Source organism: Streptomyces spongiicola (assembly GCF_003122365.1).
GTDB lineage: Bacteria > Actinomycetota > Actinomycetes > Streptomycetales > Streptomycetaceae > Streptomyces > Streptomyces spongiicola.
Window position 1 is genome coordinate 3,010,631 of record NZ_CP029254.1, and the last position, 113,740, is coordinate 3,124,370.

Below are 113,740 nucleotides of genomic sequence, written 5' to 3' on the forward strand. Positions count from 1 at the left end.
CGCCACCGGCGACAACCCCCGGTGACCCCCTGCGGCGCCCGTGACCGTCGGCAACACCCGTGACCGTCGGCAACACCCGTTGACCCTCGACGGCACCCGACGGCACCCGATGACCCTGGACGGCACCCGATACACTTTCGATACTTGCGCAATAATGCATACATGGAGCGCCGGCCCGAGGTGCCGGCGTCGAGGGCTCCGGCGGAGCAGGCCGGACGTGAGGGGTGACGGGTGCTCGCCGATCTGAGTCCGCTGAAGCTGGCCGTTCTGGCCACCCTCGCCTTCCTCCTGTTGGGCCCGGAGAAGCTCCCGGGAGCGGTCCGGGACGGAATGGCGCTCCTCCGCGCGGTACGGGAGTTCTCCGGCCGCACTCAGGAGCAGATCCGGTCCGAGTGGGGTCCGGAGTTCGCGGACTTCGAGTTCGGGGACATGCACCCGAGGACGCTGCTGCACCGGCACATGCAGGCCGGCGACCCCGACCCCCTGGGGCTCGGCGAGATCCGTACCGCCCTCGACCCGAGGCCGGATGCGGCCCGGGCCGCGGCCGCCGCACGCGAGGCGGTGGGCGGCGCCGCGGCGGCCCGGCCTCCGGCACACGACAACCTCCCGGCGAGGGGCCGCCCCGCAGAAGCGCCGAATGCGCCGCCGTTCGACCCGGACGCCACCTGATCTGACGCCACCCGCCACCCGGCACCCGGCCTCGGAAGTGCCCGAATCGCCACCACCCGGCCAGGCGCGCCACCCGTGCGCCTCGCGGGGCGCGGCGCACGCACCGGGCGCGGCTCAGCGGGCGCCCTCCCGGAACCCCCTCCCCCCGACACCCTTCCCCCCGACGCCCTTCTCCCCGGCGTTTTGCCCCACCGGGGCCGGACCGCCAGGCGCGGCGGCGACGTCGTCGCCGCCGCCGTCCGGAGCGGAGAGCCGGGGTACCGTGCCCGGCTCCGGCGACCGGGGCGGCCCGGCGCCGTCGTCCTTCATCGCCCGGGCCTCGCTCTTGAGGATCCGCAGGGACTTGCCCAGGGCGCGTGCGGTGTCCGGCAGCCGCTTGGCGCCGAACAGCGCGAAGGCGACGGCCACCAGGATCACCAGATGCCAGGGCTCCAGCGCGTTGCGGAACATGCGCCCACTTCCTCTCCATGCGGGACGGCGGGGGACTGGGGATCACACCCGCCATGATTATTGCCATATTGCGCAACCGTACAACCAATCGAGGCGATCGGTCGTCCTCTCAGACATGAGTCGCAGCCAGACGCGCACGCGCCCGACGACGAGCGGCCGGACGACCGGCCGGACGACCGGCCGCCGGAAGAACCCGCGCCACCGGAAGGCAGGGCCGAGGAGGCACGGCCGCACCCGAGGGCACGACCGCCGGCGCGCCAGGGCGCTGCTGGCCGTCCCGGCCGCCGTGCTCGCCCTGGTCCTCGCCGCCGCCGGCTGGGTGTACCTCAGGCTGGACGGCGACATCGACACCTTCGGCGCGGACGGCATCGCCCACCACCGCCCCGAGCAGGGCCCATCCGAGGCGATGAACGTCCTGGTCATCGGCTCCGACGCACGCGTCTCGGGCAATGCGGCGCTCGGCGGGGGCGCCAAGGACGACGCGGGCCGCTCCGACACCGCGATCCTGCTCCACGTCTACGCCGACCACCGGCACGCCGTGGCCGTGTCGATCCCCCGCGATACTCTGGTCGACATCCCGCCCTGCCGGCTCCCGGACGGCACGTGGACCGGCACCCGCAGAAACGTCATGTTCAACGAGGCCTACTCGGTGGGTCAGACGTCCGAGGGCAACCCCGCCTGCACACAGAACACGGTGGAGAAGCTGACCGGGCTGCGCGTCGACCACACCATCGTCGTCGACTTCAAGGGCTTCGCGACGCTCACCGACGTCGTGGGAGGGGTGCCGGTGTGCCTGCCCCGCGACGTCTACGAGAAGGACCTCGACCCCACCCGCGCCACCCGCGGCGAGATGCTGCTGCACAAGGGGGAGCAGACCGTCTCCGGCCGCAGGGCACTGGACTACGTGCGCGTCCGGCACGGCATGGGCGACGGCTCGGACATCGGCCGCATCAGGCGGCAGCAGGCGTTCGCGGCAAGCCTGGTCCGGCGGGTGAAGAGCGAGGGGCTGACCCCGTCCAGGCTCCTGCCGCTCGCGGAGGCGGCGACGAAGTCGATGACCGTCGACCCGGGGCTCGGATCCCCGGACAAGCTGGTCGCGTTCGCGATGTCGCTGAAGGACGTCGGCCTGTCCGACATCCGCTTCGTGACCGTCCCCTGGCGGTACGAGGGGGAGCGCGTCGCCCTCGTCCAGCCGGACGCCGACGCCCTGTGGCGCGCCATCGGGGACGACCGGGCCATAGACGGCGGTGACGTCCGCAGCGGCAGCCCCTCCCCCTCCGCCGGGAAGGCCCGGCCGGACACGGGCGCCTCGCGGTCCCCGCTCCCGAAGGATGTGGTGGACGGCTCCCGCTCAGCCGACGACGACCTGTGCTCGGGGCTCTCCTACGGGTGAGCCGTGCCGGTCGGGCCGGCACCGCACACGGAGCACCTCACACGGATTCCCCCGCCGGCGTCTCCTGCGCTTCCCCCGCCCGGGCCCTCACGCGGCTCCCCCCGCCCGCGCGGTCGTGCGGCGGCCCCGCCGTGCCGCGGCCCCGCAGGACACTCAGCACGGCCGCGTACCCGGCGAGAACCGCGCCGAGCAGCAGGTAGCAGTGGACCGGCAGCGCCGTCAGGCCGAGCGGCGGCCCGAGCGGGGAGAGCGGCAGCACCACCCCGGTCGCGGCCAGGGCGGCCGCCGCCCAGCCGACCGGGCCGGGCAGACCGACCGGGGCGAGCAGGCGGGCGCGAGCGGGCAGGGGGGCGCGAGCGGGCATACGGGCGCGGGCGGCGCGGTGGCCCGTGCGCAGGAGCACCATCACCAGTGCCTGCGTCAGCAGGTTCTCGGTGAACCAGCCGGAGTGGAGGGCGGCGGTGCCGCCCGGGCCGTGCGGCGCGAGCGCGAGAACGGCGAGGGTGGCGAGGTCGGCCGCCGCGTTGAGGGCGCCGAAGCCCGTGACGAACCGCAGCAGTGCGCGTGTGTCCAGTGCGGCGGGGCGGCGCAGTACCGCAGGGTGCGGACGGTCGCCCGCGAAGGAGATCTGGGCCGCGTCGAAGCAGAGGTTCTGCACCAGCACCAGGGCCGGGAGCATGGGCGGGAAGGAGGTGAGCAGGCCCACCACGAGCACCGCGACCGCGTTGCCGAGGTTCGCGGAGAGGCTGACGCGCAGATACGTGGTGACGTTGCCGCTGGAGCGCCGCCCCGCGTCCACGGCGTGGCCGAGGAGACCCAGGTCCCGGTCGGCGAGCACCACGTCCGCCGTCTCCCGGACGACGGGGACGGCGTCGCGCGGGGAGATCCCGACATCGGCCGCGCGCAGCGCCGGCAGGTCGTTGACGCCGTCGCCGAGGAAGCCGACGGTGTGCCCGCCGTCCCGCAGGGCGGCGGCGATCCGCGCCTTGTGCTCGGGGGCGCATCTGGCGAAGACGGTGGTGCGCGCGGCCGTCTCGGCGAGTTCGCGGTCGCCGAGCCCGTCCACCTGACCGGCGGTGAGCACTCCGTCCGCGTCCACCTGGATTCCCAGCTCCCGGCAGGCGCGCACCGCCGTGCCCGGGTGGTCGCCGGTGAGGACCTTGACGGCGACGCCCCGGTCGGCGAGTGCCGCCAGGGCACCGGCGGCGGTGGGGGCCACGGCGTCCCGCAGGGTGACGAAACCGCGGAAGGTCAGGCCGCGCGCGTCGCGGGAAGCGGACGCCCCGGGCAGGCGGGCGGGTCGCTGCGCGGTAGCCACCGCGAGCACGCGCAGGCCCCGCTCCGCCTGGCGTGCGCCGAGCGCGAGCAGCCGTTCGCGCTCCTGCTCGCTGGTCGCGCAGCGTTCCAGCACCGTCTCCGCGGCGCCCTTGACGACCACCGTGTGCGTGCCGATCCGGCCCGGGGTGCGGACGACGGCGACGGCCAGACGCCGTACCGGGTCGAACGGCTGCGCCGCGACTCCTTCGTACGCCGCGGGGTCGCGGTCGAACACCGCCGGGACGGGGTCGAACACCGTCCCGTCCGCGTACACCGCCGGATCGCGGTCGAACACCGTCCCGTCCGCGTACACCGCCGGATCGCGGTCGAACACCGCCCCGCCCTCGTACACCGCCGGATCGCGGTCGAACACCGCCCCGCCCTCGTACACCGCCGGATCGCGGTCGAACACCGCCCCGCCCGCGTACACCCCCGGATCGCGGTCGAACACCGCCCCGCCCTCGTACACCGCCGGATCGCGGTCGAACACCGCCCCGCCCTCGTACACCGCCGGATCGCGGTCGAACACCGCCCCGCCCTCGTACACCCCACCCGGGCCCGCCGCGTCCAGGACCGCCTCGTCGAGGGCGTCAGGTGCGGGCAGGTCGGCGAGTTGGAGGGTCCACCAGGCGTTCACCGCGGCCCAGTGCAGCACCTCCGGGTCGGGGCGGCCCTCCGCGTCCAGGGCGCGGTCGACGATGGGCCGGTCCTGGGTGAGGGTGCCGGTCTTGTCCATGCACAGCACGTCCACGGCGCCGAGGTCGTGCAGTGCCGGCAGCCGCCGTACGAGCACCCCCCGGGTACGCGCCAGCACCGAGGCACCCCGCGCCAGACAGGTGGTGACGACGACCGGGAGCATCTCCGGGACCACTGCCACGGCCACCGCGACCGCGAACGGCAGTGTCGCCGGACCTCCGGGCCCGCGCAGTGCCGCGTCGGCGAGCAGCACCAGCAGCGGCACGAGCAGCAGGGAGCGGACCAGGGCCCAGGAGACGCCGTTCACACAGGTGTCGAAGGCGCTCGGCCGGCGCCGGGCGGCGGCCAGGGCGCGCGCGGCGGCGAACCGGGTGCGCTCCCCGGTCTCGACGACGACGGCGGTGCCGCTGCCCGACGCGACACCGCTGCCCTTGAAGCACAGCTGCGGCCGGCCGAAGGGGCCGGCGCCCCGGGGGTGCGGCTGCGGCCGGCCGGACGCGCCGCCGCCCCGCGGGCGCGTGAGATCGGCGGCGTCCTTCGGGACCGGGGCGGATTCACCGGTGAGTTCCGCCTGGTGCACATGCAGGCCGTGCGACCTCAGCAGGCGCACATCGGCCGGCACCGGGTCGCCGGGGCCCAGGCGGATCACATCGCCGGGCACCAGTTCGTCCACCGGGACCTCGCGCTCCACCGGCGCGGACTCCTCGTCGGCGCGGCGCAGCACCGTGGCCGTGCTGACGACGAGGGCGCGCAGCGTCGCCAGGGACCGGTCGGTCCGGCACTCCCCGTGCGCGCGCAGCGCACCGCTGACGCCGACCAGGACGAGCACCACGCAGGCGGTCCCCCAGGAGGCGACGACCGCCGAGACCAGGCCCACGCACAGCAGGACGGTGGTGAAGGGGTCGCGCAGGCCGCGGGCGAAGAGCCGCGGCCAGGACGGTCCCCGGTGGGCCGGCACCGTGTTCGGCCCGTAGCGGTTCAGGCGCTCCTCGGCCTCCGCCTCGGTCAGGCCGCGCGTACCGCAGTCGAGCCGCCGCAGCACCTGGAGGACGGTCGGCGTACCCGACTCCCCGCCCCCGCCCCCGGCGCCGGAGGGCGGGGCGTGCGGAGAGGATGCCGGGGCCTTCTCGGGCATGGGCCGCACGCCGCTCAGGCGCCGGTCCGGTGCAGCCGGGCCACCGGTGCGGAAGCCTCTCCGGCGCGTGCGGGAGCCTCTCCGGCGCGTGCGGGAGCCTCTCCGGCGCGTGCGGCGAGTTGCCCCACCATCAGCCGGACGACGGTGACGATGTCGGGGTCGTCGACGACGTACACCTGGCGACGGCCCTCGCGGCGGGCGCGCACCAGTCCGGCCAGCTTGAGCTTGGTGAGGTGCTGGCTGACGGCCGGCAGCGCCCCGCCGACGCGTTCCGCGAGACCGGTCACGTCGCTCTCGCCCTGGGACAGGGCCCACATGATGTGCAGCCGGGCCGACGACGCGAGCAGCCCGAAGGCGGCGGCAGCCTCTGCCAGCACCTCGGCGGACGGGTCGTCGAAGCCCTCGCGGTCTGCTGCCACAGCCATCTCCCGTTCCGCCCGATCGTCACCACCGCGCTCGCGCCAGTCTAGGCGCCTCACCGGGAAGGCCCCGGCGTTCACGGGACGAGCGACTGACGGCCTCCCCCGCGACCTCCGGGCAGGGGGCGACACGGGTCCATGCCCACCCGGGCGCCAGCCCACCCGTGCGCCTGAGCATCGGTGCGCCAGCCCACCCGTGCGCCTGAGCATCGGTGCGCCAGCCCACCCGTGCGCCTGTGCGCCTGTGCGCCCGTGCGCCTGTGCGCCTGTGCGCCCGTGCGCCTGTGCGCCTGTGCGTCGGTGCGCCTGAGCGCCGGGCCCACGGCCATCCGGGCAAGGGCCGGTCCCTGGCCCTGGCCCTGACCCTGACCCTGCCCCTGCCCCTGCTCCTGACCGCAGGACCGGGGGGCCTGCCCGCGCCACCGCCCGCCCGGGGACCCGCACCGGGACCCGCGCCGGGGCACGCGCACCCTCCCGCCCGGGGACCGCCCGCAGGACCGCGCCCCCCGCCCCCAGGACCGCACCGGCCCCGCCGAGGGCCCCGCCGGGGGGCCCGCCACCGTCGGTGTTCCGGCCGACCACTCCCCCGCTTCCGGCCATCCTGCGCCAGGTCCTCCCCGGAGCCGGTTCCACCCCGGGCGCTCCGGGCAGGCATCCCCGCGCATCCGATCCGGCCGCGCGTCATCGCCTTTTCCCACGTCCGGACAGTTCCTGACATGCCGTCAGTTCTGTAATCTGATTATGCGTCAGTAACTTCGCCGACGAGCAGGGAGCGGGCGGAACGATGCTTGGATCAACCCACGGCACCTTGACCACCGACCTCCGCGCCCGGGTGGTGGCCTGCGGGCAGCAGACCGGCGCGGCCGTCCACGGCTCCACCGCCGCCGAGGGCGACCTCGACGTCAGCGGCCGCCCGCTGTACGCGCCCGTACCCGATCTCGACCGCTTCTTCCGCCCCGAGGCGGTCGCCGTCGTGGGCGCATCCGACAGCGACGGCCGGCCCGGTACCGGGATCACCCGGCAGCTGATCGCCTGGGCCGAGCGGGTCGGGGCGAGACTGCACCCGGTCCATCCGACGCGTACCGCCGTCTTCGGACTGCCCTGTGTGCCGTCCGTCACGGCACTGCCCGAGCCCGTGGATCTCGCCGTGCTGCTCGTCGGCGATCCGCTGCCCGTGATCGGGGAACTCGGCCAGGCGAAGGCGAAGTTCGCCGTGGCCTTCGCGTCCGGCTTCGCCGAGACCGGTCCGGCCGGAGCCGACGCCCAGCGGCGGCTCGCCACGGCCGTGGAGCGGTCCGGGCTGCGGCTGCTCGGCCCGAACACCAACCTCAACGCCTTCGAGCGGTTCCGCGACGACCTCGACGGCCCCGCCATCGCGCTGATCACCCAGTCCGGCCACCAGGGACGCCCGGTGTTCGCCATGCAGGAACTCGGTGTACGCCTCTCCCACTGGGCGCCCACGGGCAACGAGGCCGACCTGGAGACCGCGGACTTCATCGCGTACTTCGCGGGACGGCCCGAGGTCGGCGCCATCGCCTGCTACATCGAGGGCATCAAGGACGGCCGCTCGTTCCTGCTCGCCGCGGACCGGGCCGCCCGCAACCGCGTCCCCGTCGTCGCGGTCAAGGTCGGCCGCACCGAGGCCGGAGCCCGGACCGCCGCCTCGCACACTGGCAGGCTCACCGGCGCCGACGAGGTCGTGGACGCGGCGATGCGCCAGTACGGCGTCATCCGCGTCGACGCACTCGACGAACTCCAGGACACCGCCGCCCTGCTGGCCCGGGCACGCAGGCCGACGGCCGACGGGGTCGCCGTCTACTCGATCTCCGGCGGCACGGGCGCGCACTTCGCGGACCTCGCCAGCGCGGCGGGGCTGCGGCTGCCCGAGCTGTCCGCCGCCCGCCGGACCGAACTGCACCAGTGGATACCGGAGTACCTGAACGTGGCCAACCCCGTCGACAGCGGCGGGCACCCCGTCGGCGACTGGCGAGGCAGGAAGATCATCGACGCGATCCTCGCCGACCCCGCGATCGGCGTGCTGGTCTGCCCGATCACCGGTCCCTTCCCGCCCATGAGCGACCGGCTCGCCCAGGACCTGGTCGACGCCGCCGAGACGACCGACAAGCCGGTGTGCGTGGTGTGGGGTTCGCCCGCCGGGACGGAGGAGGCGTACCGGACGACCCTCCTCGGCTCGTCCCGGGTGGCCACCTTCCGCACCTTCGGCAACTGCGTCACGGCGGTCCGGGCGTATCTCGACCACCACCGCTTCACCACCGGCTACCGCTCCCCGTTCGACGAGGCACCCCGCACCCTCTCCCCCTCCTTCCGCAAGGCGCAGACGCTGCTCCGCCCCGGCCACCGCCTCAGCGAGCACGCGGCGAAGCAGCTGCTGCGCGCGTACGGCATCCGGGTGCCGCGCGAGCAGCTGGTGACCAGCGCGGCCGCCGCGGTGCGGGCCGCGGGGCTGGTCGGCTACCCGGTGGTGATGAAGGCGTCCGCGCCGCGGCTCGCGCACAAGACGGAGCTGGGCCTCGTGCGGATCGGACTGACCTCGGCCAGCCAGGTCCGCGACACCTACCGCGAACTGACCGACATCGCCCGGTACGAGGGCGTGGACCTCGACGGCGTCCTCGTCTGCCAGATGGTGGAGCGCGGGGTGGAGATGGTCGTCGGCGTCGCGCAGGACGAGCTGTTCGGGCCGACGGTGACGGTCGGGCTCGGCGGAGTGCTCGTGGAGGTGCTGCGCGACGTGGCGGTGCGGGTACCGCCCTTCGGAGAGGAGGAGGCCCGCTCCATGCTCGCCGAGCTGCGCGGCCGGGCCCTGCTGGACGGTGTCAGGGGCGGGCCGCCGGTGGACGTGGACGCGCTCGTCGAGGTCGTCCTGCGGGTCCAGCGGATGGCGCTCGAACTCGGCGGGGAGCTGGCCGAGTTGGACATCAACCCCCTGATGGTCCTGCCGCGCGGGCAGGGCGCGGTGGCGCTGGACGCGCTGGCGGTGTGCCGGTGAGCGAGGGGCGGCGGGCGGTCGCCGACCCCGGGCCGGACCACCGTCCCGCGCCGGACCATCGTCCCGCGCCGGACGAGGAGCGGCGGGCGGCGCGGGGCGTACTGCACCGCACGGAGAACGGGGTCTCGTGGATCACGCTCGACCGGCCCGAGGTGATGAACGCCGTCAGCCGGGAACAGCGCGAGCGGATCATCGCCCTCCTCACGGACGCCTCGGCGGATCCGGCCGTCAGGGCCGTCGTGATCACCGCGACGGGCGAGGGCTTCTGCGCCGGTGCGGATCTGCGCGGCGGGCGTCCCGAAGCATCCGCGTCCGCGGACCACACCTCCGGGGGCCACACGTCCGCGGACCACACCTCCGCGAGCCACACGTCCGCGGACCACACCTCCGCGAGCCACACCTCCGCGAGCCACACGTCCGCGGACCACACCTCCGCGGACCACACCTCCGCGGACCACACCTCCGCAAGCCACACGTCCGCGGACCACACCTCCGCAAGCCACACGTCCGATGCGTCCGCGGCCGGTGGGCGGGAGCGCGTCCCCGGTGACGTGGCCCGGATGATCCGGCTCGGGGCCCAGCCGTTCATCGCCGCCGTCCTGGACTGCGAGAAGCCGGTGATCGCCGCGGTGAACGGCACGGCGGCGGGCATCGGAGCGCATCTGGCCTTCGCCTGCGACCTGGTCCTGGCCTCCGAATCCGCGCGCTTCATCGAGGTGTTCGTACGGCGCGGGCTCGTCCCCGACGGGGGTGGGGCGTATCTGCTGCCGCGGCTGGTCGGGCCGCAGCGCGCGAAGGAGCTGATGTTCTTCGGGGACGCACTGTCCGCGGCCGACGCCGAGCGGATGGGGCTCGTCAACCGAGTCGTGGCGGCGGACGATCTGGAGAAGACGGCCCGCGCGTGGGCCGAGCGCCTGGCCCAGGGCCCGACCAGGGCCCTCGCACTCACCAAGCACCTGGTGAACGCGTCCCTCGACACCGACCGGGCCTCCGCGTTCGCGGCCGAGGCCTCGGCGGTGGAGATCGCCATGACGACACGCGACGCGAACGAGGGAGTGGCGAGCTTCGTGGAGCGCCGGACGCCGGAGTACCGGGGGCGGTAGATGATGCCGCCACTCGGGGCGGCTCCCGAACGACACGGGCACGCTCCGAACGACACGGTCGTTTCCGGGCGGTACGAGCACGCCCCGGGCGGTGCGAGCATGTTCCTGGCAGTACGAGCATGTTCCTGGCAGTACGGGCACGCTCCGAACGAAACAGTCACCTCCGGGTAGTACGGGCACGCTCCCGGCGCCGCGCCCCGTTCAGTCCTTGCGGCCGGTCGCCGCGACGGCGACTCCGAGACCGATCATCGCCAGCCCGCCGACGCCCCCGACCGCGCCGAGCCGCCGCGGTGACCGGGCGAACCAGCCGCGAGCGGTCGCCGCGGCCAGACCCCATACGCTGTCGCAGACCAGCGCGATGACGTTGAAGACCAGTCCCAGCAGCAGCATCTGCAGCACGACGTGCCCGGCCCCGCGGTCCACGAACTGCGGGAGTACGGCGGCGAAGAACACGATCGTCTTCGGGTTCGCCACCCCGACCGCGAAGCCCTCCCACAACGTACGCGCGCTCCCCTGCCCGCCGGGGCCGCCGTCCGCGACCGCCGACAGCAGGGACTTCCGCTGCCGTACCGCCTTGACGCCGAGGTACACGAGGTAACCGGCACCCGCGAGCTTCAGCACCGTGAACACGAGAACGGACCGCTCCACGACGGTCCCGACCCCGAGGGCGACACCCGCGACGAGCACATAGGCCCCGAGCGTGTTCCCGACGACCGTGGTCAGCGCCGCACGGCGTCCCTGCGCCAGCGCACGCCCGACCACGAACAGCACGCTGGGGCCGGGAATCACTATCAGCAGGAACGACACGGCCGCGAAGGCCGACAGACGGTCGGTGAAACCCATCAGGCCATGGAACCCGGGGGACGGCCTCCCCCGCGACCCGTTTTCCCAGCCGCGGCACGCCCGCGGCACGCCCGCCGCACGCCCGCTGCGCCCCGCCGGCCCCTCCGGCCCCGCCGGCCAAACGGCTACGGCTACCCGGACTCCGTGCGTGCGCCGCGCGCGGCCGCGACGAACGCCGTGATCAGTTCGGGGCCCTTCACCCCGCGGCTGGTCTCGATGCCGCTGGAGACGTCCACGCCCCAGGGGCGGGCCGTACGCACCGCCGCCGCGACGTTGTGCGGGGCGAGTCCGCCGGCGAGCAGCCAGCGCCGCCCGGGGCCCGGGAGTCGCTTGCCGGTGCGGTCCCAGGCCTCGCCCGCGCCGGGCACGGGCGCGTCGAGCAGGAGGATGTCCTCGCCGCGCTCGCCGTACCGCGGTACCTCGCCCTTGACGGCTGCCCCCCGGATCAGGGTGCGGCCGTCCGTACGCAGGGAGTCGTAGTACGCGAGGTCCTCCCCGCCGTGCAGCTGGACGGCGCGCATGCCGGTCTCGTCCAGCAGGGCGCGGACTTCTGATAGCGGCTGGTCGCGGAAGACGCCGACCGTCAGGACACCGTCGGGCACCCGGGCGGCGAGCCGGCGCGCGGTACCGGCGCCGACGCGGCGCGGGCTCTCGGCGAAGACGAAGCCGATGGCGTCGGCACCGGCCTCGGCGGCGGTGTCGACGTCCCGCTCCGTGCGCAGACCGCAGACCTTGACGAACAGGGGTGTGCCCATGACGGTTGCTTCTCCGTAAACCGCGGCGTCGGCTGGTCGGTCGCCACGCTACCGGGTGCGGAGTGCGCCCCGGCCGGTCCACCGGTCGTGACCGCGCCCCGCACCGGTGCTCGGGCGGATTCCCGCGGGCCGAGGGCCGCGGGCCGCAGGTGGCGGACCGCAGGTGGCGGGCCGAGGGCTGCGGGCCGCAGGTGGCGGGCCGAGGGCCGCGGGCCGCAGATGGCGGGCCGAGGGCCGCGGGCCGCAGGCGGCGGGCGGCGCGCAGGCCTCGGAGGGTGGGGCGAGGAGGCTTCTCATCTGACGCATCGTCAGTTTCAATGGGTGCTGTGATGGGACACGCAGGGATGGCCGCGACCGCCGTCCGCTACCTCCGCTCCACCGGTACCGGCGGTACCGCCGCGGCGGCCGGACCGCCGTACGATGCACCGCCTCGTCCCGCGCTGCGGGCCGTCGGGGAGGGCGAGAGACCACCGGTCGCCCCCGCCGAGTTCCGCCGGGTGCTGGGGCACTTCGCGAGCGGGGTCACCGTCGTCACGGCCCAGGACCAGGCGGGCGGTGGACCGGCGGGCTTCGCCTGCCAGTCCTTCGCATCGCTGTCGCTCGATCCGCCCATGGTGGTGTTCACGGTCGCCCGTACATCGGCGACCTGGCCGCGCATCGCCCGCGCCGGGGCGTTCTGCGTCAACGTCCTCGGAACGCATCAGGACGCACTGTGCCGTGCGTTCGCGGTGAGCGGCGCCGACAAGTTCGCGGGCGTCGCCCACACTCCCGCCCCGGTGACCGGCTCCCCCCGGCTCGCCTCCGTCCCCGCCTGGATCGACTGCACGATCAGCGCGGTCCACACCGGCGGCGACCATCTGATCGTGGTGGGGCGGGTGGAGGCGCTGGACGCCGCGGAGGACTGCGACCCGCTGCTGTTCCACCGGGGACGGTTCGGCCGCTTCGAGTGCTTCGAGCGCTTCGAGGCGTAGGCGCGGCGCGGCGCGGCGCGAGCAGCCGAGCACCACCGCACCGGATCGGGAGCGGCCTGCGCGCCGTCCTGCCGACGGCGTTACGCGAGCAGCGTGTGCGGGAGCCGGTGGAGATCCGGCGGACGCTGCGGGCGCTGCGCACATGCATCGCCGCCCTGCGCCGAGGTAAGGAGTGCGGCGTGCGGCGTGCGGAGAGCGGAGAGCGGAGAGCGGAGAGCGGAGGCGACCGCAGGCGGCGGCTCGCACGCACCGCGCCCGGGTCCCGGCCGGCACCAGGCACTCACCGGCCCCAGAGCAGCCGCACCTCGACAGCCAGGGCCGGCAGCCCGCCGCCCGACCGTCTCGCGGCGGCTTCGACCGACGCCCGCTTCAAACCCTCCGCAGGCATCCCTTGGAATTGATCATCCAGAAGCCGGGGCTTCGTCATGCCGGATCAGAAAGGGGGCGGCTCTTGCCCCGCTTCCTGGAGCCGGTCGGTCAAGCCGTCGTAGTCGAAGTCCACCGGCAGGGGAGCCACGTACGCGTCTCCGAACCAGCGTCGACGCTGGTCCTCTTGCTTGGCCTTGCCAAGATCCACGAAGGACAAGGTGGGGGCCGGAGGCCCCCAAGGGAGTCAGTCCCTTCGTGTTCCTGCTGGGGGCCGCTCACGCGGCCCACCTTCGCCGGCCGCTTGTGCTCTTCGTCTTCGCCCTGTCGGCCCCCTACAGGGGGCCGCTCTTCGCCAACCTGCTTGCCCTTCGCCGTCGGCTCCTCACTCCTACCGCCGTCGCTCTTGCAAGGCGTACGCCTACGGCTTCCACGGGGACGGAGAGGGGCGAGAGCGCGACGCTGCACCCAACCCCACGGAGCAGGCGGCACAGGCCCGCACACTCGAACTGAGAGCGGAGGGGATGAGCTACCGGGCCATCGGCACGCAGCTCGGCACAGAGGGCCTGCCCCCGCGCAGAGCCGCGAAGTGGAGCGCCATGACGGTTCGCTCCGTCTGCCAGAAGGCCGGGGTGTCCTGAGACAGGCGCACAGCCGCGCGGTCAGGTCGCCAAGGCACGGACAAGCATCGTGCCCACAGCCTTGCCCTCCGGCGGTTCGATCAGAGACACGCGCACGTCAGAGAAGCCGTGCCCCGTCAGGATGCGCTTCCACTCATCCGGGGTGCGGTCGTGCCGCAGTCCGGCTTCGGCGGCCTTGGGCCCCTGGCTTCCTGGGGGCAAATGCGAGAAGGCCAGGATGCCGCCCGGCGCCATGCGCGAGCGGATCAGCGAGAGCAGGGTGTCCGGACCGACGAACCACACGGCACCGAAGATCGAGAGCACGACATCGAACGTCTCGTCTGTCTCGCTCAGGAATGTCGTCGCCTCCGCCGTCCGGAACTCAAGGCCCGGCAAGTGGCCCCAGCACTCCCGCGCGACCGTCTCGCGGGCGGGGGCGATGTCCACACCTCGACCCGTCGCGCCAAGCGTCACGAGGTGCGCGAGGTTGCTACCGCTCCCCGAGCCGAGTTCCAGCACCCGGCGACCGGCCACGGGACCCAGAACGCTCTCGTTCGGCCCATGATCGGCGTACTGAGTCCAGTTCAGCCAGGTCGTCTCACCGTTGGCGTTCACGGCCCTGCGCGGCTTGCTCCCGACCGCGTACCTGTCCCAGGACTCAGCCAATGACATGCGGTGATCCTTTCCAGCATGAGGGGCCCACCCCCAACGTACGGGGACAGGCCCCAACTCACATGCTGCTTACCACTACCTGGGCGAGTCGTGGCACCCGGCGTGGCACTGGTTGCAGTCGGCCGCGTTCCCCATGCCCCACAGGTCGGGGTCGATCTCGAACCCGGCCGCCTTGATGGCCCTGATCGTCTGCTCCAGGACGAGCGGGCCACCGTTCCTGGGATCATGCCCGTCCCGCGTCACCTCGTCGTCGGTCACGCACAGAACCCCGACCGCCGTCCCCGGAAGCTCCGGTACGTGGTGGATGTACCGGCCGAAGTGCCGGCTGGTGAAGTGGTGGTACGGGATCGAGTCGAGCATGAACGAGTGCCACGCCTCGTCCACCTGCTCGGACGGGCCCATGAGAAGGTCCGGGTTCTCGCCGCACGTGACCAGGTAGGCGATGGCCTGTCCGAACTTGGCCTCGGCCAGTTCGCGCGTGTTCTCCGGGTTGCGGAGCAGGAGGGCCACCTCCCGCTCCCACACGTCCGGGGTGACGTACGCCTTCGGGTCGCGGATCACTACTGCCGTGCTCATGCTGGCTTGCCTCCGGGCAATCGGGGGTCCGTGGTGCTCCGGTCATGTCGCCCACCACTGCACCTGGGGCACAGGCACGGCGGCATCAGGCCGGTAGCGAGGGGTTCCCCGCCCTCACCCTCATACAGGGTTCGCGGCCTGGTCTGAGTGCCGTCGGCTCTCACCGTATAAGCGCTGATGCGGATGGACATGACGTCCATGTTCCGGACAGGCCATGACCATTGCGGCGACGTTCAAGGCGTCCCTCGGGCGTCATGTCGGCGTCACCCCGAAGGCGTCAAACCGGTGTCATTGAAGGCGTGGCGTGACTACTCTCGGATCATGACCACTACGGCAGAGCGTGGGCGAATCCCCAACGACGTGCTGACCTCCGTACGCAAGTCGATGAACCTCAGCCAAGACGAGTTCGCCCGGGGCTTACGTGACGCAGGCGAGGAGTTGGGGGAGCCGAACGACGCCTCCAAGCGACTCGTGCAACGCTGGGAGTCCGGGGAGACCAGGACATGCCGCCCGCTGTACGCGCGGGCACTGAAGCAGCTCACCGGCCGCACCCCCGAGTCACTGGGGTTCGCGATCCCGATGACACGCGTCCACTCGGACGGGGCAGGAGGCCACGACATGGAGGCTGGGGAAGTCGGCACGACCGACGCTGCCACAAGCCCGGAGCCGGAGCCGCAGAGCGAGTACGCGGGCATCTGGCTGTCCCGGTACGAGTTCTACTCGTCCAGCCGTGACGAGACATTCGACTGTAAGCACCACGTCGTGATCGTCCAGCACGGCAACCGGCTGACAGCTCAGAGCCTGCTCGGAGCATCGACCAACCCGGACAGCCCATTGTCTCTGGATCTCACCGTTGAACGGAACGTCGTCACCGGTACGTGGACCGAGCAGACGGCGGCTGACGGCTACTACCAGGGCGCCCGGTACCACGGTGCGATTCAGCTGTTGATCGAGCCGACGGGCCGACGTATGGCGGGCAAATGGGTCGGGTTCGGCAAGGACTTCGACGTGAACACGGGCCCGTGGGAGCTGCGCCTACTCGACCGATCGACAGGCCGTGCGAGCATCGAGCGGTACTCGACCACACCGGAGTGATGGATCGGGGCACCCCCACCTGCGGGGCCGCCCCGTACGGGCGCCTTGCCGCCGAATGACCCCGACCGGTTGGAAACCGGCAGAGAGCGCAAGACCCGCCTTCACGTTCCCTGAAGCATCACCACGCGAACTCCTCGTGCAACGGGTCGATCAGCATTCCCGGCAGGGACCGGAAGGCGGCGGCGCCGGTGATCGTGACGAAGGCGACGGCCACGACGAACCAGGCGCGATGGACGCGACGGCGACGGCGGGCCGCCTCCCCGGCGGGGGAGACGTACGTCCGCCGCCCCGTGCCCGAGCCGCACACCTCGACCACGTCGGCGGCCAGGGCCTGGGCGCTGGCACACCTCCACGAACCGATCCGGCTGCGTGACCTGGCCGACCGGGAGTCCATGTCGGTACGGACCTTCACGCGCCGCTTCCGGGAGGAGACGGGGGTGAGCCCCGGCCGGTGGCTGGCCCGGCAGCGCGTGGAGCGGGCGCGGCAGCTGCTGGAGTCCACCGGGCTGCCCATGGACCGGGTGGCCCGCGACTCGGGGTTCGGCACGGCGCAGTCGATGCGCCAGCACCTGACAGCGGCACTGGGCGTGGCGCCGACGGTCTACCGGCGGACGTTCCGGGCGACGACCGCGCGCTGACCGCGCCCCGGACCTCCTCCCCCGGCGCGCCGACGCGCCGGACGGGCACCGGCACCGGCAGCGGCACCGGCCTCTGTTCAGGACGGTGCGGCGGACGCTCCCGACGACGCGCATTCGGACCGCGTGCACCCGGACCGCGCCGGCCCGGACCGCGCTCGACGCCCCGGGCACCGGCCCGTTCACGCCGAACCGCTCGCGCCGCGCACGGGCCACACCGGACCGTTCACGCCGAACCGCTCGCGCCGCGCATACGGCACCGTCCGTACCCGGCACCGCCCGTACTGGCCCCGCCCGTACCCGGCACCCCGCCTCGTCGCGTCAGAACGTCAGCACCGCCCGCGCCACCCGGCCGTGCTCCGCGTCATCGGCCGCCTTGGCGAAGTCCTCGACCGGGTACGTCCTGGTGACCAGTTCGTCCAGCAGCAGCCGCCCCTCCTCGTACAGCCGGGCGTACAGCGCGATGTCGTGCTGCGGACGGGAGGAGCCGTAACGGCAGCCCAGTACGGCCTTGTCCAGGAACATCGACGCGGGCAGGAAGGTGGCCTCCGCGGCCGGGGCCGGCACGCCGAGCAGGACCGCCTGGCCGTGGCGGTCCAGCAGGTCGATCGCGCGGCGCACCAGTCCCGGGCGCCCCACGCACTCGAAGACGTGCTGCGCCCCCTGCGGCAGCACCTCCCGTACCGCGTCCGCGGAGGTGAGGAAGTGCGTCGCGCCGAAGAGCCGGGCCGTCGTCTCCTTGGCCGGGTTGGTGTCGACGGCGACGATCGCCGAAGCGCCCGCGAGACGGGCTCCCTGGAGCACGTTCAGCCCGACGCCGCCGGCACCGATGACCACGACGGTGTCCCCGAGGGCCACCCGGGCGCGGTTGAGCACGGCCCCGACCCCGGTCAGCACCCCGCAGCCGATCAGCGCCGCGGAGGGGAACGGGACGCGGTCGGGGATGCGTACCGCCTGGACGGCCCGGACCAGAGTGCGCTGCGCGAACGCCGAGGTGGCGGCGAACTGGTGCACCGGCTTCCCGGCGCGGGTGAAGGGCCGCCCCGGCCTGCCGATCGACGCCGGGCACATCGTCGGGCGCCCGCGGCCGCACTCCGCGCAGGCCCCGCAGCCGGCGAGCGTGGACAGCGACACACGGTCGCCCGGCCCGACATGGGCGACACCCGCGCCGACGGCCTCGACGACGCCCGCGCCCTCGTGCCCCAGCACCACGGGCACGGGGAACGGGATGGTGCCGTCGAGCACCGACAGATCGCTGTGGCACAGTCCGGCGGCCATGACGCGGACCAGCACCTCGCCCGGGCCCGGCCCGCGTATCCCGAGGTCGTCGGCGACCTCGGCCCGTTCACCGTCGAAGACGACACCTCTCACCGCGGCTCCCTGGGTAGGCCGAGCACCCGCTCGGCGATGATGGTGCGCTGGATCTCGTCCGAGCCGCCGTAGATCGTGTCGGCGCGGGTGAACAGGAACAGCCTTTGCAGCGCGTCCAGTTCGTACGACGGCGTCCAGGGGCCCGGGCCGGCCGCGGCGGCCGCGCCCCGCACCTGCACGGCCAGCTCGCCGAGCCGCCGGTGCCAGCCGCCCCACAGCAGTTTCGCGACACTCGGCGCGCCCGGGTCGCCGGTGGCTCCGAGGGTGCGCAGCGCGTTCCAGCGCATGATGCGAAGTTCGGCCCACTGCCGGACCAGCCGGTCCCGGAGCACGGGGTCGTGGCCGAGTGCGCCGCCGGCGGCCGCGGCGCGGACGACCCGTCCCAGCTCCTCCTCGAAGCCGATCTGCTGGGCGAGCGTGGACACCCCGCGCTCCAGGGCGAGCAGGCCCATCGCGACCCGCCAGCCGTTCCCCTCGCCGCCGACCGTCCCGACGGCCTCGGCGCCGTCCAGGAAGACCTCGTTGAAGTCACTGGTACCGGACATCTGGCGGATGGGCCGCACATCGATCCGGCCCGGCTGGTCCATCGGCACGAGCAGGAACGACAGTCCCCGGTGGCGGGTGGAGCCGGGTTCGGTACGGGCCAGCACGAAGCACCAGTGGGCCTCCCGGGCCAGCGACGTCCAGATCTTCTGGCCGGTGACCCGGTAGCGGTGGCCGTCCGCGACGGCCGTGGTGCGGATGGACGCCAGGTCGGAGCCGGCGCCGGGTTCGCTGTAGCCCTGGCACCAGAACTCCTCGCCGCGGGCGATGCCCGGCAGATGGCGGGCCTGCTGCTCCTTGTCGCCGTGGGCGATCAGGGTCGGGGCGAGCAGGTTCTCGCCGATGTGGCCGAGCCGTGCGGGGGCGCGGGCGCGGGCGTACTCCTCGGCCCAGACGACCTGCTGGGTGAGGGTGGCGCGGCGGTTGCCGTGGTCCGCGTCCCAGCCGAGACCGATCCAGCCGGCGGAACCGAGTTCCCGCTCCCAGGCGAGCCGATCGGGGGCGGCCGTAAGCCCGTCCCCGGTCGGCTCGCCCTGCTCCTGCCGGTCCTGCCGGTCCTGCCAGCTCTGCCGGTCCTGCCCGCCCCTGTTCTCCCAGCCCTGTCCGCCCTGTCCGCCCTGCCGGCTCTGCCGGCTCTGCCGGCTCTGCCGGTCCTGTCCGCCCTGCCGGCTCTGCCGGCCCTGCTCCTGCGGGTCCTGCTCCTGCGAGTCCTGCTCCTGCGGGTCCTGCCCGGCGGTTCCGGCGAACGCGCCGGTGAGACGGTCCTCCAGCCAGCTGCGGGCCTCGTGCCGGAATGCGGTGTCGTCGGGTCCGAAGGCGAAGTCCACGGCCTGCCCCCCGGTCAGCGGTTGGGGCGGTCGCCCGAGGCGGCCGCCCTCGCCATGGCGTCGAGGCGGGCGAGCATCGGCATCGGGTCGGTGCCGACCGTCCCCGGCAGGAAGTCCGCGATCCGCTCCGGCGTCCAGCTCCCGTCGGCGTAGGCGGCCCGCAGTTCACGGGGCTGGGCCCAGACCGCGATCTTGGGGCCGGCGATCGTGTAGACCTGCCCGGTGATGCCCTCCGCGCGGGCCCGCTCGGACAGCAGGTAGACGACGAGCGCCGCCACGTCCTCCGGCTCCCCGATCTCCTTCAGCTCCATGGGGACGTTGGCCGACATGCGGGTCCTGGCGACGGGTGCGACCGCGTTGGCGGTCACCCCGTACCTGTGCAGTCCGAGCGCCGCGCTGCGCACCAGCGAGATGACGCCGCCCTTGGCCGCCGCGTAGTTGGCCTGCGCGACCGAGCCCTGGTGGTTGCCGCTGGTGAAGCCGATGAGGGTGCCGCTCCGCTGTCCGCGCATGACCGCGGAGGCCGCGCGGAAGACGGTGAACGTGCCCTTGAGATGGGTGGCGACGACGGGGTCCCACTCGTCCTCGGTCATGTTGAAGAGCATGCGCTCGCGCAGGATGCCGGCGACGCAGACGGCTCCGTCGAGGCGCCCGAACCGGGCGAGCGCGGTGTCGACGACCCGCTGTCCGCCCGCCATCGTGGAGATGTCGTCGGCGACGGCGACCGCCTCCCCGCCCGCGGCCTCGATCTCCCCGGCCACCGCCCGGGCGACGTCCGAGGCCGGTTCCGCGCCGTCGACCGAGACACCGTGGTCGTTGACGACGACCCCGGCCCCCTCGGCGGCGCACGCGAGGGCCACGGCGCGGCCGATACCGCGTCCGGCGCCGGTCACGGCGACGGCTTTGCCTGCCAGGAAGTTCCCCACGTCCGACCCCTTCCAGTTTTCTGACGGGTCGTTAGATTCTATGGTCCGTCCGACGCATGAGCACAAGCCCCGGGGAGGCACCGATGCCGCTGCCCGAGCAGTTCCACGAGATGGCCGAACGGGTGAACAACTGGGGCCGCTGGGGCGCCGACGACGAGATCGGGACGCTGAACCTGATCACGCGCGAGGTGGTGCGGGCGGCGGCCGCGACGGTGCGCGCGGGCCGGCGCGTACCGCTCGCCCTGCCGCTGCGGCAGGACGGCGTGCAGACCGGCATGATCCCGGGGAGGGTGAACCCGCTGCACACCATGGTGCAGATCAACCAGGAGCTGTTCGGGCCGGGTACGGTCGCGACCAGCGACGACGCCGTGACGATGGGGTTGCAGGCGGCCACCCACTGGGACGCGCTCACCCATGTCTCCCACTCCGGCAGGATCTGGAACGGCCGCCCCGCCGACGGGATCACCGCCCACGAGGGGGCCCGATTCAGCGGCATCGGGACCGTTCGCTCCCTCGTCTCGCGAGGGGTGCTGCTCGACGTGGCACGCGCCAGGGGCGTGGACCGCCTGCCCGGCGGCCACGCCGTCACCCCGGAAGACCTGGAGGAGGCCGAGGAGTTCGGCCGGGTCCGGGTGCGGCCGGGCGACGTCGTGCTCGTCAGGACCGGTCAGATCCGGACGTACCTCGGCGGCGACCGGCACACCTACGCCCACCCCTCACCCGGGCTCTCCGTCCGCGCCCCCGAGTGGTTCCACGCCCGCGACACCGCCGCGGTCGCGAACGACACCCTCACCTTCGAGGTCTTCCCGCCCGAGATCGAGGACCTCTGGCTGCCGGTGCACGCGCTGGACCTGGTGGAGATGGGCATGTTGCAGGGCCAGAACTGGGACCTGGAGGAACTCTCCGCGGTCTGCGCCGAGGAGCGGCGGTACGCCTTCCTGCTGTCGGCCACCCCCGAGCCGTTCACCGGCGGCACGGGGGCGCCCGTCGCACCGGTGGCGGTGCTCTGAGCCGGCACCGCACCGGAAGGTCGGCACCGTCAGACGGTGTACGCGCCTCCGCCCTCAGGCGGTACAGGCCCCGGCGTCAGACGGTGTACGCCCCCGGCGTCAGCCCGGAGGCGTGGCGGTGCTCTGAGCCGGCACCGCACCGGAAGGTCGCCACCGTCAGACGGTGTACGCGCCTCCGCCCTCAGGCGGTACAGGCCCCGGCGTCAGACGGTGTACGCCCCCGGCGTCAGCCCGGAGGGCGAGGGGATGACCGGGGCGGTGGGGGCCGCCGGGGACGGCAGCGGCGGATGGGGCTCCGCACAGCGGTCCACCTCACACCAGATGCTCTTGCCCGCGCCCTCGTGCTTCCAGCCCCAGCGGTCGGCCAGCCCGTCGACGAGCTCCAGACCGCGGCCGCCGGTGTCGTCACCGGCCGCCAGGCGCGGCCGCGGTGGTCTCGCGCAGTTGTCGGCCACCTCGACCCGCACCGTGCCCGCCTGCGCCGCGCCGGGACCGAACAGCATCCGCAGTACGGCCGGACAGCCGGTGTGGACCACCGCGTTGGTGACCAGTTCGGAGATGAGCAGCACCAGCGTCTCGGCCAGCGGCTCGTCGTCCCCTATGCCCGACCCGGCGAGCCGGGAACGGGCCCATCTCCTGGCCCGCCCCACCTCCGCGGGATCCGGCCCGACCTCCAACTGAACCTGAAGCACCTGCACCGCTCACACCATCCGAACCGGCGGACACATCGCCTCGCGCCTCACAGTCATCACGGAACGTGATTTCCTTGCGACACAGCATGGTTGACGTACAGTCACCGCAACAAGCGCTTCGGGCATATTCCAGCGCGAAGGAGTACCCGTGGTGCATACTGTGCGGCGCACCTTGCGAACAGTCGAACACCCTGTGCGAGCGGCGCGTTCCTCCCGGCCGGACCTGTCCGATTCCGGTCGGAGCGTCGGGGTCACTGCCCCCGGGCAGTACGCGTCTCGCACCCCACGGAGGGTACCCGAGGGCAAGCCCGACTCCGGGCCGTCACGGCCCGCACGAAGGACACAACCCGATATCGACGCAGGGTGACGACCGCTCCCACGCCGCCCGGTTCTCCGCCGGACCACCCCGGTGCCCTCCCCGCCGACTTCCGGCCAACGCCCCGCGGACGCAGCGCCCTCCCGCCGCCCCGCCATCCCGCCGCCATGTCGCCCTGCCGGCACTCCGCCGTACCGCGAGCGCGCCACCGCCGGACCGACGGCATCCCGCCGCCATGCCGAGACTCCGCCGACACTCCACCGCCGGACCACCGTCGGACCACAGCCGGACCGCCGCCGGACCACAGCCGGACGCCGCCGGACCGCCGCCCCCGCCGGCTTCCCCGACTTCCCCGGCATCCCCCCGCCCCCGGCCGCTCAGAGGGCGGCCGCCAGCGCCTCCTCCGCCCGCGCGGCCGGCTGCCCCAGTTCGGCGCGGACCCAGGCCCGTTTCAGGTGCAGATGCACCTCCGCCTCCCAGGTGAAGCCCATGCCTCCGTGCACCTGGAGGCAGTCCCGGGCGCCCTGGACGGCGGCCTCGTCGGCGAGGAGCTTGGCCCCCGCGATCTCCACGGGGTCGGCGGTCACGGCGGCCGCGTACACGGCCGCGCGGGCCAGCTCGGTGCGTACCAGCATCCCCGCGCAGAGGTGCTTGACCGCCTGGAAGGCGCCGATGGGCCGGCCGAACTGCTCGCGCTCCTTCGCGTACCGGACGGCGGTGGCGAGGGTGCGCCCGGCCGAGCCCAGCTGCTCGGCGGCCGTCAGCAGCACCGCCGCCGGCTCGGGCTCGCCCGGGGGCCCGGGCGGCAACCGGTGCAGGGGCGTGAGCGGGTCGACGGACCGTACGGGCACGGCGCCCGAGGCGTCCCCGAGCACCACGTCGGCCTCCTCCAGCCAGGGCACCAGCCCCCCGTCGGCCCGGGTGACGACCGCGGACCCGTCCGCGGCGCCCGGGACGGCCCCCGCGGCGAGGTGCGTGGCCACGAGCGGACCGGGCAGCAGCACCCGCCCGGCCTCCTCGAAGACCAGCGCGGCCTCGGGCAGTCCGAGCCCCGCGCCGCCCTGCGCCTCCGGCAGTCGCAGCGAGAAGAACCCGGCCCGGCCCAGCTCCCGCCACAGCGCCCGGTCGAGCCCCGCCCCCCGTGCTCGGGGCTCGTCCCGCCCGCAGCGGGCCTCCAGCAGTTCCCGGACCCCCCTGCGCAAGGCCCGCTGGTCCTCGGTCGGTTGGAAGCCCACGGCCCTCACCGCTCCTTGGGGAGGCCGAGGATCCGCTCGGCGACGATGTTGCGCTGGATCTGCGAGGTGCCGGCGGCGATGGTGTACGACAGCGACGACAGCCGGTCGCGCGTCCACTCGCGGGACAGGTCCAGCGCGTCCGGGCCGAGCACCGCGGCGGCCGTGTCGTACAGCTCCTGGCGGGCCTCGGAGTAGCGGAGCTTGAAGACCGAGCCGCCGGTGCCGGGGACGCCACCGGTCGCCTCGGCCTCGGCGACGTTCCACTGGGTGAGCCGCCACAGGGCGCGGAACTCCGCGTTCAGCCTGCCCAGCCGGCGTCGCAGGACGGTGTCGTCCCAGCGGCCGTTCTCCCGCGCGGTGCGGGCCAGCTCGGCGAGGGCGCGGCGGCAGGCGACGACCTCGCCGGCGAAGGCGGTGCCGCGCTCGAAGGACAGGGTCACCATGGTGACCCGCCAGCCGTCGTTCTCCTCCCCGACCCGGTTCGCCACCGGCACCCGCACCTCGTCGAGGAACACCTCGGCGAACTCCGCGGAGCCCGCGAGGGTGCGCAGCGGCCGGACGGTGACGCCGGGCGCGTCCATCGGCATCGCCAGCCAGCTGATGCCGCGGTGGCGGGGTGCCTGCGGGTCGGTGCGCACCAGCAGTTCGCACCAGTCGGCGACCTCGGCGTGCGACGTCCATACCTTGGCTCCGGTCACCACATAGGCGTCTCCGTCCCGTACGGCCCTGGTCCGCAGGGAGGCGAGGTCGGAGCCGGCGTCCGGCTCGCTGAAGCCCTGGCACCAGATCTCGTCGCCGCGCAGGATCGGCGGCAGCCAGCGGGCGCGCTGCTCGGGAGTGCCCTCGGCGGCGATGGTGGGGCCGGCGTGGAGCAGCCCCACGAAGTTGGCGCCCACGTAGGGGGCGCCGGCCTTCTCGGTCTCCTCCAGGAAGATCAGCCGCCGGGTCGGGGAGGCGTCCCAGTGGACGTCGGCGTATCCGGCGTCGTACAGCGCCCGCTGCCAGGCGCTGTCGTGGGCGCGGCGCGCAGGCCAGTCCCCGGGCGGGGGCCGGGGCGGGAGTTCGGGCAGGGCGGCCTTCAGCCAGTGGCGCAGCCCGGCCCTGAAGGCCTCCTCCTCCTCGGTGTGGGCGAGGTCCACTACGCGTCCAGGTCCAGGCCGAGCATGCGGATGGCGTTGCCGCGCATCAGCTTGCGAACGGTCTCGTCGTCGAGGTCCCTCACATGGTCGAGGGCGACCTCCCGGGTGTGCGGGAAGGTCGAGTCGACGTGCGGGTAGTCCGTCTCGAAGGTGGCGTTGTCGCGTCCGACCACGTCCAGCGAGGCGACGCCGTGCTTGTCGCGGAAGAAGCAGCAGTAGATCTGCCGGTAGTAGTACGTGGACGGCGGCTCCGGGACCAGGTCGCGCACCCCGCCCCAGGCCCGGTGCTCCCGCCACACGTCGTCGGCGCGCTCCAGCGCGTAGGGGATCCAGCCCATCTGGCCCTCGCTGTAGGCCAGCCTGAGCGCGGGGAACCTCACCAGCACGCCGCTGAAGAGGAAGTCCGTCATCGAGGCCATCGCGTTGTTGAAGGACAGCGACGCCTGGACGGCGGGGGGCGCGTCGGGCGAGGCCGCGGGCATCTGGGAGGACGAGCCTATGTGCATGTTGACGACCGTGCCGGTCTCCTGGCAGACGGCGAAGAACGGGTCCCAGTAGCCGGAGTGGATCGACGGCAGCCCCAGGTGGGTGGGGATCTCCGAGAAGGTCACGGCCCGCACGCCGCGCGCCGCGTTGCGCCGCACCTCGGCGACCGCGAGTCCGATGTCCCACAGGGGGATGAGGCACAGGGGGATGAGCCGGCCGCCGCTGTCCCCGCACCACTCCTCCACCATCCAGTCGTTGTAGGCGCGGACGCAGGCGAGCGCGACCTCCTTGTCGTGGGCCTCGGCGAAGGTCTGGCCGCAGAAGCGGGGGAAGGTGGGGAAGCACAGGGACGCCTCGACGTGGTTGAGGTCCATGTCCGCCAGCCGGGCCCTGGGGTCCCAGCAGCCGTGGCGCATCTCGGCGCGGGTGATCCCCTCCAGGGTCATGTCGTCGCGGTCGAAGCCGGCGGCGGCGATGTTGCGCTTGTACGGGAACCGCAGGTCCTCGTAGATCCACCAGTCCGCGGGCGGCCCGTCGGGGTCCATCGTGATCCGGTACTTCCCACCGACGTACGCCAGCTCGCCGATGCCGGTGGTGAGCGGCCGGGGTCCGCGGTCCCGGTACTTCGCCGGCAGCCAGGTCTCGAAGAGGTGCGCGGGCTCGATCACATGGTCGTCGACGCTGATGATCCGAGGCAGTTCCCGTTCCATCGGGCCCCTCCGTTCCCCACTACCGCTAATCTGACGGTCCGTCAGTTAACAGGCTAGCCATGCCCCACTGGACCGGCAAGGCGGCGGGCCCTACGCTCTTCCGACACAATCTGACGCTCCGTCAGCCACAGGGGCGGGGCCCGCGAGAAGGGAACGGCCGTGACCGGCACCGCACACTCCCTGGCCGGCTCCCGCACGCTCTGGGAGCTCGTCGACCGCCGCGCCCGGCTCACCCCCGGCCGCACCGCCCTGATCCAGGACGAACGCGCCCTCACCTTCGGTGAACTGCGCGAAACCTGCGAACGGGTCGCCGCCGGGCTGTACGCGCGCGGCGTGCGGCCCGGCACGGTCGTCGCCTGGCAGCTCCCCACCAGGATCGAGACGGTCCTGCTGACCGGGGCACTGGCCAGGCTCGGCGCCGTGCAGTCCCCGGTCATCCCCTTCTACCGGGACCGGGAGGTCGGCTTCGCCGTCGGCGCCTGCGCGGCCGAGTTCTTCGCGGTGCCGGGCGTCTGGCGCGGCTTCGACCACACGGCGATGGCCGGACGGATCGGTGCCCGCGGGGTCTTCGGAGCGTACCGGGACCTCCCCGACGGCGACCCCGCCGCGCTGCCCCCGCCACCCGCCGACGGCACCGCGGTGCGCTGGATCTACTGGACCTCCGGTACCACCTCCGACCCCAAGGGCGTTCTGCACACCGACCGATCCCTGATCGCGGGCGGCTCCTGCCTCGCCCACGCGCTGAAGCCGACACCGGACGACGTCGGCTCCATCGCCTTCCCCTTCGCCCACATCGGCGGCGCGGACTATCTGGTCATGCTGCTGCTCTACGGCTTCCCGGCCGTGCTCTTCGAGACGTTCGCCCTCCCGGAGGCGCTCGGCACCTACCGCAGGCACGGGGTCACCACCGCCGGCGGGTCCACGGCCTTCTACTCGATGCTGCTCGCCGAGCAGCGCCGGCGGCCCGGCAGACCGGTCGTCCCCACCCTCCGGCTGCTCGCCGGAGGAGGCGCCCCCAAACCCCCCGAGCTGTACCACGCCGTCGTCCGCGAGATGGGTGTGCAGCTCACCCACGGCTACGGCATGACCGAGGCCCCCATGATCACCATGGGTTCGCCGGACGACCGCCCGGAGGACCTGGCGACGACCGAGGGACGGCCGCCCGCCGGCATGGAGATACGGATCGTCGACGGCGAGGTGCGACTGCGCGGCGAGGCCGTCTGCCGGGGCTATCTGGACCCCGGGCAGACCGCCGACGCCTTCGACGCCGACGGCTTCCTGCGCACCGGGGACCTGGGGCACCTCACCGGCTCCGGCCATCTCGTGCTGACCGGGCGCCGCAAGGACGTCATCATCCGCAAGGGCGAGAACATCTCCGCCAGGGAGATCGAGGACCTGCTGCACGAGCATCCCCGTGTCGGCGAGGCGGCGGTGATCGGACTGCCCGACGCGGAACGCGGCGAACGGGTCTGCGCCGTGGTCGAACAGCCCGGGGGCGCCCGGCCCCTGACCCTGGGCGAGATAGCGGAGCACCTGCGCAGCGCGGGCCTCGCCGTACACAAGATCCCCGAGCAACTGGAACTCGTCGACGCGCTGCCCCGCAACGACACACTGCGCAAGGTGCTCAAGTACAGGCTGCGCGAGCGGTTCACTGGGGCGGACACGGCATGAGGGGCGTGCACGACATCCCCGGGACGTGCACCACATCCCCGGGACGTGGACGACATCCCAGAGACGTGCACCACATCCCCGAGACGTGGACGACATCCCCGAGACGAACGGCGCGACATGAGCCTGAGCATCCGCAACCAGCTGCCCGGCACCGTGATGGCGGTCTCCGCCGGTCCCGCCATGGCGGCGGTGAAGATCCGCCTCGACAGCGGAGAGGAGATCACCTCGGCCGTGACCGCCGACGCCGTCACGGAACTCGGCATCTTCCCCGGTGGGGCGGTCAGCGCCCTGGTGAAGGCGAGCGAAGTGGCGCTGGCGACGGCGCACATGGAGGGGCTGAGCATCCGCAACCAGCTGCCCGGCACGGTCACATCGGTGACCTCGGGCGAGGCGATGGCCACCGTCCGGCTGAGGCTGGCCGGCGGCCAGCACCTGACCGCGGCGATCACCAGGGAGGCGCTGGAGGAACTCGGGCTCGCGGCGGGCAGCTCAGCGGTCGCTCTGGTCAAGGCGACGGAGATCTCACTCTCCACCGGCTGACTCCCCGGGCAGCTCCCCCGGCCGGCTCCCCCGGGCCGACTTCACCGGCCGGCTCCGCACGCCGACTCCACGGGCCGGCCCCAGAGAGAGACCCCGCCGGCCGGCCCCACCCGAGGGGCCCCGCCGAATGAACGGCAACGCGGCCGCCGGGGCCGGGTGAACGGCGACGCGGCCGCCGGGGCCGCCGCCGCACCACCGGCATCGGCATCGGACTGGCCGACAGGCCCCGGGCCGCCCCCGGACGTCACCCGGCCGCCGGACCCGGGTGAACGGCGACGCGGCCGCCGGAACCGGGTCGCCGGAGCCGCCGCTCCCGAGGGCCGTTCGCAACCGGACCGCCGCCGGAACCGGGTCGCCGCTTCGGGACCGCCGGCACCGGCCGCCGCCGGAACCGAACCGTCAGAACCGAACCGTCAGAGCCGGCCCCTCAGAGCCGGCCCACCGGAACCGCACCCTCAGAATCGCACCGTCAGGACCGAACCGTCAGAGCCGACCCCCCAGAGCCGGCCCACCGGAACCGCACCCTCAGAATCGCACCGTCAGAGCCGAACCGTCAGAGCCGCGACAGCGAAGCCGCCGCGAACAGGACGTCCCGGACGGCCTCACGGTCCCCCTCCTGACCGGCCGCGGCGTCCGCCGGTGGCACATGGCCCGCGACCAGCCGGCAGAACTCCACGGCGTCGAGGGCGATCTGGGCGACCGCGTGGTCCGGGTCGCCCACCGCGGCGGGCGAGTCCAGCGAGATGTACCAGTGGCCGCCGCCCGCACCCTCCACCTCCAGATGCAGCGAGCGGCCGGGTGAGCCCGCCGTCACCAGGCCGCGGGCCGGAGACGCGAGCCCGGCCCGGCGCCGGGAGGCGAGCGCCGCGGGCAGCAGCCGGGCCGCCAGGTCGATCATGCGGTGCAGATGCGCGCCGGCCGGGGGCTCGTACGGGTAGTCCACCGCGGCGGCGATGTCGTCCGCGTGCACCCAGCACTCGAAGGCCCGGTCCAGCATCGCGTCATGCAACGGCAGCGCGAAGTCCCCGTACGGTACGGACAGCCGCTCCACCCCGTGCCCGGCGAAGGACACCGTACGCACCAGCGCATGGCTCTGCTCCCGCCACGGCACCCGCACCGACCGTGTCGCCGGGCGCTCGCCCGATGCCCAGAGCGACTCGGTGCGCTCGGCCGGCGAGGCGGGCGCGTCGGGACCGGCCGGGTCGCCCAGCCCCAGGGCCGAGGCGACCAGTCCGTCCGTGGACATCAGATGGCCGATCACCCCGGCGACCGTGGTCCTGCGGCTCACCTTCTCCTCGCCGTCGAACCACCTGAGCCGCACCGGCGCGTGCCACTCCGCGTCGCCGATGTCCCGCAGCAGTGCGTCGAGACGGGCGGTCTCCGCGTCGTAGGCACCGGCCCAGGCCGGTACCGGGATCCGGGCGGGCCGCCGGCCCAGGCAGTTCTCCAGGACGCGGGATCGCAGCAGCGGATCGAGGTCGAGATCGCGGTCGGTGTGCAGCAGCCCGACGGCGTCCCGCAGCCGGAGCGCCTCGTCGGCGCAGGGCGCGCAGCCGGTGAGGTGCTCCTCCACGGCCGCGGTCTCCTCGGCCGAGCAGGCCGCCAGCGCCCACGCGCCGAGGAGCGACTTGAGCACGCGGTGGGGTGGCGGCTCCGGCGGCGGGGAGGGCAGTACGTCCGGTGGCGAGAGGTCGTCCCCCGCCGCACGCGGCCCGGGTATGCGCGGCACCGCTCCCGGCAGGTCCTCGGGGCCGCCGTGGTCGCGACCGCCGTCGAGTGGCCCGCTCACGAGCGGTGTTCCGGTTCAGGAGGCGGAGCACCGTCCAGGCCGGGTGCGCCGGCCGTCGCCAGCAGTTGCAGGCCGAGCCGCAGTCTGCGACGGGCCTCGTCCTCGGTCACCCCGAGGTCGGCGGCGGTCTGCCGGTAGTCCCTGCGCTGGTGGTACGCCAGTTCCAGGGCGGCCCGCAGCGGCGCGGGCATCGACGTCACGATGTAGTCCGCGCGGGCGGCCACCGTGGCACGGCGCACCTTCTGCTCCAGGTCCTCCGCGCAGCCGCCGGTCTCCGCGGCGGCCGCGCGCTCCTGCTCCCGCAGCCGGTGGATGGCCTGACTGTGTGTGAGACGCGCCACCCATGAGCGCATGGAGCCTTGTCTCGGGTCGTACGCGTCCGGGTTCTCCCACACGTAGCCGAACACCTCTCGAGTCACCTGGTCGGCGGCGGTTTCGTCGTCGAGCACCCGGTGGGCCTGGCTGTGGACGAGCGAGGCGAACCGGTCGTACAGCTCGCCCAGAGCGGCTGCCTCGCCCCGCGCCAGCCGCTGCTGCATCCTGCGGTCCCAGCGGGGTGGTACGTCCTTGCCCATCAGGCGGCCCCCAAGCCTCTGTTCGGTCCCCGTCGCCTTCTGCTCGTCCTGTCGTCCACTCGAATGTAATGCGACGCGGCTGAAACCCACGTCCCTTTGCGGCAAGTGCGCCCCCGCGAAGACCATGCGTGGTAGAGAGTTTCGCCGCGGTGGGACAGGGCAGCAGCGCCTGAAGGGAACGACGACTTCCGGATGGGGACCGGTGTGACGAAAGAGACGCGCCTGACACTCGAGGTGGAACGGACCGAGCAGACCCCATGGACCATACTGCACATTCAGGGCGAACTGGACCTCGTCAGCTCCCCCGAGATCCGGCGGCAGGTGCACGACGCCGTGGCCGTCGGACGCCGTGATCTCGTACTCGACCTCTCCGGCGTGGTCTTCTGCGACTCCAGCGGGGTGGGCGTGCTGATCGCCGCACGCCGCCTGCTGCACTCCTGCCGCGGGCGGCTGAGGCTGATCCTGCCCGCCCGCGGAGCGGCCGAGGGCTCGCATGTGAACCGGGTGCTCGCCGCCCTGGGAGTGCGCCGGCTGTTCGAGGTGTACGAGGACGTGACAACCGCCACCGACGGCGAGACGCGGCCGCTGTCCGCGTAACAGGACGCACGGACCGCTCCGACGCCGTACGCTCCCCGCATGGACAGCGCAGAATACGAGCGCAAGATCGCCCACCGCTTCGCCGAGTTCGACCAGGACGGCAACGGCTACATCGATCGCGCGGACTTCAGCAAGGCGGCCGCGGCGCTCCTCGCCGAGTTCGGCACGACCGCACGCTCCGACAAGGGGCAGGCCCTGTACTCGGGCGCGGAGGCGTTCTGGCAGGGCATGGCGGGCATCGCCGACGTCGACGGCGACCAGCGGGTCTCGCGCCAGGAATTCGTCACGGGCGCGGTGAAGCGCCTGCGTGACAACCCCCGCCGCTTCGCCGAGATCGCCCGGCCCTTCCTGCACGCGGTCGTCGCCATCGCGGACGAGGACGGCACCGGGTCCGGAGTCACCCGGGCCGGTGCCGAGCGGGTGCTCCGAGTCCTCGGCGTCGAACCCGACAACTGCACCGCGGTGGCCGCCGCGCTGGACTCGGACGGGGACGACCGGATCGGCGAGGACCGGATCCTCGAGGCGTTCGCCGCCTACTACGTGACCTCGGAGCCGGACGGCCCCTGATCCCCGGCCGCCGGCCAGCAGGCCACTCGGCCACTCGGCCGACCGGCCGTCGGACGCCAAGCCCTCGGGCGACCGGACGGACAGCCAGGCGCCGGGCGCCGGAGGGGCGGCGAGGCCGAGCGCCCGAGGCACCGAGGCACCGAGGCACCGAGGCACCGAGGCACCGAGGCACCGAGGCACCGAGGCACCGAGGCACCGAACGAGCGGTAGCCGGGCCCTTCGCCGAGCCGGCCACGCCGGCCCCGGAGAGCGCGGAAGGCGCCCCCTTCCGCGCCCCGCGGCTCCAGGGGCCCGCCACGCGCCGCGCCCTCGCCGCCCCTCCGGCGCCTGAGCGGTCCGACGGGGGCGGCCGGCCGGCCGCCCCCGGTCAGACCCGTCAGACCCGTCAGACCCGTCAGGCCATGGGCGCCTCCGCCATCATCCGGGCCACATCGACGAACCCGGGCCGCGCGGCGACCAGACGGCCGTCCCGGACGACCTGGAAGGTCACATGCGGGTTCACGATCCGGGGAAAGCCGGGGACACCGAGCATGTCCTCGAAGCGCCAGCGCAGCTCGGGCGTCAGCCCGCCGGTGTCCACGCTGACCCCGCTGTCGAGGGCGTGGGCGACCGCTCCCGGGGTGATGGTGCCGCGGTCGAGCACCTCGATCACCCTCTCCAGCACCGTGTACGCGATCCAGGTCGTCTGAACCCCCGCGTCCGCCGGGTCGATCCGGTCGTCGCCGAACGCATGGTTCTTGATCACCTGCCGCATCACGCCCCAGCGCGCGTCCCCCGCGTCCGGGTACCAGCCGGTCATGTACGCGCCCTCGAAGGGCCCGCCCGCGCCGCCCGTGCGGTCGATCAGCGGCTGACCGACGGAACTGAGGACGGAGGAGATGCGCACGCCCTCGCCGTCCTCCCCGGGAAGCCGGCGGAAGGAGTCGAAGAAGTTCGCGGTGCGCTCGCCCAGCACGGCCGTGACGCAGCCCTTCTCGTCACCGGCCTCCTCCCGGGCCCGCGCGGCCTCCTCGAGGTACTCGGTGGCGTCCTCCGCGGCCTTCACATCGGTGGAGGGCTGCCCGTCCCCCTCGGACAGCCCGGTGTTCAGCAGCACCGGCAGGTTGTCGCCGGCGATCGTGTCGGGCCGCACCAGTGACACCCTCCGGCAGCTGTCCGCCAGCTGCCGGCCGTTGCCGGCCAGGAGCGCCGCCTGACCTCCGTTGACGGGATAGGAGAGGTAGCTGGTGAACTCCTCCTCGGACACCCCGTAGCCGCCGATGTACGGAATGCCCGCGGCCTCGAGCGGCGCCATGAAGGCCCTGCCGTTCTGGCTGTAGGAGCCGACGACCGCGACCGCGCCCTCGGCGACCGCGCGCCGGGCGCACGCCGCCGCACCCGACGTCGTGTTCTGCTCGTTGCACGTCAGCACGCGCAGCTCGTGGCCGTCGACACCGCCCTTCGCGTTGACGTGCTTCGCGTACGCCTGGGCCATGGCGGGCATCCCGGGCATGTTCGTGGCCCGGGTCCCCTCGGGCGCGAAGGTCATCACGGTCATCGGCTCCCGGATGCCCGTCGAGCCGCCGGGCAGCACCCCGCACCCGGCGAGGGACGCGCCGACGGCCCCGGTGCACAGGGCGAGGGCGGTCGCGGTCCTGAAGGGGCGGGGGAGGGAGAAGCGTCGCCTACCGGTCATGTCCCTGCACAATTCCGCCCCATGGGTAACGCCGGAGTGGTGGGGGTTCAACACAGGGTGACGTCAAGGTGAATTGCGGGGGGCCGGGACCGCCGGACTGCGGAGAACGTACGATCGGGACCGCGCGGGCTTCGATGCCGACCGTGTCACGGAACTCGCCGGAACCCAGCTCAGGAGGTGAACCGTCGATGGACTCTTCCCGCCGCGGCCGTCGCTCCACCACCATGGGTGACATGCCGCTCAACGACCTGCCCTGGTGGCGCTGGCGTGCCAATGTGCGCTCGGCGCTGCACATGTTCTCCGACCCCGTCTTCCACCAGGAGGCCTGGCTGGCCGGCCGCGAGGGGTACGGCGACGTCACCGACGCCGTCTACCGGCTCGTCGAGGACACCTGGCTGGACAACTGGTCCGCCGAGAAGTACGTGGGGACGATCTTCCGGGACTCCGGAGAGGCCGCGCTGGTCGACGTGGCCGTGCTGCGGGTGCTGCGGATCATGCACCAGGTCGGCGCGGACGCTCCGGTCTCGGCGTACATGGAGCACCACGGCTGGACCGAGGCGGTACGGGCCGCCCGGGACGCCCACGTACGGCTCGCGACGAACGACGGGGAGGACCCCGACGCCCCGCCGCGCACCCTGGAAGTGCTGCGGATCCTGACCCGTAGCGCCTGACGGACGCGGATCACCGCGGTCCCTCCGGCGGTCCCTCCCGCGGTCCCTCCCGCGGTCCCTCCCGCCGTCCACGGCGCCCCGTCCACCGGGCGGCACCGGGCACGCCGGTCCGCCCCGGGCGGCGCGGGCGGCGCGGGCGGGCGGCGCTGGCGGGCGCAGGCCACGGCGGTCCCCGGCGGACGCGGATCACCGGCCCCCGGGCTGAAGCGCGGCGGTCCGCCTGACGGACGCGTCTCCGCCGCCCGCCCCGGGGTGTGGCACCCTACGGGGATGACCGCCCAGTACGTCCTCACGCTCTCCTGCCCGGACAGGCAGGGCATCGTGCACGCCGTGTCCAGCTACCTCTTCATCACCGGCTGCAACATCGAGGACAGCCAGCAGTTCGGAGACCGGGACACCGGCCTTTTCTTCATGCGGGTGCACTTCTCGGCCGAGGAGCCGGTGACCGTGGACAAGCTGCGGGCCAGCTTCACCGCGGTGGGCGACTCGTTCTGCATGGACTGGCAGATCCACCGCGCCGACGAGCGCATGCGCATCGTGCTGATGGTCAGCAAGTTCGGCCACTGCCTGAACGACCTGCTGTTCCGGTCGCGGATCGGGGCACTGCCGGTCGACATCGCGGCCGTGGTCTCCAACCACACCGACTTCGCGGAACTCGCCGCCTCCTACGACATCCCGTTCCGGCACATCCCCGTCACCAAGGACAGCAGACCGCAGGCAGAGGCGGAACTGCTGGAGCTGGTGCACGAGGAGAACGTCGAACTCGTCGTGCTCGCACGCTATATGCAGGTCCTCTCCGACGACCTCTGCAAGCGGCTGAGCGGCCGGATCATCAACATCCACCACTCCTTCCTGCCGAGCTTCAAGGGCGCGAAGCCGTACCACCAGGCGCACGCGCGCGGTGTGAAGCTCATCGGTGCCACGGCCCACTACGTGACGGCGGAACTGGACGAGGGCCCGATCATCGAACAGGAAGTGGAGCGGGTCGGCCATGAGGTGACGCCGGAGCAACTGGTCGCCGTCGGACGCGACGTGGAGTGCCAGGCGCTGGCCCGCGCCGTGAAGTGGCACGCGGAGCACCGGATCCTCCTCAACGGCCACCGCACCGTCGTGTTCGGGTAGGCCCCCTCCTGCCACCGCGGACTCCGCACCGTACGTGCGCCCTCGTGGTGGGCGAGGCGGTTGGTCGGCCCGGCGGTCCAGGTACGCCCCGCGCCGCACGCGCCCCGCGCCGCACACACCGCGCCCGCACACCCCTTGAACCCCAGCCCGCGCCCCGAAGACGGGGGGCCGCCCGCGTGCCCGGAGCGCCGTGGGCACGCGCAACCGGAACATCGCGGGCCGGACGCGGCACGGGGGTCGCGGCACCGGATGCGGGCGGCACCAGCGTCAAAGCCCAGGCGCCACGGCACCGGCATCACAGCCCAGGCGTCACGGCACCGGCTCACAGCAGCGGCATCACATCACCGGCGTGGCGCGCCCCGGGAGAGCGTCTGCCCCCGGTAGCGGCGGCACGGCTCAGAGCTGCTCCGCGCTGCGCTCCGTCAGGTCGTGCTTCGCCGCGATCCGGTTCCACAGCGCCGCCGCCTCGCGCTTCGCCTTCGTCGCCAAGCCGCTCTGGGCGTTGCCCTGGGCCGTCTGGCCCGTGCTGCGCGCCTTGCCGTCCTTGCAGCCCTTCTTCTCCTTGGCCTGGCCCGCCCAGGCCGCGTAGTGGTCGTCCGCCGAGGCGGACGCCTCCCACGCCTTCGTCAGGGACGCGGTGAGGGCCTGGTTGTCCGGGAGTTCGTCGACGGAGAGGCCCTGGAGACGCGTCACGAGCCCGCGGCGCTGCTCCGCCGCGCCCCGGAGGTCGGCCGCCGCCTGGTCCAGGTTCTCGCAGGTCTTGATCGACTCAACGGATCGGATCACCGCGGCACGGCTGTCGTTGCTGTCCGCGAGCAGCTTGTCGAGTTCCACGGCCTGCGTCCGCACCGGGTCCTCCGCGACCTCCCCGGCGGCCCCGGTCGCGGGCGAAGTCGCGGCGGCGACGGTGGTGTTGGTGCCCTGGCCGGCGTCGCTGTCACCGCCGCCGAACATCAGCGCGCCGGCACCGAGCCCGAGCACGGCGCAGCCCACCACGACCGCGGCGATCAGCGGCAGCCGTGAGGAGTTCCGCGAGAACTTCTGCGAGAGGTTCCGAGAGGAGGTGCGCGAACCGGGGCGTGGCTCGGCGGAGCGGCGGGCCGCGCGGCGGCCATGGGAGGGGTGGGGGGCATGGGAGGGGTGGGGCGGCTGGGCCCCGGCCCCGTACGCCGGCTCCCGCACGGGCGGCAGGTGCTGCGTCGCCTCCACCCCGCCGACCGTGCCCGCGTCGCTGCGGAAGAGGTTGTCGAACTCCGCGGGAGGCTGCCGGTCTCCCGGTGCTCCCGGCCGGATCCCGTACGGTGCGCCGGGTGGCGGCGCCGGAATCCGCTGCCGCGAGGCGTTCGGGTCCGCCACGGGAGGCAGGTACTGCGTCGCTTCCCCGTCCGCCGCCGGGGCACCCGGCGCAGCACCCGCCCGCCCCGCCCCGGGGAACGGCACCGCCCCTGCCGGATTCTCCGGCGGGAGCGCCCCGGGTCCGGGGCCGGCGGGTGGGCCGTACCGCGTCGCGGCGGTCGCGTCACCGGATACGGGCGGCACCGGCGCGATGAACTGCGTCGCGTCACCGGCGCCCGGGGGCACCGGCGCGATGAACTGGGTGGCCTCGGCGTCGGACCCCGGCAGCGCAACCGGCGCGATGAACTGCGTCGCGTCACCGGCGCCCGGGGGCACCGGCGCGATGAACTGGGTGGCCTCGGCGTCGGGCCCCGCGGTGGCCTGCCCGCCCGTCTGGCCGTAGCCGTAGCCGTAAGGAGTCCGGGGCTGTCGCGGCGCCTGCGGGGGCTGCATCCGGGCGGACACCGGCTGCGCGTACGGAGTGCCGGCACCCGGCGGCTCCTCCTGCGGCAGCGGCTGCGCTCCCTGACCGGGGCCCCAGGACACCTCCCAGGGGGTGCCGCCGGCCGAGGCGAGCTGCTGTGCGCCGGCTCCGGGGATGAAGGGCTCGCTGCCGTCCGCGGGCAGCACGACGCCTTCGTGCGCGGGCCGCGAGGCGGGATGCCACGACTCGTCACCCTGTCCGCTGTGCGTCACCGGGACTCCTACGTCTAAACCTACGGAATCGTCGGTTCACGCTACCGGGTGACTCAGGGCGTCCGCACACACCTGTGGCAGCCGTAACAAGAACGCCGTTGGAGACGCTGTTATCGGCTCAAGAGCCTTCCGTGGATGCCCGGATGGCCCCTCCGGTGCCGTTTCCGGAACACCGGCCCGGGGCCACCGGACCGGCGTCACCGGAAGTGCGTCACCGGGACGGAACGGGATCACCGGAACGGCGCCACCGGGACGGGATCACCGGAACGGGGCCACCGGGACGGAACGGCGTCACCGGGATTGCGGCACCGAGACGGTCCGTGGACGGTCCCGGGACGGTCCCGGGAGGCGGGACCGCCCGGACGGTCTCACGCCGCCTGCAACTGGAGTCTCGCCCCGAACTCCCGGACCGACGGCTCCGACCCGTACGGCTCCAGCCGCTGATGCAGGTCGTCCAGATAGCCCGTGCCCCGGCTGGAACGCAGGGTGCCGAGGAGTTCGATCGCCCGCGTGCCCGTACGGCAGGCCTCCTCGACCTCGCGCTGCTGGAGCCGGGCCGTGGCGAGCAGGACCAGGCCGATCCCGCGGCGCCGCGCGCGGGACTCGGGATGGCCGTCCAGGGATTCCGACGCCTGGCGGGCAGCCTGGTCGGCCTGACCGAGGTCGCGGTGGCAGTGGGCCAGTTCGTCGGCGAGGTAGGCCTGGTCGAAGTGGGCGATCCAGTGCGGGTCGTCCCCCGAGTCCGGGTTCGCCCGGTCCAGGGCGGCGACGGCCCGGCCGGCCGACTCCTGGCAGGTGCGGACGTCTCCGAGCAGGGCGTGCCCCCGGGCCTCCGCCGCGTGGAACATCGCCTCCGCACGGGGTGTGACCCGGCCTCGGGCGCCCTCCTGCGCCGCCCGCGCGAGCTGCGCGATCTCCCTCGGGTTCCCGAGTTCCGCGGCGAGATGGCTCATCGACGCGGCCAGCACATAGCCGCCGTAAGCCCGGTCGCCCGCGGCCTGGGCCAACCGCAGGGCCTGGATGTAGTAGCGCTGGGCGAGGCCCGGCTGGCCCGTGTCGACGGCCATGTACCCCGCCAGCTCGGTGAGCCGCGCCGCCGCGGCGAACAGCTGCCGCCCCACCGGCTCCCGGTACGAGCCGGAGAGCAGCCCGGACACCACGCTGTTGAGGTAGTGGACGACGACCGGCCGCACGTGCCCGGCGCCGAAGCGGTGGTCGAGCCCGGTGAGCGCCCGGGTCATCGCCCGCACCGCCTCGACGTCCGGAAGCCCCACCCGGGCCCCGGCCTGCCGGGCCACCTGGGCGTCCGCTCCGGTGATCAGCCAGTCCCTGCTGGGTTCGACGAGTGCCGAGGCGGCCACCGTCGAGCCGGTCAGGAGGTCCCGCCGGCCGACGTCGCTGCGCCACAGCTCGCAGACCTGCTCGATCGCCCCGAGCACGGTGGGGGCGAACTGCAGCCCCACGCCGGACGCCAGGTTCTTGCCGTTGGCCATCCCGATCTCGTCGATCGTGACCGTGCGGCCCAGCTTGCGGCCCAGCGCCTCGGCGATGACGCCGGGCGCCCGGCCGCGCGGCTGCTGCCCGCGCAGCCAGCGCGCCACCGACGTCTTGTCGTAGCGCAGGTCGAGGCCGCGTTCCGCCCCGACCATGTTGACCCTGCGTGCCAGACCGGCATTGGAGCATCCGGCTTCCTGGATCAGCGCCTGCAGCCGTTCGTTCGGCTGGCGGGCGACGAGTGGCCTCGCTGCCATCACTAACCCCCTGTGCCGGACCGCGCCGGTCGTGATCTCCGCGGTGGTCTGCCACCGATCACTTCCCGGCATCGTCCGGAGAATGCCAATGAGCTCGGATGATTTCGAATGAGTCTGGATGAGTTCGGATGAGTCTGGACGAGTTGAGCTGATTCCACGATGAGTTCGGATGGGTCTGGACGAGTTCGGATGGGTTCAGCCGAGTTCCGACGATTGCGGGTGAATGCCGCTCACCCGCAACTGGCTACCCGCCCGCCGGGCCCGGCCCGCATGCGCGCCCCCGCCCGTGCACCCGTGCGCCCCACATGGGGGTTCGATGCTCCGCCGCCCGGTGCCGCGCGCCCGTAACCCGGCCTGGTGGGGGGAGTTGTGTTTATCGTGGAAGACACCATCGAAGGGTCGATCGGCCTCACCGAAGCGGCACAGATCCCCGCACAGCGCGGCACACAACTACTGGACAGCGCGGTCCGGTACGTGGAGGAGCGCCACTGGGAGGTGTTCCCCGGTACCTGGCTGGAGGCCGTCGAGGGCGGCGAACGGTGTTCCTGCGGCGCCTCCGAGTGCGATGCGCCGGGGGCGCACGCCGTCCGGCCGGACTGGTCGAGCCAGGCGACCGGCAGCTCCACGGCCGCACGCCGGCTGTGGGGCAGCCGGCCGAAGGCGTCGGTCCTGCTGCCCACCGGAAGGACCTTCGACGCCCTCGAGGTCCCGGAGTCGGCCGGTTTCCTCGCGCTCGCGCGGATCGAGCGGATGGGCACGGCCCTCGGGCCGGTGATGTGCGGCCCGGATCGGCGCATGTTGTTCCTCGTCCTGCCGGGCGCGGCCGCGAAGCTCCCGGAACTGGTGCGCGGACTCGGCCGGACGCCCGGCTCGCTGGACCTGGTGGCACGGGGGGACGGGCAGTACGTGGCGGCGCCGCCGACCCGCGTCGGTGGCCGGGGCGCGGTGCAGTGGGTGCGCAAGCCGACGTCCGTGAACCGGTGGCTGCCGGACGCCGAGGAGCTGCTCAGCGCGCTGGCCTACGCGTGCGGAAGGGAAGCCGCCGTCGGGCGGAGCCGCCGATCGTAGGGTTGTTCCCCTACCACGGGGACAACGGAAGGCGGCACGACATGCCGGACCAGACATCGGACATGGCATCGGAGCAGGTACCAGGGCAAGTACCGGACCGGACGGTGGACGCGGCCTCGGACCGGACGGTCCGGACGGCAGGCGCGGCCTCGGCCCGGACGGCGGAAGCGGTCGACGGGGCGCCGGAGACGGCGCCTCCCGCCGTCCGCGTCGAAGGGCTCTGGAAGCGGTTCGGCGAGCAGGTCGCGGTTGCCGGCGTCGATCTCACCCTGCCCACCGGCAGGTTCATCGGCCTGGTAGGGCCCAACGGGGCGGGCAAGACCACGACCCTGTCGATGATCACCGGACTGCTCCGCCCCGACCAGGGCCGCATCGAGGTCGCCGGCCACGACGTCTGGAGGGACCCGGTCGAGGTGAAGGCCAGGATCGGCGTTCTGCCCGAGGGCCTGCGGCTCTTCGAGCGGCTTTCGGGCGGTGAACTCCTCTCCTACACCGGCCGGCTGCGCGGGCTCCCGGGCGAGGAGGTCGACAAGCGGGCCGCCCAGTTGCTGGAGGTGCTCGATCTCGCGGGCGCACGGCACAAACTGGTCGTCGACTACTCCACCGGGATGCGCAAGAAGATCGGTCTGGCGGCGGCGCTGCTGCACAATCCGCAGGTGCTCTTCCTGGACGAGCCGTTCGAGGGTGTCGACCCGGTGTCCGCGCAGACCATCCGCGGGGTCCTGGAGCGGTACACCAGGTCCGGAGCGACGGTCGTGTTCTCCAGCCATGTGATGGAGCTGGTGGAGTCGCTGTGCGACTGGGTCGCCGTGCTGGCCGCGGGCCGGATCAGGGCGCACGGGCCGCTCTCCGAGGTACGCGGCGCGGCGGGATCGCTGCAGGACGCCTTCCTTGAACTCGTCGGCGCGCACGGACGCGACACCGGCGAGGCGCTGGACTGGCTCGGCGGCGGTGCGCGGTGACGGCCGCGGCCCCCTTCCCGGCGCCTTCCCCCGCCCCTTCCCCGGCCCCTTCCCCGGCCCCCTCTCCGGCGCCCTCCCCGGCGCCCTCGCTCACGTACGTCTTCGTACGTCTCAAGCTGTCGCTGCTGGCGAACGGGCTGCGTCAATCCTCGGGCCGCACGGCCGCGTTCGTCACCTCCGCGGTGCTGGCGCTGCTGGTCGCCGCCGGCCAGCTCGTCGGCCTCGTCCTGCTGCGCGGCACGGCGTCCGCGGACTCCCTGGCGGTACTGCTGATCGCGGTGGTCGCGCTGGGCTGGGCGTTCCTCCCCCTGTTCTTCCCGAGCGGTGACGAGACGCTGGACCCGACCCGGCTGGTGATGCTGCCGCTCCGGCCGGGCCCGATGGTGTCGGCGCTGCTGGTGGCGTCGCTGCTGGGCATCGGCCCGCTGTTCACTCTCTGCCTGGTGACCGGCGCCGCGCTGGCACTGGCGCACGGGGCCGCCGGTGCGGCGGCAGCGGTGGCGGCGGTGCCGTTGGCGCTGCTGGTGTGCGTCGCTCTGGCGCGGGCCGTCGCCGCCGCCAACATCCGCTTGCTGACCAGCCGCAAGGGTCGCGATCTGGCCGTGCTGAGCGGTCTGGTGATCGCGGTCGGGGTGCAGTTCGTGAGCTTCGGGGTGCAGCGCCTCGGTCAGACCGGCGGTCTGGCGGCGCTGGACCCGGCCGCGGCCGTGGTGCGCTGGATCCCGCCGGCGTCGGCGCTCGGCGCCGTCGACTCGGCGAGCACCGGGGCGTACGGGGCGGCCGCCGTCCAGCTCGCCCTGTCCGCCGCCGCCCTGGCCGGGCTGCTCTACGGATGGCAGCGCAGCCTGACCCGGCTGATGACCGCGCCGGACGGATCGACACTCGCGGCGGCCGCGGAGCCGACCCGCCGCGACAGGTCGACGGGCCTGCACCGGCTGCTGCCGGGCGGGCGCACCGGCACGGTCATGCAGCGCAGCCTCCGCTACGTCTGGCGTGATCCGAAGACCAAGATGGCATGGGTGTCGGCGCTCGTGGTCGGGATGATCGTGCCGCTGTTCAACGCCCTGCAGGGCATCGGCTCGATCTACCTCGCCTGCTTCGCGTCGGGGATGCTCGGCATCCAGATGTACAACCAGTTCGGCCAGGACACGTCCGCGTTCTGGATGGTCGCGCAGACGATCGCCTCACCCCGCGACGCGTACGCCGAACTGCGCGCCCGGGCGATGGCGTTGCTGCTGATCACGCTGCCGTACACGGTACTGGTGACGGTCGCCACGGCCGCGGTGCTGGGCGACTGGCGGGCGCTGCCGGAGGCGCTGGGGATCGCGTTGGGGCTGCTCGGCGCGATGATGGCGACCGGTGCGGTGGCGTCGGCGCGCTTCCCGTACTCGATTCCGCAGGACAGCGCGTACAAGAACGTGGCTCCGGGCCAGGGCGGTCTCGCGTGGATCTCCATCTTCGGCGGGATGATCGCCTCGGCGCTGCTGTGCTCCCCGCTGATCGCGCTGACGATCTGGCTGAACGCGGCCAACGCCGAGTCCGCGATATGGGTGCTGCTGCCGCTGGGTGCCGGATACGGTGCGCTGCTGGTCTGGGGCGGGCTGCGGCTGGCGGCCCCGCAGACGGCGGCACGGCTGCCGGAGATCCTGGCGGCCGTCAGCAAGGGTTGACCGCGTCGCCCGTCAGCAAGGGTTGACCGCGGCCTGATCCGTACCGTACGCCGGGCCTCGCGGCGCTTCGCCTGCGATACGGAACCGGTCCGGCGCGGACGCCCGGCCCCGTCGCCGAGTTGGCCCGGAAGCCGCACCACGGAACCGCGACTCGGGGCTCGGGGCTCGGGGCTGGGGGCTGGGGGCTCGGAACGGTTGGACCTCCGTCTCGCGGCCGCCGGCCCGCGGAAGCTGTGCGGAAAGGACAGACAGCCCGACGGGCAACCTCCACTTGTGGAGGTCATGTGCAGGAAGCGCGACCTCGCGGCAACGGGCCGGTGACGGAGCCGAACCGCTCCGAACGCCGGCCCTTCGCTGTATACGAAGGCGTACGGAGGAACGGCGCGGGCGCCGCGAGAGAGGCTCCCCCAGGGCGCCGGATTCCGGCCGAAGGGCGCTTCGAGGCGGCACTTCAGCGCAGAACCGTTTTTGCGAAATCCCAGGCCAGGCGCTCGTTCCGAGTTGGACCACCCATCGATGTCCATATAGCGGACAGCCGGTCGCGCATCCCGCACACCCCCCGCCGAGCTGCCCGAACGGCCATTCGGTAGGCATACCTTGAACGTATGCGGCCGGAAACGGGTGATGAATGTGCGATCACTGTGCGCATCCGCAAGACTCCCGAACGCAACCGCACACACCGTCAAAGGGGTTCACTCATGCGTTACATCGTCCACACACTCGGCGCGACGGCCTCCGCCGCGGCGCTCGTGCTCAGCGGCCTGGCCGCCGGCACCGCGCACGCCGATGCCGCCGGTGACACGGGGCTCTACGCACCGTCCGCCCTGGTGCTGACGGTCGGCAGGGGCGAGGCCGCCGCCACGGCGACCGTCGAGCGTGCGGTGACCCTGAACTGCGCCCCGGCACCCGGCGGCACCCACCCGTCCTCCCAAGCCGCCTGCCGGGAACTCGGCACCGTGAACGGCGAGTTCGCCCTGCTGTCCGGCACCTCCGACCGCCCCTGCACCCGGCAGTGGGACCCGGTCACCATCACCGCAGCCGGGGTCTGGGAGGGCAAGCGCGTCGACTGGTCGGCCACGTACGGCAACTCCTGCGAGATGAGGGAGAGCATGAACGGGTCCGCGGTCTTCGCCTTCTGAGCACCCGGCAGCGGCGGACCGGGGCGACACGACGGCGGCCCCGGTCCGCCGCACTCTCTTCACACCGCACCACACCGCACCACGCCACGTCGCACCGCATCGCCCCGGAAGCCCTCGGGCCGGACGGCCCCCTCCCCGGCCGTCCGGCCCGGCACAACCGCGGGGACCGAAACGCGGCACCGAAACGCGGCACCGAGTCGCGAGGCCGGGGACAGGGGCCGAGTGACGGGGCCGGGGACAGGGGCCCGACCAGACGGCGACGGGGAGTGCCGGCCAGGCGCCACGGTCCAGGAGGGGCCTCCACGACACGTCCCGGGGGCACCGGGGCACTTCAATCCGTCAGTACGCCCTCCAGGAACGGCTCGACGGCCGCACGCCAGGCGTCGGGCTGGTCGTGGTGGACGAGATGCCCGGCGTCGGCCACTTCCGCGTACCGCCCGCGGGGCAGGACGCGGACCATCTCCTGCGCCTCCGCCCGGCCCAGTTCGCCGTCGAGTCCGCGGACCACGAGCGCCGGGCACCCGACCTGGGCCAGCGAGTCCCAGTGCGCGTCGTGCACCCAGGTCGCCCGGGACCTCAGCATCTGGCGGCGGGAGAAGACGGGCCGCCAGCCGTCCGCCCGTTCGGCCATCACCTCGGCGAAGAACTCTCCCCGCGCGGGGCTGGGGCGCTCCAGCCGGGGGTCGTCCTCGCCGAACCACCTGCGCACGTCGGCGAGGGTCGCGAAGGGCACCGGCCACGAGCGGAACCAGTCCTCCCACTCGCGCTGGGAGGCCGCACCGAGCGCAGAGGCGCGCATGTCACTGATGACCACGGCCCGGACGAGTTCGGGGCGCTCGGCGGCGAGCTGCCAGGCGGTCAGCGCCCCCATGGAATGGCCGATGAGGACAGCCGGGGCAAGCCCGAGCTGCTCCACCGCCGCCGCCGCGTCGGCGACATACGACTCACGGGTGAACGCGCCGTCGGCGGGACGCTCGCTTCGACCGTGCCCACGCTGGTCGAGGGCGACCGCCCGGTGCCGCTCGGCCAGCCAACGGGCGGTGACGGCCCAGTGCGAGGCCCGCCCCATCAGGCCATGGAGGAGTAGGACGCCCGGAGCACGGTCCGTCTCACCGTGCCCCTTGGGCGGATCGGCGAACTCCCAGGCAGCGAGCCGTACCCTGGCCGTTCCGGTCACGTCGATGCGCCGCACCATGATCCTGGCGCCCCCTTCTGGCCCTCATGGTTCTCCGGGCTCTCCGAAGCGATCGAACTCCGCACAGACTATCGAACTTTTATTCGAAAACCGGCTCTCGGTGGGCAACACCCCTCGTTCGAGTGACCACCCTCAAGGATTGACCGCCTTCGCCGAGGGGAGATCTTCAGCGGGAGGCGGGCCGCTCGGGGAAAACGGTCCGAGGGGAACGACCCTGGGAGCTCGGGGCTCCGGGTCGACAAGGGGGAGGACAGGCCCCGGCGCCCAATGGCGCCGGGGCCCTTCGCGTTCGGCAGGCGCATGGTCCGCTCCCTCCCCTGCGGCAGCCCGGCCCCACCCCGGGCCGGCCCGGTCATATGCCTCAGCCACAGCGTGGCACGCCGAACCGTCCGGGCGCTGCCGTTCCGGCCGGAAGGCGCGTTCCGGAAGGGGCGTCACGGCGGACGGAGGAGTCGCACGGAGCACGGTGGAGCGCGCCCGTGCCGCGGACGGTGCGAAACGGCGACGCGGGCCGGTCCGTCGCACACGCACGCCGGGCCGACGCCGCCCCGCCCATCACCGAACGTCAGGCCCGGTACCGGACCGACGCCACCGGTGCCTTCGGTCGACGGGGCGGCCCCGCCCACTGCCATCGGGCACTTCCGGCCACCGGGCGCTTCCGGCCATCGGGTGAGCGGCGCCGCAGGAGGTCAGCCGCGGCTCGGTCCGGACCACGACCGCGACCGATGCGCCCATGACCGCGCCCTCCATGGCGCAAGGAACCCGCCCACCGGATCGGGACCCCCACACCGTGCCCCCACACCGTGCACTCACACGGGGCGTGCCGCGGTCGGCGCACACCGCCCGCCACGAGAAGACCCAGGGGCGCGGGGATACCCGCGATACCCGCCCTGCCTCCCCGCACCAGCTGCCGCCTTCGGCCCGTGAGCCCGGCCCGCCGCCCCCGGACAGCCGGCCCCGCCACCGCCACCGGCGCCGGCGCCGGACACAAGCGCTCCCGTACGCCGCGGACGACCTGAGCGACCACTCAGCGCTTCGCGACGAACACATGGGAGGCGACGTCCGCCTCCAGCTCCGCGGCCTCGCCCCCGCTGCCGACCAGCACACCGCCGGCCGACCCGGTCACGCTCACCACCGAGCCGGGCTGCACACCGGCACGCCGCAGGGTGTACATCAGCTGGGCGTCCGTCTGGATCGGCTCCCCGATCCGGCGGACGACCACCGTCTTGCCCTCCGCGCCGGCGTCGAGATCGGCCAGGCTGACCATGCCGTCGTCGAGGAACGCCTCGGCCTCCGCCTTCTCGCCCAGCTCCTCCAGGCCGGGGATCGGGTTGCCGTACGGCGACTCGGTGGGGTGCCGCAGCAGTTCGAGCACGCGCCGCTCCACCGCCTCGCTCATCACGTGCTCCCATCGGCACGCCTCGGCGTGCACCTGCTCCCACTCCAGGCCGATCACGTCGACCAGCAGGCACTCGGCCAGCCGGTGCTTGCGCATCACCCGGGTGGCGAGACGGCGGCCCTCCTCGGTCAGCTCCAGATGACGGTCGCCCGCGACCGTCACGAGACCGTCGCGCTCCATCCGCGCGACGGTCTGGCTGACCGTGGGCCCGCTCTGGTCGAGCCGCTCCGCGATGCGGGCACGCATCGGGACCACGCCCTCTTCCTCCAGCTCGAGGATGGTGCGGAGATACATCTCCGTGGTGTCGATCAGTCCGGACATATGCGCCCCTCGAAGAAGTCGTGCGGTGGCCCTGACTCAATTCTGACGTATGCCGCCGACAACCGGGCCGAGTCTGCGTGGAACCCCTATTGACAGGGCAATGGTCCAGACCGCAACGTGATCCGCGACACGACGGGAAGGGGCGACGGCGATGGGCGGGAACGAGTCGGCGGGCCGGTTCCTCGACGCGGCGATCGGCCTGCTGGAGCGAGTGCGCGACGAGGAGGCGGCGAACATCGCCGCGGCCGGCGCGGCCATCGCGGACACCGTCGCCGAGGGCGGCCGGCTGTTCGCCTTCGGCGCGGGCCACTCCTCGCTCGCCGCGCAGGACGTGGTCTACCGGGCGGGCGGCCTGGCCGTGATGAACCTGCTCGCCGTCCCCGGCGCCGTCGGCGTCGACGTGATGCCCGCGACCCTCGGCTCCGCGTTGGAGCGCGTCGACGGCCTCGCCGGTGCGGTGCTCGACGCCGGCCCCGCCCGCTCCGGCGACCTGCTGATCGTCGTCTCCCTGTCCGGACGCAACGCCCTGCCGGTCGAAATGGCCCTGAACGCGCGGGCACTCGGCCTGAAGGTGATCGGGGTGACGTCCGCGGCGTACACGACCGGAACGCGGTCCCGGCACACCTCGGGCACGTACCTCAGGGACCACTGCGACATCGTCCTCGACTCCAAGATCGCGGTCGGCGACGCCGAGCTGACCGCGGAGGGCGTCGACGCGCCGTTCGCCCCCGCGTCCACGGTCGTCACCAGCGCCCTGATGCAGGCAGCCGTCGCCGCGGCGGTGGGCGAACTGGCCGCTCGGGGCGTCGAGCCGCCGCTGCTGCGGTCGGGGAACGTGGACGGCGGCCACGAGTGGAACGACCGGATCATGACCGAGTACGCGGACCGGATCTTCTACCGCCGCTGAGACCCGGCCGCACCCCGCCGGCCGCCGGACGGGGGCCCCGCCCGCGAAGGCGCCGGCCCGCGGCCCCGCCGGGCCGGCGCCGCTATCCGCCCCGCACCCGCGCCAGGTCCAGTGCCGTGGCCAGATGCGCGGCGACGCTCTCCGCGTACTCCACGTCCGGGCGCTCGAAGCGGGGGCGGTTCGCGGACCGCAGGAAGGTGACGACCCCGAGCGTGCGGCCGCGGCTGCGGAGCACCGTGCACAGGGCGTGCACCGCGTCGCGCGGCCACCGGCGCTCCGCGGCCCAGCCCTCCATGCGGTCCGGCCCCCCGCCCGTGCTGGTGCGGACGGAGCCGGCCCGGTCCACCGCCTGGAGCGCCGGGTGCCCATGGGGGTACCGCAGGGGGATTCCCCCGCCCGTGACCCGGGCGACCGGCCCCGGGGCGCCCGACGGCGTCGCCGCCGTCCGCACCAGCCGTTCGCCGCCCTCCGGCAGCACGTCCAGGAGGGCATGGTCCGCGAAGCCGGCGAGGGCGAAGTCCAGCCGGGTGGTCACCGCCTCCATCGGGTCCTCGCACTCGGCCGCCGCCCGGGCGGCACGGTGCAGCTGGCTGAACCGGAACCGCAGCCGGTCCGCGGCCTGTTCCGCGAGCCTGGCCTCCGTGACGTCCTGGAACAACCAGCCGACGCCCAGCGGAACCGGCTCCTCGGCCAGCGGCGAGGCGAGCCTGAGGAATCCGCTGCGCCAGCACCTGCGCCGTTCGCCCTCCTCGGTGCGCACGGTCAGCCAGAACTCCACGGGCGCGCGCGGCGCACCGTCGGCGAGGACGTGCTGCAGCGCGCCCTCCACCTCCTCCACACCCTGCACGACCAGCTCCCCGAGCGGGCGACCGAGCACCGTCGTACGCCCGGCGGAGCCCAGCATCCGGGCCGCGTGCCGGTTCACGACCGCGGGGCGCAGGTCCACGTCCACCAGCACGACGCCCCATGCGGCGTCCTCGAGCAGCGCCTCGCTCAGGGCGATCGAACGCTCCAGGTCGATCTGGGCGTGCACCTCGCTGAAGGCGCAGTACACCCCGGCGGGCACGCCGTCGGGACCGCGTACCCCGGCGGACTGCGTCCGTACCAGCACCCGCCCGCCGTCCTTGCGCAGCAGCGCGAACTCGTGCACCCGCCGGCCCGGCGCGGTCATGGCGGCCATCAGCCGGCCCTGCACCTCGCCCGCGTCCGCGGCCCGCGCCGCCCACCCGGCGAAACCGCGCCGCCCGACGGCCTCCTCCGGCGACCAGCCGAGGATCCGCTCGGCCTCACGGTTCCAGTGCGTGACCACACCGTCGGCGTCGAACGCGCAGAGCGCGGCGTCCATGCCGTCCAGCAGCGCCGCGAGCAGATCGGAACCCGAACCGGGGCCCTCCCGCTCCGGCTCGTCCGGTCCCAGCGCGCTGGCGGCCCCGCTTCTGGAAGCACTCATCCCGGCACCCCCTGCAGGACGTGTCCTCGGCCGGTGCCGTCCTCCGCAGAGCGGCACCCCCGATCATTCAACTGGAACGTGACCCAGGGCACATGGCTTTCCCGGAAATCGTCTCCCGGCCGAAAAGGCCGCCCGGCCGAAAAGGGGTTGATCCGTCCTCACGGCGTTCCTAGTGTGGGAGCCCTCGAGAAGGGAGGTGATTCGGAACATGAAGGCATTCCGGACGCGAGAGGTGGCTGCGGGCTAGGGCCCGTCGTCGCACCTTCGTGCACCTCGGCAGGGCCCCTGCCGAAATCCAAGCAGTCACCGACCCGCGGGCTCCCCGGTACGTCCGGCCGGCTCCCTCCTCGGAGGGACCCGAGCCCGCGGGTTTCCGCGTTCTCAGAGGGTCTCCGCGTTCCCAGAGGGTCTCCGCGTTCCCCGCGGCACCGCCCCGGCGTCCGGGCCCCGGCTCACGGGGCCAGCCGCTCCACCCGCCAGCCGCCGGGCTCCCCTTGGACCCGCACATACCGGAGCCGGTCGTGCAGCCGGTTCTCGTGGCCCTGCCAGAACTCCACCGTCTCGGGCGTCACCCGGTAACCGCCCCACTCCGGCGGCACCGGCACCGGCACCTGCCCACCCGCCGGGTAGCGGCCGGCGAGTTCCTCGTAACGCCGCAGCAGCTCCTCGCGGGACGCCAGGACCGACGACTGGGGGCTCGCCCAGGCGCCGAGCTGGGAGCCGTGCGGCCGGCTGCGGAAGTACGCGGCCGTCTCGTCCCGGCCGACCCGGGCCGCCGTGCCGGTGACGACGACCTGGCGGGTCAGCGGGTGCCAGGGGAAGAGCAGCGAGAGACGGGGGTTGGCGTCGAGTTCCCGGCCCTTGCGGGAGGTGTAGTTGGTGTAGAAGACGAAGCCGCGGTCGTCGAAGTGCTTCAGCAGCACGGTCCGGGAGGACGGCCGGCCGTCGGGCGTGGCCGTGGAGACGATCATGGCGTTCGGCTCGTGGAGCCGACCGGCCGCGGCGTCCTTGAACCAGTGGACGAACTGCTCCATGGGCTCGGCGGGCAGTCCCGCCTCGTCGAGCGGAGTCGAGCGGTAGTGCTCGCGCATGGCGGCGGGATCGAGGGCGTCGGTCACAGGATCATCCTGCCGCACGGGCCCCCGGGGCCTCCCCGCCCTCCGGGGGCCGCGCCGCGAACGGAAGCCGGGCGGCGGCCGGGGGGCGCTCCGCGGAGGCCGAGGGAGGTGCGCGGCGGCAGGCAGCGGTCCGCGGCGGCGCGGTCGGGCCGCCCGCCGCCCGCTTCCGGGCGGTGCGCAGTCTTCCCGGCACGGAGTGCCGCCAATCCTCGTGGGGGGATCCGCGCGGTGTGCCGGATGTCACGCTTCCCCGCATCGGTGGGACCGGCCAAAATCATGCGCTGGGCCGCTGCGGCCTCCCCACGGCGCGAAGCGGGTGACCACGCTCCGCGCGGGGCATCACCGTGGTGGTCGCCCCACCCGGGCCGAAGCCTGTCCCGCCACACACCCTGAGGAGCCGCCTGATGTCCGACTTCGTACCCGGACTCGAGGGAGTCGTCGCGTTCGAGACGGAGATCGCCGAACCCGACAAGGAAGGCGGGGCGCTCCGCTACCGCGGTGTCGACATCGAGGACCTCGTCGGCCACGTCTCCTTCGGGAACGTGTGGGGTCTGCTGGTGGACGGGGCGTTCAACCCCGGCCTGCCGCCCGCCGAGCCGTTCCCGATCCCCGTCCACTCCGGCGACATCCGGGTGGACGTCCAGTCGGCGCTCGCCATGCTCGCCCCCGTATGGGGCCTGAAGCCGCTCCTCGACATCGACGAGACGCGGGCACGGGACGACCTGGCCCGGGCCGCCGTGATGGCGCTCTCCTACGTGGCACAGAGTGCCCGAGGGCAGGGCCTGCCCATGGTCCCGCAGCGGGAGATCGACAAGGCCGAGTCAGTCGTCGAGCGCTTTATGATCCGCTGGCGCGGTGAGCCGGACCCCAGGCATGTGAAGGCCGTCGACGCCTACTGGACGTCGGCCGCGGAGCACGGCATGAACGCCTCCACGTTCACCGCCCGGGTCATCGCCTCGACGGGCGCCGACGTGGCGGCCGCGCTCTCCGGTGCCGTCGGCGCCATGTCCGGCCCGCTGCACGGCGGTGCCCCGTCCCGGGTGCTCGGCATGATCGAGGAGATCGAGCGCACCGGCGACGCGGTGTCGTACGTCAGGAGGGCCCTGGACAACGGCGAGCGGCTGATGGGGTTCGGTCACCGCGTGTACCGGGCGGAGGACCCGCGTGCGCGGGTGCTGCGGCGGACGGCCAAGGAGCTGGGCGCGCCCCGCTACGAGATCGCGGAGGCGCTGGAGAAGGCCGCGCTGGAGGAGCTGCACAACCGCCGTCCTGACCGGGTCCTGGCGACGAACGTGGAGTTCTGGGCGGCGATCATGCTGGACTTCGCCGAGGTCCCGGCGCACATGTTCACGTCGATGTTCACCTGCGCCCGTACGGCGGGCTGGTCGGCTCACATCCTGGAGCAGAAGCGCACCGGGCGGCTGGTGCGCCCGTCGGCCCGCTACATCGGGCCGGGTCCGCGGGACCCGCGCTCGATCGATGGCTACGAAGACATCGCCGCCACCGCGGACACCGCGGGGCGGTAGCGCGGGCGGCCCGCCGGGCCCGGCGCGCACAGCCGCTCCGGGCCCGGCGGTGGGCCGGTCGCCCGCGCTCAGGCCGCCGCCCGCTCCAGCGGGTCCGGGTGCTGCGCTCGGCGACCAGCGGGTGCGCCCGCGGCTTGCTCTTCGCCCCGTCGCGCCCGTACCCCGCGGGCGATGGCGGAACGCGCCTCGGCGAGTTCCCCTCCGGTGAAGGCGCCGGGCTCCGCCGGTAGCGCTCGGACTCCTCCCGGCGCGGCTGATGCCCGATCCGGCGCGCCACCGCCTCGGCCACGCACACGTACGCGGACACGCACACGCACACGCACACGTGACCGTGCACGGTCACCTACACGCGCACGGTCACGTACCGTGCACGGTCACCCACACGCACACAGACACGTTGTCCGTCAGCTTCCCCGGCGCCTCCCTGCCGCCGGCGGGGAGGGTCGGCGGCAGCCGGGTGGTCTCGGCCACGGGCCCCCCGCACCCCTCGTCCGCACACCACGAGTACGCGGACGCGTTTCACCCCAGCGCCTCCTCCAGCAGCCGCGCCCACTGCCCCACGACCCGCCTCCGCCGGGCCGCGTCGTCGGTCAGCAGGTTCGCCAGCCCCAGTCCGCGGGCCATGTCGAGCAGTCCCTGGACGGTCTCGCGCACGCCCGGCACCGTCTCGTCCGCGCCGAGCAGTTCCACCGCGATGCGGTGGGTCTCCCGGCCGACCCGGGCCTCCAGTTCGGTGACCGGGCCGCGCAGCTGCTCCTCGTTGGAGGCCGCGACCCACAGATGGAGTGCGGCCCGGAACAGCGGGCCGGTGTAGAGGTCGACCAGGGCCGCCACGACGGCCGGGCGGCTCTGGCCGGGAAGGGACCGCAGGGCCGAGGAGCGCTCCTCCGCCACGTACTCCACGGCCGCCGTGAACAGGTCCTCCCTGGTGGGGAAGTGGTGCTGTGCCGCGCCCCGCGAGACCCCGGCCCGCTCGGCGACCACCGAGACGGTGGAGCCCGCCCAGCCGCGTTCGGCGAGGCAGGCCACCGCGGCCTCCAGCAGCCGCTGCCGGGTCGCCCGGCTGCGGTCCTGCTTGGGCTCCTTGGCGGAGCCGGCGGGGGAGGTCACAACACCCATGCGGGGTCCCGTCGTTCGAGGAAGGCCGTCATCCCCTCGCGCGCCTCCGCGGAGGCGAAGAGCGACGCCGAGCGCTGGACGAGGTCCTCGGCGTCACGGTCGAAGGTCTCCCGCACCCTAGCCGTGAGCAGCTGCTTCGTCGCGTCCAGGGCCTGCGGTGAGGCCCTGCGGAAGCCGTCGAGGACCGGCGCGAGGGCCTCGTCGACGTCCTCGGCGACCGCCGTGAGCAGTCCCATCATGGCCGCCTGCGCGGCGCCGAAACGCTCGCCGCTCAGGTAGTAGCGGGCGGCCGCCCGGGGCTCCAGGCGGGGCAGCAGCGGCAGGGAGATCACGGCGGGCGCCACCCCGATCCGCACCTCGGTGAACGCGAAGTCCGACCCGGCGGACGCCGCGGCGACGTCGCAGGCGCCGACGAGGCCGAGGCCGCCCGCCCGCACCCGGCCGGTCACCCGCGCCACCACGGGTTTGGGCAGTTCGACGATCCGCCGCAGCAGCGCGACGAAGGTGTAGGGGTTCGGGGGCTCCTTCAGGTCGGCTCCGGCGCTGAAGGTGCCGCCGGTGTGGGTCAGGACGACGGCCCGTACGGCGGGGTCCTTCCCGCACTCGGCCACGGCGTCGGCCAACTCGCCCACGAGCCGCGCCGACAGGGCGTTGCGGTTCGCCGGCGAGTCCAGCGTCAGCGTCGCGATGCCGCGTGCGGTGGCCGCCTTGACGACGGGCTCGGTGCCGGTGGATGTCACGTGGTCTCCTTCGCAGGGTCCGTCCGGTTCTCCGGCTTCTCCCCGTTCTGCCGGGTGTGCCGGGGCTCCCGGTCGCGCAGTTCACGGCGGAGGATCTTCCCCGAGGCGGCCCGGGGCACTCCGTCGACGAACTCGACCCGCCGGATCTTCTTGTACGGGGCCACCCGGCCGGCGACATGGGCGAGGACGGCGTCCGCGGTCAGTCCGGGCGCGGCGGCCTGCCGCACGACGTACGCCTTGGGTATCTCGTTCCCGTCGTCGTCGTACACGCCGATCACGGCCGCGTCCGCGATGCCCTCGTGGGTGAGCAGCAGGGCCTCCAGTTCGGCGGGGGCGACCTGGTAGCCCTTGTACTTGATGAGTTCCTTCACCCGGTCGACGACGAACAGCCAGCCGTCGTCGTCGACTCGGCCGATGTCCCCGGTGTGCAGCCACCCCTCGTCGTCGATCATGGCCGCGGTGGCGTCGGGCCGGTTCAGATAGCCCTTCATCACCTGGGGGCCGCGGATGGCGATCTCGCCCTCCTCGCCGGGCGCGGCGTCCCGGCCGGGGTCGTCGAGCGCCAGGATCCGCATCTCGGTGCACGGCAGCAGCTTGCCCACGGCGCCGGGCGGCGGGTTGTCGGCGTCCAGCGGCACGACATGGGTGCCGGGCGACAGCTCGGTCATGCCGTACGCCTGGAGCACCGGCGGCAGCCCCAGCCGCTCGGAGCAGGCCCGGGCGAGCCCGGCGTCGAGCGGGGCGGCGGCGCTGACGACGTACTCCAGCGACGACAGGTCGTAGCGGGCGACCGCCGGGTGCTTGGCGAGCGCCAGCACGATCGGCGGGGCCACGTACAGGGCGTTGATCCGGTGCTTCTCGATCGCCGCGAGGAACTGGTCGAGGTCGAAGCGCGGCAGCACGACGACGGTGGCGCCCCTGCGCAGCGGTGCGTTCATCAGCGCGGTGAGGCCGTAGATGTGGAAGAACGGCAGCACGGCGAGGATGCGGTCGCCGGGCTTCATGGGGAGGACGGGGTCCAGCTGCGCCAGGTTGGTGGCGATGGACCGGTGGGTGAGCATGACCCCCTTGGGCACGCCGGTCGTGCCGGAGGAGTACGGCAGGGCCGCGACGTCCTCGGCCGGGTCGACGGCGACATCGGGTTCGGGCGCGGTGGAGCCGAGCATGCCGAGGATCGACCGGTGGCCGTCGGCCGCGTCGCAGACGAAGACCTCCTCGATCCCGCCGGCCAGTTCGGCGGCCCGCCGGGCCGCTTCGAGCAGCGGGGAGACGGTGACGATCCAGCGGGCGGAGGAGTCGCGCAGCTGCTTGGCGAACTCCTCCGCCGTGGCGAGCGGATGGACGGTGGTGACCATCGCCCCGGCGCGGGTGGCGGCGTAGAAGACCACCGGGTAGGCGACCGTGTTGGGGCTGTGCAGGGCGAGCACGTCTCCCTTGCGGACGCCCGCTTCGGCGAACGCCGCGGCGAGCCTGCGGTGGTAGCCGTCGAGCTGGGTGTACGTGAGCGTCGTGCCGCCGGTCCCGTCGACCAGGGCGACGGTGTCGCCGTAGCCGGCCGCCCCGCCCAGGACGGCCTCGTGGATGGGGACGGAGAGGGACGGGACGTCCGCGTACTCGCTGTGCATCACCATGGCAGCCCCTTCGCGGTCGGGTGGCGGCCGGGTGGTGGCCCGGCCGTGGCCGGGTGGTGGCCCGGCCGTGGTCGCCAGAATCCCCCCGTCAGTACGACTTGGGGAGACCCAGGGACTGATGGGACACGAAATTCAGCACCATCTCGCGGCTGACCGGGGCGATCCTGGCGACCCGGGCGGCGGTGACCAGGGACGCGAGGCCGTACTCGCGGGTGAGGCCGTTGCCGCCGAGCGTGTGGACGGCCTGGTCGACGGCCCTGACGCACGCCTCGCCGGCCGCGTACTTGGCCATGTTGGCGGCCTCGCCCGCGGCCAGGTCGTCGCCGGCGTCGTACAGCGCCGCGGCCTTCTGCATCATCAGCCGGGCGAGTTCCAGCTCGATGTGCGCCTGGGCGAGCGGGTGGGCGATGGCCTGGTGGGCGCCGATGGGCGCGTTCCAGACCTGCCGCTCCTTGGCGTACGCCACGGCCCGGGCCACCGCGTAGCGGCCCATGCCGATGCCGAACGCGGCCGTCATGACGCGCTCCGGGTTGAGGCCGGCGAACAACTGGAGGAGACCGGCGTCCTCCTCGCCCACCAGCGCGTCCCGCGGCAGTTCCACGTCGTCGAGGACCAGCTCGAACTGCTTCTCCTGGGCGAACAGCTCCATGTCGATCCGGGAGCGGCCGAAGCCGGGCGCGTCCCGCGGGACGATGAACAGGCACGGCTTCAGCTTCCCGGTCCGGGCGTCCTCGGTGCGGCCCACGATCAGCGTCGCGTCGGCGATGTCGACGCCGGAGATGAACACCTTGCGGCCGGAGAGGACCCAGCCGTCGTCCGTGCGCCGGGCGGTGGTGGTGATCCGGTGGGAGTTGGAGCCGGCGTCCGGCTCGGTGATGCCGAAGGCCATGGTGCGGGTGCCGTCGGCGAGGGCGGGGAGCCACGCGCGGCGCTGCTCCTCGGTGCCGAAGCGGGCGATGACGGTGCCGCAGATCGCCGGCGAGACCACCATCATCAGCAGGGGGCAGCCGGCGGCGCCGAGTTCCTCCAGCACGATGGACAGCTCGGTCAGGCCGCCGCCCCCGCCGCCGTACTCCTCCGGGAGGTTGACCCCGAGGTAGCCGAGCTTGGCGGCCTCGGCCCACAGCGCCTCGCGGTCGTGGTCGCGGCCGTGGCGCTTCCCGAGGGCGGCGACCGCGGCCCTCAGCGCGGCGTGCTCTTCGCTTTCGATGATCGTGCCCTTGATCGTGCTCATGACGCGTTCTCCTCCTGTGCTGCGGTGTGTACGACGGCGAGAAGGGCACCGACCTCGACCTGGCGGCCGGGGGCGGCGTGGAGCGCGGTGAGGGTGCCGGAGGCGGGAGCGGTGATGCGGTGCTCCATCTTCATCGCCTCCAGCCAGACGAGCGGCTGGCCGGCGGTGACGGCGGCGCCGGGGGCGATGCCCTCGGCGACCCGGACGACCGTGCCGGGCATGGGGGCGAGCAGGGAGCCGGGCTCGTGCTGTTCGGCGGGCTCGGGAAAGCGGGGCAGCCGGGTGAGGGTGTGGGACGAGGTGGGCGTGTCGACGTGGACCCGGTCGCCGCCGTACGCGGAGATCCGGAACTCCCGCTCCACGCCGTCGGATTCGAGCCGCACGCTGTCCGGGTCGGCACGGCGGACCCGGACTCCGGGGAAGCCCTCGGCCCGTACGCCGTCGCGGGTGACGCGGTAGCGGACCTCGTGCTCGGTGTCCCGGCCCCGGTAGCGCTTGACCTGCGGCTGCGAGGGCAGGTTGCGCCAGCCGCCGAGACGGGCGGTGGTGCCGGCCGTGCGGCCGGCGGCCCCCCGGGCGGCGGCGTCCGCCAGGGCCGCGGCGAGCGCGGCGAGTTCCTCGCCGTCCGCCGCGGCGGTCAGCGCGGGCAGATGCCGGTCGTAGAAGCCGGTGTCCATCCGCGCCTCGGTGAACTCGGGGTGCCGCAGGGACCGTACGAGCAGCTCCCGGTTGGTCACCGGACCGTGGATCACCGCCCGCGCCAGGTCGCCGGCGAGCCGCCGTACGGCCTCCCGCCGGGTCGGCGCCCAGACGACGACCTTGGCGATCATCGCGTCGTAGTGCACCCCGATCCGGTCGCCGTCGCCGTAGCCGGCGTCGATCCGCGCCCACGCCCGGTTTGCGGTGGTAGCGGGGGATCCGTCGCCCGGTGTCCGGTCCCGGCCGGAGGGAGTACCGGGGGACCCGTCGCCCGGCGTCCGGTCCCGGCCGGAGGGAGTACCGGGGGACCCGTCGCCCGGCGTCCGGTCCCGGCCGCCGCCCGCCGGGAAGGACAGCGCGTGGAGCGTGCCCGTCTGCGGGGACCAGGAGCGGGACGGGTCCTCGGCGTACAGCCGGGCCTCGACGGCGTGGCCGCGCCGGGCGGGCGGAGCGGGCGGCAGCGCGGCGCCCTCGGCGACCCTGATCTGCAGCGCCACCAGGTCGACGCCGAACACCGCCTCGGTGACGGGGTGCTCCACCTGGAGCCGGGTGTTCATCTCCAGGAAGTGGGCCCGGTCGCCGACCACGAGGAACTCCACCGTGCCCGCGCCCCGGTAGCCGGTCGCCCGGGCGGCGCGGACGGCCATCTCCTCAAGCCGGTCCGTCAGTTCCCGGCCCAGACCCGGCGCCGGCGCCTCCTCGACGACCTTCTGGTGGCGGCGCTGCAACGAGCAGTCCCGGGTGCCGAGCGCCCACACCGTGCCGTGGGCGTCCGCGAGGATCTGCACCTCCACATGGCGTCCGCCCTCGACATACGGTTCGACGAAGACCTCGCCGTCCCCGAAGGCGCTCAGCGCCTCGGCCCGCGCGGCCGCCAACTCGCCTTTCAGGGCATTCAGTTCGCGGACGACCCGCATCCCGCGGCCGCCGCCGCCCGCCGCCGCCTTCACCAGCAGGGGAAGGTCGGCGCCGGTGACCGCGTCCGCGTCGAGCGGGGCGATCCCCATCAGCTCCTTGGCCCGGGTCTTGGACGCCATCGCCTCGATGGCGTCCGGGGGCGGCCCGATCCAGGTCAGGCCCGCGGCGGCGACCTCCCGGGCGAAGTCGGCGTTCTCGGAGAGGAATCCGTAGCCGGGGTGGACGGCGTCCGCGCCGGACGCGAGCGCGGCCTTCACGATCAGGTCGCCGCGCAGATAGGTGTCGGCCGGCGCGGCCCCCGGCAGGCGTACGGCGGCGTCGGCCGCCCGGGTGTGCAGGGCGCCCTCGTCCGGGTCGGCGTGGACGGCGACCGTCGCGATGTCGAGTTCCCGGCAGGTGCGGAACACCCGGCAGGCGATCTCACCGCGGTTGGCGACAAGCAGGGTCTCGATCATCGGGGCCTCACATCCTGAAGACGCCGAAGCCGCCGCGCGCGCCTTCGACGGGGGCCGTGTGGATGGCGGACAGGCACAGGCCGAGGACCGTGCGGGTGTCGCGCGGGTCGATGACGCCGTCGTCGTACAGCCGCCCGGACAGGAACATCGGCAGCGACTCGGTCTCGATCTGCTGCTCGACCATCGCGCGCAGTCCCGCGTCGGCCTCCTCGTCGTAGTCCCGCCCCTTCGCGGCGGCCGAGGCGCGGGCGACGATCGACAGCACCCCGGCGAGCTGCTGGGGGCCCATCACCGCCGACTTGGCACTGGGCCAGGCGAACAGGAAGCGCGGGTCGTACGCCCGGCCGCACATGCCGTAGTGCCCGGCGCCGTAGGAGGCGCCCATCAGCACCGACAGATGCGGGACCTTCGAGTTGGAGACCGCGTTGATCATCATCGCGCCGTGCTTGATGATGCCGCCCTGCTCGTACTCCCGGCCGACCATGTAGCCGGTGGTGTTGTGCAGGAAGAGCAGCGGAATGTCGCGCTGGTTGGCGAGCTGGATGAACTGGGCGGCCTTCTGCGACTCGGCGCTGAACAGCACGCCCTGCGCGTTGGCGAGGATCCCGACGGGGTGGCCGTGCAGCCGCGCCCAGCCGGTGACCAGGCTCGGGCCGTAGAGCGGCTTGAACTCGTCGAAGTCGGAGCCGTCGACGATCCGGGCGATCACCTCGCGGGGGTCGAACGGGGTCTTCAGGTCCTCCGGGACGATGCCGAGCAGTTCCTCCTCGTCGTACAGGGGAGGTTCGGCCGGGGCCGCCGGAGAGGCCGGGGCGGGATGCGCCTTGCGGTGGTTGAGGCGCGCCACGATGCGGCGGGCGTGGCGGAGTGCGTCGTACTCGTCCAGGGCGTAGTGGTCGGCGAGTCCGGACGTACGGGCGTGCATCTCGGCGCCGCCGAGGGACTCGTCGTCGCTCTCCTCGCCGGTGGCCATCTTCACCAGCGGCGGCCCGCCGAGGAAGACCTTCGACCGCTCCTTGATCATGACGGTGTGGTCGGACATGCCGGGGACGTACGCCCCGCCGGCGGTGGAGTTGCCGAAGACGACCGCGATCGTGGGGATCCCGGCGGCGGACAGCCGGGTGAGGTCGCGGAAGAGCGCCCCGCCCGGGATGAAGATCTCCTTCTGGGAGGGGAGGTCCGCGCCGCCGGACTCGACGAGACTGATCAGCGGCAGCCGGTTGGCGAGCGCGATCTCGTTCGCGCGCAGGACCTTCTTCAGCGTCCAGGGGTTGCTCGCTCCGCCGCGCACGGTGGGGTCGTTGGCGGTGACCAGGCACTCGACGCCCTCGACCGTGCCGATGCCGGTGACGACGGAGCCGCCGACGGGGTGGTCGCTGCCCCACGCAGCGAGCGGCGACAGCTCCAGGAACGGGGTGTCGGGATCGAGCAGCAGCTCGATCCGCTCCCGGGCCAGGAGCTTGCCCCGCTCGCGGTGACGTGCGGTGTACTTCTCACCGCCGCCGGCGAGGGCCTTGGCGTGCTCGGCGTCGAGCGCGTCGAGCCGGGCGGCCATGGCCTCCCGGTGGGCGGTGTGGTCGGGGGACGCGCTGTCGAGCGTGCTGGCGAGGACGGTCACGGGGTCACCTCCGGTGCGGGGGGCGATGCGGGGCGGGGCGATGCGGGGCGCGGGGCGGGACGGGACGGGACGGGGCACGATGCGCGGCGGGGCTGGCCACGATGCGGGACGGGACGGGACGGGACGGGGCACGATGCGCGGCGGGACGGGACACGATGCGGGACCGGGACCGGGACCGGGACCGGGAGCGCGGCGGTCGGCGTCCGAACGGCACGGCCCCGCGGCACGGCCCCGCGGCCCGGCCCGGCTGCCCGGTGGTCCGCCCGTACCGGGCAGCCAGAGCGGGGCGGGGCCGGCGGCCCGGACGGCGGGGCGAGGGCCCGGACGCGTCACAGCAGGCGCTCCGGGATGTCCATGTGCCGGGCCCGCAGCCACTCCCCCAGGCCCTTCGCCTGCGGGTCGAAGCGGGTCCGGGCCGCGACGCCCTCGCCCAGCAGGCCCACGACGGTGAAGTTCAGCGCCCGCAGGTTCGGCAGCACATGGCGTACGACGGGCAGCTCCGCCGTCTCCGGCAGGAGTTCGCGCAACCGCCGCACGGTCAGCTCGTGAGCCAGCCAGCGCCACTCCTCGTCGCCGCGTACCCACACCCCGATGTTCGCGTCGCCGCCCTTGTCGCCGCTGCGGGCCCCGGCGACCAGGCCGAGGGGCGCGCGGCGGGTGCTCACGCCGGCCGGCAGCGGCTCGGGCAGCGGCGGTTCCGGCACGGGCTCCAGGGCCCGGGCGTGGGGGGCCGGGGACACCGGCAGCCGGCGGCCGTCGTCCAGTACGGCGGTGTGCCCGACGGACCCCGCGTCCACGTAGGCGGCCTCGAAGACCCCGTACGGCACGCCCTTTCCCGGCGGTTCGGTCACATGGAAGCCCGGATAGCCGCCGAGTGCCGTCTCCACCGCCGCGCCGCTGACGACCCGGCCGACGGCCTCCGCCTCGCGATCGCGCACCACCAGCCGCAGCAGCGCGCTCGCGGTCTCCTCGGTGGCGGCGTCCGGCCGGTCGGTGCGGGCCAGTTCCCAGCGGACCTCGGCGGGGCGGGACCCGGCTCGGGCGAACGCGTCCTCGATCTGCTCGCGCGCGAGCCGCGCCTTGGCCTCGATGTCGAGGCCGGTCAGCACGAAGACGACCTCGTTGCGCCAGCCGCCGAGGCGGTTGAGTCCGGTCTTCAGCTCCGGGGGCGGGGCCTCGCCCCGCACACCCGTGATCCGTACCCGGTCCGGGCCGTCCCGGGTGAGCCGTACGGTGTCGAGGCGGGCGGTCACGTCGGGGCCCGCGTAGCGTGCTCCGCCCGTCTCGTAGAGCAGCTGGGCGGTGACCGTACCGGTGTCCACGAAGCCGCCGGTGCCGGGGTGCTTGGTGATGACGCTGCTGCCGTCGGCGTGGAGTTCGGCGAGGGGGAACCCGGGACGGCGCAGGTCCCGGCCCGCGTGGCGCTCGTCGGCGAAGAAGGCGTAGTTGCCGCCCGTCGCCTGGGTGCCGCACTCCAGCACATGCCCGGCGACGACGGCGCCCGCGAGGGCGTCGAGGTCGCCGGGCCCCCAGCCGAAGTGCCACTGGGCCGGCCCGGTGACGAGCGCGGCGTCGGTGACCCGGCCGGTGACGACGACGTCGGCGCCCTCCGCCAGGCAGGCGGCGATCCCGCCGCCGCCCAGGTAGGCGTTGGCGGCCAGCGCTCCGGGGAAGCGGTCGGCGAGGTCGTCGCCCTCGACATGGGCGACGCGCACGGGGACCCCGACCCGGGCGGCGAGTTCCCGCACGGCGCCTGCGAGGCCGGACGGGTTGAGCCCGCCGGCGTTGGCGACGATCCGCACACCGCGCTCGTGCGCCAGCCCGAGGCCCTCCTCCAGCTGGCGCAGAAAGGTCCTGGCGTAGCCGAGCCGCGGGTCCTTCATCCGGTCCCGGCCGAGGATGAGCATGGTCAGTTCGGCGAGGTAGTCCCCGGTGAGGACGTCCAGTTCACCGCCGGTGAGCATCTCGCGCACGGCGTCGAAGCGGTCGCCGTAGAAGCCGGAGGCGTTGCCGATCCGCAGCGGGGCGGGCTCCGCGGGCGGCATCGGTCAAACCCCCCTGGGGGCGCGGCCGGTGCCCGCCGGGCCGGCGAAGGCCTGGGCGATGTCCAGCCAGCGGTCGGCGTCGGCGCCCTCCGCGCGGACCGCGAGATCGTCCCGGTGCGCGCGCTGGGTCACCAGTAGGCAGAAGTCCAGCGCGGGGCCGGTCACCCTCCCCCCGCCCCCCGCACCGGGCCCACCGGCGGCGCTCTCCGGCCCCCAGGTCCACAGTTCGCCGCCGGGCCCGGTCAGCTCGACCCGGAACTCCTCCTTCGGCGCCTCGAGTCCGCGCACCAGGTAGGCGTAGTCACGGGCCCGTACGCCGATGTGGGCGACGTGCCGCAGCCGGGCGGTCGGCTCCCGGACGACGCCGAGGGCGTCGGCCACGTCCTGGCCGTGCGCCCAGGTCTCCATCAGCCGGGCGGTGGCCATCGACCTGGCGCTCATGGGCGGCCCGTACCAGGGGAAGCGGGCGCCCGGGGGCGCTTCGTGCAGCGCCTGCCGGAGCCGTTCGCGGCCGGTGCGCCAGTGGGCGAGCAGTTCGGCGGGCGGCCGGCGGGCCCCGGCCTCGGCGGCCCGGTCGACGAAGGCGTCCGGCTCGGCGAGCGCCTTCTCGACCTCCCGGGCGAAGGCGCCGGGGCTGGTGGCGGCGAGCAGCGCGACCTCGTCGGTCCAGGCGAGGTGGGCGATCTGGTGGGCGACGGTCCAGCCGGCGGCGGGGGTCGCCGTCCCCCATTCCTCGTCGCTCGACCCGGCCACCAGCCGGTCGAGTTCGTCGCTCTCTGCGCGCAGGTCGTCGATGACGGCCGCGGGGTCGGACACGGGGCGCTCCCTCCGGGACACGGCGTGGTGCCCGGAGCATGCCAGCGGACAGCGAAACAAGCAAGCGTGCTTGCTTTACTTTCTCGCCGTACGGCCCGCGCCCACCTGGGTGCGCACCGCGCCCATACTCGCCGCGACGACCAGGGCGATCGCCAGCGCGTCGCCGGCGGACAGCGCCTGGTGCAGCACGAGGAACCCGGCCGTCGCGGCGATCGCCGGCTCCAGGCTCATCAGCACGGCGAAGGTGGGCGCGGGCAGCCGCCGCAGGGCGAGCAGCTCCAGCGTGTACGGCAGCACGGACGACATCAGCGCGACCAGGAGGCCCAGCCCGATCGTGGACGGGACGAGCAGCTTGCCGCCCGCCTCGGCGAGGCCGAACGGCAGACTGAGGACGGCGCCGACCGCCATCGCCAGGGCCAGCCCGTCGGCCTGCGGGAAGCGGCGTCCGGTGCGGGCGCTGAACACGATGTACGCCGCCCACATCACACCCGCGCCGAGCGCGAACGCGGCACCGACCGGATCGAGCCGGTCGAAGCCCCCGCCGCTCAGCAGGACGACGCCGCCGAGCGCGAGGCCCGCCCAGACGAGGTTCACCAGCCGCCGGGAGACGATCACGGAGAGCGCCAGCGGGCCGAGCACCTCGAGGGTCACCGCAGCGCCCAGCGGAATCCGGTCGACGGCCTGGTAGAACAGCATGTTCATGCCCGCCATCGCCGCGCCGAAGGCGACGACCGTCCCCCAGCCGTCGCGGGAGTGGCCGCGGAGCCGGGGCCGGCAGACCAGCAGCAGCACGACGGCGGCGAGGACCAGCCGGAGCGTGACGACTCCGAGCGCCCCCGCGCGGGGCATCAGCAGCACGGCCACGGCCGCGCCGAACTGCACGGACAGACCTCCGGCGACGACCAGGGCCACCGGCCCGAGCGAACCCCGGGCGCGCCGTGCACCCGGCCCCAGTTCGCCCGACCCCAGTTCACCCGGCCCCAGTTCACCCGACCTCAGCCCACCGGCGGCCTCCGGGAGGGCGACCGTGGCGGCCGCCACCCGCTCCGCGCCCTCGCGGCCGCCACCACCCGGGGACGCATCCGCGCCACGGAGCCTGCCCATCGATCCCCCTTCGTCCACTTGAATAAACCCGCAATTCAAAATACTGCACCGGAAGCCACTGCACAGGACGCACCCGCCCCACCTCGCCCCCTTCACGCTACGGAAGCCCGCGCCACCCGTGAAATGCCGATTGGTCTGCGGTTATGCTCCGCACACATGAGCATCGAGCTGCGTCATCTCCGCTGCTTCCTCGCCGTCGCGGAGGAACGGAGCCTGACCCGGGCCGCCACCGCACTGCACCTCACCCAGCCGGCCGTCTCCCGCACGCTCGCCGCGCTGGAACGGCACCTCGGCGTGCGCCTCGTCGACCGTTCCACCCACCACCTGCACCTCACCGCCGAGGGCCGGGCGTTCCACGAGCAGGCCGCCGCCGCGGTGGCCGCCTTCGACGACGCCCTCGACCCCGCGCGGCTGCGCCGCCGGCCCCTGCGCCTCGGGCACGCCTGGTCCGCCTTCGGCGCGTTCACCACCCCCCTGCTACGCCGCTGGCAGCGGGAACACCCGGAAACGCCGCTGGAACTCCTCCGTATCGACGACCGCACGGCGGGGCTGGCGCGCGGCGAGGTGGACGCCGCCGTGCTGCGCGGCACGGTCGACACCCCCGGACTGGTGACGGCACCGCTGTTCACCGAGCCCCGGGTCGCCGCCGTCACCTCCGACGGGCCGCTCGCCGGCCGCACCTCACTGACGCTCGCCGATCTGGCCGCCGTCCCGGTCATCCTCAACACCGTCTCCGGGCTGACGACCCCCGACCTCTGGCCCGCCCATTCCAGGCCGGCGGCCACACTGACCGTCGGCAACACCGACGACTGGCTGACGGCGATCGCCGCGGGCCGCGGCGCCGGGGCGTCCGCGGCGTCGACGGCGGAGATGCACCCCCACCCGGGCGTCACCTACCGTCCGCTCACCGACGCACCCCCGGTCCCGGTGCTCCTCGCCTGGCGCGCCACCGCACCGCACCCGGCGCTCGGAGCACTGGCGGCGCTGGCGCGCGAACTCGGCGCCGAGGGCTGAAGGGAGGCGGCACGGCGACCGGTCGCGACTCGGGCCGACCCGGCCGCCCGTTGCGCCCCGGAGCGGTCGGTTGCACGCCTACGCGGTCTGTTGAGCCCCGACGCGACCCGACCGGCCCCGTGCCGCGTCGGGCAGGGCTTGCCCGTTTCTCACACTCTTACGCCCCCGTACTGACAAGCGCCGTCACCTCGACCAGGCCGAGCCAGGCGGACGCAATCGGCACCGGCAGAGGCCCGGTGTCCGGCGCGGCCACCGACCGCATCGCCGGGGCCAGTTCGCTCTGTGGCGCTTCCTCCTCACCCGTACCGTGAACCTACGCCCGCAGAGTCTCGGCCTCGGCAGCCCGTCGCCGCCGGAAGGCGGCCTGCCGGCACTTCGCCGAACACGTCTGCCGCGTCCCGCTACGGCCCTGCACCAACTCCGTGCCACAGATCTCGCACCGTGCCGTCGCAACCCTCTCGGGTTCGACAGGTAACAATCCGGAACGATGCAGAGGTGCCCCCGTCTACATCCCCCACCGGAATGGAACGCGGCCTCGGGGTTCGTCGGCGCACCCCTCCTTCGGCTCGGCGACGGGTACCACGCCCGCTCGGACGGGGCCAGGCTCCGAAGTCAGGACGGCGGGCCGGGTGTGCACCTCTCGTACACGAGCACCCTCCTGCCGCGGACCTGCTCGTCGTCCACCGGCCGGAAGTGCTCCCGGAGCGTGGACATCTTGGCCCTGTCCCGCGCCGAACTCGCCGGCCTGGAGACGTCTTCCGCGTCGGTGACGAGGATGACGCGCTGCCGAGCGAGTATCTCGGCCCGTATGCGGGCGGCATCCCGTTCCACTCCCTTCAGCGTCGCGGAGCGTTCCGGCGTGTCCTCCAGAGCGATGTCCTGTAGGCCCGTGAACGCGTGCGGGGAGACCAGCTTGGTGTCCCGCCGCGCCGCCGGGACGAACAGCACGGCGTCGCCGGGCCTCTCCCACCGCTCCACCCGCTGCGCAGCCGCCAGGACGTCGTCCACCCGGCTGTGCGGGGAGCGTTTCGCGATCGCCTGCGGCAACAGGGCCACCGAGGCGACGGCGACCGCGACGGGAACGACCCAGTGCGCGGCGTTCCGCGACCGGCGTTGCACCGCCCCGACCAGCGCGCCGAGTACGACACCGATCATCAGGGCCAAGCCCAGCAGGCTGAAGAGCACATACCGGTCCACGAAGAGAGGCTTGAACAGCGAGAGCCCGATGAGGCCGAGCTGCGGGACCGCGAGCAGGGGAAGACCGACGGCCGCTGCCGACAGCCGTCGCGCCCGGGGCCGGTCCAGCAGGGTTCCGACGCCTGCGATGGCCAGCAGTACCGCCGGCCCGATCAGCATGTGCCAGGTCAGCGGAGGTATCCAGGAGACCTGCCCGGACTGGGTACGGCTGAAGAAGATCAGTGGCGTCACACCTGCCGTTGCCGCCGTGGATGCGGCGGCCCAGCGAACCCACGTCCCGCGCTCCGCCCGTGCCCATACCAGGGTCGCCAGGTGCGCGGGCAGTATCAGCAACGAGAGCCAGTTCAGCAGGCCGCACACCAGGACCGTGCAGCCGTAGGCGGCCCAGCGACCCCAACGGTTCGTTCCCCCCTGCAGTATCGACACGAGCAGCAGTGTCGAGAGCCCTGCGCCCGCCGCCACCAGCGCGTACGGACGGCCTTCCTGAAGGTGGAACTGCACGGAGGGAATCAACCCGACCGCCATGCCTCCGCCCAGCCCCACCGGATTCCCGGAAAGCCGCCGCCCGATTTCCGCCACGCATGCCGCTCCCGCGGCGACCGCGAGCACGGAAGGCAGCCGTAACACGGTGGTCGAAGGGCCGAACCCCTCGAACAGCGCGTGCATGAACAGGTAATAGAGGGCGTGGACGACGTCGACGTGTTCCAGCATGCGCGCTATGTCCCTCGTCGACCGGAGTGCGACCTGCCAGGTCGCGGCTTCGTCACGCCAGACACTGCCTTCCCTGGACAGGCCCCACAAACCGAGCACGACGGTCCACAGGAAAGGGACAAGCCAGACTAAGACACTCCGCCGAGAGCGGAGGCGGATCAACATCTTCAAAGTCGGTCGCCCCCCGGCCGGCCAAATCAACGCAGTCGTTCGCAAATCGTGGCGCACGGCGCGAATCCGGTGACGGGCAGGCCGCCGACAGCGCCTGGGTGATCCTATCCGAAAGGATCGCCACAGGGCGGGGAGGTGGCGACATACAGGCGTCGGGGCTCCATGCGAGGCGACGTTTTCACGCCATGAAGGCCTCGAATTGACGCAAAATCGAGAGACGTGAGGCAAAACGGATCAGAGAATTCCGGAGTCAACTTCGCCGAGTCGGGCGGGAATGGCCGATTCCGCCATCAGGATGCGGCGGAATAGTGACGGTGATCCAGGTCACCCCAATACTCGGTTGACGGTTCATCGAGGCATTGACAAAGATCTCGACTCGGAAAATCGAGCAACACACAAGGGGAAGCGTTCATGAAGAAGAGAACTGCTCTGAAGGCCACGCTCGCCTCTGCGGCGCTGATTCTCGGTGCGGCCGCTCCGGCGATGGCCATCACGGTGGACGTCGGCGGCGGCCGTTGGACCTACGACCAGGGCGCGAACAGTGCTTGGTCGAACTACTACCACTCGGCCAACAAGCACGCGTCCTCGGTGAAGATTGGCGCCAACATCTTCCGGAGCGGTTGCACTTCGGCCGGTAGCTGGTCGCTGGCGTCCGGAGGTAAGAACGGTGGCGCCATCAACTGGTACTACGACCCCAGCTGCTGATTCACCGCGCTCAGATCGTGAGAGTGTGCAGCCGGTAGATTCCACCGAGTAAGCCGAAGCTCCGGTCCGACGCGGCTACGGGTGTACAGTCCTACTACCCGTAGCCGTGTCTTGCCTCTCTTTGTTTCACCTGACATGCACACCCCCCGGAACTTCGAAATAAGATGGGCAATGCTACAGCGAGGTATCAGGTTCGTTCACGTCGTCACACTGCTTTTCTCCGCATTGCTTGCCTTCCTCTTCGTGCGAAGCCTCGACGAGAGCCGAGTTCTGGGAAGCGTCGCCCTTGTCGACGTGATCGACTCCGATGCCTCGGCGAGTTCCGCGCGCGTCGTGGACGTCGTGGAATCGGTCGTGTCCGGGAGTCGAATCGGCGTGGCCCGCGAGATCCCGGATCTGAAGAATCCCGAGGGGCTCCGGCACCTTTACCTCGCGACGGGAGACCGCGGGTCGGCAACTGCGGCCTGGATGGACGAGGGGTACCCGTCGTTCAGCCGGAACGTCGAGACCCGTGTCCATCCCCTGTCCGACATCAAGCACCTCGATCCTCGCGGCGCGTACCACGTCTTCGGGCCTCCGGAAGCCGTCGACGCCCTGGTCGCCGAGTTCGGCAAGCTCGGGCTCCGTGTCAACGTTGCGTACCCGCTGTCCTATACGACCCTGGCGACCGACTACGCCGGCGATCCCCTGCCCTGGTCCCTGGGCGTCATGGCCCTCGCCGTCGTGACCCTGACCGGGGCCAGTGTCCTGCTCCGAGCCAAGACGTACGCCGTCCTTCGCCTGCAGGGCATGTCCTACACCGACATCCTGGTTCGCGATCTGAGGCAGACAGCGGGCTTCCGGCTCGTCTCCTCGGGTGGCGTGGTGGCGGTGGCGCTCGGTGTCCTGCGCCTCTACAACGACTGGGCCAGACTCGGCCTGTTCGCCTCGATCGCCCTGGGAATCGCCGCCCTCCTGACCGTCCTTGTGCTCGCCTCCCACGCCGCGGTACTCGCGCTCGTCTTCCGGGTCGGAATCCTCTCGTCGCTGAAGGGCGAACTGCCCACACGAGCAGCGACCATCAGCCTCTACGTGGTCCGCGTGCCGGCACTCCTCCTCGCTCTGAGCATCGCGTTGAGCGTTGCCATGGCCGGTCAGAACGTCCTGAAGCGGCAGGAGAACCGCGACGCCTACCGAAGCGTAGGGGAGGCCGTGTCGATTCGTCTCAGCAGTGCGTTCGCCACCCGACCCGACGAACTGGACCGAAAGGTCGGGCCGTGGCTCCGGGCGGCCGATACGCGAGGCGAGATCGTCGTAGCCGGCCGGGGAGACCTCCAGATGGCGGCACCGAATGCGAACCTGCCGGCAGGCGAGATCCTCATCGCGAACGAGACCTACGTCCGTGAGCAGCAGGTTCTCGACCAGGAGGGCCGACGTTACGTCCCCGAAGCCGGCGGCACGAAGACCTCGCAGCCCCGCCCCGTGCGCGTGCTCATCCCCGCCTCCTACGCACCTCACACGAAGGCGATCACCAAGGCGGTCTCCGACAAGCTCGACCCAGGGCGTGGCCGGAACATCCCCGTCGAGACTCTCGGAGCGAAGAACGGGCAGCGACTGTTCGGGTACAACACCGGTGCCTTGGTCTACAGCTCGACACACCCCGCGAACGAGGACAGATCACTGATGCGCGATCCGATCGTGGTCGTGGTCCCCAACGGGTCGGACTTCCTCACCGACGACGCCTACGTCACCTTCGCGACCCAGGAAGGCGTCGTCTTTCCCGACCCCGGCGACGTCCTGAGCGCCATCGAATCGGTCGGGCTGGAGGACTACGTTTCGTCCGTCTCCCCGGTCGGACAGCGGATCGCGGCGGAGTTGAGCGACGCGGTCGGCGACTTCCGGATGCAGATGTTCAACCTGGCCCTCGCGGTGACGGTCCTGCTGGTCGCCGGGGTCGGGATCTGCATCATCTACACGCGGAAGAACGCGCAGGCCATCTTCGTGCGTCACTTCAGCGGATGGACGTTCGCCGCATCCCACCGCTTCGTTCTTGCGGTGGAGACAGCCATCGCGATCGTCTTCGCGATACGGATTCCCATCGAGGTGTGGCAGCAGAACCGTGAGATCGCCGAGTTCACCGAGGCAGGTCTGCCGGCCCCCTTCCCCCCGCTGCACGTCGAGTTCGCAGACCTGAGCGTCATCGCCGGCCTGGCCGTGGTCGAACTCGCCGTGATCCTCCTCGCTCTGTCGGCGCTGCACCGCCGCATCGTGAAGGAAGGCTCGTCCGAGGCGTGACCCCTCGAGAACCGAAGCAACCCCCGCCCCCCATCCAGCCGGAGTGAGATTGTGATTGACATCGAGGGACTGTCGAAGAAATTCGGCGAACGGACACTGTGGCACGACGTCAGCCTGACGGTCGGTCAAGGCGAGATGCTCGCCCTCATCGGTCCGAGCGGCTCTGGCAAGTCGACCCTCCTGAACTGCCTGGGGCTGCTCGACAGGCCGAACGCCGGAGCCATCCGCCACGAGGGCAGGGACATCACACGATTCAGCAGGCGTGAGGCACGCCTCTTCCGCAGGGATGTTCTCGGCTATCTCTTCCAGGGGTACGCCCTCATCGAGAACGCGACCGTGGAGGAGAACCTCGAAGTGGCCGTAAAGCCACGCCGTGCGCTACGGGGCAAGACCGGACAGTCCCTCGGGCAAGCACTCCAGCGCGTCGGGCTGGCCGGGCGGCACAAGGAGACAGTCCACCGTCTCAGCGGTGGCGAGCAGCAGCGAGTGGCCCTCGCCCGCCTCATCGTCCAGCAGCCGACGCTCGTCCTCGCGGACGAGCCGACCGCCGCCCTCGACCGTGACAACACCGCCATGGTCCTGGACTCGCTCCGGGAGATGAGCAGATCCGGGTGCGCGGTGGTGATCGCCACCCATGACGACACCGTCCGCGAGGCCTGTGACAACGTGTTCGCCGTGGGAGCGCCGCTTGCGTCCCAGTCTTCCTGAATCCGGCCGCGACCGCGGCACAGGGCGCAACGCAGCCCGGCGCGCTGGGCGCGGGATCCGGGCCGCGGCGGGCACTCCACGGCATGGGAACGGCCGGAACCAGACCGGCCCTTGGCTCTGCAGGGGACAAGGCCGCCTCGCGCCTCCGAGATCGTCTCCTCCGCTGCTTCGATGCGGCGATGCGTGCAGCTTCAGCCGGGCACCCTGCGTACCTCCACGATGGTGTGTCCGTGCCCTGGAAACCTCGCCGCTCCGGCAAGCATGGGACCGAGGCGGAACTGTCCGGCGCCGCGGACGGGAAGTTCGTCGGGACGACCAGCGTGTGCGAGAGGCCGAACGTGATCGGGTTCTTGTACATGAGGATCGCCTCGATCGGGTCGTCACCCACCAGGCGTTTCACCGTGGCCTCGGCGAAGTGGCGGGCTGACCCGGTCGATGCGGCAACGCAGCGAGTCGCCGGGCCGGCCGCGCCGGACATCACGACGGGGCGCATGTCGCCTGACGCGGCCCTAGCATGGGCCGATGCGGCACCCTCGCTCCCGCCCCCGGCTGATCGCCACCGATCTGGACGGCACGCTGCTGCGCCGCGACGGCACCGTGTCGGAACGCACCCTGCGCGCCCTGCGGACGGCGGTCGAGGGCGGGGCCGACATCGTCTTCGTCACCGCCCGGCCGCCGCGCTATGTGGACGCCCTGGCCACGGCCACGGGACTCGCGGGCACGGCGGTGTGCAGCAACGGCGCCCAGGTGTACGACGTGCGGGCGCGTACCGTCATCCGGTCCCGGACTCTGGTACCGGACACCGCCCGCAGGGTGGCGACCGTCCTCGCCGAAGCGGCCCCCGAGCTGGGGTTCGCCGTGGAGACGGGCCTGAGGGTGCTGTACGAACCCTCGTATCTGCTGCGTTTCAGCGGCGGGCTCGCCGCGCAGTCGCCGGTGGCGTCGCTGGGCGACCTGTGGCTGCTGGACGTCCCCATCGTCAAGCTGCTCGCCCACTCCCACCGGTGCGACGCGGACGTGCTCGTGGCGCTGGCGGAGGAGGCGGCGGGCGGGGAGGCGCAGTTCACCCACTCGGGCGGGCGCGGGCTGCTGGAGGTCAGCGCGCGGGGCGTCACCAAGGCCGCCGCGCTGTCCGCGCTCTGCGCGGAACGGGGCGTCACCGCAGGGGAGGTGGTGGCGTTCGGCGACATGCCGAACGACCTGGCGATCCTGCGCTGGGCGGGCAGCGGCTACGCGATGGGCAACGCGCACCCCTCCGTACTCGCCGCGGTCCCCCGGCGGACCGCGTCCAACGAGGACGACGGCGTGGCCCTGGTCCTGGAGCGCCTCTTCGGCGAAGCCCGACCCCGGTGAGCCTCGGCTGACGTCCCCGACCCGACCAACCCCGTTGGAGAACGGGGCATACACGTCGGCCCGGGGCCGTGCCCGGCAGCGTGAAATTCTGTACGGCGGCCCCGGAGCCGCGTGGGCTCCCGTCTCAGTCGCGGGGGAACTGCCCGGTCGCGAGGGTGAGATCGACGGGCGTGCCGGTGAGGTCGACGTCCGCGCCGAAGGCGACGGTGGTCTCCACGAGGTAGTCGCCGCCCTTGGGCTGGGTGTACACGTGGCAACGGCCGACGTAGGGGTCGGCGATCAGGTAGACCGGCACCTCGGCGGTCGCGTAGGCCCGCTTCTTGGGGCCGTAGTCGTTGGCGCCGGTGCTCCTGGAGACGACTTCGACGACGAAGACCACGTCCTCATGACACCACTGCCCTTTGGCGTTCTTCTCGGCGTCTCCCCTGAGAAGGGTCAGGTCGGTGGCGAACCCGTTCAGGTGGCCGGGGTAGTCGATGCGAACGTCCGACTTGATCCTTTTCCGGGGGTACTGCCCTCGCAACTGGTCGTAGACGTCCGCGATGATGTCCCAGTGCGCGTCCCGCTGCGGCGACATGAATAGGGTCCCCTCGACGATCTCGACCTTGTACCCCTCGGGGACGGGCATCCGCTCGAGCGCCTCGAACATCTCGTCCAGCGTGCGCTCGTTGTCGCTCTCAGCCATCTCGATCCTGTCGGTCTCCACGACGGTCATCATGGCGCTCCTCCCCGGCCGCCGCGGGTGGCGGGCAGCCGCGCGGTACAACGATACGTACGCCGGCCAGGACACGCCCGGCGTCCACGCGGACGCCTCCGCGATTCCGCCGGCAGGCCGCGCACCACCTGGCCCCCCTCCCGGCCCTCCCCTCCCGGCCCTCGCAGAGCCCCCTCCCCGCGCCTCCCGCCCCCGCAGATCGACGCTGCCCCGCCTGTCCCTCTTCGCCGCCTCCGTCCCCCCGGCTGCCGCGAGCAGCGTGGGCAGCTCCCGCATGTCGTCGAACAGCACCGTGCCGGGCCCTTCAAGCCGCGCCGCAGGCGTCAGATCCCCGCAGCAGCCGAAGGCCTGCATGCCCGCTGCACGGCCGGCTCGGACTCCGTACGCGCTGTCCTCGACGACCGCGCAGCGGGCGGGATCCACGCCCATGGCACGGTCCGCGTGCAGAAAGAGGTCGGGGCGGGTTTACCGAGGGCGACTTCGAACGGACTCCTCTTCGCCGCCGGCACCCTGTGCGTCCTCGTCAACACCGGCTGTCGTGTCGATCGCGCTGCCGACGACGGTGTTTCCGAAAGAGGCGGTCGGGGCCGCGGTGGATCAGGCCAGGGCGCGGAAGAAGCCGACGCGGGGGGCATGAGTTGGACTGAGGTCCCTGTACGGCGGCCCCGGAGCCGCGCGGGCTCCCGTCTCAGTCGCGGGGGAACTGCCCGGTCGCGAGGGTGAGATCGACGGGCGTGCCGGTGAGGTCGACGTCCGCGCCGAAGGCGACGGTGGTCTCCACGAGGTAGTCGCCGCCCTTGGGCTGGGTGTACACGTGGCAACGGCCGACGTAGGGGTCGGCGATCAGGTAGACCGGCACCTCGGCGGTCGCGTAGGCCCGCTTCTTGGGGCCGTAGTCGTTGCGGGCCGTGTCCCTGGAGATCACCTCGGCGACGAACTCGACGTCCTCGCAGCTCCAGAGGCGCCGGGAGTCCTGCTGGGCGCCCTCGCGCAGTTTGGCGACATCGGGTGCCAGGCCGTTCAGATGACCGGGGAAATCGATGCGCTCGTCAGACGCCACCAGGGCGTCGAGACCGAAGGTGTCCTCGAGTGCTCGTACGATCCGCCGGATGATCTGCCAGTGAACGTGCCGCTGCGGCGACATGAATAGGGTCCCCTCGACGATCTCGACCTTGTACCCCTCGGGGACGGGCATCCGCTCGAGCGCCTCGAACATCTCGTCCAGCGTGCGCTCGTTGTCGCTCTCAGCCATCTCGATCCTGTCGGTCTCCACGACGGTCATCATGGCGCTCCTCCCCGGCCGCCGCGGGTGGCGGGCAGCCGCGCGGTACAACGATACGTACGCCGGCCAGGACACGCCCGGCGTCCACGCGGACGCCTCCGCGATTCCGCCGGCAGGCCGCGCACCACCTGGCCCCCCTCCCGGCCCTCCCCTCCCGGCCCTCGCAGAGCCCCCTCCCCGCGCCTCCCGCCCCCGCAGATCGACGCTGCCCCGCCTGTCCCTCTTCGCCGGCTCCTCTCCCCGAGGCCCTCACCGGCCCTCCGCCGGCCCGTCCTCCCGCCCGTCCGCCGGCCCCACGGCCAGCGTCTCCGGGAGTGCCTCCGCCAGCACCTCCGCCAGGTGCCGCCCCCGCCGGCCCGCGAGCTGGTCCAGCTGGGTGCGGCAGGAGAAGCCGTCGGCGAGGAGGACGGTGCCGGGCGCAGCCGCGCGTACCGAGGGCAGCAGCCGGTCCTCGGCGCAGGCCACCGACACCTCGTAGTGGCCGCGCTCGAAGCCGAAGTTGCCCGCGAGGCCGCAGCAGCCGCCGCTCAGCTCGCCGGTGAGACCGGCCCGTTCGCGCAGCCGGCGCTCCGCGGCGTCGCCGAGTACCGCGTGCTGGTGGCAGTGGGTCTGGCCGGCGGCCGGGCGGTCCAGCCGGGGCGGGCGCCAGTCGGGGGCGTGCTCCTCCAGGGCGGCGGCGAAGGTGGTCACGGAACCGGCCAGCCGGTGTGCCCGCGGGTCGTCGGGCAGCAGTTCCGGGAGGTCGGTGCGCAGCGCGGCCGCGCAGCTCGGTTCGAGTACGACCACCGGGGAACCGCGTTCCAGGACGGGCCCCATCACGTCCAGGGTGCGGCGCATGACGGCGCGGGCGCGGTCCAGCTGGCCGGTGGAGACGTAGGTCAGGCCGCAGCAGACCCGGCCCGGTGGCAGCGAGACTCCGAGGCCGGCCGACTCCAGGACGCGGACGGCGGCGCGGCCGACCGACGGGGAGAGGTACTCGGTGAAGGTGTCGGGCCACAGCACCAGCGGTGAGCCGGGATCCGCGTCGCGCCGCCGCCACCAGGAGGTGAAGGTGGGGGTGGCCAGCCACGGGATCCGCCGTTCGGGCGCGATGCCGCCGAGCCGTTTCGCGAGCGACGCGAGGGGCACCACCCGGGCGGCCGCGTTCAGCGGTCCGGCGAACGGCGCGGCGGCGCGCAGCCAGCGCGGCAGCCACCCCATGGCGTAGTGCGCCGCGGGTCGCCGCCGCCCCGCGTAGTGGTGGTGGAGGAACTCCGCCTTGTAGGTGGCCATGTCGACGCCGACCGGGCAGTCGCTGCGGCAGCCCTTGCAGGACAGGCACAGGTCGAGGGCCTCGTGGACCTCCGGGGCGTGCCAGCCGCCGGTGACCACCTCGCCGGCGAGCATCTCGTGCAGCAGCCGGGCGCGGCCGCGGGTGGAGTGCCGCTCCTCGCCGGTCGCGCGGTACGACGGGCACATCACCTCCGGCCCGGGCGAGGGCCCGTCCACCCGGCACTTGGCGACGCCGACGCACCTCCGGACGGCGGCCGTGAAGTCGCCTCCGTCCTGCGGGTAGCCGAAGGCCACGTCCACCGGCTGCCTGGGCAGGACCGTGAAGCGCAGGTTCTCGTCGAGGCGCGCGGGACGGGCCAGTACGCCGGGGTTCAGTCCGCCCGCCGGGTCCCACAGGTCCTTGAACCGGGCGAACAGCGCCACCAGTTCGTCCCCGTACATCCTCGGCAGCAGTTCCGCCCGCGCCAGCCCGTCGCCGTGCTCGCCCGACAGCGAACCGCCGTGCGCCACGACCAGCGCGGCCACGTCCTCGGAGAACGCGCGGAAGCGCCGCACGCCCTGCCCGCTCAGCAGGTCGAAGTCGATGCGGACGTGGATGCAGCCGTCGCCGAAGTGGCCGTACGGAGTCCCGCGCAGCCCGTGCTGGGCGAGCAGCGCGCGGAAGTCCCGCAGATAGGCGCCGAGCCGGGCCGGGGGCACCGCGCAGTCCTCCCAGCCGGGCCAGGCCTCTCCCCCGGAGCCCTCGGTCCGGGTGGGGGTGCCCCCGGCGCGGCCGCTGGGAGTGCCCCCGCCGTCCGGCATGCGGGTCGCGGTGCCCGCGGCGTCCTCCCGGACCCGCCACAGCGCGCGCCGGCGCGCGGGGTCGGTGACGACGGCCCCGTCGAGGGCGTCCGCTCCCCGGACGATCTCCTCCGCGCGGGCCCACGCCTCTGCGGCAGTCCGCCCACCCGTCTCGACGAACAGCCACGCACCGCCCCTCGGCAGCCCCCGGCCCGCCGCGTCCGGGACGAGATCGTCCGCCATGCCCTCGACCGTGAGCGGCCGGTACGGCAGCAGTCCGGCGGCGGCCTCGGCGGCCTCGCTCTCGTCCGCGTACCCGAGCAGGGCCAGCGCCCGCGCGGGCGGCGACTCCACCAGCCGCACGGTCGCCTCGGTCAGCACCGCCAGGGTCCCCTCACTGCCGCAGAAGGCGCGGGCGACGTCGGTGCCGTTCTCTGGAAGCAGCGCGTCCAGCGCGTAGCCGGAGATGCGGCGGGGCATGCCGCCGGGGAACCCGGTCCGCAGCAGTGCCAGATGGTCTGCCACGAGCTCGCGCAGGCCGGGTGGAGCGGCGGCGGGCCCGGGTGCGCCTTCGGATGGCCAGGGGAGCGCGGCGCCGGGGCGGGCGCCGTCCCGCCCGGTACCGGCGCCGGGCGGGATGCTGCCGGGCGGAACACTGCCGTACGAGACGCTGCCGGGCGGAACACTGCCGTACGGGACGGCGCCGGGCGGCCCCCAGCCCTTCCCCAGCCGAAGCGCCTCGCCCCCGTAGGTCACCACGGACAGCTCGTGGACGTTGTCCGCGGTCGTTCCCCAGGCCACCGAGTGCGAGCCGCAGGCGTTGTTGCCGATCATCCCGCCGAGCGTGCAGCGGCTGTGCGTGGAGGGGTCCGGCCCGAAGGTCAGCCCGTAGCGGCCCGCCTCGTCGCGCAGCCGGTCCAGCACCGCACCGGGCTGGACCACCGCCGTACGGGCCTCCGGGTCGACGGAGACCACGGACCGCATATGGCGGGTGAAGTCCAGCACGACGCCGGTCCCCGTCGCCTGCCCGGCGATCGACGTCCCGGCTCCCCGGGGCACCACCGGGACCCCGTGGGCGCGGCAGACGGCGAGCGCCGCGGCGACGTCCGCGGCGTCGTACGGTGCGACCACGCCGTCCGGCACCCGGCGGTAGTTGGACGCGTCCATCGTCGTCAGCGCCCGCGCCCCGGTCGAGAAGTCCACCCCGCCGCGGATCTCCGCCCGCAGCGCGCGCTCCAGTTCCCTGCGATCCGCCACCGTGCGATCAGCCATGGACCCAGCGTGCCCCACGCTCGATCGGGTGACGCCGAGGTGGCGCCGAAAACCGTCCCGATCAGTGACCGCTTGTCTCATCCGCCGGACATCGGGCCCGGTGGCCTGGTGGAAGCGACTAGGCTCCGGCTCGTGGCCGATATCCAGATTCCCGCTGACATCAAGCCCGGCGACGGTCGTTTCGGCGCCGGACCCTCCAAGGTGCGCACGGAGGCGCTCGACGCCCTGGCCGCCACCGGCGCGTCCCTGCTCGGTACCTCCCACCGCCAGGCACCGGTCAAGAACCTGGTCGGCTCGGTGCGCGGGGGCATCCGCGAGTTGTTCTCCCTCCCCGAGGGCTACGAGGTGGTCCTGGGCAACGGCGGCTCGACCGCGTTCTGGGACATCGCGACCCACGGGATCATCGACGGCAAGTCGCAGCACCTGTCCTTCGGCGAGTTCTCGTCCAAGTTCGCCAAGGCGGCGAAGCTGGCGCCGTGGCTGGCCGAGCCGACCGTGATCTCCTCCGACCCCGGTACGCACCCGCAGCCGCGGGCCGAGGCCGGCGTCGACGTGTACGCCTTCACCCACAACGAGACCTCCACCGGTGTCGCCGCCCCGATCAGGCGCGTCGAAGGGGCCGACGAGGGCGCGCTCGTCCTCGTCGACGCCACCTCCGGTGCCGGGGGCCTGCCGGTCGACATCACCGAGACCGACGTCTACTACTTCGCGCCGCAGAAGTCGTTCGCCTCGGACGGCGGCCTGTGGATCGGGGTGTTCTCGCCCGCCGCGCTGGAGCGCGCGGCCCGGGTCCACGGCTCCGGCCGGCATGTGCCGGAGTTCTTCAGCCTGCCGACGGCGATCGACAACTCGCTGAAGAACCAGACGTACAACACCCCGGCGCTGGCGACCCTGTTCCTGCTCGACCAGCAGCTGAAGTGGTTCAACGGCCAGGGCGGGCTGGACTGGGCGGTCGGGCGGACCGCGGCCTCCGCGCGCAACCTGTACGGCTGGGCGGAGGAGTCGAAGTACGCCACTCCGTTCGTCGCGGACCCCGCGCAGCGCTCGCAGGTCATCGGCACGATCGACTTCTCGGACGACATCGACGCGGCGGCGGTCGCCAAGGTGCTGCGGGCCAACGGGATCGTGGACACCGAGCCGTACCGCAAGCTGGGCCGCAACCAGCTGCGGATCGCGATGTTCCCGGCGATCGACCCGGCTGACGTACAGGCGCTGACGGCCTGTGTGGACTACGTGATCGAGAAGCTCTGACCCGCGCGTCGTGCGCGCCGGTCCCCACGGGTCGCCAGCCGGCCTCCGCGACCCGTGCGCGCCGGCCCGACGGGTCGCTGGTCGGCCCGGCACGGGTCGCGAGTCGGCCCGGCACGGGTCGCGAGTCGGCCCGGCACGGGTCGCGAATCAGCCCGGCACGGGTCGCGAGTCGGCCCGGCACGGGTCGCGAATCAGCCCGGACGGGTCGCGAATCGGGCCCCGCGTGGCCACACAGCGGCCGAGGGGCGGCAGCGGCGGCGGCAGCGATGACCAAGGTCGCGGCGGTACACGTGCACCACGCCCCGACCGCGGAGGTACGGCGCACCCCGACCCCGCGGGTACGGCGCACCCCGACGCGCCTTCACCGCGCGTCGGGGTGACGGAGAAGCGGCACCAGGGGCCCGGCGGCCGTCCTCCGTCCCCTGGTTCGAAGCGCCCTCGACCGCGCTCGGATGCGGTCTCCGCCGTCCACCGTGTGCACACAAGGTGCTCGGCATGTGGGGGATGCGTGCAGCAGCCATGGAGGTACGGCCGATAACCGCCCTACTCGGCGGGTGGGTTGGCCCCTAGGATCCAAGCGTCGATGCGATTGACATGTCCACATCTCAACAGTCCAGCACTGTCGGGTGTGGACACGGGATCGGCTGGACCCCCCACGGTTCACGCCCCCGCAAGGCCACCGACCGACTCTCCTCCGACCACAGGAGTGCGCATCATGACCCGTGCCTTACGTGCCAGCGCCGCCCTCACCGCGGTCCTCGCCTCCACGCTCGTCGCCGGGAACGCCGGCAGCGCGAACGCGGCCATCGTCGCACCACCTGACAAGATAGTCATCGAGATCGCCACGGTGAACGGCTCGGGCTGCAAGCCCGGGACCGCGGCGGTAGCGGTCTCCCAGGACAACACCGCCTTCACCGTCACCTACAGCGACTACCTCGCCCAGGTCGGCGGAGGCGCCTCGCCCATCGACTTCCGCAAGAACTGCCAGCTGAACCTTATCGTCCACGTCCCGCAGGGATTCACCTACGCCGTCGCCAGCGCGGACTACCGCGGCTTCGCCAGCCTTCAGAACGGTGCCACGGCCGTGCAGAAGGCGTCCTACTACTTCCAGGGCTCCCCCGACACGGCAGCCAGGGAGCATCCCTACAGCGGCCCGTACAACGACAACTGGCAGGCCACCGACACGACCGAGTGGGGCCAGCTGGTCTGGGCGCCCTGCGGAGTGAAGCGGAACTTCAACATCAACACCGAACTCCGGGTGAGCGCGGGGACGTCCGACCCGTCCACGACGAGCTTCATGACGATGGACTCCACCGACGGCGAGATCAACACCATCTACCGGCTCGCCTGGAAGGAGTGCCCGGCGTAAACCGGAGCCCCGGCGCGACCAGGGCGGCCGGCACGACCGGCCCGCCCGGCGCCGGGGCACCACCCCGGCCGGTGCGGGCCGCGCCCGCGCCGGGCGACCGGTGTGACGAAGACCGCCCGGCGCCGGGCACGTTGGTCGCAGCCTGCGGGCCCGGCGCTCCTAGCCGTAGTGCCACAGGGCTCGCCGGGCCGATGGCGCGTGGCGCCGGTCGACTCCCTCGGACCGGCGCCACGCCGACCGGGTGGGCCCGCGCCCCCTCGCGGGCCCACCTCCGGGGCACACTCCACAGCAGACCGTGGGAGACCCGGCGCACCGGCGTCCCGCCCGAGCGGCCGGAAGCCGGTCGGTCGGCCGTCCGTCCGTCCGGCCCAACCGCCCGACGGCCACCGACGGCCACCGACCGCCACCAACGGCCCCAACAGGCTCGACGCCCCAACGCCCCAACAGGCTCGACCTCGACGACTCAGGGCCCGAACTTCCAGCGGACCAACCGCTCAACGGCTCAATCGCTCAACCGCTCAACCGCTCAACGGCTCAACGACTCAGCCGCTGGAACCTCCGCACCGCCAGCGGCAGGAACACGGCCGTGATGACCAGCGGCCACGCCACCGCCATCAGCACCGCGTGCTGTTCGACCCAGGTTCCTCCTCCGGCACCCGGGTTGCCGAACAGTTCCCGCGTCGCCTGGACCGTCGAGGAGACCGGGTTCCAGGCGGCGACCGGCGCCAGCCAGGCCGGCATGAGCGAGGGGGCGACGAACACACTGGAGATCATGGTGAGGGGGAAGACCACGGCGTAGAGGCCGCCGGCGGCCTCCTCGTTCGGCACCACGAGTCCGCACCAGACGCCCACCCAGATCAGACTGAACCGCAGCAGCAGGAGGAGCCCGAAGGCGGCCACCGTGTCCACGAGACCGCCGTCGGAACGCCAGCCGATCGCCAGGGCGGTCAGCGCGAGGATCGTCAACTCCGCCACGGCGACCGACAGATCGGCGAGGCCGCGGCCCGAGCAGACGGCGGACGGGGACATCGGCATCGAGCGGAAGCGGTCCGTGACGCCCCTCGCCGTGTCCGTGACGACGGCTGTGGCCGTGTTCATGAAGCCGAACGCCATAGTCGAGGCGAACATCCCCGGCATGAGGAACTCCCGGTAGTCCCCACCGCCCGGCACCCGCATGGCGCTGCCGAAGACGAACCCGTAGAGCAGTACGGACACCATCGGGAATCCCAGCCGCCACAGGATGAGCACGGGCAGGCGGCGGTAGTGGAGGAGGTCCCGGCGAACGACGTTCCAGCAGTCGGCCAGTACCCAGTACAGCCGCTCGTGCGGACGGTCCACCTGCGGCACGCCCAGGTCGACGGAGGATCTCACGGCCGCCCCGGCGATCGTTCCGGTCGCCATCACGCCACCTCCGCGCGGTGTCCGGTCAGGCGCAGGAACACGTCGTCGAGGCTCGGTCTGCGCAGCCCGATGTCCTCGACCCGGATGCGCTCGTCCCGCAGTGTGCGGGCGACTTCCGTGAGGGCGGTGACGCGGTCGCTGACGGGCGCGTGAACGCGCCGCCCGTCCTCGTCGGTCTCCGGCCCGGCTCCGGGGCCGGTGACCCGGGCGACGATCCCGGCGACCCGCCCCAGGTCCTCCGTCTCGGCGACGACGACCTCGATCCGGTCGCCGCCCACGCGGTTCTTCAGTCCTTCGGGGGTGTCGTCGGCGATGGCCCTGCCGCGGTCGATCACGGTGACCCGCGTGGCCAGCCGGTCGGCCTCGTCCAGGTACTGGGTCGTGAGCAGCACGGTCGTCCCCTCCGAGACCAGGGCGCGGACGGTGTCCCACACTTCGCCGCGCGCCCTGGGGTCGAGTCCGGTCGTCGGCTCGTCCAGGAACAGCACATCGGGGGCGAGGATCATCGAGGCCGCGAGGTCGAGCCTGCGCCGCATACCACCGCTGTACTCGGCGACGCCCTTGCCCCCGGCGTCCGACAGGCCGAAGTGCTCGAGCAGTTCGGCGGCGCGCAGCCGGGCCCGCCGTCCGCCGAGCCGGAAGAGCCGGCCGAAGAGTTCGAGGTTCTGCCGGCCGGTGAGCCCCTCGTCGAGGGCCGCGTACTGCCCGGCCAGGCCTATGCGCCGGCGCACGCCGTGAGGGTCGCGTGCCACGTCGAGGCCGGCGACGAGGGCACGGCCGCCTTCGAAGCGCAGCAGGGTCGCCAGGGCCCGCACCGCGGTGGTCTTGCCCGCGCCGTTCGGCCCGAGGAGCCCGTGGACCGTGCCGCGCGGGATGTGGAGGTCGAGCCCGTCGAGCGCGTTCGTGCCGCCATAGCGCTTGCGCAGGCCCTCGGCGCACACCGCCGGTCCGCCGCGATCGTTCATGCCGTCCGCCTTTCGGGGTCCGTGGATCCGGCGCCGCCTCGGGGCAGCCGGGAGGAGTCCGGTTCCGGGAGGGGCACCCAGAAACCGAGTACACCGTACCCTAATTCGAGTACGCCGTACCCAGTTTTTGTGGGCGGTGTCGCGCAACGGCTTAGGGTGAGCCCATGACGCGCAGTAGCCTCGACCTCCTCTGGGGGACCGGAGAGCGCCCCAGCCGCGGCCCCAAACCCGGTCTCTCCCTCGACCGGATCACCGGGGCGGCGGTCACGGTGGCCGACGCGGAGGGCCTGGAGGCCGTGTCCATGCGCCGGGTGGCCGCGGAACTCGGCGTCGGCACGATGTCGTTGTACCGGTATGTCCCCGGCAAGGCGGAACTGCTCGACCTGATGCTCGACAGGGTTCAGGCGGACTCACTCGACGCGGCACCGCCCCCCGCCGCCGACTGGCGCGACGCCGTCAGGGCCCTGGCCCACGGCCACCGGAACCAGCTCCACAGACACCCCTGGCTGCTCCGGGTCAACGAGGCCCGTTCAGCACTCGGCCCCAACACGCTCCGCGGTCTCGAGGTCTGCCTCTCCGGGCTGCGGGACATGGGCCTGACCGACCCCGAGAAGATCGCCGTGATCGTCACCGTCCAGAGCTTCGTCACCGGCACCGTGCGCACGGAGATCCAGGTCGGCGAGGCGGCCGTGGAGACCGGAGCGAGCCACGACGAGTTCTGGGAGCGACAGCGCCCCTACCTCGAGCGGGCCATGACCAGCGGGGAGTTCCCGCGTATGGCCGCCCTGTCCGAGGACGCGTTCGCGCCCGGTCTCGACTCCTTCGGCTTCGGGCTGGACCGGCTGCTCGAGGGCTTCGAGTCCCTGGTGGCGCGGCGTGCCCCGGAGAGAGCGCGTACCGCGGAAGCGGACGGCCGCGGTTCCTCCCCGGATGAGGCGAACACCCCCTCGCCTTCTGCGGGGTCCTCCTCCCCCGGACGAAGCAAGGGCTCCCGGCCGGCCGGGAGGAAGGGCCCCGGCGCATAGCGCCGCGCCCGCTCGGCACCCGGCCGGAACTCGGCCGGAACCAGCTGTTATCGGCTGGTATTAGCCAGCATCAGCCGGTAGCAGCTGGTGTCAGCCGGTAGCAGCCGGCGCCGACTGGTGCCGGCCGGGTACGGCGCGTTCAGCCGCGCCGCCGCCGGGACCTGAGCAGGAGGAAGGCCAGCACGGCGGCGAGGACGGCGCCCGCCGGCACCGCGAACCCCTGGTCGCCGTCGGCGCCCGCACCCCCGGCGGACGGGTCCGCATCCCCGGAGCGGGAGGGCGACGCCGCGTCCGGGCCCTCGCCGTCGCCGCGTCCCGCGTCCCGGCGTACGACCTCGCTCCGCTCGCCCTCCGTCCCGAACATCAGCGACGCGCCGTCCGGGGTGAAGGCCACCGACTCGGCCTGGCCCTGCAACGGCGCGCTGACGTGGCGGCCGGCACCCAGCCGCCCGTCGCGCCAGGCGTAGGCGCGGGCGCTGAAGTACGAGCGCAGCACCAGTTCCCCGCCGTCGGGCGAGAAGGCGCCGTCCGTCACCCACGGCACCTCGCCGATCCGCCGGAAGACGTTCGTGCCGCCCGTCACGAGCCGGGCCGGGCCCTCGTAGAGCCCCCCGCCTTCCTCGTTCTTGCTGGCGATGTAGACGCGGCCGGTCTTCGGATGCACCATCATCGCCTCGGCGTTGCGGGGACCGTCCGCGTACCTGACCGTGTACTGGGTGGCGTGGACGGTGACGTCCCGCAGCGTCCGCGGCTCGGGGAAGCGGTAGATCCAGACGTGGTCCCAGCTCCCGTTCAGGTTGTCGCCGATGTCACCGACGTAGACGTCGCCGTCGGGTCCGACCGAGATCGCCTCCATGTCCCGCGGCCGACCCACGCCCCTGAGCGTGACGGTGGCCACGGTCTCACCGGTCCGGGAGTCGACCGCGAAGACCCGGGGCTCGTCCTGGTCGTTGTGCGTCCAGTACACGCCGGGGTGGGCACGGCTGGCCGCGAGCCCGCTCGACTCCGTGATCCGCGGATCCTTGATGGTGAAACCGCCGGTGTCGTCGGCGACGGCGGGCGCGGCGGCCCCCAGGACCACCGCGGCGACGGCGACGGCGACGGCCGCCCGAGTCGTACGCAAGGAACGCATGCCCCCAAGTGTCCATCGTCACGTGACCGGCCGGGGTCACGCCCGGCGGAGGTCCGCCATCATTACCCCATGCGTTTCATGTTCGTCGGCGACTCCATGACCATCGGACGCGCCGGCGACTACACCTGGCGCTACCGGATGTGGCAGCACCTGAACCGTTCCTTCGGCGGCCCGTACGCGATAGTCGGCCCCCGCACCGAGCTGTACGACACCACCGCCGACGCGCCCGTCTCCACCGACTACGCCCGCCCGGACTTCCCGCCGAACGCCCGCCGCCACCTGGCGGGCTGGGGCGAGGGCTGGCTGCACATGGCGCCGCTGATCGGCCCGGCGGTGACCGCGGCCAGGGCCGACGTGCTCCTCGTGTCGCTGGGGCTGATCGACCTCGGCTTCTACGCGAACAGCACCCAGACCGACGCGAACGCCCGGCGGTTCATCGCCGCGGCCCGCGACGCCAATCCGCACGTGCGGGCCGTGCTGCTGCCGGTCGTCCCCAACATCCGCGCCCTGGCGGACGCCCCCTTCGCCGCCGAGTGCGACCGCTTCAACGAACTCCTCGCCAAGACGGTCGCGGACCTGGACACCGCCGCGTCGCCGCTGCTGCTGGCCTCGGCGCCGTACGCGTACGACATCCACACCGACACCTACGACGGCACCCACCCGGGCCCCACCGGGGAGCACAAGCTCGCGGCCGCCTTCGCCGAGGCGATGCACCAGGCCTGGGGGCTCGGCGGCCCGTACGAACGGGCGGCGGACTGAGGACACCGGCGCGGTCGAGGACCGGCGGTCGAGGGCCGAACGCCGACCACCGAGGCTGACGCCGACCACCGCCACCGACCACCGCCACCGACGGCCGGGGCGTGTTGAACCGGCGCGACACGCGGGCCGGGCCCGAGGGCCGCGCGGCGGCTCGTACCAGCCGGTGCCGGTGCCGGTGCCGGCCGGTGCAGGTACCGGCACCGCCGATGGGTGCAGGTACCGGTGCCCGTACCAGCCGGTGCCGGTACCGGCACCGCCGATCGCCCTGCGCCGGACCCGCCGACCACCCCGGGCAGCCGCTCCGTCACCGGGAGTCGCGCGACGGGTCCCCACCGCGCGGGCGACCGTCGGGCGGGAAGCCCCTGCCCGGTGTCCCGACCCGGCCGCCTGTGCCGCGGGCGCCGCCGCGCAGATGCGGTCCGCGCGGGAGAAGGCGACCCTGGAGGAGCGGGGGCGTACGGCAAGGAGGACTGCCCATGTCCATGATGGACAAGCTCAAGCAGATGCTGAAGGGCCACGAGCACCACGCCTCGAAGGGCGTCGACAAGGCCGGGGACGCGATCGACGACAGGACCCGGGGCAGGTACAGCGGACACGTCGACACCGCCCAGGACAGGCTCAAGGAGCAGTTGGGCGGCGACCACGGCGACCAGCCCGGTGGCCAGCCCGGTGGCCAGGAGCAGGACAAGCCGCCGCAGCCCTGACCAGGGCCGGCGGACCCGCCTGAAGGGGGAAAGGGGGGAACGGAAGGCAATCATGACCGGGGACAACAGGCTCACCGCCCGCGACATCATGACCGGCGGAGTGCAGTGCATCGGCGCGCACCGGTCACTGCGGGAGGCGGCGCGCATGATGCGCGACCTGGACGTCGGCGCCCTCCCCATCTGCGGCGACAACAACAGGCTCACGGGCCTGGTCACCGACCGCGACATCGTCGTCCGCTGCTGTGCTGAAGGGATAGACCCGGCGACCGTACAGGCCGGGTCCATGTCCGGTGAACTCCGCTGGACCGACGCGAGCGCCCCCGCCGAGGATGCGCTGCACCTGATGGAGAAGCACCGGATCAAACGGCTGCCGGTGATCGACGTAGCCCACGGGCACCGTCTCGTCGGCATGATCGCGGAGGCCGATCTCGCCGGGAACCTCTCGGACGACCAGATCGCGGAGTTCGTCTCCAAGGTGTACGCGAACGCCTGAGGAGTGGCCGGCCCCGTACGGTCAGGTCCCGCCGTTACCCCTGACCGCGGACCCTCCCGACCCCACGCCGCACCCGGCACGAGGCCGTACTGCCGCGGCGGTCGAACACCTGGCGCACCGGGGTGCCGCGCATGCCGTGGACCCCGGACCGGCCGGACCGCCCGGCGGAGGCGGTGTGGCCGACGAGCCTCGCGGAGTTGCTTGCGGAGCGGAGGCGGGCGGCGGCCCGGGCCGCCGCCCGGACCGAACCGTGTGCTGGTTCGCGCCCTGCGCCCGCCCCGCCTTGCGTGGAGTGGACTCGAAGGGGTTCGCTTGGGTTCCATGGAGTACACGCAGCTGGGACGTACCGGACTCAAGGTCAGCCGTATCGTGCTCGGCACGATGAACTTCGGTCCGCAGACGGACGAGGACACCAGCCACGGCCTCATGGACGCGGCACTCGACGCGGGTCTGAACTTCTTCGACACGGCCAACGTCTACGGGTGGGGCGAGAACAAGGGCCGCACCGAGGAGATCATCGGGAGCTGGTTCGCCAAGGGGGGCGAGCGCCGCGACAAGACGGTCCTCGCCACCAAGGTCTACGGCGGGATGGCCGGCGACGGCAAGCCCTGGCCCAACCACGACCGGCTCTCCGCGCTCAACATCAAGCGTGCCGTCGAGGCCTCGCTGAGGCGGCTGGGGACGGACTACATCGACCTCTACCAGTTCCACCACGTCGACCGCCGTACCCCGTTCGAGGAGATCTGGCAGGCGATCGACGTACTGATCAAGGAAGGGAAGGTCCTCTACGCGGGATCCTCCAACTTCCCCGGCTACAAGATCGCGCAGGCGAACGAGACCGCCGCACGCAGGGGCATGGTCGGGCTGGTCAGCGAGCAGTGCCTGTACAACCTGGCCGAGCGCCGCGCCGAGATGGAGGTCGTTCCGGCCGCACAGGAGTACGGCCTCGGCGTCATCCCGTGGTCCCCGCTGCACGGCGGGCTGCTCGGCGGCGTGATCAGGAAGGAGGCCGAGGGCAGGCGCCGCAGGGACGGCCGCAGCGCGAGCGCCCTGGAGAACACGAAGGTGCGCGAGCAGGTCCAGGCGTACGAGGACCTGCTCGACAAGCACGGCCTGGAGCCCGGCGAGGTGGCCCTGGCGTGGCTGCTGACCCGGCCCGGCGTCACCGGCCCGATCGTCGGCCCGCGCACGGCCGAGCAGCTGGACTCGGCGCTCCGCGCGGTGGAACTGGACCTCTCGGAGGAGCTGCTCGCGTCGCTGGACGAGACCTTCCCCGGCCCGGGCCCGTCACCGGAGGCCTTCGCCTGGTGATCGGGTAGCGATTCGGGCGATCGGCCGGCGATTCGGCGGGGCGCAGCCGCCGCCCTTTCCCAGGGGCGGCGGTCCGCGGGGTTCAGCGCCCGAGCGCGGCCGCCACGGCGACGACGGCGAACATCAGCACAAGCACACCGGCCATGATCCGGTTACGGGTCTTCGGGTCCACCCTTCGAGCGTAACGGGCAGGACCGGGCCCTCGGTGCCGGGGGCGCCCGTGAGGCGCCGTGCGGTCGCGTGCGAGGCCGCTCCGCGAGGGCGGCCCCGCGAGGGCGGCCGGGCATCCGGGGGGGCGGCCGGTTGGTGAGGCTTCCGCGAGGCACCGGGAAGCGGCCCCTCCCGTAGGCGCCCCGCCGCCCCGGCCCCCGCCGCACCGCCCGAGCCCACCGCATCGCCCGGCCCCCGCCGTTCCGCCCGAGCCTGCCGCGCCGAACCGAACCGCACCGCACCGCGCCGCCCGAACCCACCGCACCGCGCCGCGCCGCACCGCCCGAGCCCGCCGCACCGCACCCCGCCGTTCCGCCCGAGCCCGCCGCACCGCACCCCGCCGTTCCGCCCGAACCCACCGCACCGCGCCGTACCGCCCGAACCCACCGCACCGCGCCGTACCGCGCCGTACCGCCCGAACCCACCGCACCGCACCCCGCCGTTCCGCCCGAGCCCGCCGCACCGCACCGCGCCGGGCTCAGTCCGCCGCGCCCAGGGGCCAGGTGCCGGCCTCCTCGTAGCGCGGCCGCTCGCCCGGCCGTCCGCCGCCGGGCAGATTGCTGCGGATCAGCAGCAGCCGGTTCACGGTCCACGGCCGGCCCTCGAACGGAGCGAGGGCGTCGGCATAGGGGCGCAGGTCCGTGTCGGCTCGGCTGCGTGCGAGGGTCAGATGAGCGTGGTAGCGGCGGTGTTCCTCCATGGCGACGCCGGCCCGGCGTGCCGCCGCGTCCGCCCGCTCGGCGAGCATGCGCATCGCGTCGAGTCCGCCTGCCGCGCCCACCCAGAGCGTCCGCCGGCCGAAGTGCCCGCCGCCGTGCAGCCGCAACCGGAACCCCTCGCCGCGCCGTGCGGCCCGTCCGAGCCGTTCGTGCAGCTCGGGCAGCAGCGCCTCGTCGACCTCCCCCATGAACGCGAGGGTGAAGTGCCACCCCGGCCTCCCGGTCCAGCGCAGGCCCTCGGCCCCCGGCAGCCCGTGCAGGCGGTCCACGGCCCGGCCGAGTTCCCGCAGGACCTCTTCGGGCGGCACCACTGCGGCGAAGAGTCTCATGTGCCGAGTCTCGCAGCGCCGGGCCCCGGTGCTCACTGTGACCGCAAAGGTTCGCCGGGTCGGTGATCGTGGCGGTCGGAAGTGTGGCGGCGTCCCGTCCGACCGCTGGAGGCGTGGTGGCCGAGCCTGTCTGTGTGCGCAGACCGACCGACCGGGAAGGGCGGAAGCCACAGCGAGGAGGCATCCGCCGGGGCGGACGCCTCCTCGCTGCCGCGGCCTGAACGACCCGGCGAACCTACGCGGTCACAGCACTAGCCGCATGAACTGCCGACGCAGCAGGAGCAGCTCTTGACCTTGACGTCGTCGATGACGGGGCCGTAGGCCGTGGGCCCGGACGTGCTGGCGAACGTGAGCTTCGTGGAGGTGTTGTTGGCCACGAACGTGAACTGCCGTGTCACATAGCCCATGTTCGCGAACGTCTTGCCGGCGGTGTTGAAGGTGAAGCCCTGGAAGTTCTGTCCGTCGATGCGGACTTCGCCTGACTTCACGGTCGGCGGCCCCGCTGGGTTGCCGGCCAGCGAGTACGTCACGGTGTACTTCGTCCCGGGCTCCGTCGTGAACGTCTGGGACAACCTGCCCGCGGTGCCACCGTTGAGGTCTACCGACTGGTCGCCCTCCGCGGCCTGCCAGAAGCCGTCGTCGACGAGGTCGACGCTCCCGCTCTCCACCTGCCACAGACCCATCGTCTGACCTGCGACGAAGGTCGAGAAGGAGTTCGGCGGGACGGTGGGGGTTTCGAAGCTGCCGTTGGTGAAGGCGGTGGTGGCGGCCAGGGCTGCCACCGTGCGGGCCGAGTGGGCGCTGTGAGCGGGGGATGCCGCAGCGGTACCGACGCCTGCGAGCAGAGCGGCCGCGGCGAGTGCGGCGCAGAGACGCTTGGACAGCATGGGAGCCTTCCGATAAGGGGGCGAAATGGCTGGACGGACAGAAACTCCCACGGTCATCCGCATATGACACGGGCAGACACACAGGCATCCGGGTGAGTAGTCACCGGCCAACGAGCCGTGCAGGGGGTACGCGGCAGTCGCGGGAGCGTGCACGGTGATCCCGGTCTCCGCGGCGAGCACCGAGCCGGTGAACCCTCCCGGTCACGGCACTGGTGCCGCGTCAGGCAGGGTTTGCCCGTCAGCAGCGGCGCGGAGCGGCGTCCGGTGCGGCGTCCGGTGCGGTGCATCGCAGGGCGCCGGATCGGCCTCGCAGGGGGTCTGCCCGGTTGGTTCGGCGACGCGGCGAGTCGCCGTGCCGGGCGTCGCGACGGGGCGAACGTCGCCCGACGCGGCACCAGCCATCCGCCCCACCGACGCACCCCACACACAGACGACCGGTCGGCCGGTGTCTCCGCACAGGCGGGTGCAGGCGGGTGCAGGCAGGCGCAGGCAGGCACAGGCGCAGGCAGGCACAGGCGCAGGCGCAGGCGGGCGCAGGCGGGGCAGGAGCCGGGGCGCTGCCGGCCCGGCACCCGCGAGGGCCGCTACACCACCGCCGTCAGCCGCTCACGCGGAACCATTCGCACATGCCGATGACCGCGGCGGAGGTCCAGCTTCAGGCGCATACCTCCGGCCCGGAGCAGGATCAGGCCGATCACGACCGCCGCGATCACCGCCACCGCGCCGCCCGTCGCCATGCCGACCCGTACGCCGTAGTGGTCGGTGAGCCAGCCGACGACCGGCGCGCCCAGCGGCGTACCGCCGACGAAGACCATCATGTAGAGGCTCATGACCCGGCCCCGCATCGCCGGGTCCGTCGCCATCTGGACCGACGAGTTCGCCGTCACGTTCACCGTCAGGCCGACCATGCCGATGGCGACGAGCAGTGCCGCGAAGAGCCAGAAGGACGGTGCGAGGGCGGCGGCGATCTCCAGCACCCCGAGCAGCGCGGCCGCGCCGAGGAGCATCCGCAGCCGCGAGGAGCCGCGGCGGGCCGCGAGCAGGGCCCCGGCCAGGGATCCCGCCGCTATCAGCGTGTTGAGCAGCCCGTACGTACCCGCGCCTGCGTGGAAGACCTTGTCGGCGAAGGCCGTCAGCCAGATGGGGAAGTTGAAGGCGAAGGTGCCGACGAAGCCGACGAGCACGATCGGCCAGATCAGCTCGGGCCGGCCGGCGACGTACTTCAGGCCCTCCTTCAACTGCCCCTTGCCGCGCGGTACCGGCTCGGTCCGGTGCAGTTCTGCGGGGCGCATCAGCAGCAGCCCGATGATCGGCGCGAGGAACGACAGGCCGTTGAGCAGGAAGGCCCAGCCACTGCCCACGGCGGTGATCAGCACACCCGCGACCGCGGGCCCGACCAGCCGCGCGGACTGGAAGTTGGCGGAGTTCAGGCTGACGGCGTTGCGCAACTGCTCCGGCCCGACCATCTCGGAGACGAAGGACTGCCGGGTCGGGTTGTCGACGACCGTGACCATGCCGAGCAGGAAGGCGACCAGGTAGACATGCCACACCCGGACCTCGCCGGAGAGCGTGAGGACGGCGAGCGTGAGTCCGCAGAGGCCGAGCGCGCCCTGGCTGAAGAGCAGCAGCAGGCGCTTGGGGCAGCGGTCGGCGATGACCCCGCCGTACAGGCCGAAGAGCAGCATCGGCAGGAACTGCAGGGCCGTGGTGATGCCGACGGCGGCGGCCGAGCCGGTGAGGGTGAGGACGAGCCAGTCCTGGGTGATGCGGGCCATCCAGGTGCCCGTGTTGGAGACGATCGCTCCGGTGAAGAACAGCCGGTAGTTGCGGATCCCGAGCGAGGAGAACGTCCCCCGGCCCGCCGGCCCGTCTCCCGGGGCCGTGCCGCTCGTGTGGTCGTCGTCGTGGGGCTTCGGTGCGGGTGCGGAGTCTGCTCCGGGTCCCGGACTCAAGAGAGGTCGCCTCCTCGGGCTGGTCGTTACAGGTGCGCGAGCTTCTCCAGTACGGGGGCGGCCGCGCGCAGCTTGGCCCACTCCTCCTCGTCCAGGCCCTCGGCGAGCGTGGACAGCCAGGCGTTCCGCTTGCGGCGGGACTCCTCGAGCATGGCCTCGGCCCGCTCGGTCTGGCTGACCACCTTCTGCCGGCGGTCCTCGGGATGCGGCTCGAGCCGGACCAGTCCCTTGGACTCCAGCAGTGCCACGATGCGGGTCATCGACGGCGGCTGGACGTGCTCCTTGCGGGCCAGCTCACCCGGGGTGGCCGAGCCGCAGCGGGCCAGGGTGCCGAGCACCGACATCTCGGTGGGGCTCAGCGATTCGTCGACGCGCTGGTGCTTCAGGCGCCGGCCCAGCCTCATGACGGCCGAGCGCAGTGAGTTCACGGCGGCGACGTCGTCGCCGTGGGACAGGTCAGGCATAGTCCTTAGCTTAACTCATTACCCATCCTAATAACCACCGCGTTACAGCCCTGCCGAATGTCTCACCCAAACGAGTGAGAAGGCCTCGGAAAGTGACGCACCGATCGGTTCCGGCCAACGATGCTGGCCGACATGGCAACAACCGCAACGACCGTATCGAGCACATCGAGCGCATCGGCAGTGCTGAGCCTGCGGATGGACGGCGAACTGCTCGACCGGCTCCGGGAGCATGCCGCCAGACGCGGAACGAGCGTCCAGGACTATGTGGTCCGGACCCTTGTACGGAATGACTTCGACGAACGCTTCAAGGCGGCCGTCGACGAAACGGACGAGTTCTACGGCCAGGCATCGGACCGGCCGGGGCCGAGCGGGGACCCCGCCCGACCGGGGCGCGGTGCTGCCCCCGGGCGGGCAGCGGCAGCGAGCACAGGCACGCGCGGACGCCCGCGATAAGGTCGGCCACGTTTCGTCAGCTCCTTGCAGCGGCGGCGCAGGAGCGCGGGGCGTGCTGGCCGCCGAGACTCTTGTGAGGGGTGACTACGCAGGCAGGCGCCAGCTCGGGCCGTCGGGGGCGCCGAGCCAGACGTGTTGCGCGTCCGGGGTGACGGTGAGACCGAACTCGGTGGGGTCGGGGGAGCCGGCGGCGTGCCACGGGGCGAGTGCCTGCTCGACGGCGTCCCACAGCAGCACCGGGCCGCCCTGCCGTACGGTCCACCCCTCGCCGTCCGGGGTGAGGACGGCGAATGCGCCGTTGCCGGCGTCGAGCACGTACGTGTTCACCGTGCCGTCGTCGGTGGGCATGGAGAAGTAGCGGGCGTGCGGCAACGCGAGCTGAGCGACGAACCCGCTGTCGGGCGCGGTCAGAACCTCGGGGCCGTAACGGGTGTCGCGGTTGGTGCCTTCGTCCGGTGCCGGGAGCATTCCGAGGCTTTCCGGTGCGTCCTGCTGTCGAGCGATCATGAAACTCGGGTCCCTGGAAAGGAACCGGCCGTGCGCGGTGTGCCCGTCCTCGACGGTCAGTCGTACGAGGCCGAGAGACCGCATCCAGCCGCGGAGCGTTGCGACGATCAGCCCGCCGGGGCGGGTCTGCCGCACCCATGCCGCGGGGATGCTGCGCACGCCCATGGTGGCGATGGTGCGGTCGGCCGGCGGGCAGCCGGGGGCGCCGTTGAGTCCGTCGCCGATCAGCAGCCGGGGGCGGTAGCCGCAGCGGGCGAGGTTCGTGCGGGCGCGTGCACCGACGTGCGGGTCGGTCTCGACGGAGGTGACGCGGACGTCGCCGAGGTGGTGACAAGTGAGTGCGGTTGAGTAGCCGGTGCCCGTCCCGTACTCCGTCACCGTGTGGTCGTCCTCGACTCGCAGGTCTTCCAGCATTCGTACGACCAGTGAGGGAAGGGTCGAGGATGAGGTCGGGTGCGCGTTGCTGACGGGCTGCGGGTCGGCCCAGTCGATTTCGCGGCCGCCGAACTGCGTGATCAGCGTCTCGTCGGCGTAGGCCAGCCGTAGCCACTCGTCGAGGCCGACGAGTTCGGGCGTGATGGGCACCCACGTGGTGAGCCCCGGCGCGTCGGTCTCGGCGTAGAACCGGGGGACCAGCTCATGCCGGGGGACGGCCTCGACGGCGGCACGCCAGCCGGGCGAGTGGAGCCGGCCTGCGGCGGCGAGCTGGTCGGCGAGTTGCTGCCGCAGCCTGGCCGCGACACGGTCGACATCAGGTTCGGTCATGGGTACCTCGTTCCAGTAGGTCAGCGAGGGCCGCGGTCAGGGGCAGGCCGGTCGGCGGTTCCAACCATGCCCACTGTCCCGACGGGTTGCACTCGATGAACGTCCACTCGCCGGATGCGGACAGGGTGAAGTCGAACGCGCCGAAGACGAGACCGAAATGCACCAGGTACGAGCGGATCGCGCGCGCAACGGCCGGTGGCGTCGTGATCGGCGTGTAGGTGTGAGTGCTGTAGTCGGTGCGCCAGTCGAGCAGGTCGCAGTCGATGCGTACCGCGAATATCTGCTCGCCGATCACGGTCACGCGAACGTCGGCTGCCTTGTCCGTGCGCGCCTGGAACAGGTGCATGGTGCCGGAAACGCCTTCGTCGATCTCATCGGCGGTGACCTCGGCGACGGGCAGGGTCTGCGCCTTGCCGTCGACGAGGTAGAGCGGCACGGTCAGCGGTTTGAAGATGACCGGGCCCTGATCCTTGATGAAGGCGCGCGCGTCGTCGGGTCGGTTCGTGATGAGCGTGGGCGGCAGGGTGAAGCCGCACGCTGCCGCGGCGGCGAGGCCGGCGGGCTTGTACTCGGCGTCGCCGATGCGGTTGGGGTGGTTGACGTAGCGGCAGTCAGGCAGGGAGGCGAGTACGCCGCCGAGTCCGTAGCGGGCTTGCGCGACGGCGAAGCGGGCGTCCTGCGGGTCGAGGTGCGGGAAGGCGAACCCGGACGGGCGCCGGTAGTACAGCGCCCGTACGCCGCCAAGTTCGGCGACGCGGGTCGGGGTCGCCACGCTTCCGCCCCACCGTGCCGTGTCTCCGCCGATGTAGGCGGAGCACGACAGGGTTGCGGGGAAGTCTCCGGAGTCGAGCCGCACGACCGGGACACCCCGGCCGTGCAACTCGGCGATCACGAGATCCGCGGTCGGGTCGTCAAGGTTGGTGACGACCAGTACCGGACGGGGTTCGGTGGTCACTGGTCGGTGTCGTTCCCCGTGTCGCTGTCGGGCGAGTCGCTGTTGCGGTCACCTTGCCCAGTCGTGCCGGTGGGCGGGTTGGTGCCCGACGAGGTGCCGTGCCCCGGCGCCATCACGACCGTGCCCGCGGCGTCGAGGTAACGGGCGGTCTGTGTGCGGGCGTCCAGTTCGACGCGGGCGTACTGCGGGGCCTCGACCGCCGGGTACGGGGCCAGCCTGCGCAGTGCCCACGGCACGGGGGTCATGTGCCCTTGAGGCAAGGGGCTGCCGGTAGGGAATCGGTCTGCGTGGTTGAACATCGTGTGGCCCTTCTTCTGAGTGATCGGTCGGGTTGTGCGGTGCGAGACCCGCCCCGGTCGGTGCTCGACCTGTCCAAGGGCTGCGGGCGGATGGTCCGACCGGGGCGGGGTGGTGCCCGCGGCCTGCCGGGGGTGGTGCGGGAGAACCGTGAGCAGGTCGTCCCCGGCAGGGGGCGGAGTCTTCACAGGTAGATCTGCCGCTTGCAGTCCCGGCAGTACGTCTTGCCGCCGCGCGTCTCGGTCTGCCGGTGCTCACACGTCCGGGTCGCGGTCATCGCGCCACCCCGCCGGCAGTGCTGCGGCGTACGGGGCAGGTCCCCGGCGCGGTGCCCGGTGACGGCCGCCGGAACCGCCCCCGCGGGCAGGGCGCGCGGCGGGGGCACGTGGGCGGGAACGGCGAGGGTGGCGGACTGCACGGCGTGATCGCCGTACCCGTCCCGGCCGTGCGCCTGGAGGCGCACCATGTGGTCAAGCTCCGCGAGGCACGGACCACAGGCGTACACGTCCCCCGTCGCGCCGGGCGCGGCCACGGAACCGACCCACAGCACGGCAACGCCCTCACGGCGGCAGTACAGCCAACACGCCCCCGTCAGCCACGCGTTGCCGTCGCCGACCTGCGCGACCGGGGGCCACGCATCGCGCCACGGGCGCTCGACGGACGGGGCGAACATCACGTCGTACCCCCGCCCGCCGGCGTGAGTCCGGCCGGTTCCGCCGGGGGCCGCATCACCGCGTAGTCGCCGAAGTTCCGGCGGTAGCGACGGTGCCCCGTCTCCTGCGTGTGCTTGCGCTGCCACTCCTCGACCGGCCCCGGCCCGCTGTGCGTCCCGGACTCCGCGCCGCACTCGGCATCATCGCCGGACACACATCGCACCGCGTACTCGGGCTCTGCCGTCTGGTCCTGCTCGATCGTGAACGGGACGTACCGGAACACGCGCCGGATCACCGCGCCGCCCCCCTCTCGATGACGGCCGCCAGCTCAAGGGCCACGGGGGCGGAGCAGTCGCCGAGGGTCACCAGGGCGTATCCGGCGCCGTCGGCACGCAACGGGGGACGAACGTCCATCGCGGGAAGCTGGATACCCGCCCGTCGCAGGGCTGCGCCGAGGGCGTCGCGCGCATCCTCCGCTTCCCTGATCTTCCCTGCCGTCCGCCGCTCCGTCGCCATGCCGTCCACTCCGTACGTGTCGCTTGTCCGCGTGCTCTGCGTGATTGCCTGCTCACACCTTGGCCGCGAAGTGCGTACGCTCAACAGGTCTGGAGCCATTCCGACGGAAGCGGAATACCAGGGAGTTGAACAGGTGAGCGAGGAAGCCGACCAGGCACGAGAGCCCGCGAACGGTGCCGCGTACTTCGGGGAGGAGGTGAAGGCGTTACGGGAAGCGTTGGGACTGTCTCAAGAGAAGTTCGCCGACAGGCTCCACTACCAGCAAGCACAGGTCAGCAAGGTCGAGAACGGCACCGTGCTTGCCTCAGAAGCGTTCGCGGAAGCCATGGACCGAGTAGCCGGCACGCCAGGCACGTACGCCCGTCTACGCGCCAAGCTCAGCAAGCAGGGGCACCCGGAATGGTTCGTGCCGTACATCGCCCTTGAGGAGTCCTCAAGCGGGATCACGGACTACTCGTGCACCTTCCTCATGGGCCTGTTGCAGACTCCGGAGTACGCCGCCGCCGTCATCCGCGCCGCTTTCCCACGAGAAACAGAGGATCAGATCAAAGACCGTGTGGAGCTACGCATAAGGCGGCAGGCCGTCATAGAGCGTGACGAACCACCGCTCTTGTGGGTCGTGATCCACGAGGCCGTCTTGCGTACGTGCGTCGGTGGCCTATCCGTCATGATCGCGCAACTTGAACACTTGGCGGTGCAGATGGAATCACCGCACGTCACGGTTCAAGTGCTCCCGTACAAAGCGGGTGCCTCGCCCAGCCACTTGCCGTTTACCCTGCTCGCGTTGAACAGCGCACCCCACGCGGTCTACACCGAGACCCCCACCCATGGTGGTCAAGTGGACGACACGCCTAGCGTGGTAGCGAAAGCCGTCGGCATGTTCGACCGGCTTCGTATGGCGGCACTGTCCGAGGAAGAGTCGCTAGCCCTGGTTCGCAAGATCATGGAGGATCACGCCAAATGAGCGCCACCCCCGACCCTCAGCTCATACGCTGGGTCAAGAGCACCCGCAGCGGCGGCGAGGGACAGTGCATCCAATGGGCCCCCGACCACGCGCGCGCCACGGGAGAGTTCCTGGTCCGTGACAGCAAGGACCCGAACGGCCCGCACCTGACCCTGACCCGTGAGGGGTTCGCCGGTCTCGTGGAATTCGCCAAGCACCACGGGTGACCCGCGCCCCCATCGGTCCCGAGTAACCGGCCCTCGCCACATCGCGGGGGCCGGTGCCGTATCGACGCCGGGCGCGTGATCCGCGCGCTTGCCTGCCTCGGTCACCCGCCAGTGCCGAAGGGGTGACCAAGGAGGGGTAGCACAGACACAGCATGGTTGACCTGCGCGTTTCCGCCTGTCAGTACCGGCGGGTTGCAAGAGGGTTAGAGACCGTGAGACATCCGGCACCCGCTAGCCGGCGTGCGGCACCGAGCGCCGGAGGCGCTCCATGGGCCACGGACACCGGGCCAGGCGGCCGGGCGGCGCCGGATGCGTCCGGATGGGGTCCGGCCGCCGGCCTCGCCGCTCGCTCCGGGACCGCGCCACCGGGACCGCTGCCGGGGGCGGACCCTCAGGTGAGGCCCAGCGCCGGCATCGCGTAGGCGAAGACGAAGACCGCGGAGACCACGTACATCGGGACCGGCACCTCGCGGCCGCGGCCCGCCGCCAGCCGCAACACGCTGAAGGCGATGAAGCCGATGCCGATGCCGTTGGTGATCGAGTAGGTGAACGGCATCATCACCATCGCCAGGAACGCCGGAACGGCGATGGTGAAGTCGCTCCAGTCGATGTCCTTGATCGACCCCGCGAGGATCAGGAAGCCGACCGCGAGCAGCGCGGGCGTCGCCGCCTGGGACGGGACCATCGTCGCCAGCGGCGTCAGGAACAGCGCCGCCGCGAAGAGCCCGCCCGTGACGACCGACGCGAGGCCGGTGCGCGCGCCCTCGCCGACGCCCGCCGTGGACTCGACGAAACAGGTGTTGGCGGAGGAGGAGGTGGCGCCGCCGGCGGCGACGGCGACGCCGTCGACGATGAGCACCCGGTTGATGCCGGGGAACTCGCCCTTCTCGTCGAGAAGCTTCGCCTCGTCGCCGACGCCGAGGATGGTGCCCATCGCGTCGAAGAAGCACGACAGCAGCACGGTGAAGACGAACAGCGCACCGGTGAGCAGGCCGACCTTCCCGAACCCGCCGAACAGGCTGACCTGCCCGACGAGCCCGAAGTCCGGCGTGGCGACGGGGTTGCCCGGCCACTCCGGCACGGTCAGGCCCCACGCCCGGCCGGGGAGCTGGGCGATCAGCTGGATGACGACGGCCACCACCGTCATCGCGACGATGGAGAGCAGGATGGCACCGGGCACCTTGCGGATGATCAGCGCCAGCGTGAGCAGCGTACCGAGGACGAACACCAGGACGGGCCAGCCGGAGAGGTGGCCGGTGAGCCCGAGCTGGAGCGGGACGACGGTGTTGGCGGCGTCCGGGATGCGGGAGACGAAGCCGGAGTCGACGAGGCCGATCAGCATGATGAACAGGCCGATACCGATCGCGATGCCCTTGCGGAGGCCGAGGGGCACCGCGTTCATGACCCGTTCGCGCAGGCCCGTCGCCACCAGCAGCATGACGACGAAACCGGCGAGGACCACCATGCCCATGGCGTCGGGCCAGCTCATGCGCGGGGCGAGCTGGAGCGCGACGACGGTGTTCACGCCGAGCCCGGCCGCCAGGGCGATCGGGACGTTGCCGATGACGCCCATGAGGAGCGTCGAGAAGGCGGCGGTGAGCACGGTGGCGGTGACCAGCTGGCCGCCGTCGAGCTGGTTCCCGTACATGTCCTCGGCGCTGCCGAGGATGATCGGGTTCAGCACGACGATGTACGCCATGGCGAAGAAGGTGGCGAAGCCGCCGCGGACCTCACGGGCGATCGTGGAGCCGCGCTCGGAGATCCTGAAGTAGCGGTCGAGCCGGCCGGGGGCACGGGAGTCCGAGTCGGGCCGCTGCGGCTGCCGGACGTCATCGGGCGCGGTGGCCGTGGGGGGCATACGAGTCCTCGTCGAGATGGTGCGTGGCTCACTCCGACCGACCGGCCATCCGAAGCTTGGAGATTGCTACGAAGAAAACCGATCAGACACAAACCGCTTCAGTATGAACAGATAAGGCCAAGATCGGTATCTCCGCGCGTAGAACCGCGTAGAACCCCCTGGTAGAAGGGCCACCCCGACCCTTGGCGGCATCCCTGGGAACACCTCGGGAACTCCCCGCACCCTCCGTGAGGAGACAGCCCCACCGCCCCTCGGAACACCCCGGGGCACCCGGGAACACCCCGCCCCCCGGGGAACACCCCGGGAACACCCCGGGAACGACCGGGGAACGACTCGGGAACAGCCCAGGAAGATCCGATGACGCCCGGGAACGCGACCCGCGGGCCCCGGAACACCCCGGGGGGTCTCGGCGGCGCCCCGGGGACGCCGCCGAGACCCCCGGGGGTGCCGCCTAGACTGACCGCATGGCGAAGTGGACCCCCAAGCACGAGGCACCCGAGCCCCTGGAGGGGCCGGTCGTCGCCACGATCACCGGCGGCACGATCCTCTGGTTCGCCCTCTTCGTGGTCCAGGTCCCCTTCTACGGCTGGTTCGCCGATCGCGGGCTGGACTGGTGGGTGTGGACCTGCCTGGCCGGCGGCGGGCTGGGCCTCCTCGGCATCTGGTACGTACGCAAGCGCGACGCGGCCATCAGACGCGCCGAGGCCGCGTCCCACGGCTCCGGCTGACGCGGACCGCGGCTCCCGCGCGGCGACCGGGCCCGCACGGCCGGGCCCGCACGGCCGGGGCCGACGCGGCCGGGGCGGGCGTGGACCGCGGCTCCCGCGCCGGGGCAGGAGCCGGGAGGTACCCGCGCCCTGCGGAACCGGGGGGCCGGGGGGTGGAGCGGCCCGCCTCGCCGTAACGTCGAGGCATGACTCAGCGGTCGGAGACCAGCAGCGACGGAGCCGAGCCGCGCGGCGGCCCCGTGATCGACGCGGGGGCGGAGCTCGACCCCGTACACCCCGTACCGCCGCCCGTGCGGCACCGGCCGGGCGGGCTGAGCGCCGACGAGGTCGCCGAACGCATCGCACGCGGCGAGGTCAACGACGTCCCCGTACGCAGCAGCCGCTCCGCCGTCGACATCGTCCGGGGCAACGTGTTCACCCGCTTCAACGCGATCATCGGCGTGCTCTGGGTGATCATGTTCCTGGTCGCGCCGTTCCAGGACACCCTGTTCGGCTTCGTCATCCTCGCCAACACCGGCATCGGCATCATCCAGGAGCTGCGCGCCAAGAAGACCCTCGACGGGCTCGCCGTGATCGGCGAGGCGAAGCCGACCGTGCGCCGCGACGGTGTCGCCGCCGAGGTGTCCACCTCCGAGATCGTGCTCGGCGACCTCATCGAACTCGGCCCCGGCGACAAGGTCGTGGTCGACGGCGAGGTCGCCGAGGCCGACGGTCTCGAGGTGGACGAGTCCCTGCTGACCGGTGAGGCCGACCCGGTCCTCAAGAAGCGCGGTGACCGGATGATGTCCGGCAGCTTCGTCGTCGCCGGCGGCGGCGCCTTCACCGCCACCAAGGTCGGCCGGGAGGCCTACGCCGCCCAGCTCGCCGAGGAGGCCTCCCGCTTCACCCTCGTCCACTCCGAGCTGCGCTCCGGCATCTCCACGATCCTCAAGTACGTCACCTGGATGATGGTCCCGACCGCCCTCGGGCTCATCGTCAGCCAGCTCGTCACCAAGGGCGACAACGTCAAGGACTCGGTCGCCCGCACGGTCGGCGGCATCGTGCCGATGATCCCCGAGGGCCTCGTCCTGCTCACCTCCGTCGCCTTCGCGATCGGCGTCATCCGGCTCGGCCGCAAGCAGTGCCTCGTTCAGGAGCTTCCCGCGATCGAGGGACTCGCCCGGGTCGACGTGGTGTGCCTGGACAAGACCGGCACGCTCACCGAGGGCGGCATGGACGTCGCCGAGCTGCGCATGCTGGACGGCTGCGACGAGGACCGCGTACGCACCGTCCTCCGTGCGCTCGGCGAGTCCGACCCGCGGCCCAACGCCTCCCTCCAGGCGATCATCGAGGCCTGTCCGGACCGGGAGGAGTGGCGCTGCACCGAGTCCCTGCCGTTCTCGTCCGCCAGGAAGTACAGCGGCGCCGCGTTCAGCGAGGGCGACGGGCGGAGTTCGACCTGGCTGCTCGGGGCCCCCGACGTACTGCTGCCGCCGGGCGCGCCCGTGCTGCGCGAGGTCGACGGCCTCAACGAGCAGGGCCTGCGGGTGCTGCTGCTGGCCCGAGCCGCGGGCGGACTCGACGCCCCGGACGTCACGGCGGGCGCCCGGCCCACCGCGCTGGTCGTCCTTCAGCAGCGGCTGCGGCCCGACGCGGCCGACACCCTGCGCTACTTCGAGGAGCAGGACGTCGCGGCGAAGGTCATCTCGGGCGACAACGCCGTCTCGGTCAGCGCCGTCGCCGGCAAGCTCGGCCTGCCGGGGGCGGCCACCGCCGTGGACGCGCGCAGGCTTCCGGCCGAACGGGAGGCGATGGCAGCCGAGCTGGCCGCCAACGCCGTCTTCGGCCGGGTCACCCCGCAGCAGAAGCGGGACATGGTCGGCGCGCTCCAGTCACGCGGCCACACGGTCGCGATGACCGGCGACGGCGTCAACGACGTCCTCGCGCTCAAGGACGCCGACATCGGCGTCTCGATGGGGTCGGGTTCCGAGGCGACGAAGGCCGTCGCGCAGATCGTGCTCCTCAACAACAGCTTCGCCACGCTGCCGTCGGTGGTCGCCGAGGGCCGCCGTGTCATCGGCAACATCACCCGGGTCGCCACGCTCTTCCTCACCAAGACGGTGTACTCGGTGCTGCTGGCGGTCCTGGTGGTCTGCTCCCAGGTCGAGTACCCCTTCCTGCCCCGGCACCTGACCCTGCTGTCCACGCTGACGATCGGCGTCCCGGCGTTCTTCCTGGCCCTCGCGCCCAACAAGGAGCGCGCCAGGCCCCACTTCGTGCGCCGGGTCATGAGGCACGCGATCCCGGCCGGGATCGTCGCGGCGGGCGCGACCTTCACGACGTACCTCCTCGCCCGGCACCACTACAGCGGGCCCGGTGCCCTGGCCGCCGAGACCAGCGCGGCGACACTGACCCTGTTCCTGGTCGCCCTGTGGGTCCTGGCGATCGTCGCCCGCCCCTACACCTGGTGGCGCGTGTGCCTGGTCGCCGCCATGGGACTGGGCTTCCTGATCGTCCTCGCGGTGCCCTGGCTTCAGGACTTCTTCGCCCTGCGGCTGGTGGGTACGACGATGCCCTGGGCGGCGGTCGCCGTCGCCGCGGCGGCCGCGGCGGTGCTGGAGTCCGCCTGGCGTTGGGTGGACCGCCGCTTCCCGGCGTAGCGCCGCCGCGGGGACTCCCCGGCGCCCGCGCCGGGACAAGCCCGGCGTAGCGGACGGCGGTCCCGGGCGGCAGCGGCCGGCGCTCCCGGGCGGCACCCCCAGCTGCGCTCCCAGGCGGCAGCGGCCGGCGCCTCCCGGGCGGCACCCCCAGGACGGCGCTCCCCGGCTGCGCTCCCGGGACGGCGCTCCGGGGTTGCGCTCCCGGGACGGCCCAGATCTCCGGGCCGGGCCCGGGGAAGGCCCGGCCAGGAAGGAGCCGGTCGCGAGAACAGCCCGGATACGGGAGAGCCCGGCCCGGCACAAGCCCGGCTGCGAGAACAGTCCGGTCCGGAAAGGCCCGGTCCGGAAAGGCCTGGCTCGGAAAGGCCCGGCCCGGAAAGGCTTCCCCAGTCGAACCGGAGGCGCCCCGTCAGCCGAACCAGCGGGGCTCCACGGCCGAACCAGCCGGGCCCTCAGCCGAACCAGCCGGGCTCCACGGCCGGCCCAGCGGGGCCCTCAGTCGAACCAGCGGTCCCGTGCCAGCTCCTCCGTACGCGACGGGTCCTCCAGCAGCGCCGCCACCTCGAAGCGGCGGGGCCACTGGCCCGCCGCCCAGGCGAGACCGGCGGCGACGCCCTCCAGCGTGGCGGCGTGGACGACCCCGTCGGAACCGCGGCGCCAGTCGAGTTCGGCACCGCCGGCGAGCAGTTCCTCGTGCTCCACGTAGAACGCGGGCGTCGCCGGCCCCAGCAGCGCATGCACCGACTCCGGTACCGCGTGCTCCTCGCCGTCCGTCGTCACGTCCGCCTCGACCGTCTCGCTGAGCCGCCCCACCTGGAACAGCTCGGCCAGATCGGCCGCCCGGTCCGGCGACACCGGCAGCAGCGGGCGCCCCGCGCTCAGCGGCAGCAGGTCGGGGGCGTCCGCGACGAGCGCCTCCGAGGCGTCCACCACCCGCACCTCGCCGTCCACGACAGCGCGCAGCTCGTCCGGGAGGGTCACCTGCTCCGGGTCCAGATCAGCCAGAGCCGTGTAGAGGCCGTGCAGCTGGGACGCGGTGACCGGGCGGTCCGGGTCGGCGAGCCGCCCCAGCAGCTCGGCCGCGCCGCCCGGCTCGTCCAGCAGCGCGGCGACCGACGTCCGCACGCCGAGGGCGTGCAGCACCTGCTCGTCCCCAAAACCGGTCGCGTCGGCCGAGTCGTACAGGCCCACCAGCAGCGGATCGCCGCCCGAGGACCGCAGACCCGCGGGGCGGCGGCCGCCCAGCACCGGATGGCCGCGCAGCCACCAGGCCGTGTACGGCCGTACCGTCTCCGTCGTGCCGTCCGGCAGCAGCACCCGGACGGGCTGGGTCAGCGCGTCCCGCAGCGGCGGCCTGGCCAGCAGCGCGAGGGCGCGCGGCCACTGGTCGTCGTCCACGAGATCCAGGTCGCGCACGGCGGCGATCTCCGACGCGACCGGAGGCACGGGGGTGTCGGGCAGCCGGTCCAGCACGTCCTCGCACCACACGTCGACCGCGTCCAGCAGTCCGGCGTCGTCCGGCTCGGCGAAGTCGCCGTCACGGGGTTCCAGTTCGTCCGGGTCCAGCACCACGCCGGTGGCGCGGACGAGCGCGAAGTCCGCCAGCACACCGCACGCGGCGAGCGGCTGCTCGCCCCAGCGTGCGGCCAGCTCGGCGTCGACGAGGGCGAGCTCGCCCTCGCGCATCACGGACGCGAAGGGACTTCCGGGCAGCACCAGCTCACCGGCCGGGGCGAGTTCACCGTCCTCGTCCGGCAGCGCCAGCGCGCCCAGCCACGGCTCGTCGCCCGGCTCCAGCCCCGCGTCCCGGACGAGAGCGAGGACGATCTCCGCCAGCTCGTCACTGTCCGGGGCGTCCTCGTCCCACAGGCCGTCGCCGTCCTCCAGCGACGCGGCGACGGCCGCCCGCACCTGCGGTGTGGTGAGCACCGCGCGCGGTGTCGCGGGCAGCGCGCCCAGCTTCTCCAGCAGCGGATGGGCGGCGTCCTGATGGGCCACCTTCAACCCGAACCGGGCCAGTCCTTCCGGAGTCTCGGCCGTCGGCAGCAGCACCTGGCGCGGGCCGACGGCGGTGCGTGGCGCACGGCGCGGACGCGGTTCCCCGGCCCCGTCCCCGGCCCAGCCCCCGTCCCCGGCCCAGCCCCTGTTCCTGTCTCCGGCCCCTGCTCCTGCCCCGTCTCTGTCTCCGGCACCGGCACCGTTTCCGCCCTCGTCCCTGCCCCCGGCCCCGGCCCCGTACGGACCGCCCGCCTCCGGCGTTTCACCGCCGGCGGCCGCGCCCGTACCGGCCAGCGGCACGGGCAGACCCGACAACCGCTCCGGGTCCACACCTGCGAGGCTGTCGTACAGCCGCCACCACCACGACGGGTCCCGCTCGATCCCCGCCAGCCGGTCGACCGCCTCCGTCAGCGGGACCCGCGCCACCCCCAGGGTCCGCAGCTCCGCCCGGCGCTCCAGACCGGCCGGCAGCAGGGTCGGAAGCACGTCCGCCAGGACCTCCACGGTCTCGGCACCGGCCCCCTCCACGACCTCCGCCTCCAGCGGCCGCAGCGCCACCAGGTCCTCCGAGGGGACGGCGGGAGCGAGGAACGCGGTGCGCGGCAGCAGCTCCAGGATCGCCGCGCGCAGCGAACCGTCAAGCTCTCCCTTGCCCAGCGGCCCGGGGACGAGGTCGATCAGCCCGGGGCCGACCGGCTGCCAGTCGGCGAGCAGTTCGGCGTACGCCTCGGCCGCGCGCCGCACCAGGAAGTCGGTGAGCGGGCCGGGAGCGGGATGGCGGCGAGCGGTGTCCAGCGGCAGTGAGGCGATCAGCAGCGCGGGTACCCCGAGGGGCTCGTCCGTCGGGGTCGGCGCGTGGACGACCGGCGCAGTCGCCGGGTACACGGGCATACCCGCGGTGTCCACCGGAACCGCCCAGGTCACAGCCCAGTGCGGCCGCATCCGCTCCTCGACCGGCCGGTCCGCGAGCAGCGCGGGCTCGATGGCGCCGTGGTGGCTGACGACCCGCCAGCGGTTCAGCCCGCGGGCGCTGTCCTCGACGTGGACGTGGTCGCCGTGCTGCGAGCGCCGCAGCGTCCGGACGCCCTCCGGGGTCTCCACCACGACCTCGTCGAGCCCCGGCAGGGTCAGCAGCAGCGCGTCGTCGATCCCGGCGAGCAGCCGTCCGACCAGGTCCTCGGCGGTCCCGTCGCGCAGCGGCAGGATCACGACCGTGTCATACCCGTCGGGCGCGGTGCCCTCGGCGGGCAGCGGCAGCCTCAGCAGCGGGACATGGCCGTCACGGCGGCGCAGCTCGTCCCCGAGCCCCGGGCTGGCCTGTGCCGCCCGTGCCGCGAGTTCCCGGGCCTCGGCCAGCGACCAGCGGACACCGCCGTGCCGGCCGACGACGGCGGGCTCGTCGCTCACGGCCAGTACGGCGGCGAAGCCGACACCGAAGCGGCCCACCGCGGCCCGGTCGCCCTCGCGCTTGGCCGACGCCCGCAGCGTCGACAGCGACTCCACACCGGCGGCGTCCAGCGGGGCACCGGTGTTGGCGGCGACGAGCGTCCCGCGGTCGAGGGTGAGCCGGAAGCGCCCGGGTACACCGGCGCGGGCGGCGGCGTCGGCGGCGTTCTGGGCCAGCTCGACGATCACACGATCGCGGTAGCCGCCGAGCGCGAGGTCCTCCTCGGCGTTGGCGTCCTCGCGGAAGCGCGCGGGGCTCGCGCCCCAGGCGTCGAGCACCCCGCGCCGCAGCCGCACCGTCCCGAACGGGTCGGCCCCCTCGGTCGTCCTGACGCTCACGCCTGTCTCCGCTCTCTGACTGTGCTCTTCGGCCGTCCCGGCATTCCGCCGGTACCGGTGCGGTACGACGGCGGTACCGATGCGGCACCGCACCGGTACCGGTCGTTGTCGCCGTCCCGGCCACGCGGACGCGGCCCCGCCCCGGAGCCCGAAGGTACCGCGTCGCACACGCCCCCGCGCGACCGCTCCACCGGGCTCGCACCGCACACCCGGGTGGCGTTGCGGTGCGACGGGGATTCCGGTGCCGAGGTCACTCCCGATGCGGTCGGTCCCGAGAGCGGTCCCCCGGCCCCGGCACGGCGGACCCGCCCCGGAGCCGGGCAGGGGCCGGGAACGCCCGGGGGAACGGCCGGGCAGGGGCCGGGAACGCCCGGGGGAACGGCCGGACAGGGGCCGGGGACGGCCCGAGGAACGGGCGGACAGGGGCCGGGGACGGCCGGACCCTGAGCGAGGCCGGGCCGGGCTCGGCAGGGCCGGTCGGGGCCCGGCGAGCCGGACGTGCATGGCGCCGGCGCCGTGCCCCGGGGTCTGCTCGCCTCCGCCCTCGGCGTCAGCTCCGCCCTCGGCTGACCATCGCGTAACCGGCGCGCCCGCCTCGTCACCTGCGCGCTCGGCACCACGGGCACCGGCACCACCGGCACCACCGGCACCACCGGCACCACCGGCACCGAGCGCAACGACCGGCCGGGGCTCACCGCAGAGGTGATCGCGCACGCGCCGTACACCCGGGACGCACCGCAGACCGGGGTGCCCTGCCGGCGCCCGCCGTCCCGCGCATCGGCCGCCGGGTCCCTCGGGCTGATCGCGGGGTCCCCACCCGACCGCTACCGAGGGCCGGAGCCGAGCGGTGCCGGCTGTAGCGAGCCGGACGGGGACCGCGCGGATGTTCCGGACGGGGGTTCCGGCGCGAGAGTTCCCGAACGGGGCTTCCCGCGCGAGAGTTCCCGGACTCGGGCCCTACGAGTGCCCCAGGTCCTCGTCCTGCGCGGTCGTCTCCACATGGTCCGGGACCGAGCCGCTGTCGGGCGCCGGCCGGAGCGGGAACTCGTCCGCGCGCAGCGAGTCGTGCACCGGCGGCGCCGGCCGCGGCGGCTTCGGCATGACCGCCGCCTCGGAGTGCCCGCCGCACCCGTACGACAGCGACACGACCCGCCCGTCCGCCGGGGAGAACTCGTTGGCGCACACCCCGAACGCCTGCTTGAGCGATCCCGACAGCGGCATCAGGAAGCCGCAGGACTGGCAGGACGCCGGCGCGGCCTGCGCCATCGGCGTCTTCGCCCCGAAGGAGTCCTCCCACCGGTCCGCGGCGACGTGCAGCCCGTAGCGGGAGAGGACCCGCGCGCGGCGCATGCCCAGTTCCTCCGCCACGGAGGCGATCCCGCCGCGCGACGGGGCGCGGGTCACGATCTCCGCGTCCTCCGCGTCGACCCGGTCGGCCATCTCCTCGGAGACCGCCGAGTTCGGCGGCGGCGCGTCCTCACCCGAGTAGCCGGGCTCGAGCCGCAGGTCCTCGGCGTCCGTGGGGAGCAGATCGCCGGGGCCGAGGTCACCCGGTCGCAGCCGGTCGCTCCACGGGACCCACTCGGGCGCGAGCAGCGCGTCCGGGCCGGGCAGGAGCACGGCCTCGTCGACCGTGACGTTCTTCGCGCGGGAGGCGCGGGCGACGGTGACGGCCCAGCGCCAGCCCCGGTAGCCGGTCTCCCGGCACTCGAAGAAGTGGGTCACGACCCGGTCGCCCTCGGACACGAGTGAGACGTGCTCACCCACCAGCCCCGGCGCGGCCGCCTCGCTCGCGGCCGCCCTGGCCAGGTCTACCGCCTCGGCGCACAGGCGGTCGGGGGTACGGCTTCGCGTCGTCGCAGCACTCACAGGTCTCGCTTCTCTCCTACGCCGTCTCACGGGTGCGCCTGGCCGATTCGCGATGTACGAGCGGCGGGCGGAGCGGACCAGGGGGCCGCATCGACGTCCGCGCCCGGGCACACTGTCTCGGGCACACCTACCGTCACCCATTCTGCGGGATGGCGAAAAGGCGTGCGGCCGGGAACTACCGCCGGTGGCGCGCTACGCACGCTACCCCCTCCGTGGCGCGCCGCCCACCTGCCCGTCCGAATCCCGGTTCGGGTCGGGGTCCGGTAGGGCACTATGACGACGTGACAGCCGCGAGGTCGTCCGGCGCTCCCGGGCCGCTGAGCAGGGCGTGCCGAGCCGTCGGCCGCGCCCTGCACCTGCCGTTCACCCGAACGGCGAGGGGCATCCGCCGGGCCACCCACGCGCACGGCGCGGGCGAGTCCGGGCTGGGCAGGCTGATCGAACTGCACGCGGTCAACGGCGCCGGCGATGTCATGATCACCGTTGCGCTGGCCTCGACGGTCTTCTTCTCCGTGCCCACCGACGAGGCCCGCGGGCGGGTCGCGCTCTACCTGGCCGTCACCATGGCGCCGTTCACCCTGCTCGCCCCGGTGATCGGCCCGCTGCTGGACCACATCCCGCACGGCCGCCGCGCGGCGATGGCGGGCACGATGACGGCCCGTGCGGTGCTGGCGCTGACCATGTCGGGAGCCGTCGCCACCGGCGGCATCGAGCTGTATCCGGCGGCGCTCGGCGTACTGGTGTGCTCGAAGGCGTACGGGGTGATCCGGAGCGCCGTCGTGCCGCGTCTGCTGCCGCCGGGATTCGCCCTGGTCAAGGCGAACTCACGGGTGACGCTCGCCGGGTTGCTGGCCACGGGCATCGCGGCGCCGATCGGCGTCGGGCTCCAGCAGATCGGCCCCGCCTGGCCGCTGTACGGCGCGTGCGCGATCTTCGCCCTGGGCACGTTCCTCTCGCTGGGCATGCCGCACAAGGTCGACTCGGCGAAGGGCGAGCGCAAGGCGCACATGCTGACGTACGGCGAGCGGAAGCCCAGTCTGCGGACGGTCGGCCCGTCGGTGCTGCACGGACTGCAGGCGAACGTGGCGCACCGGATGCTGTCGGGCTTCCTGATCTTCTTCCTGGCGTTCCTGCTGCGCGTTCATCCGCTGGCCGGGCAGAGCGCCGCCGCTTCGCTGATCATGGTCGGCGTCGCCGCCGGGATCGGCAACGCCTGCGGCACGGCGATCGGGGCGTGGGTGCGCAACCGCCCACCGGAGCTGATCGTCGCCACCGGGCTGATGCTGGTGCTGACCACGGCGTTGCTCACGGCGGTGTTCCTGAGCCCGCTGACGGTGGCGGTGCTGGGCGCGGTGGCCGGGCTGTCCCAGGCGCTGTCGAAGCTGTCGCTGGACGCGATGATCCAGCGGGACGTACCGGAACCGGTGCGGACATCGGCCTTCGCCCGCTCCGAGACGCTGCTGCAGATGTCGTGGGTGGTCGGCGGGGCGATCGGGATCTCGCTGCCGCTGAACGGCGTGGTGGGCCTGACCGTGGCGGCCGGCATCCTGGCCGTGGGCGCCGTGCTGGCGCTGCGGGGGCTGCTGGCGGCGTCCCGGCGCGGCACGGTCGCACCGAAGAAGGTCACGCTGGCCTCCCGGGCGCGGTGAGGCCGGGCCCCTGCCGCGGCGTGTCCGGCCCCGCGCCCACGGCCTGCCGGGGCGGCCCGGACGACCGCGCACGGGCACGACCCGCGCGGCGCCGGCGGGGCCGTCCAAGGCGCCACGCCGCACCCCCGCGCTGCGGGACACCGGGCGCCCGATAGCCTTCGGACCATGACCGTTGCGTTCCTCTCCGGCAAGCGCCGCCGGGCCGCCGCCGCCCTCGGTGCCGTGTCCGCCGGCCTCCTCGTACTCTCCGCCTGCGACAAGCCGACGCCGCTTGCGACCGTGACGGTCGGGACGACCTCGGTCAACACCGAGGCCGCCTGCTACAACGACGGCCAGGCCATCAAGGAGTCGCAGATCCAGGACTGCCTCAACGAGAAGGCCGACAAGTCCATCACGGTCGCGCCGGACGACAAGATCCGCTTCGGTGTCGACCCCGAGATCGCCGAGAACGGCTGGACGATCTTCATCGGCGGCGAGCGCGCCGAGCAGGAGCCGTACCACAAGACGTACCGGACCATCCCGGCCAGCGCCTTCTTCACCAGCCCGACGACCGGCGAGCCCTCCCGCTCGGCCCAGGTGTCCATCGTGGAGACGACGGGGAAGAAGCTGACGGGAATCTGGCATTTCAAGCTGGCCCAGGACTGATCCCGGACTGATCCCGGACTGAGCCGGTTCCGGGACGGGTCCCGGGCCTGGGCCGACACCGGGACGGGAGGAACCCGGACGAAACCCGACGGGACCGGCCCCAACCCGGACGGTATCGGCCCCAGCCCGGATCGGGCCGGTGCCGGGGCCGAGTCCCGAAGGAACCCCGCAGCCGAACCCCCGGCGACCGGGAACGCCGGACCCGCCGGACCCGGCGGTCCGGGAACGAACCCCCGGCGGTCCGGGACCGCAGCGACCTACACCACAGCGACCTACACCGAAGCGACCTACACCGAAGGGACCCGGCCGGACGGGCACCCGCCCGGAGGTCATGCCATGCGCGTACTCGTCGTCACCGCGGTGCGGGCGGAGGCCGACTCCGTCATCGCCGGACTCTCTCCCGGCGGCCCCGTGACCACCCACCGCGTTCCGGGCGGTGACACCCTGCTCCGCTGCGCGGGTGCGGGTGCGGGGACTGGTGCGGGTACGGGGACGGGCCGTAGCGCGGAAACGGGGGCGACGGTGGACGTCCTGGCCGGGGGCGCCGGTCCCGCAGCCGCGGCAGCCGCGGCGGCCACCGTGCTGACGGCCGCCGCCACCGGCCCCGGCGCTCCCGGTTACGACCTGGTCGTCTCCGCCGGGATCGGCGGTGGTTTCGCGGGGGCCGCCCCGCTCGGCTCGATCGTCGTCGCCGACGCGATCGTCGCCGCCGACCTGGGGGCACAGACGCCCGACGGCCATCTGACCTTGGAGGAACTCGGTTTCGGCCGCTCCGCGCACCGGCCCGCCGCGCTGTCGAAGCGGATCGCCGAGTCCCTGGACGCCGTGCACGCGCCCGTCCTCACCGTCTCGACCGTCACCGGCACCGCCGGCCGGGCCGCCGAGCTGACCGCACGCCACCCCCGGGCCGCCGCCGAGGCGATGGAGGGCTTCGGGGTCGCCGAGGCCGCCGTGCGGCACGGTGTTCCCGTGGCCGAGATCCGCGCCGTGTCCAACGCGGTCGGCCCCCGCGACCGGGCCTCCTGGCGCATCGGGGAGGCCCTGGAGGCACTGCGGGAAGCGTTCCGGCTGCTGAGTCCCGTCCTTGAGGAGGAGGCCCGATGAGCAAGATCAAGATCGCCTATTCGCCCTGCCCGAACGACACCTTCGTCTTCGACGCCTGGGCGCACGGGCGGATCCCGGGCGCCCCGCGCCTCGACGTGACGTTCGCGGACATCGACATCACCAACGGCATGGCGGAGCGGGGCGAGTTCGACGTACTGAAGGTCTCGTACGCGGTCCTCCCGTACGTACTCGACGAGTACGCGCTGCTGCCCTGCGGCGGCGCGCTGGGCCGGGGCTGCGGCCCGCTCGTGCTCACCCGGGAGCCGGGCACCGACCTGAGCCGCGCGACGGTCGCCGTGCCGGGCGAGAGGTCGACGGCGTATCTGCTGTTCCGGCTGTGGGCGGCGGACGTGCTGCCGGACGGGGTCGGCAGGGTCGTCGTGCTGCCGTTCCACGAGATCATGCCGGCCGTGCGGGACGGCAGGGTGGACGCCGGACTCGTGATCCACGAGGCACGGTTCACCTATCCGGAGTACGGCCTGCACTGCCTCGCCGACATGGGCGAGCACTGGGAGACCACGACCGGGCTGCCGATCCCGCTCGGTGCGATCATCGCCAGGAGGGCACTGGGCCCGGAGCTGCTGAGTCTGCTGGCCGAGTCCGCCCGCACATCCGTCCGTATGGCCTGGGACGATCCGGAGGCATCACGTCCGTATGTGCTGGAGCACGCCCAGGAGATGGACCCGGCGGTCGCCGACCAGCACATCGGGCTCTACGTCAACGAGTTCACGGCCGACCTCGGCGAGGCGGGCTACTCGGCCGTCCGCGGCCTGCTCACACGTGCCGCGGCCGAGGGGCTCGTACCTCCCCTCGGCCGCGAGGCGCTGTCCTTCGTCTGAGAGCCGCGCCCACCGCTCGCCTCCGCCCGGGGCGCGCCCGGGCCTCGATCAACCGGTGGAGCGGCGCCGCGGGCCGGTGGGACGGTCCTACCCCGCCGACACGGCGGCACCTCCGGCCGGCGGCACCCCCCACCGACGGCACCTCCCACCGACGGGCACCTCCCGCCGACGGCGCCTCAGGCCGGTGCGGCGGCGACTCGGCCGGGCGTCCGCGCCGCAGGCCCGCGGGGCGGCGCGGCGCAGACCCCCTGGAGGTCAGACGTCGAGCTGGTCGGCGACCGCGCGCAGCAGACCCGCGATCTTCTTGCCGTGGGCCTTGTCCGGGTACCGGCCGCGCTCCAGCTGCGGGGTGATGTTCTCCAGCAGCGTCGTCAGGTCCTGCACGATCGACGCCAGTTCGTCCGGCTTGCGGCGCTGCGCCGCAGCCACTGACGGGGTCGGGTCGAGGACCGTGACCGAGAGTGCCTGGTCACCGCGCTGCCCCGCGACGACGCCGAACTCGACCCGCTGACCGGGCTTCAGGGAGTCGACTCCGTCAGGAAGCACCGACGAGTGGACGAAGACGTCACCGCCGTCGTCGCGGGAGAGAAAGCCGAAGCCCTTCTCGCTGTTGAACCACTTGACCTTGCCGGTAGGCACGTCTGTCCTCGTCCTCGTACTCGTCGGGAATTGCGAAAAACCGTCTGGATAGCAGTGCAGCGGGCCGCTCGACCCGCCACCACACAAGGCTAATGGTCCGGGGGCCGCTGACAAGACGTCCCCGGTGGTTCCCACGCGCTGGGAAC

96 protein-coding genes and 2 pseudogenes (1 of these 98 only partly in view) are annotated in these 113,740 nt (G+C 73.1%); 43 read left to right on the top strand and 55 right to left on the bottom strand.

Going from position 1 to position 113,740, the window contains the following annotated elements; genetic code table 11:
• Both DDQ41_RS13110 and DDQ41_RS13115 read left to right on the top strand, forming a co-directional pair.
• A protein-coding gene (locus tag DDQ41_RS13110; protein WP_109294669.1) for a TetR/AcrR family transcriptional regulator crosses the window boundary here: on the top strand, positions 1–25 show its 3' portion. 587 nt of this gene lie to the left of the window's left edge; the window shows 25 of its 612 coding nt (coding positions 588–612); its start codon lies off the left edge, out of view; its stop codon occupies positions 23–25.
• Between the two features lie 206 nt (positions 26–231).
• A complete protein-coding gene (locus tag DDQ41_RS13115) occupies positions 232–669 on the top strand; it encodes a Sec-independent protein translocase family protein (protein ID WP_262508452.1) in 438 nt (145 codons plus the stop codon).
• A gap of 114 nt (positions 670–783) precedes the next feature.
• Here DDQ41_RS13115 and tatA read toward each other — a convergent pair whose 3' ends face one another.
• Positions 784–1,119: a Sec-independent protein translocase subunit TatA gene (gene tatA / locus DDQ41_RS13120; protein ID WP_109294670.1), complete on the bottom strand. Its 336-nt coding sequence runs from the start codon at positions 1,117–1,119 to the stop codon at positions 784–786.
• Between the two features lie 115 nt (positions 1,120–1,234).
• Here tatA and DDQ41_RS13125 point away from each other — a divergent pair, with 115 nt between their 5' ends.
• On the top strand, positions 1,235–2,512 hold the full coding sequence (locus DDQ41_RS13125) for an LCP family protein (protein WP_109294671.1): 1,278 nt from the start codon (positions 1,235–1,237) through the stop codon (positions 2,510–2,512).
• Between the two features lie 37 nt (positions 2,513–2,549).
• Here the strand turns inward: DDQ41_RS13125 and DDQ41_RS13130 are convergent, their stop codons facing one another.
• Both DDQ41_RS13130 and DDQ41_RS13135 read right to left on the bottom strand, forming a co-directional pair.
• Complete coding sequence (locus tag DDQ41_RS13130; RefSeq protein WP_262508453.1) at positions 2,550–5,660, bottom strand: HAD-IC family P-type ATPase; 3,111 nt, start codon at positions 5,658–5,660, stop codon at positions 2,550–2,552.
• 14 nt (positions 5,661–5,674) lie between these two features.
• A complete protein-coding gene (locus DDQ41_RS13135) occupies positions 5,675–6,085 on the bottom strand; it encodes an ArsR/SmtB family transcription factor (RefSeq protein WP_109294673.1) in 411 nt (136 codons plus the stop codon).
• 778 nt (positions 6,086–6,863) lie between these two features.
• Here DDQ41_RS13135 and DDQ41_RS13145 point away from each other — a divergent pair.
• Together DDQ41_RS13145 and DDQ41_RS32415 are read left to right on the top strand one after the other, a co-directional pair.
• The gene (locus DDQ41_RS13145) at positions 6,864–9,086 is read left to right on the top strand and encodes an acetate--CoA ligase family protein (protein ID WP_109294675.1); all 2,223 of its coding nucleotides are present in this window, start codon (positions 6,864–6,866) and stop codon (positions 9,084–9,086) included.
• Positions 9,083–10,189, top strand: a complete 1,107-nt coding sequence (locus tag DDQ41_RS32415) for an enoyl-CoA hydratase-related protein (protein ID WP_449451397.1) — start codon at positions 9,083–9,085, stop codon at positions 10,187–10,189. The genes DDQ41_RS13145 and DDQ41_RS32415 overlap by 4 nt, the downstream gene beginning before the upstream one ends.
• Before the next feature lie 201 nt (positions 10,190–10,390).
• Here the strand turns inward: DDQ41_RS32415 and DDQ41_RS13160 are convergent, their stop codons facing one another.
• Together DDQ41_RS13160 and DDQ41_RS13165 are read right to left on the bottom strand one after the other, a co-directional pair.
• On the bottom strand, positions 10,391–11,032 hold the full coding sequence (locus DDQ41_RS13160; RefSeq protein WP_109294676.1) for a LysE family translocator: 642 nt from the start codon (positions 11,030–11,032) through the stop codon (positions 10,391–10,393).
• Positions 11,033–11,163: 131 nt separating this feature from the next.
• On the bottom strand, positions 11,164–11,787 hold the full coding sequence (locus tag DDQ41_RS13165; protein ID WP_109294677.1) for a phosphoribosylanthranilate isomerase: 624 nt from the start codon (positions 11,785–11,787) through the stop codon (positions 11,164–11,166).
• A 344-nt stretch (positions 11,788–12,131) separates the two neighbouring features.
• On the opposite strand from DDQ41_RS13165, the gene DDQ41_RS13175 reads away from it, so the two are divergent.
• The gene (locus DDQ41_RS13175) at positions 12,132–12,758 is read left to right on the top strand and encodes a flavin reductase family protein (protein WP_109294679.1); all 627 of its coding nucleotides are present in this window, start codon (positions 12,132–12,134) and stop codon (positions 12,756–12,758) included.
• 433 nt (positions 12,759–13,191) lie between these two features.
• Here the strand turns inward: DDQ41_RS13175 and DDQ41_RS31275 are convergent, their stop codons facing one another.
• Entirely contained in the window at positions 13,192–13,335 is a 144-nt protein-coding gene (locus DDQ41_RS31275) for a hypothetical protein (protein WP_162602673.1), read from the bottom strand.
• 313 nt (positions 13,336–13,648) lie between these two features.
• Between DDQ41_RS31275 and DDQ41_RS32005 the strand changes: the two genes are divergently transcribed.
• The gene (locus tag DDQ41_RS32005; protein WP_217364434.1) at positions 13,649–13,765 is read left to right on the top strand and encodes a recombinase family protein; all 117 of its coding nucleotides are present in this window, start codon (positions 13,649–13,651) and stop codon (positions 13,763–13,765) included.
• Positions 13,766–13,786: 21 nt separating this feature from the next.
• Here DDQ41_RS32005 and DDQ41_RS13180 read toward each other — a convergent pair whose 3' ends face one another.
• Both DDQ41_RS13180 and DDQ41_RS13185 read right to left on the bottom strand, forming a co-directional pair.
• A complete protein-coding gene (locus DDQ41_RS13180) occupies positions 13,787–14,416 on the bottom strand; it encodes a class I SAM-dependent methyltransferase (RefSeq protein WP_109294680.1) in 630 nt (209 codons plus the stop codon).
• A gap of 75 nt (positions 14,417–14,491) precedes the next feature.
• Positions 14,492–14,992 carry a glycine-rich domain-containing protein gene (locus DDQ41_RS13185; RefSeq protein WP_262508454.1) on the bottom strand — a complete coding sequence of 167 codons (501 nt, stop codon included), beginning with the start codon at positions 14,990–14,992 and terminating at the stop codon, positions 14,492–14,494.
• 321 nt (positions 14,993–15,313) lie between these two features.
• Here DDQ41_RS13185 and DDQ41_RS13190 point away from each other — a divergent pair, with 321 nt between their 5' ends.
• On the top strand, positions 15,314–16,087 hold the full coding sequence (locus DDQ41_RS13190; protein ID WP_109297709.1) for a helix-turn-helix domain-containing protein: 774 nt from the start codon (positions 15,314–15,316) through the stop codon (positions 16,085–16,087).
• Positions 16,088–16,208: 121 nt separating this feature from the next.
• Here DDQ41_RS13190 and DDQ41_RS13195 read toward each other — a convergent pair.
• Positions 16,209–16,394, bottom strand: a pseudogene (locus DDQ41_RS13195) (MFS transporter); the annotation flags it as partial.
• Between DDQ41_RS13195 and DDQ41_RS13200 the strand changes: the two are divergent.
• Positions 16,363–16,725: pseudogene (locus tag DDQ41_RS13200) on the top strand (helix-turn-helix domain-containing protein); the annotation flags it as partial. The pseudogenes DDQ41_RS13195 and DDQ41_RS13200 overlap by 32 nt on opposite strands.
• A gap of 318 nt (positions 16,726–17,043) precedes the next feature.
• On the opposite strand, the gene DDQ41_RS13205 reads toward DDQ41_RS13200, so the two are convergent.
• Genes DDQ41_RS13205 through DDQ41_RS13215 form a run of 3 tightly spaced genes read right to left on the bottom strand, consistent with a single transcriptional unit; the run spans position 17,044 to position 20,389 of the window.
• Positions 17,044–18,093 carry an alcohol dehydrogenase catalytic domain-containing protein gene (locus DDQ41_RS13205; RefSeq protein ID WP_109294682.1) on the bottom strand — a complete coding sequence of 350 codons (1,050 nt, stop codon included), beginning with the start codon at positions 18,091–18,093 and terminating at the stop codon, positions 17,044–17,046.
• Positions 18,090–19,463 (bottom strand): acyl-CoA dehydrogenase family protein, encoded by a 1,374-nt coding sequence (locus DDQ41_RS13210; protein WP_109294683.1) that lies wholly within the window; start codon positions 19,461–19,463, stop codon positions 18,090–18,092. Before DDQ41_RS13210 ends, DDQ41_RS13205 begins: the two co-directional genes overlap by 4 nt.
• A gap of 14 nt (positions 19,464–19,477) precedes the next feature.
• Positions 19,478–20,389, bottom strand: coding sequence for an SDR family oxidoreductase (locus DDQ41_RS13215; protein ID WP_109294684.1), 912 nt, complete (start codon positions 20,387–20,389; stop codon positions 19,478–19,480).
• 83 nt (positions 20,390–20,472) lie between these two features.
• Between DDQ41_RS13215 and DDQ41_RS13220 the strand changes: the two genes are divergently transcribed.
• Positions 20,473–21,399, top strand: a complete 927-nt coding sequence (locus DDQ41_RS13220; protein ID WP_109294685.1) for a cyclase family protein — start codon at positions 20,473–20,475, stop codon at positions 21,397–21,399.
• Between the two features lie 203 nt (positions 21,400–21,602).
• Here DDQ41_RS13220 and DDQ41_RS13225 read toward each other — a convergent pair whose 3' ends face one another.
• The 4 genes from DDQ41_RS13225 to DDQ41_RS13240 all read right to left on the bottom strand — a co-directional run bounded on the left by DDQ41_RS13225 (position 21,603) and on the right by DDQ41_RS13240 (position 25,977).
• On the bottom strand, positions 21,603–22,097 hold the full coding sequence (locus DDQ41_RS13225; protein WP_172607825.1) for an ATP-binding protein: 495 nt from the start codon (positions 22,095–22,097) through the stop codon (positions 21,603–21,605).
• A gap of 687 nt (positions 22,098–22,784) precedes the next feature.
• Positions 22,785–23,642: an acyl-CoA dehydrogenase family protein gene (locus DDQ41_RS13230; RefSeq protein ID WP_109294687.1), complete on the bottom strand. Its 858-nt coding sequence runs from the start codon at positions 23,640–23,642 to the stop codon at positions 22,785–22,787.
• Between the two features lie 5 nt (positions 23,643–23,647).
• The gene (locus DDQ41_RS13235) at positions 23,648–24,781 is read right to left on the bottom strand and encodes an acyl-CoA dehydrogenase family protein (protein WP_109294688.1); all 1,134 of its coding nucleotides are present in this window, start codon (positions 24,779–24,781) and stop codon (positions 23,648–23,650) included.
• On the bottom strand, positions 24,781–25,977 hold the full coding sequence (locus DDQ41_RS13240; RefSeq protein WP_109294689.1) for an amidohydrolase family protein: 1,197 nt from the start codon (positions 25,975–25,977) through the stop codon (positions 24,781–24,783). The genes DDQ41_RS13235 and DDQ41_RS13240 overlap by 1 nt, the downstream gene beginning before the upstream one ends.
• A gap of 159 nt (positions 25,978–26,136) precedes the next feature.
• Here DDQ41_RS13240 and DDQ41_RS13245 point away from each other — a divergent pair, with 159 nt between their 5' ends.
• Both DDQ41_RS13245 and DDQ41_RS13250 read left to right on the top strand, forming a co-directional pair.
• Complete coding sequence (locus DDQ41_RS13245) at positions 26,137–27,648, top strand: class I adenylate-forming enzyme family protein (RefSeq protein WP_109294690.1); 1,512 nt, start codon at positions 26,137–26,139, stop codon at positions 27,646–27,648.
• Between the two features lie 117 nt (positions 27,649–27,765).
• Positions 27,766–28,188 (top strand): TOBE domain-containing protein, encoded by a 423-nt coding sequence (locus DDQ41_RS13250; RefSeq protein ID WP_109294691.1) that lies wholly within the window; start codon positions 27,766–27,768, stop codon positions 28,186–28,188.
• 553 nt (positions 28,189–28,741) lie between these two features.
• Here the strand turns inward: DDQ41_RS13250 and DDQ41_RS13260 are convergent.
• Together DDQ41_RS13260 and DDQ41_RS13265 are read right to left on the bottom strand one after the other, a co-directional pair.
• Entirely contained in the window at positions 28,742–29,977 is a 1,236-nt protein-coding gene (locus tag DDQ41_RS13260; RefSeq protein WP_109294692.1) for a maleylpyruvate isomerase N-terminal domain-containing protein, read from the bottom strand.
• The gene (locus DDQ41_RS13265) at positions 29,974–30,552 is read right to left on the bottom strand and encodes a sigma-70 family RNA polymerase sigma factor (protein WP_109294693.1); all 579 of its coding nucleotides are present in this window, start codon (positions 30,550–30,552) and stop codon (positions 29,974–29,976) included. The genes DDQ41_RS13260 and DDQ41_RS13265 overlap by 4 nt, the downstream gene beginning before the upstream one ends.
• A 222-nt stretch (positions 30,553–30,774) precedes the next feature.
• On the opposite strand from DDQ41_RS13265, the gene DDQ41_RS13270 reads away from it, so the two are divergent.
• Entirely contained in the window at positions 30,775–31,149 is a 375-nt protein-coding gene (locus DDQ41_RS13270; protein ID WP_109297710.1) for an STAS domain-containing protein, read from the top strand.
• 39 nt (positions 31,150–31,188) lie between these two features.
• A complete protein-coding gene (locus DDQ41_RS13275) occupies positions 31,189–31,716 on the top strand; it encodes an EF-hand domain-containing protein (protein ID WP_109294694.1) in 528 nt (175 codons plus the stop codon).
• Positions 31,717–32,110: 394 nt separating this feature from the next.
• On the opposite strand, the gene DDQ41_RS13280 is transcribed toward DDQ41_RS13275, so the two are convergent.
• Positions 32,111–33,391 carry an ABC transporter substrate-binding protein gene (locus DDQ41_RS13280; protein WP_109294695.1) on the bottom strand — a complete coding sequence of 427 codons (1,281 nt, stop codon included), beginning with the start codon at positions 33,389–33,391 and terminating at the stop codon, positions 32,111–32,113.
• A gap of 224 nt (positions 33,392–33,615) precedes the next feature.
• Between DDQ41_RS13280 and DDQ41_RS13285 the strand changes: the two genes are divergently transcribed.
• Positions 33,616–34,062 carry an SCO4402 family protein gene (locus tag DDQ41_RS13285; RefSeq protein WP_109297711.1) on the top strand — a complete coding sequence of 149 codons (447 nt, stop codon included), beginning with the start codon at positions 33,616–33,618 and terminating at the stop codon, positions 34,060–34,062.
• A gap of 270 nt (positions 34,063–34,332) precedes the next feature.
• Complete coding sequence (gene purU / locus DDQ41_RS13290) at positions 34,333–35,184, top strand: formyltetrahydrofolate deformylase (protein WP_109294696.1); 852 nt, start codon at positions 34,333–34,335, stop codon at positions 35,182–35,184.
• Positions 35,185–35,580: 396 nt separating this feature from the next.
• On the opposite strand, the gene DDQ41_RS13295 is transcribed toward purU, so the two are convergent.
• Positions 35,581–37,215, bottom strand: a complete 1,635-nt coding sequence (locus tag DDQ41_RS13295) for a hypothetical protein (RefSeq protein WP_262508455.1) — start codon at positions 37,213–37,215, stop codon at positions 35,581–35,583.
• Positions 37,216–37,583: 368 nt separating this feature from the next.
• Positions 37,584–38,966 (bottom strand): tetratricopeptide repeat protein, encoded by a 1,383-nt coding sequence (locus tag DDQ41_RS13300; RefSeq protein ID WP_109297713.1) that lies wholly within the window; start codon positions 38,964–38,966, stop codon positions 37,584–37,586.
• Positions 38,967–39,344: 378 nt separating this feature from the next.
• Between DDQ41_RS13300 and DDQ41_RS13305 the strand changes: the two genes are divergently transcribed.
• From DDQ41_RS13305 to DDQ41_RS13320, 4 genes are all read left to right on the top strand, one after another.
• Positions 39,345–40,034, top strand: coding sequence for a bifunctional DNA primase/polymerase (locus tag DDQ41_RS13305; protein WP_109294697.1), 690 nt, complete (start codon positions 39,345–39,347; stop codon positions 40,032–40,034).
• A gap of 62 nt (positions 40,035–40,096) precedes the next feature.
• Positions 40,097–40,996 carry an ABC transporter ATP-binding protein gene (locus DDQ41_RS13310; protein WP_394342182.1) on the top strand — a complete coding sequence of 300 codons (900 nt, stop codon included), beginning with the start codon at positions 40,097–40,099 and terminating at the stop codon, positions 40,994–40,996.
• Positions 40,993–42,666, top strand: coding sequence for a transporter (locus DDQ41_RS13315; protein ID WP_394342138.1), 1,674 nt, complete (start codon positions 40,993–40,995; stop codon positions 42,664–42,666). The genes DDQ41_RS13310 and DDQ41_RS13315 overlap by 4 nt, the downstream gene beginning before the upstream one ends.
• 698 nt (positions 42,667–43,364) lie before the next feature.
• Positions 43,365–43,805 carry a subtilase-type protease inhibitor gene (locus tag DDQ41_RS13320; RefSeq protein WP_109294699.1) on the top strand — a complete coding sequence of 147 codons (441 nt, stop codon included), beginning with the start codon at positions 43,365–43,367 and terminating at the stop codon, positions 43,803–43,805.
• A 331-nt stretch (positions 43,806–44,136) separates the two neighbouring features.
• Here the strand turns inward: DDQ41_RS13320 and DDQ41_RS13325 are convergent, their stop codons facing one another.
• Together DDQ41_RS13325 and DDQ41_RS13330 are read right to left on the bottom strand one after the other, a co-directional pair.
• Positions 44,137–45,000, bottom strand: coding sequence for an alpha/beta fold hydrolase (locus tag DDQ41_RS13325; RefSeq protein ID WP_109294700.1), 864 nt, complete (start codon positions 44,998–45,000; stop codon positions 44,137–44,139).
• A 1,027-nt stretch (positions 45,001–46,027) separates the two neighbouring features.
• The gene (locus tag DDQ41_RS13330) at positions 46,028–46,720 is read right to left on the bottom strand and encodes a metal-dependent transcriptional regulator (protein ID WP_109294701.1); all 693 of its coding nucleotides are present in this window, start codon (positions 46,718–46,720) and stop codon (positions 46,028–46,030) included.
• Between the two features lie 151 nt (positions 46,721–46,871).
• On the opposite strand from DDQ41_RS13330, the gene DDQ41_RS13335 reads away from it, so the two are divergent.
• Positions 46,872–47,627, top strand: a complete 756-nt coding sequence (locus tag DDQ41_RS13335) for an SIS domain-containing protein (protein WP_109294702.1) — start codon at positions 46,872–46,874, stop codon at positions 47,625–47,627.
• 82 nt (positions 47,628–47,709) lie between these two features.
• Here DDQ41_RS13335 and DDQ41_RS13340 read toward each other — a convergent pair whose 3' ends face one another.
• Entirely contained in the window at positions 47,710–49,077 is a 1,368-nt protein-coding gene (locus DDQ41_RS13340; protein ID WP_109294703.1) for a PAS domain-containing protein, read from the bottom strand.
• Positions 49,078–49,529: 452 nt separating this feature from the next.
• Positions 49,530–50,195: a pyridoxamine 5'-phosphate oxidase gene (pdxH, locus tag DDQ41_RS13345; protein WP_109294704.1), complete on the bottom strand. Its 666-nt coding sequence runs from the start codon at positions 50,193–50,195 to the stop codon at positions 49,530–49,532.
• Between the two features lie 404 nt (positions 50,196–50,599).
• On the opposite strand from pdxH, the gene DDQ41_RS13350 reads away from it, so the two are divergent.
• A complete protein-coding gene (locus DDQ41_RS13350; protein WP_172607827.1) occupies positions 50,600–51,721 on the top strand; it encodes a citrate synthase 2 in 1,122 nt (373 codons plus the stop codon).
• A gap of 519 nt (positions 51,722–52,240) precedes the next feature.
• Here DDQ41_RS13350 and DDQ41_RS13360 read toward each other — a convergent pair.
• From DDQ41_RS13360 to DDQ41_RS13400, 9 genes are all read right to left on the bottom strand, one after another.
• Positions 52,241–52,840 (bottom strand): TetR/AcrR family transcriptional regulator, encoded by a 600-nt coding sequence (locus DDQ41_RS13360; RefSeq protein WP_167450252.1) that lies wholly within the window; start codon positions 52,838–52,840, stop codon positions 52,241–52,243.
• Positions 52,828–53,580 carry an enoyl-CoA hydratase family protein gene (locus DDQ41_RS13365; protein ID WP_109294707.1) on the bottom strand — a complete coding sequence of 251 codons (753 nt, stop codon included), beginning with the start codon at positions 53,578–53,580 and terminating at the stop codon, positions 52,828–52,830. The genes DDQ41_RS13360 and DDQ41_RS13365 overlap by 13 nt, the downstream gene beginning before the upstream one ends.
• On the bottom strand, positions 53,577–55,211 hold the full coding sequence (locus DDQ41_RS13370; protein WP_109294708.1) for a 4-coumarate--CoA ligase family protein: 1,635 nt from the start codon (positions 55,209–55,211) through the stop codon (positions 53,577–53,579). The genes DDQ41_RS13365 and DDQ41_RS13370 overlap by 4 nt, the downstream gene beginning before the upstream one ends.
• 88 nt (positions 55,212–55,299) lie before the next feature.
• The gene (locus tag DDQ41_RS13375; RefSeq protein WP_109294709.1) at positions 55,300–56,445 is read right to left on the bottom strand and encodes an acyl-CoA dehydrogenase family protein; all 1,146 of its coding nucleotides are present in this window, start codon (positions 56,443–56,445) and stop codon (positions 55,300–55,302) included.
• The gene (locus DDQ41_RS13380) at positions 56,442–58,517 is read right to left on the bottom strand and encodes an acetyl/propionyl/methylcrotonyl-CoA carboxylase subunit alpha (protein ID WP_109294710.1); all 2,076 of its coding nucleotides are present in this window, start codon (positions 58,515–58,517) and stop codon (positions 56,442–56,444) included. Before DDQ41_RS13380 ends, DDQ41_RS13375 begins: the two co-directional genes overlap by 4 nt.
• Before the next feature lie 7 nt (positions 58,518–58,524).
• A complete protein-coding gene (locus DDQ41_RS13385; protein ID WP_109294711.1) occupies positions 58,525–60,135 on the bottom strand; it encodes an acyl-CoA carboxylase subunit beta in 1,611 nt (536 codons plus the stop codon).
• A 329-nt stretch (positions 60,136–60,464) separates the two neighbouring features.
• Positions 60,465–62,180, bottom strand: coding sequence for an acyclic terpene utilization AtuA family protein (locus DDQ41_RS13390; protein ID WP_109294712.1), 1,716 nt, complete (start codon positions 62,178–62,180; stop codon positions 60,465–60,467).
• Between the two features lie 3 nt (positions 62,181–62,183).
• Positions 62,184–62,996 (bottom strand): TIGR03084 family metal-binding protein, encoded by an 813-nt coding sequence (locus tag DDQ41_RS13395; protein WP_109294713.1) that lies wholly within the window; start codon positions 62,994–62,996, stop codon positions 62,184–62,186.
• Between the two features lie 75 nt (positions 62,997–63,071).
• Positions 63,072–64,037, bottom strand: coding sequence for an EamA family transporter (locus tag DDQ41_RS13400; RefSeq protein WP_394342183.1), 966 nt, complete (start codon positions 64,035–64,037; stop codon positions 63,072–63,074).
• 219 nt (positions 64,038–64,256) lie between these two features.
• Here DDQ41_RS13400 and DDQ41_RS13405 point away from each other — a divergent pair, with 219 nt between their 5' ends.
• Positions 64,257–65,114, top strand: a complete 858-nt coding sequence (locus DDQ41_RS13405) for a LysR family transcriptional regulator (protein WP_109294714.1) — start codon at positions 64,257–64,259, stop codon at positions 65,112–65,114.
• A 612-nt stretch (positions 65,115–65,726) separates the two neighbouring features.
• On the opposite strand, the gene DDQ41_RS13410 is transcribed toward DDQ41_RS13405, so the two are convergent.
• The gene (locus DDQ41_RS13410; protein WP_109294715.1) at positions 65,727–67,187 is read right to left on the bottom strand and encodes a glycosyltransferase family 39 protein; all 1,461 of its coding nucleotides are present in this window, start codon (positions 67,185–67,187) and stop codon (positions 65,727–65,729) included.
• A 417-nt stretch (positions 67,188–67,604) separates the two neighbouring features.
• Here DDQ41_RS13410 and DDQ41_RS13415 point away from each other — a divergent pair, with 417 nt between their 5' ends.
• The 4 genes from DDQ41_RS13415 to DDQ41_RS13430 all read left to right on the top strand — a co-directional run bounded on the left by DDQ41_RS13415 (position 67,605) and on the right by DDQ41_RS13430 (position 72,233).
• The gene (locus tag DDQ41_RS13415) at positions 67,605–67,898 is read left to right on the top strand and encodes a lactococcin 972 family bacteriocin (protein WP_109294716.1); all 294 of its coding nucleotides are present in this window, start codon (positions 67,605–67,607) and stop codon (positions 67,896–67,898) included.
• 243 nt (positions 67,899–68,141) lie between these two features.
• Complete coding sequence (locus tag DDQ41_RS13420) at positions 68,142–70,172, top strand: bacteriocin-associated integral membrane family protein (protein WP_162602674.1); 2,031 nt, start codon at positions 68,142–68,144, stop codon at positions 70,170–70,172.
• Between the two features lie 51 nt (positions 70,173–70,223).
• The gene (locus DDQ41_RS13425; RefSeq protein WP_109294718.1) at positions 70,224–70,880 is read left to right on the top strand and encodes an ATP-binding cassette domain-containing protein; all 657 of its coding nucleotides are present in this window, start codon (positions 70,224–70,226) and stop codon (positions 70,878–70,880) included.
• A gap of 522 nt (positions 70,881–71,402) precedes the next feature.
• Positions 71,403–72,233 carry a Cof-type HAD-IIB family hydrolase gene (locus DDQ41_RS13430; RefSeq protein ID WP_109294719.1) on the top strand — a complete coding sequence of 277 codons (831 nt, stop codon included), beginning with the start codon at positions 71,403–71,405 and terminating at the stop codon, positions 72,231–72,233.
• Between the two features lie 124 nt (positions 72,234–72,357).
• On the opposite strand, the gene DDQ41_RS13435 is transcribed toward DDQ41_RS13430, so the two are convergent.
• The 3 genes from DDQ41_RS13435 to DDQ41_RS13450 form a co-directional block, all read right to left on the bottom strand.
• Positions 72,358–72,951, bottom strand: coding sequence for a Uma2 family endonuclease (locus DDQ41_RS13435; protein ID WP_109297717.1), 594 nt, complete (start codon positions 72,949–72,951; stop codon positions 72,358–72,360).
• A gap of 685 nt (positions 72,952–73,636) precedes the next feature.
• Positions 73,637–74,230 (bottom strand): Uma2 family endonuclease, encoded by a 594-nt coding sequence (locus DDQ41_RS13445; protein WP_167450314.1) that lies wholly within the window; start codon positions 74,228–74,230, stop codon positions 73,637–73,639.
• Between the two features lie 249 nt (positions 74,231–74,479).
• Positions 74,480–77,554 (bottom strand): FAD-binding and (Fe-S)-binding domain-containing protein, encoded by a 3,075-nt coding sequence (locus DDQ41_RS13450; RefSeq protein ID WP_167450253.1) that lies wholly within the window; start codon positions 77,552–77,554, stop codon positions 74,480–74,482.
• Between the two features lie 132 nt (positions 77,555–77,686).
• Between DDQ41_RS13450 and serC the strand changes: the two genes are divergently transcribed.
• Positions 77,687–78,805 (top strand): phosphoserine transaminase, encoded by a 1,119-nt coding sequence (gene serC, locus DDQ41_RS13455; protein WP_109294721.1) that lies wholly within the window; start codon positions 77,687–77,689, stop codon positions 78,803–78,805.
• 715 nt (positions 78,806–79,520) lie between these two features.
• Entirely contained in the window at positions 79,521–80,174 is a 654-nt protein-coding gene (locus DDQ41_RS13460; protein WP_109294722.1) for a DUF4360 domain-containing protein, read from the top strand.
• A gap of 534 nt (positions 80,175–80,708) precedes the next feature.
• Here DDQ41_RS13460 and DDQ41_RS13465 read toward each other — a convergent pair.
• Positions 80,709–81,575: an ABC transporter permease gene (locus DDQ41_RS13465; protein ID WP_109294723.1), complete on the bottom strand. Its 867-nt coding sequence runs from the start codon at positions 81,573–81,575 to the stop codon at positions 80,709–80,711.
• Entirely contained in the window at positions 81,575–82,540 is a 966-nt protein-coding gene (locus DDQ41_RS13470) for an ATP-binding cassette domain-containing protein (RefSeq protein WP_109294724.1), read from the bottom strand. Before DDQ41_RS13470 ends, DDQ41_RS13465 begins: the two co-directional genes overlap by 1 nt.
• A 164-nt stretch (positions 82,541–82,704) precedes the next feature.
• Here DDQ41_RS13470 and DDQ41_RS13475 point away from each other — a divergent pair, with 164 nt between their 5' ends.
• Complete coding sequence (locus DDQ41_RS13475) at positions 82,705–83,565, top strand: TetR/AcrR family transcriptional regulator (protein ID WP_109294725.1); 861 nt, start codon at positions 82,705–82,707, stop codon at positions 83,563–83,565.
• 139 nt (positions 83,566–83,704) lie between these two features.
• Here DDQ41_RS13475 and DDQ41_RS13480 read toward each other — a convergent pair whose 3' ends face one another.
• On the bottom strand, positions 83,705–84,697 hold the full coding sequence (locus DDQ41_RS13480; RefSeq protein ID WP_109294726.1) for an esterase-like activity of phytase family protein: 993 nt from the start codon (positions 84,695–84,697) through the stop codon (positions 83,705–83,707).
• A gap of 69 nt (positions 84,698–84,766) precedes the next feature.
• On the opposite strand from DDQ41_RS13480, the gene DDQ41_RS13485 reads away from it, so the two are divergent.
• The 4 genes from DDQ41_RS13485 (at position 84,767) to DDQ41_RS13500 (ending at position 87,964) form a co-directional block, all read left to right on the top strand.
• Positions 84,767–85,456, top strand: a complete 690-nt coding sequence (locus DDQ41_RS13485; RefSeq protein WP_109294727.1) for a GDSL-type esterase/lipase family protein — start codon at positions 84,767–84,769, stop codon at positions 85,454–85,456.
• Between the two features lie 476 nt (positions 85,457–85,932).
• Positions 85,933–86,160 carry an antitoxin gene (locus DDQ41_RS13490; protein WP_109294728.1) on the top strand — a complete coding sequence of 76 codons (228 nt, stop codon included), beginning with the start codon at positions 85,933–85,935 and terminating at the stop codon, positions 86,158–86,160.
• A gap of 52 nt (positions 86,161–86,212) precedes the next feature.
• Complete coding sequence (locus tag DDQ41_RS13495) at positions 86,213–86,653, top strand: CBS domain-containing protein (protein WP_109294729.1); 441 nt, start codon at positions 86,213–86,215, stop codon at positions 86,651–86,653.
• 321 nt (positions 86,654–86,974) lie between these two features.
• Positions 86,975–87,964: an aldo/keto reductase gene (locus DDQ41_RS13500; protein WP_109294730.1), complete on the top strand. Its 990-nt coding sequence runs from the start codon at positions 86,975–86,977 to the stop codon at positions 87,962–87,964.
• A 688-nt stretch (positions 87,965–88,652) separates the two neighbouring features.
• On the opposite strand, the gene thpR is transcribed toward DDQ41_RS13500, so the two are convergent.
• The 4 genes from thpR to DDQ41_RS13520 all read right to left on the bottom strand — a co-directional run bounded on the left by thpR (position 88,653) and on the right by DDQ41_RS13520 (position 92,525).
• Positions 88,653–89,222, bottom strand: a complete 570-nt coding sequence (gene thpR, locus DDQ41_RS13505; RefSeq protein ID WP_109294731.1) for an RNA 2',3'-cyclic phosphodiesterase — start codon at positions 89,220–89,222, stop codon at positions 88,653–88,655.
• Positions 89,223–89,473: 251 nt separating this feature from the next.
• Positions 89,474–90,109, bottom strand: a complete 636-nt coding sequence (locus DDQ41_RS13510; protein ID WP_109294732.1) for a choice-of-anchor C family protein — start codon at positions 90,107–90,109, stop codon at positions 89,474–89,476.
• Between the two features lie 584 nt (positions 90,110–90,693).
• Complete coding sequence (locus DDQ41_RS13515; RefSeq protein ID WP_109294733.1) at positions 90,694–92,061, bottom strand: MFS transporter; 1,368 nt, start codon at positions 92,059–92,061, stop codon at positions 90,694–90,696.
• Positions 92,062–92,087: 26 nt separating this feature from the next.
• The gene (locus tag DDQ41_RS13520; protein WP_017946059.1) at positions 92,088–92,525 is read right to left on the bottom strand and encodes a MarR family winged helix-turn-helix transcriptional regulator; all 438 of its coding nucleotides are present in this window, start codon (positions 92,523–92,525) and stop codon (positions 92,088–92,090) included.
• 132 nt (positions 92,526–92,657) lie between these two features.
• On the opposite strand from DDQ41_RS13520, the gene DDQ41_RS32425 reads away from it, so the two are divergent.
• The gene (locus DDQ41_RS32425; protein ID WP_245991461.1) at positions 92,658–92,978 is read left to right on the top strand and encodes a hypothetical protein; all 321 of its coding nucleotides are present in this window, start codon (positions 92,658–92,660) and stop codon (positions 92,976–92,978) included.
• An 84-nt stretch (positions 92,979–93,062) separates the two neighbouring features.
• On the opposite strand, the gene tgmC is transcribed toward DDQ41_RS32425, so the two are convergent.
• The 6 genes from tgmC to DDQ41_RS13555 form a co-directional block, all read right to left on the bottom strand.
• Positions 93,063–94,250 (bottom strand): ATP-grasp peptide maturase system methyltransferase, encoded by a 1,188-nt coding sequence (tgmC, locus tag DDQ41_RS13530; RefSeq protein WP_109294734.1) that lies wholly within the window; start codon positions 94,248–94,250, stop codon positions 93,063–93,065.
• Positions 94,237–95,205, bottom strand: a complete 969-nt coding sequence (tgmB, locus tag DDQ41_RS13535; RefSeq protein WP_109294735.1) for an ATP-grasp ribosomal peptide maturase — start codon at positions 95,203–95,205, stop codon at positions 94,237–94,239. Before tgmB ends, tgmC begins: the two co-directional genes overlap by 14 nt.
• Positions 95,202–95,504, bottom strand: coding sequence for a putative ATP-grasp-modified RiPP (tgmA, locus tag DDQ41_RS13540; RefSeq protein WP_109294736.1), 303 nt, complete (start codon positions 95,502–95,504; stop codon positions 95,202–95,204). The genes tgmB and tgmA overlap by 4 nt, the downstream gene beginning before the upstream one ends.
• 182 nt (positions 95,505–95,686) lie before the next feature.
• The gene (locus DDQ41_RS13545; RefSeq protein WP_109294737.1) at positions 95,687–96,175 is read right to left on the bottom strand and encodes a hypothetical protein; all 489 of its coding nucleotides are present in this window, start codon (positions 96,173–96,175) and stop codon (positions 95,687–95,689) included.
• Complete coding sequence (locus DDQ41_RS13550) at positions 96,175–96,450, bottom strand: DUF7848 domain-containing protein (RefSeq protein ID WP_109294738.1); 276 nt, start codon at positions 96,448–96,450, stop codon at positions 96,175–96,177. The genes DDQ41_RS13545 and DDQ41_RS13550 overlap by 1 nt, the downstream gene beginning before the upstream one ends.
• Positions 96,447–96,671 (bottom strand): hypothetical protein, encoded by a 225-nt coding sequence (locus tag DDQ41_RS13555; RefSeq protein WP_109294739.1) that lies wholly within the window; start codon positions 96,669–96,671, stop codon positions 96,447–96,449. Before DDQ41_RS13555 ends, DDQ41_RS13550 begins: the two co-directional genes overlap by 4 nt.
• 16 nt (positions 96,672–96,687) lie before the next feature.
• Between DDQ41_RS13555 and DDQ41_RS13560 the strand changes: the two genes are divergently transcribed.
• A complete protein-coding gene (locus DDQ41_RS13560; RefSeq protein ID WP_373995499.1) occupies positions 96,688–97,635 on the top strand; it encodes a helix-turn-helix domain-containing protein in 948 nt (315 codons plus the stop codon).
• Complete coding sequence (locus DDQ41_RS13565) at positions 97,632–97,841, top strand: DUF397 domain-containing protein (protein ID WP_109294741.1); 210 nt, start codon at positions 97,632–97,634, stop codon at positions 97,839–97,841. Before DDQ41_RS13560 ends, DDQ41_RS13565 begins: the two co-directional genes overlap by 4 nt.
• A gap of 391 nt (positions 97,842–98,232) precedes the next feature.
• Here DDQ41_RS13565 and DDQ41_RS13570 read toward each other — a convergent pair whose 3' ends face one another.
• A complete protein-coding gene (locus tag DDQ41_RS13570) occupies positions 98,233–99,699 on the bottom strand; it encodes an NCS2 family permease (RefSeq protein ID WP_109294742.1) in 1,467 nt (488 codons plus the stop codon).
• 464 nt (positions 99,700–100,163) lie between these two features.
• Between DDQ41_RS13570 and DDQ41_RS13575 the strand changes: the two genes are divergently transcribed.
• A complete protein-coding gene (locus tag DDQ41_RS13575; protein WP_109294743.1) occupies positions 100,164–100,427 on the top strand; it encodes a DUF2530 domain-containing protein in 264 nt (87 codons plus the stop codon).
• Between the two features lie 185 nt (positions 100,428–100,612).
• The gene (locus DDQ41_RS13580) at positions 100,613–103,066 is read left to right on the top strand and encodes an HAD-IC family P-type ATPase (RefSeq protein ID WP_109294744.1); all 2,454 of its coding nucleotides are present in this window, start codon (positions 100,613–100,615) and stop codon (positions 103,064–103,066) included.
• A 495-nt stretch (positions 103,067–103,561) separates the two neighbouring features.
• Here DDQ41_RS13580 and DDQ41_RS32010 read toward each other — a convergent pair whose 3' ends face one another.
• Positions 103,562–106,849, bottom strand: coding sequence for a sacsin N-terminal ATP-binding-like domain-containing protein (locus DDQ41_RS32010; protein ID WP_109294745.1), 3,288 nt, complete (start codon positions 106,847–106,849; stop codon positions 103,562–103,564).
• A 957-nt stretch (positions 106,850–107,806) separates the two neighbouring features.
• The gene (locus tag DDQ41_RS13590) at positions 107,807–108,718 is read right to left on the bottom strand and encodes a DUF3027 domain-containing protein (protein WP_109294746.1); all 912 of its coding nucleotides are present in this window, start codon (positions 108,716–108,718) and stop codon (positions 107,807–107,809) included.
• A gap of 281 nt (positions 108,719–108,999) precedes the next feature.
• On the opposite strand from DDQ41_RS13590, the gene DDQ41_RS13600 reads away from it, so the two are divergent.
• The 4 genes from DDQ41_RS13600 to DDQ41_RS13615 all read left to right on the top strand — a co-directional run bounded on the left by DDQ41_RS13600 (position 109,000) and on the right by DDQ41_RS13615 (position 112,955).
• Complete coding sequence (locus DDQ41_RS13600; RefSeq protein WP_109294747.1) at positions 109,000–110,367, top strand: MFS transporter; 1,368 nt, start codon at positions 109,000–109,002, stop codon at positions 110,365–110,367.
• A 165-nt stretch (positions 110,368–110,532) separates the two neighbouring features.
• The gene (locus DDQ41_RS13605; protein ID WP_109294748.1) at positions 110,533–111,012 is read left to right on the top strand and encodes a DUF2771 domain-containing protein; all 480 of its coding nucleotides are present in this window, start codon (positions 110,533–110,535) and stop codon (positions 111,010–111,012) included.
• Between the two features lie 336 nt (positions 111,013–111,348).
• Positions 111,349–112,116 carry a futalosine hydrolase gene (locus DDQ41_RS13610; RefSeq protein ID WP_109294749.1) on the top strand — a complete coding sequence of 256 codons (768 nt, stop codon included), beginning with the start codon at positions 111,349–111,351 and terminating at the stop codon, positions 112,114–112,116.
• Complete coding sequence (locus tag DDQ41_RS13615; RefSeq protein WP_109294750.1) at positions 112,113–112,955, top strand: 1,4-dihydroxy-6-naphthoate synthase; 843 nt, start codon at positions 112,113–112,115, stop codon at positions 112,953–112,955. The genes DDQ41_RS13610 and DDQ41_RS13615 overlap by 4 nt, the downstream gene beginning before the upstream one ends.
• Positions 112,956–113,210: 255 nt before the next feature.
• Here DDQ41_RS13615 and DDQ41_RS32910 read toward each other — a convergent pair whose 3' ends face one another.
• On the bottom strand, positions 113,211–113,594 hold the full coding sequence (locus DDQ41_RS32910; protein ID WP_017946048.1) for a cold-shock protein: 384 nt from the start codon (positions 113,592–113,594) through the stop codon (positions 113,211–113,213).
• Between the last annotated feature and the right edge of the window lie 146 nt (positions 113,595–113,740).

What these genes read in the sequence shown, in the direction of transcription:
- tatA (WP_109294670.1), bottom strand. Translation starts at nt 1,119, where the DNA reads ATGTTCCGCAACGCGCTGGAGCCCTGGCATCTGGTGATCCTGGTGGCC.
- DDQ41_RS13125 (WP_109294671.1), top strand. Translation starts at nt 1,235, where the DNA reads ATGAGTCGCAGCCAGACGCGCACGCGCCCGACGACGAGCGGCCGGACG.
- DDQ41_RS13130 (WP_262508453.1), bottom strand. Translation starts at nt 5,660, where the DNA reads ATGCCCGAGAAGGCCCCGGCATCCTCTCCGCACGCCCCGCCCTCCGGC.
- DDQ41_RS13135 (WP_109294673.1), bottom strand. Translation starts at nt 6,085, where the DNA reads ATGGCTGTGGCAGCAGACCGCGAGGGCTTCGACGACCCGTCCGCCGAG.
- DDQ41_RS13145 (WP_109294675.1), top strand. Translation starts at nt 6,864, where the DNA reads ATGCTTGGATCAACCCACGGCACCTTGACCACCGACCTCCGCGCCCGG.
- DDQ41_RS13160 (WP_109294676.1), bottom strand. Translation starts at nt 11,032, where the DNA reads ATGGGTTTCACCGACCGTCTGTCGGCCTTCGCGGCCGTGTCGTTCCTG.
- DDQ41_RS13165 (WP_109294677.1), bottom strand. Translation starts at nt 11,787, where the DNA reads ATGGGCACACCCCTGTTCGTCAAGGTCTGCGGTCTGCGCACGGAGCGG.
- DDQ41_RS13175 (WP_109294679.1), top strand. Translation starts at nt 12,132, where the DNA reads ATGGCCGCGACCGCCGTCCGCTACCTCCGCTCCACCGGTACCGGCGGT.
- DDQ41_RS32005 (WP_217364434.1), top strand. Translation starts at nt 13,649, where the DNA reads ATGAGCTACCGGGCCATCGGCACGCAGCTCGGCACAGAGGGCCTGCCC.
- DDQ41_RS13180 (WP_109294680.1), bottom strand. Translation starts at nt 14,416, where the DNA reads ATGTCATTGGCTGAGTCCTGGGACAGGTACGCGGTCGGGAGCAAGCCG.
- DDQ41_RS13185 (WP_262508454.1), bottom strand. Translation starts at nt 14,992, where the DNA reads ATGAGCACGGCAGTAGTGATCCGCGACCCGAAGGCGTACGTCACCCCG.
- DDQ41_RS13190 (WP_109297709.1), top strand. Translation starts at nt 15,314, where the DNA reads ATGACCACTACGGCAGAGCGTGGGCGAATCCCCAACGACGTGCTGACC.
- DDQ41_RS13220 (WP_109294685.1), top strand. Translation starts at nt 20,473, where the DNA reads ATGCCGCTGCCCGAGCAGTTCCACGAGATGGCCGAACGGGTGAACAAC.
- DDQ41_RS13240 (WP_109294689.1), bottom strand. Translation starts at nt 25,977, where the DNA reads ATGGAACGGGAACTGCCTCGGATCATCAGCGTCGACGACCATGTGATC.
- DDQ41_RS13250 (WP_109294691.1), top strand. Translation starts at nt 27,766, where the DNA reads ATGAGCCTGAGCATCCGCAACCAGCTGCCCGGCACCGTGATGGCGGTC.
- DDQ41_RS13265 (WP_109294693.1), bottom strand. Translation starts at nt 30,552, where the DNA reads ATGGGCAAGGACGTACCACCCCGCTGGGACCGCAGGATGCAGCAGCGG.
- DDQ41_RS13275 (WP_109294694.1), top strand. Translation starts at nt 31,189, where the DNA reads ATGGACAGCGCAGAATACGAGCGCAAGATCGCCCACCGCTTCGCCGAG.
- DDQ41_RS13280 (WP_109294695.1), bottom strand. Translation starts at nt 33,391, where the DNA reads ATGACCGGTAGGCGACGCTTCTCCCTCCCCCGCCCCTTCAGGACCGCG.
- DDQ41_RS13285 (WP_109297711.1), top strand. Translation starts at nt 33,616, where the DNA reads ATGGGTGACATGCCGCTCAACGACCTGCCCTGGTGGCGCTGGCGTGCC.
- purU (WP_109294696.1), top strand. Translation starts at nt 34,333, where the DNA reads ATGACCGCCCAGTACGTCCTCACGCTCTCCTGCCCGGACAGGCAGGGC.
- DDQ41_RS13300 (WP_109297713.1), bottom strand. Translation starts at nt 38,966, where the DNA reads ATGGCAGCGAGGCCACTCGTCGCCCGCCAGCCGAACGAACGGCTGCAG.
- DDQ41_RS13310 (WP_394342182.1), top strand. Translation starts at nt 40,097, where the DNA reads ATGGCATCGGAGCAGGTACCAGGGCAAGTACCGGACCGGACGGTGGAC.
- DDQ41_RS13320 (WP_109294699.1), top strand. Translation starts at nt 43,365, where the DNA reads ATGCGTTACATCGTCCACACACTCGGCGCGACGGCCTCCGCCGCGGCG.
- DDQ41_RS13325 (WP_109294700.1), bottom strand. Translation starts at nt 45,000, where the DNA reads ATGGTGCGGCGCATCGACGTGACCGGAACGGCCAGGGTACGGCTCGCT.
- DDQ41_RS13330 (WP_109294701.1), bottom strand. Translation starts at nt 46,720, where the DNA reads ATGTCCGGACTGATCGACACCACGGAGATGTATCTCCGCACCATCCTC.
- DDQ41_RS13335 (WP_109294702.1), top strand. Translation starts at nt 46,872, where the DNA reads ATGGGCGGGAACGAGTCGGCGGGCCGGTTCCTCGACGCGGCGATCGGC.
- DDQ41_RS13340 (WP_109294703.1), bottom strand. Translation starts at nt 49,077, where the DNA reads ATGAGTGCTTCCAGAAGCGGGGCCGCCAGCGCGCTGGGACCGGACGAG.
- DDQ41_RS13350 (WP_172607827.1), top strand. Translation starts at nt 50,600, where the DNA reads ATGTCCGACTTCGTACCCGGACTCGAGGGAGTCGTCGCGTTCGAGACG.
- DDQ41_RS13360 (WP_167450252.1), bottom strand. Translation starts at nt 52,840, where the DNA reads ATGGGTGTTGTGACCTCCCCCGCCGGCTCCGCCAAGGAGCCCAAGCAG.
- DDQ41_RS13370 (WP_109294708.1), bottom strand. Translation starts at nt 55,211, where the DNA reads ATGGTGATGCACAGCGAGTACGCGGACGTCCCGTCCCTCTCCGTCCCC.
- DDQ41_RS13375 (WP_109294709.1), bottom strand. Translation starts at nt 56,445, where the DNA reads ATGAGCACGATCAAGGGCACGATCATCGAAAGCGAAGAGCACGCCGCG.
- DDQ41_RS13380 (WP_109294710.1), bottom strand. Translation starts at nt 58,517, where the DNA reads ATGATCGAGACCCTGCTTGTCGCCAACCGCGGTGAGATCGCCTGCCGG.
- DDQ41_RS13390 (WP_109294712.1), bottom strand. Translation starts at nt 62,180, where the DNA reads ATGCCGCCCGCGGAGCCCGCCCCGCTGCGGATCGGCAACGCCTCCGGC.
- DDQ41_RS13405 (WP_109294714.1), top strand. Translation starts at nt 64,257, where the DNA reads ATGAGCATCGAGCTGCGTCATCTCCGCTGCTTCCTCGCCGTCGCGGAG.
- DDQ41_RS13410 (WP_109294715.1), bottom strand. Translation starts at nt 67,187, where the DNA reads ATGTTGATCCGCCTCCGCTCTCGGCGGAGTGTCTTAGTCTGGCTTGTC.
- DDQ41_RS13415 (WP_109294716.1), top strand. Translation starts at nt 67,605, where the DNA reads ATGAAGAAGAGAACTGCTCTGAAGGCCACGCTCGCCTCTGCGGCGCTG.
- DDQ41_RS13430 (WP_109294719.1), top strand. Translation starts at nt 71,403, where the DNA reads ATGCGGCACCCTCGCTCCCGCCCCCGGCTGATCGCCACCGATCTGGAC.
- DDQ41_RS13435 (WP_109297717.1), bottom strand. Translation starts at nt 72,951, where the DNA reads ATGATGACCGTCGTGGAGACCGACAGGATCGAGATGGCTGAGAGCGAC.
- DDQ41_RS13445 (WP_167450314.1), bottom strand. Translation starts at nt 74,230, where the DNA reads ATGACCGTCGTGGAGACCGACAGGATCGAGATGGCTGAGAGCGACAAC.
- DDQ41_RS13450 (WP_167450253.1), bottom strand. Translation starts at nt 77,554, where the DNA reads ATGGCTGATCGCACGGTGGCGGATCGCAGGGAACTGGAGCGCGCGCTG.
- DDQ41_RS13460 (WP_109294722.1), top strand. Translation starts at nt 79,521, where the DNA reads ATGACCCGTGCCTTACGTGCCAGCGCCGCCCTCACCGCGGTCCTCGCC.
- DDQ41_RS13465 (WP_109294723.1), bottom strand. Translation starts at nt 81,575, where the DNA reads ATGGCGACCGGAACGATCGCCGGGGCGGCCGTGAGATCCTCCGTCGAC.
- DDQ41_RS13470 (WP_109294724.1), bottom strand. Translation starts at nt 82,540, where the DNA reads ATGAACGATCGCGGCGGACCGGCGGTGTGCGCCGAGGGCCTGCGCAAG.
- DDQ41_RS13475 (WP_109294725.1), top strand. Translation starts at nt 82,705, where the DNA reads ATGACGCGCAGTAGCCTCGACCTCCTCTGGGGGACCGGAGAGCGCCCC.
- DDQ41_RS13480 (WP_109294726.1), bottom strand. Translation starts at nt 84,697, where the DNA reads ATGCGTTCCTTGCGTACGACTCGGGCGGCCGTCGCCGTCGCCGTCGCC.
- DDQ41_RS13485 (WP_109294727.1), top strand. Translation starts at nt 84,767, where the DNA reads ATGCGTTTCATGTTCGTCGGCGACTCCATGACCATCGGACGCGCCGGC.
- DDQ41_RS13490 (WP_109294728.1), top strand. Translation starts at nt 85,933, where the DNA reads ATGTCCATGATGGACAAGCTCAAGCAGATGCTGAAGGGCCACGAGCAC.
- DDQ41_RS13495 (WP_109294729.1), top strand. Translation starts at nt 86,213, where the DNA reads ATGACCGGGGACAACAGGCTCACCGCCCGCGACATCATGACCGGCGGA.
- DDQ41_RS13500 (WP_109294730.1), top strand. Translation starts at nt 86,975, where the DNA reads ATGGAGTACACGCAGCTGGGACGTACCGGACTCAAGGTCAGCCGTATC.
- thpR (WP_109294731.1), bottom strand. Translation starts at nt 89,222, where the DNA reads ATGAGACTCTTCGCCGCAGTGGTGCCGCCCGAAGAGGTCCTGCGGGAA.
- DDQ41_RS13510 (WP_109294732.1), bottom strand. Translation starts at nt 90,109, where the DNA reads ATGCTGTCCAAGCGTCTCTGCGCCGCACTCGCCGCGGCCGCTCTGCTC.
- DDQ41_RS13520 (WP_017946059.1), bottom strand. Translation starts at nt 92,525, where the DNA reads ATGCCTGACCTGTCCCACGGCGACGACGTCGCCGCCGTGAACTCACTG.
- DDQ41_RS32425 (WP_245991461.1), top strand. Translation starts at nt 92,658, where the DNA reads ATGGCAACAACCGCAACGACCGTATCGAGCACATCGAGCGCATCGGCA.
- tgmC (WP_109294734.1), bottom strand. Translation starts at nt 94,250, where the DNA reads ATGACCGAACCTGATGTCGACCGTGTCGCGGCCAGGCTGCGGCAGCAA.
- tgmA (WP_109294736.1), bottom strand. Translation starts at nt 95,504, where the DNA reads ATGTTCAACCACGCAGACCGATTCCCTACCGGCAGCCCCTTGCCTCAA.
- DDQ41_RS13545 (WP_109294737.1), bottom strand. Translation starts at nt 96,175, where the DNA reads ATGTTCGCCCCGTCCGTCGAGCGCCCGTGGCGCGATGCGTGGCCCCCG.
- DDQ41_RS13555 (WP_109294739.1), bottom strand. Translation starts at nt 96,671, where the DNA reads ATGGCGACGGAGCGGCGGACGGCAGGGAAGATCAGGGAAGCGGAGGAT.
- DDQ41_RS13565 (WP_109294741.1), top strand. Translation starts at nt 97,632, where the DNA reads ATGAGCGCCACCCCCGACCCTCAGCTCATACGCTGGGTCAAGAGCACC.
- DDQ41_RS13570 (WP_109294742.1), bottom strand. Translation starts at nt 99,699, where the DNA reads ATGCCCCCCACGGCCACCGCGCCCGATGACGTCCGGCAGCCGCAGCGG.
- DDQ41_RS13575 (WP_109294743.1), top strand. Translation starts at nt 100,164, where the DNA reads ATGGCGAAGTGGACCCCCAAGCACGAGGCACCCGAGCCCCTGGAGGGG.
- DDQ41_RS13580 (WP_109294744.1), top strand. Translation starts at nt 100,613, where the DNA reads ATGACTCAGCGGTCGGAGACCAGCAGCGACGGAGCCGAGCCGCGCGGC.
- DDQ41_RS13605 (WP_109294748.1), top strand. Translation starts at nt 110,533, where the DNA reads ATGACCGTTGCGTTCCTCTCCGGCAAGCGCCGCCGGGCCGCCGCCGCC.
- DDQ41_RS13610 (WP_109294749.1), top strand. Translation starts at nt 111,349, where the DNA reads ATGCGCGTACTCGTCGTCACCGCGGTGCGGGCGGAGGCCGACTCCGTC.
- DDQ41_RS13615 (WP_109294750.1), top strand. Translation starts at nt 112,113, where the DNA reads ATGAGCAAGATCAAGATCGCCTATTCGCCCTGCCCGAACGACACCTTC.